This is a genomic window from Mumia sp. zg.B17 (assembly GCF_019550915.1).
Taxonomy (GTDB): Bacteria; Actinomycetota; Actinomycetes; order Propionibacteriales; family Nocardioidaceae; genus Mumia.
This window is the reverse complement of the sequence record NZ_JAHWCI010000009.1, coordinates 1-115,343: the sequence shown is the minus strand read 5'-3', so window position 1 is coordinate 115,343 and position 115,343 is coordinate 1. Positions and strand designations below refer to the sequence as shown.

The 115,343-nt window shown below is 70.1% G+C and carries 102 protein-coding genes and 3 tRNA genes; 56 read left to right on the top strand and 49 right to left on the bottom strand.

Annotation, left to right across the window (positions count from 1 at the left end):
- Positions 1-661: 661 nt before the first annotated feature.
- Positions 662-2,941 carry a transglycosylase domain-containing protein gene (locus KV097_RS17520; protein WP_220366624.1) on the bottom strand — a complete coding sequence of 760 codons (2,280 nt, stop codon included), beginning with the start codon at positions 2,939-2,941 and terminating at the stop codon, positions 662-664.
- Between the two features lie 229 nt (positions 2,942-3,170).
- On the opposite strand from KV097_RS17520, the gene KV097_RS17515 reads away from it, so the two are divergent.
- On the top strand, positions 3,171-3,779 hold the full coding sequence (locus KV097_RS17515) for a PadR family transcriptional regulator (RefSeq protein WP_220342739.1): 609 nt from the start codon (positions 3,171-3,173) through the stop codon (positions 3,777-3,779).
- 42 nt (positions 3,780-3,821) lie between these two features.
- Positions 3,822-4,913 (top strand): inositol-3-phosphate synthase, encoded by a 1,092-nt coding sequence (locus KV097_RS17510; RefSeq protein WP_220342740.1) that lies wholly within the window; start codon positions 3,822-3,824, stop codon positions 4,911-4,913.
- Between the two features lie 128 nt (positions 4,914-5,041).
- On the opposite strand, the gene KV097_RS17505 is transcribed toward KV097_RS17510, so the two are convergent.
- On the bottom strand, positions 5,042-5,698 hold the full coding sequence (locus KV097_RS17505) for a D-alanyl-D-alanine carboxypeptidase family protein (RefSeq protein ID WP_220366623.1): 657 nt from the start codon (positions 5,696-5,698) through the stop codon (positions 5,042-5,044).
- Between the two features lie 362 nt (positions 5,699-6,060).
- Between KV097_RS17505 and KV097_RS17500 the strand changes: the two genes are divergently transcribed.
- Positions 6,061-6,702 (top strand): putative glycolipid-binding domain-containing protein, encoded by a 642-nt coding sequence (locus KV097_RS17500; RefSeq protein WP_220366622.1) that lies wholly within the window; start codon positions 6,061-6,063, stop codon positions 6,700-6,702.
- Here the strand turns inward: KV097_RS17500 and KV097_RS17495 are convergent.
- Positions 6,699-8,150, bottom strand: a complete 1,452-nt coding sequence (locus tag KV097_RS17495) for a CCA tRNA nucleotidyltransferase (RefSeq protein ID WP_220345681.1) — start codon at positions 8,148-8,150, stop codon at positions 6,699-6,701. The genes KV097_RS17500 and KV097_RS17495 overlap by 4 nt on opposite strands.
- A 61-nt stretch (positions 8,151-8,211) precedes the next feature.
- Here KV097_RS17495 and KV097_RS17490 point away from each other — a divergent pair, with 61 nt between their 5' ends.
- The 5 genes from KV097_RS17490 to trxA all read left to right on the top strand — a co-directional run bounded on the left by KV097_RS17490 (position 8,212) and on the right by trxA (position 15,305).
- Positions 8,212-10,422, top strand: coding sequence for a DUF6049 family protein (locus KV097_RS17490; protein ID WP_220366621.1), 2,211 nt, complete (start codon positions 8,212-8,214; stop codon positions 10,420-10,422).
- Positions 10,419-12,206, top strand: a complete 1,788-nt coding sequence (gene murJ / locus KV097_RS17485) for a murein biosynthesis integral membrane protein MurJ (RefSeq protein WP_220366620.1) — start codon at positions 10,419-10,421, stop codon at positions 12,204-12,206. The genes KV097_RS17490 and murJ overlap by 4 nt, the downstream gene beginning before the upstream one ends.
- A 34-nt stretch (positions 12,207-12,240) precedes the next feature.
- Positions 12,241-13,821 carry a protein kinase family protein gene (locus tag KV097_RS17480; RefSeq protein WP_220366619.1) on the top strand — a complete coding sequence of 527 codons (1,581 nt, stop codon included), beginning with the start codon at positions 12,241-12,243 and terminating at the stop codon, positions 13,819-13,821.
- A gap of 108 nt (positions 13,822-13,929) precedes the next feature.
- Positions 13,930-14,883, top strand: a complete 954-nt coding sequence (trxB, locus tag KV097_RS17475; RefSeq protein ID WP_220342747.1) for a thioredoxin-disulfide reductase — start codon at positions 13,930-13,932, stop codon at positions 14,881-14,883.
- Positions 14,884-14,978: 95 nt separating this feature from the next.
- A complete protein-coding gene (gene trxA / locus KV097_RS17470) occupies positions 14,979-15,305 on the top strand; it encodes a thioredoxin (protein WP_308289482.1) in 327 nt (108 codons plus the stop codon).
- A 182-nt stretch (positions 15,306-15,487) separates the two neighbouring features.
- Here trxA and KV097_RS17465 read toward each other — a convergent pair whose 3' ends face one another.
- From KV097_RS17465 to rpmH, 8 genes are all read right to left on the bottom strand, one after another.
- Positions 15,488-16,600, bottom strand: coding sequence for a ParB/RepB/Spo0J family partition protein (locus tag KV097_RS17465; RefSeq protein WP_220366617.1), 1,113 nt, complete (start codon positions 16,598-16,600; stop codon positions 15,488-15,490).
- Entirely contained in the window at positions 16,597-17,571 is a 975-nt protein-coding gene (locus KV097_RS17460; protein WP_374107000.1) for a ParA family protein, read from the bottom strand. The genes KV097_RS17465 and KV097_RS17460 overlap by 4 nt, the downstream gene beginning before the upstream one ends.
- Before the next feature lie 149 nt (positions 17,572-17,720).
- Positions 17,721-18,353 (bottom strand): 16S rRNA (guanine(527)-N(7))-methyltransferase RsmG, encoded by a 633-nt coding sequence (rsmG, locus tag KV097_RS17455; RefSeq protein ID WP_220342750.1) that lies wholly within the window; start codon positions 18,351-18,353, stop codon positions 17,721-17,723.
- An 8-nt stretch (positions 18,354-18,361) separates the two neighbouring features.
- A complete protein-coding gene (locus KV097_RS17450; RefSeq protein ID WP_220342751.1) occupies positions 18,362-18,862 on the bottom strand; it encodes a R3H domain-containing nucleic acid-binding protein in 501 nt (166 codons plus the stop codon).
- Positions 18,863-18,894: 32 nt separating this feature from the next.
- Complete coding sequence (yidC, locus tag KV097_RS17445) at positions 18,895-19,914, bottom strand: membrane protein insertase YidC (protein WP_220342752.1); 1,020 nt, start codon at positions 19,912-19,914, stop codon at positions 18,895-18,897.
- Positions 19,914-20,171, bottom strand: a complete 258-nt coding sequence (yidD, locus tag KV097_RS17440) for a membrane protein insertion efficiency factor YidD (protein WP_220342753.1) — start codon at positions 20,169-20,171, stop codon at positions 19,914-19,916. Before yidD ends, yidC begins: the two co-directional genes overlap by 1 nt.
- Complete coding sequence (gene rnpA / locus KV097_RS17435; protein WP_220342754.1) at positions 20,168-20,542, bottom strand: ribonuclease P protein component; 375 nt, start codon at positions 20,540-20,542, stop codon at positions 20,168-20,170. Before rnpA ends, yidD begins: the two co-directional genes overlap by 4 nt.
- Positions 20,543-20,559: 17 nt before the next feature.
- Positions 20,560-20,697: a 50S ribosomal protein L34 gene (rpmH, locus tag KV097_RS17430; RefSeq protein WP_220342755.1), complete on the bottom strand. Its 138-nt coding sequence runs from the start codon at positions 20,695-20,697 to the stop codon at positions 20,560-20,562.
- 465 nt (positions 20,698-21,162) lie between these two features.
- Between rpmH and dnaA the strand changes: the two genes are divergently transcribed.
- The 5 genes from dnaA to KV097_RS17405 all read left to right on the top strand — a co-directional run bounded on the left by dnaA (position 21,163) and on the right by KV097_RS17405 (position 27,098).
- Entirely contained in the window at positions 21,163-22,842 is a 1,680-nt protein-coding gene (dnaA, locus tag KV097_RS17425; protein WP_220366616.1) for a chromosomal replication initiator protein DnaA, read from the top strand.
- Between the two features lie 466 nt (positions 22,843-23,308).
- Positions 23,309-24,451 carry a DNA polymerase III subunit beta gene (gene dnaN / locus KV097_RS17420; protein WP_220342757.1) on the top strand — a complete coding sequence of 381 codons (1,143 nt, stop codon included), beginning with the start codon at positions 23,309-23,311 and terminating at the stop codon, positions 24,449-24,451.
- A 58-nt stretch (positions 24,452-24,509) separates the two neighbouring features.
- Entirely contained in the window at positions 24,510-25,385 is an 876-nt protein-coding gene (gene gnd, locus KV097_RS17415) for a phosphogluconate dehydrogenase (NAD(+)-dependent, decarboxylating) (RefSeq protein ID WP_220342758.1), read from the top strand.
- An 11-nt stretch (positions 25,386-25,396) separates the two neighbouring features.
- A complete protein-coding gene (gene recF, locus KV097_RS17410; RefSeq protein ID WP_220342759.1) occupies positions 25,397-26,539 on the top strand; it encodes a DNA replication/repair protein RecF in 1,143 nt (380 codons plus the stop codon).
- Positions 26,532-27,098, top strand: coding sequence for a DUF721 domain-containing protein (locus KV097_RS17405; protein ID WP_220342760.1), 567 nt, complete (start codon positions 26,532-26,534; stop codon positions 27,096-27,098). Before recF ends, KV097_RS17405 begins: the two co-directional genes overlap by 8 nt.
- A gap of 4 nt (positions 27,099-27,102) precedes the next feature.
- Here the strand turns inward: KV097_RS17405 and KV097_RS17400 are convergent, their stop codons facing one another.
- Positions 27,103-27,954 (bottom strand): phosphatase PAP2 family protein, encoded by an 852-nt coding sequence (locus KV097_RS17400; protein WP_220342761.1) that lies wholly within the window; start codon positions 27,952-27,954, stop codon positions 27,103-27,105.
- 324 nt (positions 27,955-28,278) lie between these two features.
- Here KV097_RS17400 and gyrB point away from each other — a divergent pair, with 324 nt between their 5' ends.
- The 6 genes from gyrB (at position 28,279) to KV097_RS17370 (ending at position 34,468) form a co-directional block, all read left to right on the top strand.
- A complete protein-coding gene (gyrB, locus tag KV097_RS17395) occupies positions 28,279-30,342 on the top strand; it encodes a DNA topoisomerase (ATP-hydrolyzing) subunit B (protein WP_301021621.1) in 2,064 nt (687 codons plus the stop codon).
- A 122-nt stretch (positions 30,343-30,464) separates the two neighbouring features.
- Positions 30,465-32,975: a DNA gyrase subunit A gene (gene gyrA / locus KV097_RS17390; RefSeq protein WP_374107002.1), complete on the top strand. Its 2,511-nt coding sequence runs from the start codon at positions 30,465-30,467 to the stop codon at positions 32,973-32,975.
- 539 nt (positions 32,976-33,514) lie between these two features.
- On the top strand, positions 33,515-34,054 hold the full coding sequence (locus tag KV097_RS17385; protein WP_308289481.1) for a DUF3566 domain-containing protein: 540 nt from the start codon (positions 33,515-33,517) through the stop codon (positions 34,052-34,054).
- Positions 34,055-34,141: 87 nt separating this feature from the next.
- A tRNA-Ile gene (locus KV097_RS17380) sits at positions 34,142-34,216 on the top strand.
- Between the two features lie 27 nt (positions 34,217-34,243).
- On the top strand, positions 34,244-34,363 hold the full coding sequence (locus KV097_RS17375; protein WP_220342765.1) for a DLW-39 family protein: 120 nt from the start codon (positions 34,244-34,246) through the stop codon (positions 34,361-34,363).
- A 32-nt stretch (positions 34,364-34,395) separates the two neighbouring features.
- Positions 34,396-34,468: transfer RNA gene (locus KV097_RS17370), tRNA-Ala, on the top strand.
- A gap of 54 nt (positions 34,469-34,522) precedes the next feature.
- Here the strand turns inward: KV097_RS17370 and KV097_RS17365 are convergent.
- From KV097_RS17365 to KV097_RS17340, 6 genes are all read right to left on the bottom strand, one after another.
- Positions 34,523-35,293 carry a glutamine amidotransferase gene (locus KV097_RS17365; protein ID WP_220345692.1) on the bottom strand — a complete coding sequence of 257 codons (771 nt, stop codon included), beginning with the start codon at positions 35,291-35,293 and terminating at the stop codon, positions 34,523-34,525.
- Complete coding sequence (locus KV097_RS17360) at positions 35,290-36,069, bottom strand: SGNH/GDSL hydrolase family protein (protein WP_220366614.1); 780 nt, start codon at positions 36,067-36,069, stop codon at positions 35,290-35,292. The genes KV097_RS17365 and KV097_RS17360 overlap by 4 nt, the downstream gene beginning before the upstream one ends.
- A 25-nt stretch (positions 36,070-36,094) precedes the next feature.
- Complete coding sequence (locus KV097_RS17355; protein ID WP_220366613.1) at positions 36,095-36,895, bottom strand: alpha/beta hydrolase; 801 nt, start codon at positions 36,893-36,895, stop codon at positions 36,095-36,097.
- 53 nt (positions 36,896-36,948) lie between these two features.
- Positions 36,949-39,609, bottom strand: a complete 2,661-nt coding sequence (locus KV097_RS17350; RefSeq protein ID WP_255559820.1) for a dipeptide ABC transporter ATP-binding protein — start codon at positions 39,607-39,609, stop codon at positions 36,949-36,951.
- A 10-nt stretch (positions 39,610-39,619) separates the two neighbouring features.
- Positions 39,620-40,705, bottom strand: a complete 1,086-nt coding sequence (locus KV097_RS17345; RefSeq protein ID WP_220342770.1) for an ABC transporter permease — start codon at positions 40,703-40,705, stop codon at positions 39,620-39,622.
- A 95-nt stretch (positions 40,706-40,800) separates the two neighbouring features.
- Complete coding sequence (locus KV097_RS17340; RefSeq protein ID WP_308289480.1) at positions 40,801-42,393, bottom strand: ABC transporter substrate-binding protein; 1,593 nt, start codon at positions 42,391-42,393, stop codon at positions 40,801-40,803.
- Between the two features lie 277 nt (positions 42,394-42,670).
- On the opposite strand from KV097_RS17340, the gene glyA reads away from it, so the two are divergent.
- Genes glyA through KV097_RS17325 form a run of 3 tightly spaced genes read left to right on the top strand, consistent with a single transcriptional unit; the run spans position 42,671 to position 45,209 of the window.
- The gene (gene glyA / locus KV097_RS17335; RefSeq protein WP_220366612.1) at positions 42,671-43,963 is read left to right on the top strand and encodes a serine hydroxymethyltransferase; all 1,293 of its coding nucleotides are present in this window, start codon (positions 42,671-42,673) and stop codon (positions 43,961-43,963) included.
- Positions 43,960-44,829 (top strand): SURF1 family protein, encoded by an 870-nt coding sequence (locus KV097_RS17330; RefSeq protein ID WP_220366611.1) that lies wholly within the window; start codon positions 43,960-43,962, stop codon positions 44,827-44,829. The genes glyA and KV097_RS17330 overlap by 4 nt, the downstream gene beginning before the upstream one ends.
- A 23-nt stretch (positions 44,830-44,852) precedes the next feature.
- The gene (locus KV097_RS17325) at positions 44,853-45,209 is read left to right on the top strand and encodes a DUF3817 domain-containing protein (protein WP_220342775.1); all 357 of its coding nucleotides are present in this window, start codon (positions 44,853-44,855) and stop codon (positions 45,207-45,209) included.
- A 21-nt stretch (positions 45,210-45,230) separates the two neighbouring features.
- Here KV097_RS17325 and KV097_RS17320 read toward each other — a convergent pair whose 3' ends face one another.
- Complete coding sequence (locus KV097_RS17320) at positions 45,231-46,007, bottom strand: enoyl-CoA hydratase/isomerase family protein (RefSeq protein ID WP_308289479.1); 777 nt, start codon at positions 46,005-46,007, stop codon at positions 45,231-45,233.
- Between the two features lie 2 nt (positions 46,008-46,009).
- Positions 46,010-46,624 carry a hypothetical protein gene (locus KV097_RS17315; protein ID WP_220345697.1) on the bottom strand — a complete coding sequence of 205 codons (615 nt, stop codon included), beginning with the start codon at positions 46,622-46,624 and terminating at the stop codon, positions 46,010-46,012.
- Positions 46,625-46,755: 131 nt separating this feature from the next.
- Here KV097_RS17315 and KV097_RS17310 point away from each other — a divergent pair, with 131 nt between their 5' ends.
- Together KV097_RS17310 and KV097_RS17305 are read left to right on the top strand one after the other, a co-directional pair.
- A complete protein-coding gene (locus KV097_RS17310) occupies positions 46,756-47,280 on the top strand; it encodes a peptidylprolyl isomerase (RefSeq protein WP_220345698.1) in 525 nt (174 codons plus the stop codon).
- 25 nt (positions 47,281-47,305) lie between these two features.
- Complete coding sequence (locus KV097_RS17305) at positions 47,306-48,211, top strand: rhomboid family intramembrane serine protease (protein WP_220345699.1); 906 nt, start codon at positions 47,306-47,308, stop codon at positions 48,209-48,211.
- Here KV097_RS17305 and KV097_RS19835 read toward each other — a convergent pair.
- Positions 48,208-48,954, bottom strand: a complete 747-nt coding sequence (locus KV097_RS19835; RefSeq protein ID WP_301022936.1) for a DUF881 domain-containing protein — start codon at positions 48,952-48,954, stop codon at positions 48,208-48,210. The genes KV097_RS17305 and KV097_RS19835 overlap by 4 nt on opposite strands.
- A gap of 109 nt (positions 48,955-49,063) precedes the next feature.
- On the opposite strand from KV097_RS19835, the gene KV097_RS17295 reads away from it, so the two are divergent.
- A complete protein-coding gene (locus tag KV097_RS17295; RefSeq protein ID WP_220345700.1) occupies positions 49,064-49,357 on the top strand; it encodes a cell division protein CrgA in 294 nt (97 codons plus the stop codon).
- A gap of 321 nt (positions 49,358-49,678) precedes the next feature.
- On the opposite strand, the gene pknB is transcribed toward KV097_RS17295, so the two are convergent.
- The 6 genes from pknB to KV097_RS17265 form a co-directional block, all read right to left on the bottom strand.
- Complete coding sequence (pknB, locus tag KV097_RS17290) at positions 49,679-51,490, bottom strand: Stk1 family PASTA domain-containing Ser/Thr kinase (RefSeq protein WP_220345701.1); 1,812 nt, start codon at positions 51,488-51,490, stop codon at positions 49,679-49,681.
- Positions 51,491-51,563: 73 nt separating this feature from the next.
- Positions 51,564-53,039 (bottom strand): penicillin-binding protein 2, encoded by a 1,476-nt coding sequence (locus KV097_RS17285; RefSeq protein WP_220345702.1) that lies wholly within the window; start codon positions 53,037-53,039, stop codon positions 51,564-51,566.
- Positions 53,036-54,421 carry an FtsW/RodA/SpoVE family cell cycle protein gene (locus KV097_RS17280; protein ID WP_220345703.1) on the bottom strand — a complete coding sequence of 462 codons (1,386 nt, stop codon included), beginning with the start codon at positions 54,419-54,421 and terminating at the stop codon, positions 53,036-53,038. The genes KV097_RS17285 and KV097_RS17280 overlap by 4 nt, the downstream gene beginning before the upstream one ends.
- The gene (locus KV097_RS17275; RefSeq protein WP_220345704.1) at positions 54,418-55,740 is read right to left on the bottom strand and encodes a PP2C family serine/threonine-protein phosphatase; all 1,323 of its coding nucleotides are present in this window, start codon (positions 55,738-55,740) and stop codon (positions 54,418-54,420) included. Before KV097_RS17275 ends, KV097_RS17280 begins: the two co-directional genes overlap by 4 nt.
- Positions 55,741-55,748: 8 nt before the next feature.
- A complete protein-coding gene (locus KV097_RS17270) occupies positions 55,749-56,240 on the bottom strand; it encodes an FHA domain-containing protein (RefSeq protein WP_220366610.1) in 492 nt (163 codons plus the stop codon).
- The gene (locus KV097_RS17265; protein WP_220342792.1) at positions 56,237-57,085 is read right to left on the bottom strand and encodes a DUF3662 and FHA domain-containing protein; all 849 of its coding nucleotides are present in this window, start codon (positions 57,083-57,085) and stop codon (positions 56,237-56,239) included. The genes KV097_RS17270 and KV097_RS17265 overlap by 4 nt, the downstream gene beginning before the upstream one ends.
- A 189-nt stretch (positions 57,086-57,274) precedes the next feature.
- Here KV097_RS17265 and KV097_RS17260 point away from each other — a divergent pair.
- Both KV097_RS17260 and KV097_RS17255 read left to right on the top strand, forming a co-directional pair.
- Positions 57,275-57,357: transfer RNA gene (locus KV097_RS17260), tRNA-Leu, on the top strand.
- A gap of 88 nt (positions 57,358-57,445) precedes the next feature.
- Positions 57,446-58,690, top strand: a complete 1,245-nt coding sequence (locus KV097_RS17255) for a D-arabinono-1,4-lactone oxidase (RefSeq protein ID WP_220345705.1) — start codon at positions 57,446-57,448, stop codon at positions 58,688-58,690.
- Here KV097_RS17255 and KV097_RS17250 read toward each other — a convergent pair.
- From KV097_RS17250 to KV097_RS17240, 3 genes are read right to left on the bottom strand one after another with little or no spacing between them, the layout of a single operon-like run.
- Positions 58,687-59,487, bottom strand: a complete 801-nt coding sequence (locus tag KV097_RS17250) for an SDR family oxidoreductase (protein ID WP_220342794.1) — start codon at positions 59,485-59,487, stop codon at positions 58,687-58,689. The two genes, KV097_RS17255 and KV097_RS17250, sit on opposite strands and share 4 nt — an antisense overlap.
- Positions 59,488-59,521: 34 nt before the next feature.
- Positions 59,522-60,112: a TetR/AcrR family transcriptional regulator gene (locus KV097_RS17245; protein WP_220366609.1), complete on the bottom strand. Its 591-nt coding sequence runs from the start codon at positions 60,110-60,112 to the stop codon at positions 59,522-59,524.
- Entirely contained in the window at positions 60,105-60,953 is an 849-nt protein-coding gene (locus tag KV097_RS17240) for an alpha/beta fold hydrolase (protein WP_220366608.1), read from the bottom strand. Before KV097_RS17240 ends, KV097_RS17245 begins: the two co-directional genes overlap by 8 nt.
- Before the next feature lie 75 nt (positions 60,954-61,028).
- Here KV097_RS17240 and KV097_RS17235 point away from each other — a divergent pair, with 75 nt between their 5' ends.
- Positions 61,029-61,664, top strand: a complete 636-nt coding sequence (locus KV097_RS17235; protein WP_220366607.1) for an HAD-IA family hydrolase — start codon at positions 61,029-61,031, stop codon at positions 61,662-61,664.
- Between the two features lie 9 nt (positions 61,665-61,673).
- Here KV097_RS17235 and KV097_RS17230 read toward each other — a convergent pair whose 3' ends face one another.
- The 3 genes from KV097_RS17230 to KV097_RS17220 all read right to left on the bottom strand — a co-directional run bounded on the left by KV097_RS17230 (position 61,674) and on the right by KV097_RS17220 (position 63,267).
- Positions 61,674-62,330: a hypothetical protein gene (locus tag KV097_RS17230; RefSeq protein ID WP_220342799.1), complete on the bottom strand. Its 657-nt coding sequence runs from the start codon at positions 62,328-62,330 to the stop codon at positions 61,674-61,676.
- A gap of 74 nt (positions 62,331-62,404) precedes the next feature.
- A complete protein-coding gene (gene arfB / locus KV097_RS17225) occupies positions 62,405-62,854 on the bottom strand; it encodes an alternative ribosome rescue aminoacyl-tRNA hydrolase ArfB (RefSeq protein WP_301021662.1) in 450 nt (149 codons plus the stop codon).
- A complete protein-coding gene (locus KV097_RS17220; RefSeq protein WP_220345710.1) occupies positions 62,851-63,267 on the bottom strand; it encodes a CoA-binding protein in 417 nt (138 codons plus the stop codon). The genes arfB and KV097_RS17220 overlap by 4 nt, the downstream gene beginning before the upstream one ends.
- Before the next feature lie 66 nt (positions 63,268-63,333).
- Between KV097_RS17220 and KV097_RS17215 the strand changes: the two genes are divergently transcribed.
- Both KV097_RS17215 and KV097_RS17210 read left to right on the top strand, forming a co-directional pair.
- A complete protein-coding gene (locus KV097_RS17215; RefSeq protein ID WP_220366606.1) occupies positions 63,334-64,362 on the top strand; it encodes an HNH endonuclease family protein in 1,029 nt (342 codons plus the stop codon).
- Between the two features lie 36 nt (positions 64,363-64,398).
- Entirely contained in the window at positions 64,399-64,773 is a 375-nt protein-coding gene (locus KV097_RS17210) for a DUF1330 domain-containing protein (RefSeq protein WP_220345711.1), read from the top strand.
- A 13-nt stretch (positions 64,774-64,786) separates the two neighbouring features.
- Here KV097_RS17210 and KV097_RS17205 read toward each other — a convergent pair whose 3' ends face one another.
- A complete protein-coding gene (locus KV097_RS17205) occupies positions 64,787-65,197 on the bottom strand; it encodes a VOC family protein (protein WP_220342809.1) in 411 nt (136 codons plus the stop codon).
- Between the two features lie 89 nt (positions 65,198-65,286).
- Between KV097_RS17205 and paaK the strand changes: the two genes are divergently transcribed.
- Entirely contained in the window at positions 65,287-66,591 is a 1,305-nt protein-coding gene (gene paaK / locus KV097_RS17200; RefSeq protein WP_220366605.1) for a phenylacetate--CoA ligase PaaK, read from the top strand.
- Positions 66,592-66,594: 3 nt separating this feature from the next.
- Here paaK and KV097_RS17195 read toward each other — a convergent pair whose 3' ends face one another.
- The 3 genes from KV097_RS17195 to paaZ form a co-directional block, all read right to left on the bottom strand.
- Positions 66,595-67,752 (bottom strand): serine hydrolase, encoded by a 1,158-nt coding sequence (locus KV097_RS17195; protein WP_220366604.1) that lies wholly within the window; start codon positions 67,750-67,752, stop codon positions 66,595-66,597.
- Between the two features lie 142 nt (positions 67,753-67,894).
- Positions 67,895-69,391 (bottom strand): VCBS repeat-containing protein, encoded by a 1,497-nt coding sequence (locus KV097_RS17190; protein WP_220366603.1) that lies wholly within the window; start codon positions 69,389-69,391, stop codon positions 67,895-67,897.
- A gap of 130 nt (positions 69,392-69,521) precedes the next feature.
- A complete protein-coding gene (gene paaZ, locus KV097_RS17185) occupies positions 69,522-71,558 on the bottom strand; it encodes a phenylacetic acid degradation bifunctional protein PaaZ (protein ID WP_220366602.1) in 2,037 nt (678 codons plus the stop codon).
- Between the two features lie 156 nt (positions 71,559-71,714).
- Here paaZ and KV097_RS17180 point away from each other — a divergent pair, with 156 nt between their 5' ends.
- From KV097_RS17180 to paaI, 7 genes are all read left to right on the top strand, one after another.
- Positions 71,715-72,149 carry a hypothetical protein gene (locus tag KV097_RS17180; RefSeq protein ID WP_220366601.1) on the top strand — a complete coding sequence of 145 codons (435 nt, stop codon included), beginning with the start codon at positions 71,715-71,717 and terminating at the stop codon, positions 72,147-72,149.
- Positions 72,150-72,257: 108 nt separating this feature from the next.
- Positions 72,258-73,199, top strand: coding sequence for a 1,2-phenylacetyl-CoA epoxidase subunit PaaA (gene paaA, locus KV097_RS17175; protein ID WP_220366600.1), 942 nt, complete (start codon positions 72,258-72,260; stop codon positions 73,197-73,199).
- Complete coding sequence (gene paaB, locus KV097_RS17170; RefSeq protein WP_220366599.1) at positions 73,196-73,489, top strand: 1,2-phenylacetyl-CoA epoxidase subunit PaaB; 294 nt, start codon at positions 73,196-73,198, stop codon at positions 73,487-73,489. The genes paaA and paaB overlap by 4 nt, the downstream gene beginning before the upstream one ends.
- Before the next feature lie 10 nt (positions 73,490-73,499).
- The gene (paaC, locus tag KV097_RS17165; protein ID WP_220345716.1) at positions 73,500-74,447 is read left to right on the top strand and encodes a 1,2-phenylacetyl-CoA epoxidase subunit PaaC; all 948 of its coding nucleotides are present in this window, start codon (positions 73,500-73,502) and stop codon (positions 74,445-74,447) included.
- A 2-nt stretch (positions 74,448-74,449) separates the two neighbouring features.
- On the top strand, positions 74,450-74,974 hold the full coding sequence (gene paaD / locus KV097_RS17160) for a 1,2-phenylacetyl-CoA epoxidase subunit PaaD (RefSeq protein ID WP_220366598.1): 525 nt from the start codon (positions 74,450-74,452) through the stop codon (positions 74,972-74,974).
- Positions 74,974-76,062, top strand: a complete 1,089-nt coding sequence (gene paaE / locus KV097_RS17155) for a 1,2-phenylacetyl-CoA epoxidase subunit PaaE (RefSeq protein WP_220366597.1) — start codon at positions 74,974-74,976, stop codon at positions 76,060-76,062. The genes paaD and paaE overlap by 1 nt, the downstream gene beginning before the upstream one ends.
- Entirely contained in the window at positions 76,059-76,457 is a 399-nt protein-coding gene (gene paaI, locus KV097_RS17150) for a hydroxyphenylacetyl-CoA thioesterase PaaI (RefSeq protein WP_301021671.1), read from the top strand. Before paaE ends, paaI begins: the two co-directional genes overlap by 4 nt.
- A 27-nt stretch (positions 76,458-76,484) precedes the next feature.
- On the opposite strand, the gene KV097_RS17145 is transcribed toward paaI, so the two are convergent.
- Complete coding sequence (locus KV097_RS17145) at positions 76,485-77,099, bottom strand: TetR/AcrR family transcriptional regulator (protein WP_220366596.1); 615 nt, start codon at positions 77,097-77,099, stop codon at positions 76,485-76,487.
- A gap of 82 nt (positions 77,100-77,181) precedes the next feature.
- On the opposite strand from KV097_RS17145, the gene KV097_RS17140 reads away from it, so the two are divergent.
- Positions 77,182-77,745 carry an HdeD family acid-resistance protein gene (locus KV097_RS17140; protein WP_220366595.1) on the top strand — a complete coding sequence of 188 codons (564 nt, stop codon included), beginning with the start codon at positions 77,182-77,184 and terminating at the stop codon, positions 77,743-77,745.
- Positions 77,746-77,821: 76 nt separating this feature from the next.
- Here the strand turns inward: KV097_RS17140 and KV097_RS17135 are convergent, their stop codons facing one another.
- From KV097_RS17135 to KV097_RS17120, 4 genes are all read right to left on the bottom strand, one after another.
- Entirely contained in the window at positions 77,822-79,093 is a 1,272-nt protein-coding gene (locus KV097_RS17135; RefSeq protein ID WP_255559818.1) for a cytochrome P450, read from the bottom strand.
- Positions 79,094-79,319: 226 nt separating this feature from the next.
- Positions 79,320-82,100, bottom strand: a complete 2,781-nt coding sequence (locus KV097_RS17130; protein WP_220366594.1) for an ExeM/NucH family extracellular endonuclease — start codon at positions 82,098-82,100, stop codon at positions 79,320-79,322.
- A 25-nt stretch (positions 82,101-82,125) separates the two neighbouring features.
- Positions 82,126-82,599 (bottom strand): Ig-like domain repeat protein, encoded by a 474-nt coding sequence (locus KV097_RS17125; RefSeq protein ID WP_220366593.1) that lies wholly within the window; start codon positions 82,597-82,599, stop codon positions 82,126-82,128.
- A complete protein-coding gene (locus tag KV097_RS17120; protein WP_220366592.1) occupies positions 82,596-84,752 on the bottom strand; it encodes a bifunctional UDP-sugar hydrolase/5'-nucleotidase in 2,157 nt (718 codons plus the stop codon). The genes KV097_RS17125 and KV097_RS17120 overlap by 4 nt, the downstream gene beginning before the upstream one ends.
- Before the next feature lie 134 nt (positions 84,753-84,886).
- Between KV097_RS17120 and KV097_RS17115 the strand changes: the two genes are divergently transcribed.
- Both KV097_RS17115 and KV097_RS17110 read left to right on the top strand, forming a co-directional pair.
- The gene (locus KV097_RS17115) at positions 84,887-85,516 is read left to right on the top strand and encodes a YigZ family protein (RefSeq protein ID WP_308289478.1); all 630 of its coding nucleotides are present in this window, start codon (positions 84,887-84,889) and stop codon (positions 85,514-85,516) included.
- A gap of 50 nt (positions 85,517-85,566) precedes the next feature.
- Positions 85,567-85,776: a PLD nuclease N-terminal domain-containing protein gene (locus KV097_RS17110; protein ID WP_220345724.1), complete on the top strand. Its 210-nt coding sequence runs from the start codon at positions 85,567-85,569 to the stop codon at positions 85,774-85,776.
- Positions 85,777-85,785: 9 nt separating this feature from the next.
- Here KV097_RS17110 and KV097_RS17105 read toward each other — a convergent pair whose 3' ends face one another.
- Positions 85,786-86,316, bottom strand: a complete 531-nt coding sequence (locus KV097_RS17105; RefSeq protein WP_220342837.1) for a TetR/AcrR family transcriptional regulator — start codon at positions 86,314-86,316, stop codon at positions 85,786-85,788.
- A 61-nt stretch (positions 86,317-86,377) separates the two neighbouring features.
- Here KV097_RS17105 and KV097_RS17100 point away from each other — a divergent pair, with 61 nt between their 5' ends.
- The 4 genes from KV097_RS17100 (at position 86,378) to KV097_RS17085 (ending at position 91,673) form a co-directional block, all read left to right on the top strand.
- A complete protein-coding gene (locus KV097_RS17100) occupies positions 86,378-86,881 on the top strand; it encodes a 2Fe-2S iron-sulfur cluster-binding protein (RefSeq protein ID WP_220343697.1) in 504 nt (167 codons plus the stop codon).
- Positions 86,878-87,879 carry a xanthine dehydrogenase family protein subunit M gene (locus tag KV097_RS17095; protein WP_220342839.1) on the top strand — a complete coding sequence of 334 codons (1,002 nt, stop codon included), beginning with the start codon at positions 86,878-86,880 and terminating at the stop codon, positions 87,877-87,879. The genes KV097_RS17100 and KV097_RS17095 overlap by 4 nt, the downstream gene beginning before the upstream one ends.
- On the top strand, positions 87,876-89,993 hold the full coding sequence (locus KV097_RS17090) for a xanthine dehydrogenase family protein molybdopterin-binding subunit (protein ID WP_220366590.1): 2,118 nt from the start codon (positions 87,876-87,878) through the stop codon (positions 89,991-89,993). The genes KV097_RS17095 and KV097_RS17090 overlap by 4 nt, the downstream gene beginning before the upstream one ends.
- 144 nt (positions 89,994-90,137) lie before the next feature.
- Positions 90,138-91,673, top strand: a complete 1,536-nt coding sequence (locus KV097_RS17085; RefSeq protein ID WP_220366589.1) for an MFS transporter — start codon at positions 90,138-90,140, stop codon at positions 91,671-91,673.
- 66 nt (positions 91,674-91,739) lie between these two features.
- Here KV097_RS17085 and KV097_RS17080 read toward each other — a convergent pair whose 3' ends face one another.
- Both KV097_RS17080 and KV097_RS17075 read right to left on the bottom strand, forming a co-directional pair.
- Positions 91,740-94,118, bottom strand: a complete 2,379-nt coding sequence (locus KV097_RS17080) for an immune inhibitor A domain-containing protein (RefSeq protein WP_255559816.1) — start codon at positions 94,116-94,118, stop codon at positions 91,740-91,742.
- Between the two features lie 234 nt (positions 94,119-94,352).
- Positions 94,353-96,785: an immune inhibitor A domain-containing protein gene (locus tag KV097_RS17075; protein WP_220366588.1), complete on the bottom strand. Its 2,433-nt coding sequence runs from the start codon at positions 96,783-96,785 to the stop codon at positions 94,353-94,355.
- Positions 96,786-97,030: 245 nt separating this feature from the next.
- Here KV097_RS17075 and KV097_RS17070 point away from each other — a divergent pair, with 245 nt between their 5' ends.
- From KV097_RS17070 to KV097_RS17060, 3 genes are read left to right on the top strand one after another with little or no spacing between them, the layout of a single operon-like run.
- The gene (locus KV097_RS17070; RefSeq protein ID WP_220366587.1) at positions 97,031-97,858 is read left to right on the top strand and encodes a purine-nucleoside phosphorylase; all 828 of its coding nucleotides are present in this window, start codon (positions 97,031-97,033) and stop codon (positions 97,856-97,858) included.
- Positions 97,858-99,348, top strand: coding sequence for a cytosine permease (locus KV097_RS17065; protein ID WP_255559815.1), 1,491 nt, complete (start codon positions 97,858-97,860; stop codon positions 99,346-99,348). The genes KV097_RS17070 and KV097_RS17065 overlap by 1 nt, the downstream gene beginning before the upstream one ends.
- Positions 99,348-100,199, top strand: a complete 852-nt coding sequence (locus KV097_RS17060; RefSeq protein ID WP_220366586.1) for an NAD(P)H-binding protein — start codon at positions 99,348-99,350, stop codon at positions 100,197-100,199. The genes KV097_RS17065 and KV097_RS17060 overlap by 1 nt, the downstream gene beginning before the upstream one ends.
- Positions 100,200-100,266: 67 nt before the next feature.
- Here the strand turns inward: KV097_RS17060 and KV097_RS17055 are convergent, their stop codons facing one another.
- Complete coding sequence (locus KV097_RS17055; protein WP_220345729.1) at positions 100,267-101,625, bottom strand: aminotransferase class I/II-fold pyridoxal phosphate-dependent enzyme; 1,359 nt, start codon at positions 101,623-101,625, stop codon at positions 100,267-100,269.
- Between the two features lie 177 nt (positions 101,626-101,802).
- Between KV097_RS17055 and KV097_RS17050 the strand changes: the two genes are divergently transcribed.
- A complete protein-coding gene (locus tag KV097_RS17050) occupies positions 101,803-104,457 on the top strand; it encodes a M14 family zinc carboxypeptidase (RefSeq protein WP_220366585.1) in 2,655 nt (884 codons plus the stop codon).
- A 72-nt stretch (positions 104,458-104,529) separates the two neighbouring features.
- Here the strand turns inward: KV097_RS17050 and KV097_RS17045 are convergent, their stop codons facing one another.
- Positions 104,530-105,066, bottom strand: coding sequence for a gamma carbonic anhydrase family protein (locus KV097_RS17045; RefSeq protein WP_220342857.1), 537 nt, complete (start codon positions 105,064-105,066; stop codon positions 104,530-104,532).
- Positions 105,067-105,120: 54 nt separating this feature from the next.
- Positions 105,121-105,672, bottom strand: coding sequence for a TetR/AcrR family transcriptional regulator (locus tag KV097_RS17040; protein ID WP_220342858.1), 552 nt, complete (start codon positions 105,670-105,672; stop codon positions 105,121-105,123).
- A 353-nt stretch (positions 105,673-106,025) separates the two neighbouring features.
- Between KV097_RS17040 and KV097_RS17035 the strand changes: the two genes are divergently transcribed.
- From KV097_RS17035 to KV097_RS17005, 7 genes are all read left to right on the top strand, one after another.
- A complete protein-coding gene (locus KV097_RS17035) occupies positions 106,026-106,994 on the top strand; it encodes a LuxR family transcriptional regulator (protein WP_220366584.1) in 969 nt (322 codons plus the stop codon).
- A gap of 164 nt (positions 106,995-107,158) precedes the next feature.
- Positions 107,159-108,121 (top strand): alcohol dehydrogenase catalytic domain-containing protein, encoded by a 963-nt coding sequence (locus KV097_RS17030; RefSeq protein WP_220366583.1) that lies wholly within the window; start codon positions 107,159-107,161, stop codon positions 108,119-108,121.
- Between the two features lie 81 nt (positions 108,122-108,202).
- Complete coding sequence (locus KV097_RS17025; RefSeq protein WP_220366582.1) at positions 108,203-109,525, top strand: alpha/beta fold hydrolase; 1,323 nt, start codon at positions 108,203-108,205, stop codon at positions 109,523-109,525.
- A gap of 87 nt (positions 109,526-109,612) precedes the next feature.
- Entirely contained in the window at positions 109,613-111,187 is a 1,575-nt protein-coding gene (locus tag KV097_RS17020; protein WP_255559813.1) for a carboxyl transferase domain-containing protein, read from the top strand.
- A gap of 5 nt (positions 111,188-111,192) precedes the next feature.
- Entirely contained in the window at positions 111,193-113,055 is a 1,863-nt protein-coding gene (locus tag KV097_RS17015) for a biotin carboxylase N-terminal domain-containing protein (protein ID WP_220366581.1), read from the top strand.
- A complete protein-coding gene (locus KV097_RS17010; RefSeq protein WP_220366580.1) occupies positions 113,052-113,981 on the top strand; it encodes a hydroxymethylglutaryl-CoA lyase in 930 nt (309 codons plus the stop codon). Before KV097_RS17015 ends, KV097_RS17010 begins: the two co-directional genes overlap by 4 nt.
- Positions 113,982-114,015: 34 nt before the next feature.
- A complete protein-coding gene (locus tag KV097_RS17005) occupies positions 114,016-114,705 on the top strand; it encodes a VOC family protein (RefSeq protein ID WP_220366579.1) in 690 nt (229 codons plus the stop codon).
- A gap of 90 nt (positions 114,706-114,795) precedes the next feature.
- Here the strand turns inward: KV097_RS17005 and KV097_RS17000 are convergent.
- Positions 114,796-115,343: hypothetical protein (locus KV097_RS17000; RefSeq protein ID WP_220366578.1), on the bottom strand; the 548-nt coding region annotated here is incomplete at its 5' end.

Genomic DNA, 115,343 nt, shown 5'->3' with positions numbered 1-115,343 from the left:
GTCCAGACCGCGAGCCCGAAGGCGACGAGGGCGACCCCGACGAGGTCCCAGCCCACCCCCAGCAAGAGCGCGACCACCGGCGAGGCCGCCAACGGCATCAGCGAGAGCGTGGGGTCGGACCACGTCGGCCAGGGGCGCAGGGCGTCGTGCACGCGCGATCGACGCGCGGCTCGGGCGAGCGCCACGAGCGCGAGGAGCAGCGCGAGCAGCGAACCGAGCGCGACCACGCCGGTATACGCGACGGCCTCCCGGCGGACCTCGGGCTCCTGCCGGACCGTGTCCGGGTCCCGGCCGCCGCGGTCGGCACGGTCGGCACCGGTCACGGCCTGGACCAGCGAGGCTGCGCCGTACTGCAGGATGCCGACGGGCACCGTCACCGCGTTGACCGGCCACCGCCCGCCGTCGTCGGACCACGGGAGGACGCCCTCGGCGAGGCCCGTGGTCACGTACTCTCCGGGAAGCTCGCTCGCGCACAGCCGCGAGTACGACGCCCCCGCCGGGACCGGGCTCGTGGAGAACCAGCGCTCACCGTCCGCGACCGCGCAGGGCGTCTTGGTGACGAGGCCGAGCGTCCCGACGAGGACGGCGGTCGCCAGCAGGATCCGGAGCGGGGTCCACCAGCGGTTCGGTCGGACCCGCCCCCCCGCCGGCTCCGCCATGGTCAGTCGCCGAATCCGCCGCCACCGGGACCGCCACCGCCACCGGGACCGCCGGTCTCCTCAGGGGGCTCCGTCGGCATGGTCGGCATGGTCGGCATGGTGGGCTCGGTGGGCATGGTGGGCTCGGTGGGGAGCGTCGGCTCGGGCTCCGTCGGGCGCGGCGGGCGGTTCGGACGCGGCGGGCGGGTCGGCCGCTCGGGGCGCGGCTTCTCCGTCTCCGGCGTCGCCGTGGGCTGCGGGACGTACGTCTTGCCCTTGGTCGACTTGATGTTGGCCGGCTCGGGGAACTCGCCGCACTCGTCGCCGTCGAGCACCTTGTCCATGAAGCTGGCGAAGGTCTTGGCGGGGTACTGGCCGCCGTAGAACGTCGGCATGTAGCCGTTGAGGGCCTCGTTGCCGTTCTTGCCGCGGACGTACATCACCGCGGTGGCGAGCTTGGGTGTGTAGCCGACGAACCACGAGCTGGAGACGTGGGCGTCGCCGACCTCTTTGCCCTTCTCGGTCTTCTGGAACGTCGCTGTGCCGGTCTTGCCGGCGGTCGGGCACATGGTGCGGCCGTTCGTGCCGCTGCCCTCGCCCACGACCTCCTGGAGCGCCTTCGTCACGTCGGCGGAGACCGCCGCGGAGAAGGCCCGCTTCGGGGCGACCTGGTGTCGGACGACGTCCTCGCCGCTGCGGTCGGTCACGCGCTCGATGACGTACCAGTCGTTCTGCTTGCCGTTGTTGGCGAAGGTGGCGTAGGCGGCGGCCATCTCGACGTTGGGAACGGGCGCGTATCCGAGCGAGACGACCGCCACGCTGGGGTCGTACCGCTTCGCGGCGGTGTCGGAGATGCCGGCCTTGCGCGCCGCGTCGATCGTCTTCTGGCCTCCGTCGTCCATCACGTCGTAGGTGAGGTCGACGAAGGCGGTGTTGACCGAGTCCTTGGTCGCGGCCTCGAGGGAGACAGGCCCGAAGGACTTGCCGCCCGAGTCACCCTGGTTCTCGATCTCGGCGCCGTTCTCGAGGCGCAGCGGCGACGAGCCGTTGAGCTGCGTCTTGAGGCTGTAGCCGTCGCTGAGCGCTGCCGCCACCGCGAACGGCTTGAACGACGATCCCGGCTGCGACCCGAGCATCGCCCAGTTGAGCTGGCTCTTGAGGTAGTTGGAGCCGCCGTACATCGCGCGCAGCGCACCGGTCGCGGGATCGACGGAGGACAGCGCGACGTTGAGCTGCTTGAGGCCGTCCGGCTTCATCTCCTTGACCGTCTCGACGGCCGCCTTCTGCGCCTTGTAGTCGAACGTCGTGACGACCTTGAGACCACCGCCGGTGATCTGGGCGTCGCTGAGGCCCTCCTGCTTGAGCTGCTGCTCGGTGAGCCGCAGGAGGAAGCCCTTGGTGCCGCCGAAGCGGTTCGACTCCGCCTTCTTCTTCACCTTGGGGAGCTTGGCGGAGTACGACGCGAACTCGTCGGAGGTGATCGCCCCGGTCTTCTCCATCCCGCCGAGCACGTAGGTGTAGCGCGACATCAGACGATCGCGGTCGTCCTCGTCGTAGGGGTCGAAGGCGCTCGGGTTGTTGATGACCGAGGAGAGGAGGGCGGCCTGGGGTGCGGTCAGCTTTGCTGCCTTGTGGCCGAAGTAGGTCTGCGACGCCGCCTCGACGCCGTACGCGCCGTTGCCGAAGTAGATCGTGTTGAGGTAGCCCTCGAGGATCTCCTCCTTCGACATCTGGTTGTGCACCTTGATCGAGAGGAACGCCTCCTTGACCTTGCGGGCCATGGTGCGTTCCTGCGTCAGGTAGAGGACCTTGACGTACTGCTGGGTGATCGTCGATCCGCCGGAGGTCGTCTCCGACGTCGCGTTGTTACGCAGTGCGCGCGCGATGCCCTTGAAGTCGAGACCCTGGTTGGAGTAGAAGCTGCGGTCCTCGGCGGCGATGACGGCCGACTTGATCGTCTCCGGCATGTCCTCGAAGTCGATCGAGGTCCGGTTCTGGGTCTGGAAGTCGCCGATCTTGTGCTTGCCGTCGGAGTAGTAGACCTTCGTGGTCTGCGTGAGGAACTCCGCGTTGGCGCTCGGGATCGCCACCGACCGATAGGCGAAGTAGAGACCCGCGATCGCCAGGACGAACAAGATCACGCCGGTGATCAGCGCCCACTTCACGATGCGGCGCCACAGCGGCTTCGTCGGCTTGTCGCCCTCACCAGCCGGGTCGGCGCGACGGGCGCGGGAACCACTCGAAGAGGGCTCGGCCCTCCGCGAGCGTGGGGTCACGGGTCGGCCGTGCGACTGGTCCGCCACGCGTCGTACTCCTCAAGTGTTGCTTCCGGGGGAGGGACCTGCCCTGAGTGCAGGCAAGGCCGTCAGGACCACGTACGAGACGCGACCCACCGGCCAAGTGTGCCCAATGGGTGGGTCGATCCAAAACCCCACCGCCGTCCCAGCGCAGGTTGACATCAGTTCGATGTATCGGCACGATATATCTCGTCGTCGCCTCACTGCCTCGACGTGAGCGTGGAGAGGAGTTGTCGTGGCCAGGCGCGGAGCTGCACTCGAGTTCGCCGTTCTGGGGCTGCTCCACGACACGCCGATGCACGGTTACGAGCTCCGCAAGGAGCTCAATGCCCTTCTGGGGTGGTCGAGGGTGCTGTCGTACGGCACGCTCTACCCCTGCCTCAAGGCACTCGGCAAGAAGGGCTACATCGTCGCCGACGAGCCTGCCGACACGGCAGCGAACCGGGGACGACGGGGCAAGATCGTCTATCGCCTCACCGCTGAGGGCAAGGAGCACTTCGCCGACCTGCTGGCGGCGCCGGGCCCCTCGTCATGGGAGGACGAGACCTTCGGCATCCACTTCGCTTTCTTCGCGCGCACGGACTCCCGGACCCGTGTGCGCATCCTCGAGGGACGACGGAGTCGTCTCGAGGAGCGGCTCGAACGCGTCCGGACCGCGGCACAGAAGCGCCGCGAGCGCCTCGACGCCTACACGCTCGAGCTGCAGCGTCACGGGCTGGAGTCGGTCGAGCGCGAGGTGCGCTGGCTGACGGGACTGATCGACGCGGAGCGGTCCGGCAGGCCGCCGGGCGACGAGCCGGAGGGCCCGACCAACACCACCATCCCGCCCCACCACGGCGGATAGGACGAGAGACGGGGTCGCGAGACCCCGAGGAGGAGGAACCCCATGGGTTCGGTACGCGTAGCGATCGTGGGCGTCGGCAACTGCGCCACGTCGCTCATCCAGGGCGTGGAGTACTACAAGGACGCGGACCCCGAGGGGGCCGTCCCCGGTCTCATGCACGTCCAGTTCGGTGACTACCACGTCAAGGACGTCGAGTTCGTCGCCGCCTTCGACGTCGATGCCAAGAAGGTCGGGTTCGATCTCGCCGAGGCCACGCAGGCCAGCGAGAACAACACGATCAAGATCTGCGACGTGCCGCCCCTGGGCGTGACCGTGCAGCGTGGCCCGACGCTCGACGGCCTCGGCAAGTACTACCTCGAGACCATCGACCAGTCCGACGCCGATCCCGTCGACGTCGTGCAGGTCCTCAAGGACACCGGCGCCGACGTCCTGGTGTCCTACCTGCCGGTGGGCTCGGAGCAGGCGGACAAGTTCTACGCGCAGTGCGCGATCGACGCGGGCGTGGCGTTCGTCAACGCGCTGCCCGTGTTCATCGCCTCCGACCCCGAGTGGGCCAAGAAGTTCGAGGACGCCGGCGTCCCGATCATCGGCGACGACATCAAGAGCCAGGTCGGCGCCACCATCACCCACCGCGTGATGGCCAAGCTGTTCGAGGACCGCGGGGTCACGCTGGACCGGACGTACCAGCTGAACGTCGGCGGCAACATGGACTTCAAGAACATGCTCGAGCGCGATCGCCTGGAGTCCAAGAAGGTCTCCAAGACCCAGGCCGTCACCTCGAACCTCACCGGCCCGCTGGCCGGCAAGGTCGACGACAAGAACGTCCACATCGGCCCGTCGGACTACGTCCAGTGGCTCGACGACCGCAAGTGGGCCTACGTCCGCCTCGAGGGTCGTGCGTTCGGCGACGTGCCCCTCAGCCTCGAGTACAAGCTCGAGGTCTGGGACTCGCCCAACTCCGCCGGCATCATCATCGACGCGATCCGTGCCGCCAAGATCGCCAAGGACCGTGGCATCGGTGGCGCGCTGATCTCGGCGTCGTCCTACCTGATGAAGTCGCCGCCGGTCCAGCGCCCCGATGACCTGGGACGCAAGATGCTCGAAGCCTTCATCGCCGGAGACGAAGAGCGCTAGCGAGCGCAGCGGTCGGCCGAGGTACGAGGCCGCCCGCGCAGGACACCACCTCCCACGAACGGCGCGGTCCCCCTGGTCGGGGCCGCGCCGTTCGGCGTCTCCCCCCGATGTCGGCGCTCACCGGCAGGTCAGGAGACCCGGTCACCCGAGGCCACGTACTCCCAGTGCCACGGCTCCGGCCGTGATCCCCCTGGCCGGGCCCACGACGGCAGGGCCCAGCCGTACGACGGCGCGTTCGCGTTCATCCAGCTCCACGCGCTCGTGCCCGCCGCACCGTCTCCGGCCGTGCAGAGGTCGAGGGCCAGCCCCAGGCCGTGGTTGCTGGTGCCAGGAGGCGCGACCATGCCGGGATTGCCCGCGTGCATCGTGGCCTGCTGCGCATAGCTGCGGTAGCCGTTGTTGACGCAGGGATAGCGGCCGAACGCCTTCGTGAAGTCCTCCTGGAGCCTCGCCCACGCCTCCGCGGCGTCTGCCCGAAGCTGGACGCCCGAGCCGGGCACCGCGCACAGCGCGGACGCCGGGAGGCGGCCGTTCGGTCCGGACGGCTGGGCACCGCCGGAGGCGCAGTCGGCGATGATCGTCAACCGCTCGGCCACGGCGCGCCCCGCGGCGCTCAGGTCACCGGTGGCACGCAACCGGTCCTCCTCGTGCGACGACCGGCGCGCGTCCTCGGCCCGGACGGCGCTCAGGTGGGCCGCGGCCGCTGCGGCGTCTGCACGCTGCTGCTGCACGTGGTCGACCACGGGGATCGCGGCGGCGACGGCCGCGACCAGGACGAGGATCACCGCAACCGTCCGGTACGGCGGTCGTCGAGACCGCCTGGGTCGATCGGCACGGCGGCCGCCGGCAGGCGTCGTGGTGCGGCGTCGATCGGTGCGAGGTCGCTCGGTACGGCGCGAATCGGTACGGCGATCGCTCGGGGCGGTGCTCGATGCCGCAGTCGGCGACACGGGTGACGGCTCCGCCGCCGTGGGCGGAGCAGAGTGCCGTCCGCCCACCGGTGATCCCCTCGTCCCTCCCCGCGCACGTCACCCTAGCGACGCGACATCCCCGAAGGCCACGGATTGACACCTTTCTGCCTTGCCGCTTTCTGCCTCGCCGCGCGAGGTGCTTGCCCAGACGGCGAGGCAGCGAGAGGGTCGGTCGGATGACGAGACCGACGACCCGCTTCGTGACCTGGACCGGCGCCGAGGACGATCCCGCCCGCCTGGAGTCGGCGACCCTGTCGCTCGCCGACAGCCGGCTGACGGCACGGGGCACCTCTCGGGCCTCCTCGTACGCCGTGGCCTGGTCGCTCACCACGGGCGACGCCTGGGTGACGCGGCGCCTCGACCTGTCGGTCCACGGTGACGGGTGGTCGAGGACGCTCGCCCTCGTCCGCGACGATGCCGGATGGACCGGGACGGGGGCGGCGCACGGGTCCGGAGGCCCGCAGAGCCCACCTGGGCTGGCCGACCCCGACTCGGTCGCCGAGGCGCTCGACTGCGACATCGCGCTCTGCCCCGTGACGAACACGATGCCGGTCCTGCGCCACGGGCTCGTCTCGAACGGTCCGGGGCCGGAGATCCCCCACGTCATGGCATGGGTGGACGTGCCGTCGCTGACCGTGATCAGGAGCGATCAGATCTATCGCGCACTCACGCCGTACGACGCCGACGGGCACGCCGTCGTGCGCTACGCCAGCGCGAGCCGCGACTTCGTCGGCGACCTCACTGTGGACGTCGACGGCATCGTGGTCGACTACCCGGAGCTGGCGTACCGGGCAAGCGTGACGTCGGCCGTCCGTTAGGCGCCGTCGCGCCCCGCCCACCAGGCGAGCAGCGCCTCGCGGGCGTCGTCCTCGCTCAGCGGCCCGCGGTCGAGGCGCAGGTCGAGCAGGAAGCGGTACGCGTCGCCCACCACACGGCCCGGTCCCACGCCGAGGATCTCCATGATCTGGTTTCCGTCGAGGTCCGGGCGGATCTTGTCCAGCTCCTCGGCCTGGGCGAGCTGGTCGATCCGGTCCTCGAGGTCGCCATAGGTCCGCTGGAGCCGCTCGGCCTTGCGGCGGTTGCGGGTCGTCGAGTCGGCACGGGTCAGGATGTGGAGCCGCGCGAGCTGGTCGCCGGCGTCGCGGACGTAGCGACGGACGGCCGAGTCGGTCCACTCGCCGGTGCCGTAGCCGTGGAAGCGCAGGTGCAGCTCGACGAGCAGGGCGACGTCGTCCACGATCTCGTTCGAGAAGCGCAGTGCGCGCAGCCGCTTGCGCGCGAGCTTGGCACCGACGACGTCGTGGTGGTGGAACGTCACGGTGCCGTCCTCGAGGAAGCGGCGCGTACGGGGCTTGCCGACGTCGTGCAGCAGCGCCGCAAGCCGGGTCACGAGGTCCGGTCCACCGCCGGGGAGCCGCACCTCCAGCGCGATCGCCTGCTCCAGGACGGTCAGCGAGTGGTCGTACACGTCCTTGTGACGGTGGTGCTCGTCGCGCTCCAGCCTCAGCGCGGGCAGCTCCGGGAGCACGTAGGCGGCGATGCCGGTGTCGACCAGCAGCGTCAGACCGGGACGGGGGTGCTCACCGAGCAGCAGCTTGCTGAGCTCGTCGCGGACGCGCTCCGCGGAGACGATCGTGATGCGCTCGGCCATCACCGTCATCGCCTCGACGACCTCGTCGACGGGCGTGAACCCGAGCTGCGAGACGAACCGTGCGGCCCGCATCATCCGCAACGGGTCGTCGTCGAAGGACTGGGTCGCCGCGACGGGCGTCCGGAGCAGCTGCGCCTCGAGATCGGCGAGCCCTCCGAACGGGTCGACGAAGGTGCGGGTGCCGAGCAGGTACGCCATCGCGTTGACGGTGAAGTCGCGCCGGGAGAGGTCGCCCTCGAGCGAGTCGCCGTAGTCGACCTGCGGCTTGCGTGAGGCAGGGTCGTACTTCTCGCTGCGGTAGGTGGTGATCTCCACGTGAACGTCGCCCTTGCGCGCCGCGAGGGTGCCGTACTCGCGGCCGACGTCCCACGTGGTGTCCGCCCATCCCTCAAGCAGGGCCTCGACGTCGTCGGGTCGCGCCGAGGTCGTCAGGTCCCAGTCCTGCGAGGGCCGCCCCAGGACCGCGTCGCGCACGGGACCGCCCACGAGAGCGAGGGTGTGACCCGCGTCGGCGAAGCGTCGGGCGAGCTCTCCGACGGCCGGAGTGGTCTCGAGGAGATCGGTCACGGCGGCGGCGGGATCGCGCAGCGCAGGGGAAGAAGAGGCGGTGGCCATGACCCACCACTCTACGTGGGCGACGCAGGCGCCGTGACCGCTCGCTCTAGCATTGGCCCCGATGACACGCGTCGATGACTGCTCCTCCCGACCCGCGCGCCGACGTACCGCGTGGGCGGCGGTCGCGACCGTGCTTGCTGCCCTGCTCGTGGGCCTCCTCCCCGCCGTCGCTGCCGCGCCGGCCCAGGCGGCGGACTCCGACCGGCTCTCGGTCACCATCGACGCACTCTCGCCGACCGCGCTGGGTCCCGGCGGGACGCTGACGCTCAGCGGTCGCATCACCAACCCGTCCTCGGGATCGTGGAACCGTCTGCGCGTGCACCTCGTGATGCCGCCCGTCCCGCTCACCGACCAGACCGCCGTTGACAACGCGCTCGCCTCGCCCACACCGCTGGTCACGGGCACGCGGTTGACGTCCCCGTCGGCCGTCGTGTCGGCCGGCGACCTGGCCCCCGGCGACACGACGACCTTCCGGCTCCAGGTCCCTGCCTCCGAGCTCCCGCTCACCACCGCAGGCGTCTTTCCCGTCGGCGTGCACGTGCTGGCGACCGGTGAGGACGCCGAGCGTTCGGGCGACGCTGTGGGACGTGCCTACACCGTCGTGCCGTACGTCGGTGAGGAGCGCACGGCTCCCACACAGGTCTCGGTCGTGTGGCCGTTCGTCGCGCCCGTGCAGCGTGACGAACGCAGCCGCTACGTCGACACGTCCGCGCTCGTGGACGCCGTCTCCCCCGGTGGTCGCCTCCGGCGGCTCCTGGACCTTGCGCGGTCCGAAGACTCCTCCCCGAGCACGGTCCTGATCGATCCCGCGCTCCTCGACGCCCTGCGCGACATCGCCAACGACTCCTATGGACCGGTCCGGCCCAACGGGCCCGGCGGCGCCGCGCCGTACGCCGCCGGTGACGTCCCCGCCGAAGCCACCAGCGCGGCGCAGCGGGCGCGCCTCTTCCTCGACGAGCTCGTCGCGTACGCCGGGCGGCACTCCGTCTGGGCGGTGCCCTACGGTCGTCCGGACGTGTTCGCGATCACCCGTCGTGCCGCCGGCGACCCCGGTACGACGGTCGTGCAGGCCGCTCGGCGCGCGACCGAGGCGACGCTCGCCCAGTTCGGCCTGACCGCGCGCATCGTCACGTGGCCGCCCAGCGGGATCACCAACGGCAACCGGATCAACGGGTCACGCCGGCTCGGTTCCACCGCGTCGCTGGTCTCGCCCGAGGTGCTCTCCGGGTGGTCGCCCGCCGACAGCACCGCACTGAGCGCGACCATCGGCGGCGAACAGATGAGCCTCGTCGTGCTCGACCCGACGCTGGCGCAGGACGAGGGCTCGACCAGCTCCACCCTGGGCCTGCGCCAGCGCGTGGCCGCGCGGGCAGCCCTGGGGTCCCTCGGATTCGGGTCGCGGCACGTGGTCGTCGTACCCGGCGTCTCCTTCGACCCCGGGAGCGAGTGGTCTCGGGCGCAGTTCCACGACCTCTTCGAGCCCCGATGGGTCCGGCCCGTCGGCGCCGACGCCCAGGTCGGGGCGGACTCGCAGGCATGGAGAGGGCGCGTACGCCTTCCCCCCAAGGCCAACCAACGTGCCATCTCGCAGGATCAGGTCCAGGCCGCCGCGCGGATCGTCACCAACGGGCGCGTCGTGAGCCAGCTTCTCGGCGACGACGAGCGGCGCAACATCTTCTACGACCAGAGCGCGGCGCTCGCCGCCTCCCAGGACTGGCGGTCGGCACGCACACGAGGCCTGCAGCACGCCGAGTCGCAGGCCGAGGCGGTCGAGAGGATCCTCGAACGCGTGAGCGTCTCCGCGTCGTCGTTCGTCACGCTCTCGGGATCGTCGGGGCGGTTCCCGATCACCATCACCAACCAGTTGGGATCGCCGGTGACGGTCGGAGCGAGATTCACCTCCGACGACAGTGCCGCGCGCATCGACGACATCCTCCCGCAGGAGGTCGGGGCAGGGCAGAGCGTCACGATGACGGTCACCGCCGACGTCGGCCAGGCGACCACCACGACCTTCGGCGTGTCGCTCGTGACCACCGACGGATCGACCGTCGGGGACGAGGTGCGTTTCACCGTCCGTTCGAGCGTGGTGGGTCGTGTCATCTGGGTCTTCCTCGGCCTTGCGACGCTCCTGGTCGTCCTCGCGGTCGTTCGTCGCGTGGTGACGGGCCGCAAGGTCGAGACGCTCGACGACGAGCCAGGTGACGGGACTCCTGAGACTCCGTCCGAGACCGCCACCGTCCCGACACGCCCGGCGCGGGAGCCGGACGCATGAGCAAGCACCGCCGCGCCCGTCGCGAGAAGCGCCGCGTCACCCCCGTCGCCCTTGTCACCGCTCGCGAGGCCCCCCTCGCCGCCGAGGCGGTCGAGGCGACCGAGGAGGTCGACGAGACGAGCGACGCCGTCGCGGAGGCCGTACGCCGTACGTCGACCGGTCTGCTGTCGGCCAGCGTCCTGATGGCCGCGGGCACACTCGTCTCCCGGCTGTCGGGATTCGTCCGGTCTGCGCTGATCTTCGCCGCGATCGGCGCGAGCCTGAACGCCGACATCTTCACCGGCGCCAACACGATCCCCAACGCGCTCTACGTCCTGCTCGCGGGGGGCGTGTTCAACGTCGTCCTGGTCCCGCAGCTGGTGCGGGCGATGAAGAACGACAGCGATGGCGGCGAGGCGTACGCCCAGCGGATCATCACGCTCGGCCTGCTCGTCCTCGGCATCTCGACCGTCGTGCTCGTCATCGCGGCGCCTCTGCTCGTGAGGGTCGTCTTCGACAGCCGCCTGTTCGACCCCGGCAACGAGGACGCGCTGTCGTCGGCGTACGCGTTGATGCGCTACTGCCTCCCGCAGATCTTCTTCTACGGCGCCTTCGTCCTCGTCGGCCAGATCCTCAACTCCCGGGGCCGCTTCGGGCCGATGATGTGGGCGCCGATCGTCAACAACCTGATCTCCTGCGCCATCCTCGTCACCTACATCGTGCTGTACGGCGAGAGCAACGGCTCGGGCGGTTTCACCGGACCGCAGGAGCTGCTGCTCGGCGTCGGCTCGACGATCGGGATCGCGGCCCAGGCCCTCGTGCTGCTCCCCTACCTGCGAGCCGCCGGCTTCCACTACCGTCCGCGGTTCGACTTCCGTGGGGTCGGGCTGGGCCACACGCTCAAGCTCGGCGCGTGGACGCTCGGCTTCATCCTGGTCAACCAGGTGATGTTCGTGGTCATCACCCGCATCGGCACCAGCGCCGGCCTCCTCGCGATCACCGACGGCAACCCTGATCCCGCGGGGACGACGGTCTACGCGAGCGCCTTCCTCATCACCCAGGTCCCGCACGGGGTGATCACCGTCTCGCTCGTCACCGCGACCATGCCGCTCATCTCACGGCTCGCCGCCGAGGGCGACCTGCGCCAGGTGAGGAACGAGGTCCAGAACAACATCCGATCGGTGCTGGCACTCCTCGCGCCGATCGCCGTCGCCGTCTTCGCGCTCTCCGGACCGCTCGGCACCGTCGTCGGCTCCTGGGGCTCGATGGAGGGCAACACCGAGACGATCAGCACCACGATCGCCGCGTTCGCCCCGGCGATCATCTTCTTCTCGCTGCACTACATGAGCCTTCGCGGCTTCTACGCGCTCGAGGACACCCGCACGCCGTTCTTCATCCAGATCGTGCTGGCGACGGTCAACATCGGGCTCGCGGTCACGCTCGCGTCCCAGGTGGAGCCCAGCGCGATCGCGCCCACGCTCGCGGTGGCGTACGGGGGGGCGTACCTGGTGGGTTCACTGCTGTCCATCACCGTCTTGTCGACGCGCATCGGGCCCGTCCTCGACGTACCCTCGCTCGTCTACCTCCTGCGGCTCGTGGCCGCCTGCGTCGTGACGATGGCGGTCATGCTGATGCTGTCCGCCTTCCTCCTGGAGCCGCTCGGCCTGGACAGCGTGGGCAAGATCGACGCGCTCCTGGCGCTGGTCGGCGTCGGCGGGATCGGGGCCGGCGTCTATCTCGCGCTGGCGTGGCTGCTGCGAATCCGTGAGGTCACGGCGGTCGTCCGAACGGTTCTGCGCCGCTGACGGACGACCGGCTGCTCCCCGGATAACATGAGGTGTGGACCAGACCGCGGCACTCAGCTCGGGCCTCCTGCTGTCTGGGCGCTACCGCCTCGACGACCTCATCAAGGAGTCGGGGGGTGCGGTGACGTGGAAGGCCTACGACACTGTCCTCGACCGCGCCGTCGGCATCCAGGCGGTCCGGGCCGACGACCGGCGCGCCACGGCCTTCGTCATCGCCGCAGGGCGCTCGACCGCAGTCTCGGACCCGCGCTTCCTGCGGGTGCTGGACATCGTCGAGGGTGACCACGGCCATACCTACCTGATCCGCGAGTGGGCGCGCGCCGTCTCTCTCGACCACGTCCTCGGGCCCTCCACGCTCACCAACGCGCGTTCGACCCACGTGGTTCTTGAGCTCGCCGACGCCTTCGCCGACGCCCACGAGGCCGGCGTCTACCACCGTCACCTCCGCCCAGCGACGGTGCTGCTGAAGGACAACGGCGGCATCCGCATCATCGGTCTCTCGACCGACCACGCACTCCGGTCGGCTCACCACGACGTCGACGACGCCGACGTCGGCTACGCCGAGCAGCTCGACGTCGAGGCGCTGGGCAAGATCCTCTACGCCTGCCTCACCGGTCGCTACCCGGGTGAGGACGAGCTGCTCGCTCCCGCACCACGCGAGCACGGTCGGCTCCTGCGGCCGCGGCAGGTCCGTGCTGGCGTGTCGCACGACGTCGACACCGTGTGCGACAGGATCCTCGGTCGGCCTCCTCGCCACCACCGACCACCGCTGCGGACCGCTCGTGACGTCGCGCTCGAGCTGGCCATGACCGGCGACGACGATCCGGCCGATCCCGAGGCGACCGGCGCCTCCTCGCCGGATCTGTACCGTCACGACCCCGTACGCTCCGCGCTCTCCGAGCCCCCGCCGGCGGTCAACCCGCCGAAGCCTCGTCCGGCTGCTTTCGCACCCACCCCGCCGACGCCGATGGAACGCGGGTTCTCGAAGGTTCGACGCTCGGCGAAGGGCGAGCGCAAGCTCATCTGGCTCGCGCTGGTCGTCATGGTGGTCCTGGCCGCTGCGGTGACGTTCATCCTGGGTCGTGTCTCGGCGCCGTCCGCGCAGTCTCCGAGCGGCAGCGGGGAGGTCCCCGAGGTCAGTCGCTCGATCGTGGACTTCGGCGTGAAGGACGTGGTCTCGTTCGATCCGCCGCCCGACGGCGACGGCGACGAGAACCCCGGCCAGGCGGAGCTCGCGGTCGACGGCGATTCCTCGACCGCGTGGACCACCCGTGAGTACTACCGGCGCAACGACCTCGGTGGGCTCAAGGACGGTGTCGGGCTGCTCGTCGACCTCGGCCGCTTCCGTGACGTCACGGCGATCCAGGTCGACTTCGGCGCGTCGCCCACCTCGTTCCGTGTCTATGCCGCACCTGGCCGCAAGCGTCCTCCCACCGGGACCGGGCAGATGGAGCGCATCGGTGGCTACTCCGACGCGCCCAGCGGCGCATCCGTGTCCCTCTCGCAGGCGGTCTCGACCCGCTACCTCCTGATCTGGCTCACACGGCTCCCCGAACGCAAGTCGGACATCTACGAGGGTGCCGTCTCGGAGCTCACCGTCCAAGGGCTGGAGTAGCCGCGGCCCCCCGGACGGCCGCGTCGTCGTCCAGGAATGGTCCGGACCTAGGATGCGTTGTGAGGGTACGGCCCCAAACCGTACTGTTCTTGACACCGAAGGCGGAGCATGTCCACTGATGTACGCAACGTGATCATCATCGGCTCGGGTCCTGCCGGTTACACGGCAGCGATCTACACCGCACGCGCGAACCTCGCGCCGTTGGTCTTCGAAGGGTCCGTCACGGCCGGTGGTGCCCTCATGAACACGACCGACGTCGAGAACTTCCCGGGCTTCCCCGAGGGCATCGAGGGTCCGGCGTTGATGGACAACCTCCGCCAGCAGTCTGAGCGTTTCGGCGCCGAGCTGGTGGCCGACGACGTCGTCGAGGTCGACCTGACGGGCGCGGTCAAGATCGTCCGTACCGCGACCAGCGAGCACCATGCCCGGGCGGTCATCCTCGCCATGGGCTCCGGCTACCGCAAGCTGGGCGTCGACGGGGAGGACCGGCTGTCCGGCCGCGGCGTCAGCTGGTGTGCGACCTGTGACGGCTTCTTCTTCCGCAAGCAGGAGATCGTGGTCGTGGGCGGCGGTGACTCCGCTGTCGAGGAGGCCACCTTCCTGACCCGCTTCGCCGACAAGGTCACCCTCGTCCACCGCCGCGAGGAGCTGCGCGCAAGCAAGATCATGCAGGAGCGGGCGTTCAAGAACGACAAGATCGAGTTCGCCTGGAACTCGCGGGTCAAGGAGATCCGAGGGGAGCTGTCGCTCGAGGGCGTCGTCCTCGAGGACACCGTGACGGGCGAGGAGCGCTTCCTTCCGGCGACGGGCCTGTTCATCGCGGTCGGTCACGACCCGCGGTCGGAGCTCCTCAAGGGTCAGGTCGACCTCGACGCCGAGGGGTACGTCCTCGTGCAGCCCGGGTCGACCCGCACCAACGTCCCCGGAGTCTTCGCCTCGGGTGACCTCGTCGACCACACCTACCGGCAGGCGATCACCGCTGCCGGCACCGGCTGCTCGGCCGCCCTCGACGCCGAGCGCTACATCGCAGACCTCGAGCACGCCGATCTCGTGACCAGCTGATCGCCCGATCAGGTGCTCGGAATCCCGCGACACCCCCGGGTGTTGCAGAAGACACATTGATGGACGCCGTACCGCCAACCGAAGGGGTAGCCACTGTGGGCAACATCCAGGCCGTCACCGACGCCGAGTTCCAGACCACCGTCCTGGGCTCCGACAAGCCCGTGCTCGTCGACTTCTGGGCTGAGTGGTGCGGGCCGTGCCGCCAGGTCTCCCCGATCCTCGAGGAGATCGCCGCAGAGCACGGTGACAAGATCACCATCGTCAAGATGAACGTCGACGAGAACCCTCGGACGCCCGCGTCGTACCGCGTGACCTCGATCCCGACGCTCAACGTCTACCAGAACGGCGAGATCGTGCAGTCGATCATCGGCGCCAAGCCCAAGAGCCTGCTGCTCAAGGAGCTCGACGCGTTCGTCGGCTGACGTCCTCGGGCGTGACCGCCCGCCGACCGCAGCGCAACTGAGAGGGCCCCGGCATCATTGATGCCGGGGCCCTTCTGTGCTCCGCCCGTGCGCTCACGGTAACCGGCGACGTTGATGTGTCGACGTTGATTTGTCGACAAATCTCTAAGTCGATGTGGGTGCGCGACCCGGCGTCCTCAGGCTCAGTCGCCGGAGGGTGCGTCCGGCGAGCCCGCTGCGATGTCTGCGGGGTCCATCAGGGTGACGATGCGCTCGAGGTCGTCGATCGAGGCGAACTCGACCGTGATCTTGCCCTTGGTCTTGCCCAGATCGACCTTCACCCGCGTGTCGAAGCGGTCCGCGAGGCGGTCGGCCAGATCGACCAGCTTCGGAGCGACCGGCCGGCGAGGCCGCTGGCGGGGTTCAGCGTCGGGCTCATCTCCTTCACCGAGCGCGACGAGCTCCTCCAACGCGCGGACCGAGAGACCTTCGGCCACCACCCTCTGCGCGAGCCGGTCCTGGCGGGCGGGATCGGTGACGGCGACGAGGGCACGCGCGTGGCCCGCGCTGATCACGCTGGCGGCAACTCGACGCTGGACCGCCGGGCTCAACCGCAGGAGCCGCAGGGTGTTGCTGATCTGCGGTCGGGATCGGCCGATGCGTGTCGCCAGCTCGTCGTGCGTGCATCCGAAGTCATCCAGGAGCTGCCGGTAGGCCGCGGCCTCTTCGAGGGGGTTCAGCTCCGACCGGTGCAGGTTCTCCAGCAACGCGTCGCGCAGGAGGTCCTGGTCGGAGGTGTCCCGCACGATGGCGGGGATGACCTCGAGCCCGGCGGCCTTCGTCGCTCGCCAGCGGCGCTCGCCCATGACGAGCTCGAACGTCTCGTCGCCGACCGACCGGACGACGACCGGCTGAAGAAGCCCGACCTCTTGGATCGAGTGGACGAGCTCGGCCATCGCGTCTTCGTCGAAGACCTCGCGGGGCTGACGCGGGTTCGGGGCGACCTTGTCGACCGGGATCTCAGCGAAGTAGGCGCCAGCGACGGCTGTGAGGCCCTGCTCGGCACCGGTATCCGCACCGGCATCCTGTCTGGCGTCCTTACCCGCGTCGAGCCCGTCGGTGACGTGCGCGTCCTGGTGCCGTCCACCGGCGTCAGAGCTTGAGGCTGCCCGGGTATCCGCGTCGGGCTCCGTGGTCGGATCGGCGGTCAGTGTGGACGTTGCTGTCGGGGAAGCCGCCGTTTCACGTGAAACAGAGGGCGCCGTGGGGATCAAGGCACCGAGGCCTCGCCCGAGTCCGCGGCGTTGCTGGCTCATTCGTGTGCTCCTTGGTCGGCGCCTGCACGCGCTCCTGCGTCGGCGATCTCTCGGGCCGCCTCCAGGTAGGCCAGGGAACCCGGCGAGCTCGGGTCGTACGTGATGACAGTCTGCTGATAGCTGGGTGCTTCCGAGATCCTGACCGAGCGCGGAATGGCCGTCTTGAGCACCCGATCGCTGAAGTAGGCACGGACTTCGTCGGCGACACCCGCGCTCAGTCGCGTACGGGCGTCATACATTGTGAGGAGGATCGTGCTCAGGTTGAGCGCCGGGTTGAGCTGCTCCTGGACCATGTCCACCGTCTTCACCAGCTGACTGAGGCCCTCCAGTGCGTAGTACTCGCACTGGATCGGGATCATGACCTCGCGGGCTGCGACCAACGCGTTCACGGTCAGGAGACCCAGCGACGGCGGGCAGTCCACATAGACGTAGTCGTACGGCCGGCTCTTCTCCGCATCGGAAGCCAAGAACGCCTCGAGTGCTCGTCGCAGTCGGTTCTCGCGTGCCACCATCGGGACGAGCTCGATCTCCGCGCCCGCCAGCGCGATCGAGGCGGGGAGGACGTCAAGATTGTTGACGTCGGGACACGGCTGGATCAGGGACTCGATGCTTTGTCCGTCGACGAGGACCTCATAGACACCAGCGGTCTCCGCGTCGTGCTCGACCCGAAGCGCCGTGGAAGCGTTGCCCTGGGGGTCCAGGTCGATCACGAGGACGCGTTGACCGTGTGTCGCCATCGCAGCCGCCACATTGACCGTGGTGGTGGTCTTGCCGACGCCGCCCTTCTGGTTCGCGACGACGATCACGCGCGTCGCCGTAGGACGCGGCATCGGGTCGTGCTTCTCCGCCAGCTGCTGGCGCATCAGTGATGCGGCGACTTCCTGAGCGAGCGGCGTGTCGGCGGCGATGTCACCGCCGTGCGCGAGGTCGGACGCGCGTGGGAACGCCGGGGGACGGTCAGTGTCGTTCACGCGGGCCACTCCTCGTGGTTCGTCTTGGTTTCACGTGAAACCGGGGGTTGCTGCCAGCCAACCGGGCCGCGCGTGAGGTCTGCCGGGAGCGGGTTGACCTTGGAGCTGATCCACGGATAGCCCAACCCGGACGCAATCTTGTCCTGCATTCAGCCCACCTTGTCGATCATCACCATCGTCGTGGGAGTGTCGACGACTCCCTCACCGTACGTGGTGACTCGCGCATTTGTCCCCTTCGCCGCGCGGACTGTGGACTGTGCCTCACGGATCTCCTCAGCAGCCGACGATCCCTTGATCGCCCACATCTGGCCGCCCGGTCGGACCAGTGGCAGCGACCACCTGGCCAGCTTGTCGAGAGCCGCCACCGCGCGAGACGTCACGATGTCGTACTGCGTACGGACGTCCTCAGCGCGAGAACGAAGAACTGTCACGTTGTCCACACCGAGGTCGGAGGCGACCTCCTCGAGGAAGCTCGTCCGGCGAAGGAGCGGCTCGATGAGCGTCATCGCGACGTCGGGCCGGGCGATCGCCCAGACCATGCCCGGCAGCCCCGCCCCGCTCCCGATGTCGGCCACGCTGGCGCCGGCGGGGAGAGCGGGCGCGACCACACCGCAGTTGAGGATGTGGCGCTCCCAAAGACGCGGAACCTCCCGTGGGCCGATCAGACCGCGGACGACACCGGCGTCAGAGAGCATGTCGACATAGGCAGACACCACCTCGACGCGGTCACCGAAGATGATCCGGGCCGCGTCGGGGGGCGATGTTCCACGTGAAACATCCATCTGCACCGTCAGTCAGCCAGGATGACGACGCGTCGCTCGGGCTCCTCGCCCTCGGACTCGCTCACGAGCCCTGCAGCCGCCACGGCGTCGTGCACGACCTTGCGCTCGAACGGCGACATCGGCGCGAGCCGTGCCGGCTCGCCAGACTCCCGCACCGAAGCGATCGCCGACTCGGCAATCTGCTGCAGCTCCTCGCGGCGCTTCGCGCGGAATCCCTCGACGTCGAGCATCAGACGGCTGCGCTCGCCAGTCTCACGCAGCACGGCCAGCCGAACCAGCTCCTGGAGGGCCTCGAGGACCTCTCCATCCCGTCCGACGAGCATCCCCAGGTCTCCCCCGACGATGGAGACGGAAGCCCGATTGCCTTCAACGTCCATGTCCAGGTCGCCGTCGAGATCGGCGATGTCGAGGAGCTCCTCAAGGAAGTCGGCTGCGATGTCGCCCTCGTTCTCGAGACGCTCGAGCCGCTTGCTTCGCGACGGCTCGTCACCCGTCGGGTCGGTCGCCATGTCCACTGCTTCGGTCTCTCGCGACGTGTCTGTCACGACGTCACACCTCCCTGCCCGGACTCTTCGCCCGGCGCACTCTCGTCACCCCGCGAAGCGTCGCCCGGACGGCTCTCGCCGCGGGGACCGCTTCCCTTCTTGCGCTGCTCGCGCGACTGCTTCTTCGGCTGCTGGCGCCGCGGACCCGGCTTCTCCTCGGCGACGGGAGCCTCGGGCTCGACCTCGACCACCTTGCCGCGCTTGGTGTCGCGCTGCTGCTTGGCCTCGAAGGCCGGGGTGCCCGGAGCCGGGTTGTTGCGGATCACATAGAACTGCTGGCCCATCGTCCACGCGTTCGAGGTCGTCCAGTAGATGAGAACGCCGACGGGGAACGCGACACCGCTGATCGCGAAGACAAAGGGAAGGACGTAGAGGAGGAGCTTCTGCTGCTGGGCGTACGGGCCGGTGAGCGCATCCGCAGGCATGTTCTTGGACATCAGCTGACGCTGAGTGAGGAACGTCGATGCGGTCATCAGCACGACGAGCACCGCGCAGACGATCTTGACGTGCACGCTGTCGTCGGTGAAACGGCTCGCGATCTGGACGCCCAGGAAGGTCGCCTCGCGGATGGAGTCGGCCTGATCCTGACTCAGAACGCCGTACGTCTTGCCGCCGGCCGCGCCGTTGATCACCCGGAACAACGCGAAGAAGATCGGCATCTGCAGGATCAGCGGCAGGCACGACGCGAACGGGTTCGTCTTGGCCTCGCGGAACAGCTTCATCTGCTCCTGGGCCATGCGCTCCCGGTCGTGCCCGTACTTCTTCTGGAGCTCGCGGATCTTGGGCTGCAAGATCTGCATGTTGCGGCTGGCCTTGATCTGCTTGACGAACAGCGGGATCAAGAGCATCCGGATCGTCACGGTGAGCCCGATGATGGACAGCGCCCAGGTCCACCCCGAGTCCGTGTCCATGCCGATCTTGGTGAACAACCAGTGCCAACCCACCATGATCGCGGAGACCGGGTAGTAGAGCACCTGCATGATGGCGTCGAAGAAGTCGCCGATGGCGGAGAACATCAAACCCCTCGGGATGGAGTCGCGGATGATCCGGCGGATGCGGATCGTGGGGGAACGGGATCGTAGCCACCGGCCGCCCAAGGATGGCAACGGGCGACACGTCGGGCAGCCATCCAGCTGCCTCGAAGTGCGCCGTGCTCCTCGACCGCGGTGAGTGCGTAGGCCGAGCAGGAAGGATAGTACCGACAGACCTGCCCGTACATCGGACTGATCGCGAAGCGGTAGGCCTTCAGGAGGGCAACGAGTACGGGCTTCATGACGGGGCCACCGGCGTCGAGGAGGCGGAAGCGCCCGACAGCCTGCCGAAAGCCTTGTCGACGTCCGAACCGAGCTCGGCGCTCGACTTCCGGGCAGAGGCCGGCAGTGCCCGGAGGACGAGGTCGGTGCCTCCGGGGATGTCGGCGAGACGAGCAGCGACGACTCCCCGCAGGCGCCGCTTGACCGTGTTGCGGGTCACTGCGTCGCCGACCTGCTTGCCGACCACGAATGCCACGCGCACCGGCTCCTGAGGAGAACGAGCCCCGAAACGAACATGGGCGAGGACCGTGCGGGATCCCGCACGACGTCCTCGCCTCATCGTTGTTCGGATGTCGTCGCTCGTACGGAGTCGGTGCCGCGAGCTCAGCACCGGACTACCAGCACGGCTCAGGCCGACAGACGCTCGCGGCCCTTGCGGCGACGGTCCGCCAGGATCGCGCGGCCGGCGCGGGTGCGCATACGCAGGCGGAAGCCATGCTTGCGCGCGCGGCGGCGGTTGTTCGGCTGGAAGGTGCGCTTGGTCACGGGAGTGCTCCCCATCGTGTCTCGGACCGCAACGCTCGCGGTCATCGGGTACTGGGCGTCAGAGATGTGCCGGTTCGACGGCCACCGCCCGCCCACGTAGGTGGACAGTGACTGTCCGTACGTAGGCATGCGGCAGGTGTCGATACGGTCGACCTCACCACGGTACGCGGTCCCTCCACAGCGGGTCAAACCGGCCTACACCCGTGACCACCCCCACGTCCAGGGGCCACGCCGGAACCCCGGGTTGCGGGATGTCCTGGACCCTGTGGACAATCGGGTGTCGGTGACTCTCTCGGGCTGTTAGCGTCCCGGGGACCACCGGTATCCACAGGGTACGTCGCGACCCACGGATACCCAGAAAGCGCTGAGATGACGGGGATCTCAGCGCTGGGACCAGTAAGTCCACACATTGTGGATAACTATGTGGACGCCTGTTCCGTCACGGAGCCGGAGATTGGGGCCAACATGGACGATGAGCAACAGCCCGGCAGCACTGATCGGCTCGACGGCGCCACTCTGCACCAAAGGTGGAACGCGATCACCGAGGTGCTCCCGGTCACGACGCGGGCGTGGGTGACCAGCTCGGTGCCCATCACGCTCCACGAGAACACCCTGCTCGTCGGCGTACCCAACGACTTCACCCGCACGCAGATGGAGGCCCGTCTGCGCCCCCAGCTCGAGCAGGCGCTGTCCGACTCGTTCGGCCGGCCGATCCGGATCGCCGTGACGGTCGACCCGAACGTCCTCCCTGCAGGCAACCGGTTCGACGAGAACGACTCGGAGCCTGACATCGATTTGTCGACAAGTCGAGAAGGTGATCCGGAGTCCGACAGGGTGGGGTCGGCCGAAAGGGTCAGCGGGGACGGCCAGTTCGGCGGCCACAGCACTCACGGCGGTCCACGCTCCTCAGCGCCCCCGTACCGCGACCAGTCCTATGACCGAGACCTGGCTCGCGACCGAGACCTGGCTCGTGACGAGCCGCAACGACGTGAACCTCCCCACCGAGAGCCTGCCCCGGCCGACGACGACCCGACCCGCGGCGCGACGCCGGCCTTCGTCCCGACGACGAGCCGTGCCCGCCCGCCGCAGCACGTCCGCGCAGCAGAGACCCGCCTCAACCCGCGCTACCACTTCGAGAACTTCGTGATCGGCTCCTCCAACCGGTTCGCGCACGCGGCCGCCGTCGCTGTCGCCGAGGCGCCGGGACGCGCCTACAACCCGCTGATGATCTATGGCGAGTCCGGCCTGGGCAAGACTCACCTCCTGCACGCCATCGGCCACTACGTGCGCAGCCTCTATGCCAACGCCCGGGTGCGCTACGTCAGCACCGAGGAGTTCACCAACGACTTCATCAACGCCATCCGTGACGACCGGATGCCCGCGTTGCAGCGTCGCTACCGAGACACCGACGTCCTTCTCATCGACGACATCCAGTTCCTCGAGGGCAAGATCCAGACCCAGGAAGAGTTCTTCCACACCTTCAACACGCTCCACGGGTCCAACAAGCAGATCGTCATCACCTCCGACCGTCCTCCGCGTGGTCTCGAGTCCCTCGAGGACCGCCTCCGCAGCCGGTTCGAGTGGGGTCTGACGACGGACGTCCAGCCTCCGGACCTCGAGACGCGCATCGCGATCCTGAGCAAGAAGGCAGAGATCGAGAAGCTCACCGTCCCGCCCGAGGTCCTGGAGTTCATCGCGAGCCGGATCCAGACCAACATCCGTGAGCTCGAGGGTGCCCTGATCCGCGCCACGGCGTTCGCCAGCCTCAACCACCAGGCCGTCGACCTGACGCTCGCGGAGATCGTGCTCAAGGACCTGATCCCCGACGGGGGTGAGCCGGAGATCACGGCGGGCCTGATCATCGCTCAGACCTCGGCCTACCTCGAGTACTCGATCGAGGAGCTCTGCGGGGCCAGTCGGTCCCGCGGCCTCGTCCAGGCGCGACAGATCGCGATGTACCTCTGCCGAGAGCTGACCGAGCTCTCGCTCCCCAAGATCGGCCAGCACTTCGGTGGGCGCGACCACACGACCGTCATGCACGCCGACCGCAAGATCCGCACGCTGATGGCGGAGCGCCGCACCGTCTTCAACCACGTCACGGAGCTCACCAACCGCATCAAGCAGCAGGCTCGCCAGGCTGGCTGAGTGCCTCGAGGACGCTTGCATCCTGCGGACAAGGGCCGGTACGACACCTCGTACCGGCCCTTTTTTGGGTTATTTCCAGTACCCACATCTGGGGATACCCCTGGGGATAAACCCGTTGTTCTGTCCACAGGCGGCACGTGAGCGGTGTGCGACCTGGGGATCCCTCAACCATCGTCCACGGGCCCGCACAGCTCGCGCGGCCGTCGTCCACAACGTCCGCGCAGGCCAACCTCGCTGCTGACCTGCAGGGATGACAGTTGTCCACGTTGTGCACACCCCCTACGACTAACACGAGAAGAACAATCTCCCCTCGTTCGTTCGAAGTCATCCACAGCCCAGACCTGGGGATGACGAATCACAAGATCCCTGAGTAGTCGCCCGAGCCGGAGCCGTGGCAGGATTCCAGGAAACATGTCATTCCCCGGCCGCAGTCGCGGCCGACCCACCCGTCCGGAGGCACATCGCTGTGAAGTTCCGCATCGACCGCGACGCCTTGGCCGACGCAGTGGCCTGGACGGCACGGAGCCTGCCGACTCGTCCGACCGTCCCGGTGCTCGCCGGGATCATGGTCGAGAGCACCGACGGCGGCATCGCGCTGTCGGGATTCGACTACGAGACCTCGGCCCGCTCGACCGTCGACGCGGACGTCGCCGACGACGGACGCGCCCTGGTCTCCGGTCGGCTCCTCGCCGACATCTGCAAGTCCCTGCCGTCGCGTCCCGTCGACGTGGCGGTCGATGGCACGAAGGTCTCGGTCGTGTGCGGCAGCAGCCGTTTCAGCCTCCAGACGATGCCGGTGGAGGACTACCCGCAGCTTCCTGCGATGCCGACGTCGTCGGGCACGGTCAGCTCGGACGACTTCGCGACCGCCGTCGCACAGGCCGTCGCCGCGGCCGGCCGCGACGACGTCCTCCAGCTCCTCACCGGCGTCCGGATCGAGCTCGAGGGCTCGTCGATCTCGCTGCTCGCGACCGACCGCTTCCGAGCCAGCCTCCGCGAGCTCTCATGGTTCCCGGAGAACCCCGACACCTCCGCGACCGCGGTGGTGCCGGCCCGCTCGCTCTCCGACATCGCGAAGTCGTTCACCTCCGGCGGCGAGCTGACGATGGCGGTCGCGACCGGAGAGCAGGGCCCCGGCCTCATCGGGTTCGAGGGCTCGACGATCTCCGGCACACGACGCACCACCACCCGGATGCTCGAGGGCGAGTTCCCCAAGGTCCGCCAGCTGTTCGCTGCCAATGCTCAGACGGTCGCCTTCGTCGACCGCCAGGAGCTCATCGACGCCGTCCGCCGCGTGTCGCTGGTCGCCGAGCGCAACACGCCGGTCCGGTTGACGTTCTCCGACAACCAGGTCCTGCTCGAGTCGGGCAGCGGCGACGACGCTCAGGCACAGGAGACGCTCGAGGCGCGGGTGGAGGGCGACGACATCGTGGTCGGCTTCAACCCGACGTTCCTGCTCGAGGGACTCCTGGTGATGACCGAGCCCGCCGTCCACCTGGCCTTCACCCAGGCCAGCCGCCCCGCGACGCTCGCCGGCGTGCAGGAGCTGGGCGGGGAGCCCAACATGTCCTTCAGGTACCTCATCATGCCGATGCGCCTGCCTGGCTGATCGCCTCCACGGACCCCTTCTCCGCAGGATCCCGCTCGACACGACTCCAAGGAGTGCCATGGACATCGGACTGGTCGGTCTCGGCAAGATGGGTGGCAACATGCGTGAGCGCATGCGCCGGTCTGGGATCGAGGTCGTCGGGTACGACCGCAACCCGCAGCTCGGTGACGTCGCCTCGCTGGGCGCGCTCGTCGACGCCCTGGCGTCGCCGCGGGTGGTCTGGGTCATGGTCCCCGCGGGCGACCCGACGCACGAGACGGTCGCTCAGCTCCGCGACCTGCTCGGCGAGGGCGACGTGGTCGTCGACGGTGGCAACTCCCGCTGGACCGACGACCTCCGCCACGCTGCGGAGCTGGCCGAGAAGGGGATCGGCTTCGTCGACTGTGGCGTGAGCGGCGGGGTGTGGGGTCTCGAGGAGGGGTACGCCCTCATGGTCGGCGGCTCTCCCGACGACATCGCCAAGGTGGCACCGGCCTTCGAGGCGCTGCGGCCGAGCCCCACCACGGGCTACGTCCGCGCCGGCGGTGTGGGCGCCGGCCACTTCGCCAAGATGGTCCACAACGGCATCGAGTACGCGATGATGCAGGCCTACGCCGAGGGCTACGAGCTGCTCGACAAGGTCGACCTCGTCGAGGACGTCACCGAGGTGTTCGCGTCGTGGCGCGAGGGGACGGTGGTCCGCTCGTGGCTGCTCGACCTGCTCGTCAAGGCGTTGGAGGACGACCCCGGTCTCACCAACATCCGTGGCTACGCCGAGGACTCCGGCGAGGGACGCTGGACCGTCGAGGCCGCCATCGACAACGCGGTGCCGACGCCGGCGATCGCCGCCTCGTTGTTCGCACGGTTCGTCTCGCGACAGGACGACTCCCCTTCGATGAAGGCGGTCGCCGCGATGCGCAACCAGTTCGGCGGACACGCGGTGAAGTCGGAGTAGCCGGCCACACTGTGCACGTCACCCACCTCTCGCTCCACGACTTCCGCTCCTACCCCGAGCTCGAGCTCCCTCTCGAACCCGGTGCCAGCGCGTTCATCGGCGCCAACGGACAGGGCAAGACCAACCTGGTCGAGGCCATCGACTATCTGGCGACGCTCGGCTCTCACCGCGTCGCCGCCGACGCTCCGTTGGTCCGTGTCGGCGCCGAGCGCGCGGTCGTGCGAGCGTCGGTCGTCCGGGACGACCGGTCGGCTCTCCTCGAGATCGAGATCACCCCGGGCCGCTCCAACCGGGCTCGCGTCAACCGCGGTCCCCTCCCTCGCCCACGCGACCTCCTCGGCTGGCTCCGCTCGGTGGTCTTCTCCCCTGAGGACCTCCGCCTGGTCAAAGGAGACCCGAGCGACCGGCGGCAGTTCCTCGACGCGCTCCTCGTGCTCCGATCGCCGCGCTTCGCCGGGGTGCGGGCCGACTACGACCGCGCGCTGCGCCAGCGCAACTCCCTGCTCAAGAGCGCGCGCCGTTCCGGACACGGCCGCGGTCTCGAGACGCTCGACGTCTGGGACGACCAGCTCGCGACGTACGGCGGTGAGCTCCTCGCCGCTCGCCTCGCCCTGCTCGACGAGCTGGCTCCATACCTGGGAGAGGCCTACCGCGACGTCGCCGCGTCGGCCGCGGCCGAGCGTACGACCGCGGCCGCCGCGTACAAGCCGTCCTTCGAGCTGCCGGACACCCGCGACCGTGAGGTGCTGCGGGTCGCCATGTCGGAGCAGATGCGCGAGCGGCGACGCGACGAGATCGAGCGCGGTGTGAGCCTGGTCGGACCCCACCGCGACGACGTCGTGCTGTCGCTGGGCGACCTGCCGGCGAAGGGATACGCCAGCCACGGGGAGTCGTGGTCGTACGCCCTCGCGCTGCGCCTCGCGTCGTACGACCTGTTGCGCGCCGACGGCGACGATCCGATCCTGATCCTCGACGACGTGTTCGCCGAGCTCGACCGCGACCGGCGCTCTCATCTCGCGGCACGGGTCACCGGTGCCGAGCAGGTGCTGGTGACGGCGGCCGTCGCCGACGACGTGCCGGTGGGCCTGCGTGGGCATCGCTACGAGGTGGCGTCGGGCAAGGTGGTTCCGGTGGAGGGGACGACGGATGGCTGACGACGACGAGGCGGAGCGCACCGCCACGGGTGGCGGTGCCGAGACGCCGGGCGGCGAGGAGCACCAGGCCGACGGCATCGAGCTGGCCCGGAGCATCGCGCGCGCCTACCGTTCCGTCGGCCCCGCAGCACCGCGAGGCGGCCGCGGAGGTCCACGCCGCCGGCCGCGTCGCCCGCCGAGCGCGTCGGGTGCGCACCCCGACGACCGGGACCCTCAGCTGCTCGAGTCGACCCTCGACCGGTTGGTCAGCGAGCACGGGTGGGACACCGAGGTCGCCGTCCACGGGCTGTTCGGACGGTGGGCGGAGATCGTCGGTGCGGAGATCGCCGAGCACTGTCGCCCCGACCGGTACGAGGACGGCCAGCTCTGGGTCCAGGCCGACTCGACGGCGTGGGCGACACAGCTGCGGCTGCTCGCCCCGAACGTCGTGGGCAGGCTCAACGAGCGCCTCGGGCACGGCACCGTCGTCCGCATCAACGTCCGCGGTCCGCAGGGACCGAGCTGGGGCAAGGGCGCGCTGCGGGTCCGCGGGCGCGGCCCGCGCGACACGTACGGGTGAGGCCTCAGCGGGCGAAGACCGACGAGATCCTGGCGAAGACGGCGATCGACAAGGCCGTCGCGACGCCGATCAGCGCCATCACGAGCGCGGCCGGAGCGACGCCCGACCAGCCGCCGTACGGGCGCACGCCGAGGCCGAGGAGGACGGCGCCCGCCACGGCCGCCCCGACCAGCGCGAAGAACAGCGAGCCGACGGTCGTCCCCGACGACGGCCCGGCCCTGCGCAGCGCCAGCACGAGAACGACCGCCGCCCCCCAGAACAGACCGACAGCCAGCGCCGCGAGCACGTCGGAGGGCCGGTGCCAGCCGGCGACCACGGTGGAGACCCCGGTGAGGACGATCGCTCCGGTGCCGACGAGCACGACGAGCCCACGGAGGGCCAGCGGTGCGACGAGCAAAGCGGCTACCACCAGCGAGACCGCGGCTGTGGTGTGGCCGCTCGGCAGGCTGTTCACGTGCCATCCGTAGCCGTGGTCCGGGCGGTCGAGAACGACCCGCTTGAGCACCTGGGTCGTGATGTTGGCAGCTGCCACGACGGCGACGGCCCCCACGGCCGCGGCGAACCGCTGCCTCAGCGCGGCCATCGAGACGAGCACCACGATGGCCGTCGCCATCGTGCCGATCGACAGGTATCCCAGCACGGAGAGGAGCTGGTCGAGGGCGTCGCGACGGGCGTAGACGGCGTCCATCGCCGCCTGGTCAACGCGCTGGCCCTCGCGGGCGTCGAGGAGATAGGACACGGTGACGACGAGGGCGCCGAACGAGAGCGTGAGCAGGCAGAGAGCGGCGGCGACCGTCTTCGCGCGCCCTGGTGCGCGCCCTGCAGAAGGGGCACGCGAGATCGTCGGCGATGCCATGACACCAACCTTGCCTCATCGGTCAACCGGGGACGACACCCGTCACCCCCCTTCGGATGCCGTGAGCGGCTCTGAGCGTGCGCGAGGAGGGCCGGGGCGGATGGGGGCCATCGTTCGTGGGGTGTTGATCGGCCACACCCGCCGTCTGCGGCCTCTCAGGGCACATCGGGCGGGCGGGCCGACCCCGATCCCGCACCGAGGATGCTCGTACGACGCCTTGTACCGGCTACACTAGAGAGGTTGCGTTCCTGCCTCTCGCGCGAGAGGCGAGCCGTGAGTGCCGGGACGTCTGCGAGTCCACGACAACAAGGAGGCCACCCGCCTGTGAGCGAGTCGATCCGTACCCCCGAGACCGGCCCTGCACCTACGGGATCCTCCTACGACGCCGCGGACATCCAGGTCCTCGAGGGCCTCGATGCCGTCCGCAAGCGCCCGGGCATGTACATCGGCTCCACCGGTGAGCGCGGTCTGCACCACCTCGTCCAAGAGGTCGTCGACAACTCCGTCGACGAGGCCATGGCCGGCTACTGCGACACGATCGACGTCACGCTGCTCGCCGACGGCGGCGTGAAGGTCGTCGACAACGGTCGTGGCATCCCGGTGAAGGACCACCCGGTGGAGAAGATCCCCACCTTGACGCTGGTCCTGACCTCCCTGCACGCCGGCGGCAAGTTCGGTGGCGGCGGATACAAGGTGTCCGGGGGTCTGCACGGCGTCGGTGTCTCCGTGGTCAACGCCCTCTCGACCAAGCTGTTCGCCGAGGTCAAGCGTGAGGGCTACGTCTGGAGGCAGTCCTTCAGCTACGGGGTGCCGGACCAGCCGCTCGAGCGTGGCGAGGAGACCGACGAGACCGGGACGACGATCACGTTCTACGCCAGCGACAAGATCTTCGAGACCACCGACTACTCGTTCGAGACGATCGCGACCCGCTTCCGGGAGATGGCGTTCCTCAACAAGGGTCTGGAGATCCGCGTCCGCGACGAGCGAGCGGCGGCCGGTGACGTCGCCGACGCGCTGCAGAGCGCCGAGGCAGGTGGCGAGATCGCGCCCGAGGACAGCGCGACGGGCGGGAGCTCCGAGGGCCTCATGGAGCGCCGCTTCCGCTACGACGACGGCCTCATCGACTACGTCCGCCACATCAACACCGGCAACCGGAGCCCGCTCAACCGCGAGGTCATCGCCTTCGAGTCGGAGAACCCCGACGTTGGTCTCAGCCTCGAGATCGCGATGCAGTGGAACGTCAGCTTCTCGGAGTCGGTCCACACCTTCGCCAACGCGATCAACACCCATGAGGGCGGCACCCACGAGGAGGGCTTCCGGTCGGCGTTGACCTACACGGTCAACAAGTTCGCCGAGGACCAGGGCCTCATCAAGAAGCGGGAGGACCGCCTCTCCGGTGACGACATCCGCGAGGGCCTCACGGCGATCATCTCGGTGAAGCTCTCCGAGCCGCAGTTCGAGGGTCAGACCAAGACCAAGCTGGGCAACACCGAGGCCCGCTCGTACGTCCAGACGGTGACCAACGACCGCCTCGGCGCGTGGTTCGAGCAGAATCCCGCCGAGGGCAAGGTGATCGTCCGCAAGAGCATCGACGCGGCGACGGCACGGATGGCGGCACGGCGCGCCCGAGACCTGGCCCGCAACCGCAAGAGCCTCCTCGGCGGAGCCGGACTGCCGGGCAAGCTGGCCGACTGCTCCTCGCGCAACCCCGAGGAGTGCGAGCTGTTCGTGGTGGAGGGCAACTCCGCCGGCGGCTCGGCCAAGGGTGGCCGTGACCCGCGGATCCAGGCGATCCTGCCGCTGCGCGGCAAGATCCTCAACGTCGAGAAGGCGCGGATCGACAAGATCCTCCAGAACGCCGAGGTCCAGGCGATCATCTCCGCCCTCGGCACCGGTGTCACCGACGACTTCGACATCGACAAGCTCCGCTACCACAAGATCGTGCTGATGGCGGACGCCGACGTCGACGGCCAGCACATCTCGACGCTGCTGCTCACGCTGCTGTTCCGCTTCATGAAGCCCTTGATCGACGGTGGCTACGTCTATCTCGCGCAGCCGCCCCTGTTCAAGATCAAGTGGTCCAACTCGCCCGCCGAGCTGGCCTACTCCGACCGCGAGCGCGACGCGCTGCTCGAGGCCGGCAAGCAGGCGGGCAAGCGTCTCCCCAAGGAGGCGCCGGTCCAGCGCTACAAGGGTCTGGGCGAGATGAACGACCACGAGCTGTGGGAGACCACGATGGACCCGTCTCAGCGGATCCTGCGCCAGGTGACGCTCGACGACGCCGCCAACGCCGACGAGATCTTCACCGTGCTGATGGGCGAGGACGTCGAGCAGCGGCGTGCGTTCATCCAGCGCAACGCCAAGGACGTCCGGTTCCTCGACATCTGAGCGGCGCCGCCGCCACCGTTTCACGTGAATCCACAGACTGACCCGTACGAAGGAACGCTTTCGTGACAGAGACACCCACGCCGCCGCCGGAGCGGATCGAGCGCGTCGAGCTGCAGACCGAGATGCAGCGGTCCTACATCGACTACGCCATGAGCGTCATCGTCGCTCGTGCGCTGCCCGACGTCCGGGACGGCCTCAAGCCGGTGCACCGGCGCGTGCTCTACGCGATGTACGACGGCGGATACCGTCCCGACCGGGGCTTCAGCAAGTGCTCGCGCATCGTCGGCGACGTCATGGGTCAGTACCACCCGCACGGTGACACCGCGATCTACGACACCCTCGTACGCCTGGCCCAGCCGTGGGTGCTGCGCTATCCGATGGTCGCCGGCCAGGGCAACTTCGGGTCGCCGGGCAACGACGACGCCGCGGCGATGCGCTACACCGAGTGCCGGCTGGCGCCGATCGCGATGGAGATGGTGCGCGACATCGAGAAGGAGACCGTCGACTTCACGCCCAACTACGACGGGCGCTCGCTCGAGCCGACGGTCCTTCCGGCGCGGATCCCCAACCTGCTCGTCAACGGGTCGGCCGGGATCGCGGTCGGCATGGCGACCAACATCCCACCGCACAACCTGCGCGAGGTGGCGGCGGGTGCGATCTGGGCTCTCGAGCACCCGGACGCGACGCGCGAGGAGCTCCTCGAGGCGCTGATGGAGCGCATCAAGGGCCCCGACTTTCCCACGCACGCGATGATCGTCGGCACCAAGGGCATCGAGGACGTCTATCGCACCGGTCGCGGGTCGGTCCCGATGCGGGCTGTGGTCGACATCGAAGAGGACTCCAAGGGCAAGATCTCCCTGGTCGTCAAGGAGCTCCCCTACCAGGTCAACCCCGACAACCTGCTCACCAAGATCGCCGAGCTCGTGAACTCGGGCCGTGTGCAAGGCATCTCCGACGTCCGTGACGAGTCGAGCTCGCGGGTCGGGCGCCGACTGGTCATCGAGCTCCGTCGTGACGCGGTCGCCCGGGTGGTGCTCAACAACCTCTACAAGCACACGGAGCTGCAGAGCAACTTCTCCGCCAACATGCTCGCGCTGGTCGACGAGGTGCCGCGCACGCTGACCCTCGACCAGTTCATCAGCAACTGGATCGACCACCAGGTCGAGGTCATCCGGCGGCGCACCGAGTACCTCCTCCGCAAGGCCGAGGAGCGTGCCCACGTCCTTCGTGGCCTGGGCAAGGCGCTCGACATGCTCGACGAGGTCATCGCGCTGATCCGTGCCAGCCAGACCACCGAGGACGCCAGCGCCGGCCTGATCGGCCTGCTCGACATCGACGACATCCAGGCTCGCGCCATCCTCGACATGCAGCTGCGCCGGCTGGCGGCCCTCGAGCGCCAGAAGATCATCGACGAGCTCGCCGAGATCGAGGCCGAGATCGCCGACTACAAGGACATCCTCGCCAACGTCCTTCGTCAGCGTTCCATCGTGGCCGAGGAGCTCACGGCCATCGTCGACAAGTACGGCGACGAGCGCCGTAGCCGCATCATCCCCGCCGACGGCGACCTGTCGGTCGAAGACCTGATCCCTGACGAGGACGTCGTCGTCACGATCACGCGCGGCGGCTACGTGAAGCGGACCAAGACCGACCTCTACCGCGTCCAGAAGCGCGGCGGCAAGGGCGTCCGCGGCGCGACGCTCCGCGGCGACGATGTCGTCGACCACCTCTTCTCGACCACGACCCACCAGTGGATCCTGTTCTTCACCACCGCGGGTCGCGTCTACCGGGCCAAGGCCTACCAGCTCCCGGAGGCCGGACGGGACGCCAAGGGCGGGCACGTCGCCGGGCTCCTCCAGTTCCAGCCCGACGAGCAGATCGCGCAGGTGCTGGCGATCCGCGACTACGACCAGTCCCCGTACCTCGTCCTCGCGACCAAGCACGGCCTGGTCAAGAAGACGCGGCTCGCCGACTACAACAGCCCGCGGCAGGCCGGCGTCATCGCCATCAACTTCCGTGACCCCGACGACGAGCTCGTCGGCGCCGAGCTGGTGAGCCCCGACGACGACCTGGTGCTCTTCTCGCGGCGGGCGCAGTCCATCCGGTTCACCGCCGACGACGAAGCCCTGCGGCCGATGGGCCGCGCGACGTCGGGTGTCACCGGCATGAAGTTCCGCGACAGCGACGAGCTGTTGTCGATGTCGGTCATCCGCTCGGGCACCGACGAGGGCGCGCAGTTCGTGTTCACGGCGACCAACGGGGGCTACGCCAAGAAGACCCCGGTCGAGCAGTACCGCCTCCAGGGTCGGGGCGGGCTCGGCATCAAGGCCATGAAGCTCCAGGACGAGCGCGGCTCCCTCGTGGGCGCTCTGGTGGTCGATGACGACGACGAGATCATCGCCATCAAGGCCAGCGGACAGGTCACCCGGTCCCGTGTGGCTGACGTCACGAGGACAGGACGTGACACGATGGGCGTGAAGTTCGTCGGGGTGAGGGGCGACGACGAGGTGGTGGCCCTCACTCGCAACGAGGAGAACACCGCACTGTTGGATACTGTCGAGGAGTCCGACGCCGAGGAGCCGGTCGAGGCAACGGAGCCTGTGACCAGCACCCCCGACGCCCAGGAGGAAGCATGACGGACCGCGAGCCGAACCCTTCGGCTCCCCAGCGGCCGCGGCCGAGCGCGCCCGAGAGCGGCACCGCCAACGGCGGTCCGCGGCGCCCCGCTCAGCCCACGCCGGGAAGCCTGAACGGGGGAAGCCAGGCGCCACGGCCCGCCAGCACGCCGCCGGCGGCGTCCAGTCCACCTCCCCCCGCCCCTCCCTCTCCGTCGAAGCCCGCTGCTCCGGCATCCACCACACCCGACGGGGCCGGTGCGCCCAGCCGCAACGGGCAGGGGCAGGGGCAGGGCATGCAGCCGCAGCGCCCGCCACTGGCAGGACGACGTCCGCAGCCCGCGCCGGCCCAGCAGGCACCGGCTCAGCCTTCACCGACCCAGCAGGCACCGACAGCTACGTCACGCCCTGAGCCGCGTCCGCAGCAGTCCGCCCCCCAGGGCGGACCCACCGTGACCGGCCCGACCACCCAGCCGTCTGCGCCGAAGCCGACGCCCGACGGCGTCACGAGGCCGACGACGCCGTCCCCGTCAGCGAATCAGGCAGCGACCAAGGCGCCCGTGCCGACTGCCGGATCGATCGCCGAGTCCGAGACCACGACCGTCGAGGCACCGACCGCGCGGCAGACCGCCGTCTCCGGGGTCCCCGCGAGCACGGACGCCGCGGGCAAGCAGCGTCGTCCCAAGCCGTACGAGGAGTCTCCGCGCGAGCCGAAGAAGGCGCCGACCGGACCGACCCGCAAGGCACGCCTGCGGGTGCACCGGGTGGACCCGTGGTCGGTGATGAAGATGTCCTTCGCGCTGGCCATCGCGCTGGGCATCGTCACGGTCGTCGCCGTCACCCTTGTCTGGGCCGTGCTCGGCGCCGCAGGTGTCTGGGACGCCATCAACTCGAGCGTCGCGACCGTGCTCAACGACAACGCCGACGCGTTCGACATCGGTGAGTACGTCGGGTTCGGCCGCATCATCGGTCTGACGATCCTCATCGCGGCCATCGACGTCGTTCTCATCACCGCGCTCGCGACCGTCGGCGCGTTCCTCTACAACCTCGCCGCGCAGCTGCTCGGGGGGTTCGAGGTGACGCTCGCCGAGGACGACTGATCGCACGCCTGGTCGGACGGACCCCGGTTTTGGCCGGCGACCGACCACCAGGTAAAGTCTCCGACGGTTCACCGCTTCGGAGACCGAGGGCCTATAGCTCAGCTTGGTTAGAGCGCTTCCCTGATAAGGAAGAGGTCACAGGTTCAAGTCCTGTTAGGCCCACTCGACCCCCACCCAGAGGAGTGTCTGATGAAGAAGCTCGTGATCGCCGCCGTCGCCGCTGCAGGTCTCTTCGCAGTGGTGAACCGGAAGAAGAAGGCCGGCCGCAACGAGCAGCAGCTCTGGGCCGAGGCCACCGACAAGGTCTGACCGGCTGCCGGACGCGAGGCGTCCGCGCCACCGGGGCTGTGGCGCAATTGGTAGCGCACCTGCTTTGCAAGCAGGGGGTTAGGGGTTCGAGTCCCCTCAGCTCCACGCATGAACACACGTACGGCCCGACCGAGGCTTCGGTCGGGCCGTACGCGTCTGTCAGTGCCGCCGTGCCCCGGCCGGGGTCCGGCTCTGCTCGCGCTCCTGGGCCACGGCCACGAAGCGGCGTACGACGGTCGGCGGGTCGACCACGACGCTCGCTCGTGCCATGTCCTGGAGGGCGTCGTGCTCCGGAGGGTCGTAGTAGCCGTGGTGCTGGTACGTCGTGATGCGGGTGCACAGTCCTTCGACGTCGAGCTCGGGGTGGAACTGCGTGGCGTAGACGTGCCGACCCACCCGGAACGCCTGGACCGGGCACTGCGGTGACGACGCCAGCACGACGGCCGTCGGAGGCAGGGTGCTGATGGCCTCCTTGTGACCGACGAACGCCGTGAAGGTCTCGGGCAGCGCACCGAAGACCGGATCGTCGCGACCCGCCTCGGTCAGGGTCACCGGGACGCTGCTGATCGGCTCCCCGAACCGTCGGTCGACGGTCGCGCCCTGGTGGGTGCCGAGGACCCCGATCCCGTAGCACGCGCCGAGGAACGGCACGTCCTTGTCGACGACGTCGTCGAGGAGCTCAGCCAGCTCCGCCTCGACCCTGCGCTGGACGCTCGACTTGGTCTCCGGAGGGTCGCTGGCGTTGAACGGGCCGCCGCCGAGGATGAAGCCGGCGTAGTCGTCGATCGCCACGCCGTCGAGCGACGTCGTCTCCATCCGGACGCGGTGCAGGGTCTCCTCGGTGAGCCCTCCGAACCGGAGGAACGCGGCGTACTCCTCGTCGGCGGCATCGTCGTCGGCGCGGATGCTGAGGAGCAGGAACGGTCTCACGTGGTCGAGGGTACCGGCGCCAGGTCGGGGCGCTTGGCCGTGCGCCCGTCGCCGGACGAGCGGCCCGTCAGCCGCCGGCCGAGCCACGGGCGTACGTGGGTCCCGTACCAGGCCACCTCCGTGCCGAGCCGTTGCCGTGGGGTCCGGGGCTCCGGCGGCGGCAGGGGTTCGCGCCACGACGGGTCGGCGTCGGGCAGGTCGGCAGCGGCGGCCATCGCACGCGCCAGCAGCACATGGCCGTCAGGATTGAGGTGGAGCCTGTCCTCGGCCCAGATCCGTGGATCGCCGGCGGCCGGCACGGTGGTGATGTCGAGCAGCGTGGCGCCGCGCCGCGCCGCGACCGTCCGTAGGCCACGGTTGAGCGCCACGACGCGGCCCCGGACCGCTCGTCCCACCGGGGATACGGCCGCGAGGTCGGGGAAGGTCATGAGGAGCACGGTGGCACCGCCACGACGCAGCGCGGCGGTCATCGCGTCGACGTGCCCGACCACCACCTCGGCCGAGAACCGCGGGCGGATCAGGTCGTTCATGCCGACCAGGACGCTCGCCAGATCCGGCGCCAGCGTCAGCGCGGGCGCAAGCTGCTCGTGGTGGACCTCGCGCGCGCCCTTACCGCGGACGGCGAGGTTGGCGTAGGACACGCCCGGCTCGGCGTCGGCGAGGAGCGCGGCGAAGCGGTCGGCCCAGCCGCGCGGGGTGCCGTCGGCGTACGGCTCGTCGCCGATGCCTTCGGTAGTGCTGTCGCCGAGCGCGACGAAGCGCCGATAGGTCGTCATGCGTCAAGCCTAGGCAACGCCGCTTCTAGACATGAGCGAGGGCGAACGCCGTCGTCGTGGCGAGCACCTCGTCCTGGTTCGTCTCGTTGAAGATCTCGTGCCGCGCGCCGGGATAGGTCACGTCGGTGAAGTCGTCGCCCTTGATGCGCTCGATGCCCTCACGCGTGGGGCCGATCGGGACGATCGCGTCGTCCTCGCCGTGCATCCACAGCGTCGGGAGAGACCCCAGCCGAGGACCCTCGCCGATACGCGCCAGCTCGAGACGCACAGCGATGAGCGTCTCGCGTCGGAACCGTCCGTGCCAGACCAGCGGGTCGGCGGCGTACGCCTCCCCGACGCCAGGATCACGCGAGAGCGTCGACGGATCGATCGGGAGGTCGGGGATCTCGGCACGCTCGGCCAGCTTCAACACTCTCCACGAGCCGAGGACGGGGCCCGACAGGATCAGCGCAGCCAGCTCGTCACCGAACCGCTGGCCGTAGCGTGCGGCGATCATGCCGCCCATCGAGTGTCCGATCATCACGACGGGCAGTCCCGGGTGTTCCGCGCGTGCCTGCTCCACGACTCCGTGGAGATCGGCGATCACCGGACCGAAGTCCGGGATCAGGACCCTCTCCCCGTCCGACGCGCCGTGCCCGAGGTGGTCCGGGCCGACGACCAGCGCGCCGTCGTCGACCAGGCGCTGCGCCACGTGCTGATAGCGGCCGAGGTGCTCGGCGTACCCGTGGACGAGGACGGCGATCCACCGAGGTGCCTCCGGGGCCCAGCGATGGACGACCAGCGGCGCGAGGTGTCCTTCGTACGAGGTGGTGGTCGGCGCAGTCATGGAGCGAGGATCGCAGCGTCCCTCCCTCTCAGCAACCACGCCGACCCCCGGCGTCACTCCACGTCGCTGAGCAGACTTCCCCGCGCCTCACGACGACGACGCTGCTCGGCCGGGTCCGGCACCGGCACGGCGGCGATGAGCTTCCTCGTGTAGTCCTCCTTCGGCGACTGGAGGACGTCCTGCCGCAGCCCTTCCTCGACGATGCGTCCCTGCCGCATCACCGCGACCCGGTTCGACAGTGCGTCGACGACCGCCAGGTCGTGGCTGATGAAGAGGCAGGCGAACTGCAGCTCGCGCTGGAGCTCGGAGAACAGGTCGAGCACCTTGGCCTGCACCGACACGTCGAGCGCCGACGTCGGCTCGTCGGCGATCAGCAGGTCCGGGTCGAGGGCCAGGGCGCGCGCGAGGCTGACGCGCTGACGCTGCCCGCCCGAGAGCTCGTGCGGGTAGCGACCGGCGTACGACGCCGAGAGCTGGACCCGGTCGAGGAGCGCCGCGACCTTGGCCCGCTGATCGGCGGCGGAGAGGTCGCCCTGCACCTTGAGAGGCTCGGCGACGCACTCGCTGATCGTCATCTGAGGGTTGAGCGAGGCGGCAGGGTCCTGGAAGACGAACCCGAAGCGCGCTCGGTGCGGGCGCAGCCGACGGTCGGACAGCGTGGTGATGTCCTCCTCGCCGATGAGCACGGCACCCTCGGTCACCTTCTGGAGTCCCACGGCCACCCGGCCGAGGGTGGACTTGCCGCTGCCCGACTCGCCGACCAGACCGAGCACCTCCCCACGACGCACCACGAGATCGACGCCGTCGACCGCACGGAACGCCGGCTGGCCCAGACGCCCCGCGAACTCGACGGTCACGCCCTGCAGCGACAGCACCGGCGGCGCTGTGTCGGGCACCACGGGGGCACCCGCGCCCTGCCCGAGGTGAGGGACGGCGTCCAGCAACCGACGGGTGTACGGGTGACGCGGTGCCGTGAACAGCCGGTCCACCGGGGCCTGCTCGACGATCTCGCCGCGATACATCACCACGGCACGGTCGGCCACGTCCGCGACGACGCCCATGTTGTGCGTGATGAGGACGATCGCCGTGCCGAGCCGGTCACGGAGGTCCAGCAGCAGCTGGATGATCGCGGCCTGGACCGTCACGTCGAGGGCCGTCGTGGGCTCGTCGGCGATGATGACGTCCGGCTCGAGCGCGATCGCCATCGCGATCATGACGCGCTGCTTCTGCCCGCCGGACAGCTGGTGCGGGTAGTAGTCGACGCGGTGCTCGGGGTCGGGGAGCCCGACCATCTCCAGCAGCTCGACGGCGCGCGCCCGCGCCGCCTTCTTGGAGATGTCGCGGTGGGCGCGGATCATCTCGACGATCTGCCAGCCCACCGTGTAGACGGGGTCCAGGGCCGTACCCGGCTCCTGGAAGATCATCGACACCTGGTTGCCCCGGACGGCCCGGAGCCGACGTTCCGACATCCCGTTGAGCTCGCGCGAGTCGCTGTCGCCGGTCCGCAGGAGCGCCGAGCCGGACACCTCCGCGGTGGCCGGCAGCAGGCCCAGGACGGCGCGGGACGTGACGGACTTGCCGGAGCCGGACTCGCCGACGACCGCGACGACCTCCCCCGGTGCGACGTCGAAGCTGACGCCCTTGACCGCGTTCACCGGAGCGGCACCGGTGTGGAAGGTGACGGCCAGGTCGGTCAGGCTCAGCGTCGAGACCCGGCGCACGTCGGCGTCGAGCGCGGCGGCTTCCTGGGCGACCTCCTCGTCGAGGCCGGACTCCGCGACCGCTTCCTCGTACTCGGCGCTGATCTCCTCCTCGTCGGAGGTGGTGGTGTCACCACCGCGGGCCTTGAGGAGCGGGTTGAGGACGTCGTTGAGGCTCTCCCCCACGAGAGTCACGCCGAGCACCATCAAGACGATCGCCATGCCCGGGAAGATGCCGGTCCACCAGATGCCGTTCGTCGCGTCCGACATCGCCTTGTTGAGGTCGTAGCCCCACTCGGCGGCCGACGACGGCTCGATGCCGAAGCCGAGGAATCCGAGGGCGGCGAGCGTGAGGATGGCCTCCGACGCGTTGAGGGTCGCGATCACCGGCACCGACTGGCGGACGTTGGCCAGGATGTGGCGGAACAGGATGCGGGGGGTGCTGGTGCCGACGACGCGGGCGGCGTCGACGTACGGCTCGACCTTGACCGCGAGCGTCGCGTTGCGCACCACCCGGAAGTACTGCGGGATGAAGACGACGGTGAGTGCGATCGCCGCGGCGAGCACGCCGCCGACGACCCCGGAGGAGCCACCGCCGACCACGATCGCGACGACGATGGCCAGCAGCAGCGACGGGAACGCATACAGCGCGTCCATCACGAGCACCAGCACTCGGTCGACCGGCCCGGAGAGGAAGCCCGACAGGAGGCCCAGCGGGACACCGATGACGAGCGAGAACACGACCGCGAGGACGATCACGACGACCGCGGTGCGGGCCCCGTAGATCACCCGCGAGAGGACGTCCTGGCCGCCGACGTTGGTGCCCCACCAGTGCTCGGCCGAGGGCGGCTGCTGCGTGCCGAACGGCACGCCGTCGACGCGGGTCTCGTTGAAGCCGTAAGGCGCCAGCCAGGGCGCGAAGACGGCGAGAAGGAGGAAGACCGTCACGAGGGCGAGGCCGGCGACGAGCATGCCGCGCTGGAGGCCGTGGGTGGACTTGAGCAGAGAGATCATCGGTGTCTCCTCAGAACCGCACGCGGGGGTCGACGAACGCGACGATGACGTCGATCAGCAGGCTCGAGACCGCGACGACGAGGGCGATCACGGTCACGATGCCTTGGACGGCGACGAAGTCGCGCTTCACGAGGTAGTCGGCCAGCGTGTAGCCGATCCCCTGCCACTCGAAGGTGGTCTCGGTGAGGACCGCGCCGGCGAGCAGCAGCGCCACCTGGAGCCCCATCACGGTGACGACCGGGACGAGCGCGTTGCGGTAGGCGTGCTTGCGCACGACGCGGCGCTCGGGGATGCCACGTGCCCGGGTCGCGGTGACGTAGTCGGTCCGCAGTGTCTGGATCAGGTTGACCCGGACCAGCCGCAGGAAGACGCCTCCGGTCAGCAGGCCGAGGGCGATCGCCGGAAGGATCGCGTGCTTGAGGACGTCCCACACGTAGGCGGGGTCACCCCAGAGGATCGCGTCGATGATCATCACGTGCGTCTGCGGCTCGACCCCCTGCAGCGTCAGCTCCACCTCGGTGCTCGCACGGCCGGCGACCGGGAGTCCGAGCGGCACGAACGCGAGCTTGAGGAGCAGGCCGACGAAGAACACCGGCGCCGCGTACACGAGGATCGAGAAGACCCGGAGGACCGCGTCGGGCCAGGTGTCGCGGTGGCGGGCCGCCAGGCGCCCGAGCGGGACGCCGAGGCCGAAGGCCACCAGCAGCGCCCAGAAGGCCAGCTCCAGGGTCGCGGCGCCGTTCACGACCAGCACGTCGGAGATGGCGCGGCCGTCGGTGAGCGCCGTGCCGAAGTCACCGCGGAGGATGCCCGTCATGTAGTCCCAGTACTGCTGGAGGATCGGGGCGTCGAGCCCGGCCGCGGCCTTGCGCTCGGCGATCTGCTCCGGGGTGAGGCGGCCCCCCTGAGCGGCGCTGATCGGGTCGCCGATCACCCGCATCAAGAAGAACACGAACGTGACCAGGACCCACATCATCGGGATCACCAGAGCCACGCGGACGAGAAGGTAGCGGGTCAACGGGCTCAGGCCACCGGAGCGCCGAGGGCCGCTGGGAACCTCGGGCTCGGGCCCGGTCAGGAGCTCTGTCGTCGCCATGGGACAACCTGCTTTCAGGGGGGACGAAGCAGGGGCGAGCCCCGGCCGGAGCCGGGGCCCGCCCCTCTCAGGTGGTGCTCAAACCTCGGTTGCCGTCACTTGGACAGCGAGGTCAGGCGGAACTTGAACGCCGCGTCGAGCGTGTTCTCCACACCCTTCACGTCGTCGGTCGCCACGGCGACCTGGGCGCCGGTCAGCAGCGGCAGCGTGGAGATGTCCTCCGCCGCGAGCTGCTGGACCTGGCCGAGGAGGTCTTCGCGCTTCGCCTTGTCGGGCTCGGTGCGCTCCGCGGCGAGCAGGGCAGTCATCTTCGGGTTCTCGTAGTGGTTCCCGATGAAGTTGTCCTTGTCGAAGAACGGCGTCACGTAGTTGTCGGCGTCCGGGAAGTCCGGGAACCACCCGAGCTGGTAGACGGGGTAGGTGTCCTTGACGCGCTCCTCGTTGTACGTGGTCCACTCGGCCGACTGCAGGTCGACCGTGAAGAGACCGGTGTCCTCGAGCTGACGCTTGACCTCGTTGTACTCCTGGTCGGAGCTGCCGCCGTAGTGGTCGGGGTTGTACTGGAGGTTGATCGTCACCGGCGTCTTGACCCCGGCGTCGTCGAGGAACTTCTTGGCCGCGGCGGCGTCCGGCTTCTCGCCGTACGCCTCCTTGAACGCCTCGGTCGCACCCGGCAGACCCTCGGGGATCGGCGAGTACGCCGGGGTGTACGTGCCCTTGTAGACCTGCTCGGAGATCGCGTCACGGTCGACCGAGGAGGCGACGGCCTTGCGGATCGCGAGCTTCTGGGCGTCGTCGGCACCGGGCATCGTCTTCAGGTTGAAGACGATGTAGCGGAGCTCGCCGCCCGCACCCTTGTGGACGGTGACACCGTCGGTGCCCTCGAGGCTCTCGATGTCGGTCGGCGTCAGCGACCGCCAGGCGACGTCGATGTTCTTCTTCTCGATGTCGAGCTTGAGGTTGTTGCTGTCGGTGTAGGTCTTCAGCGTGATCGTGTCGGTCTTGGCGTCGTTGTACGCGCCGTCGTAGTCGGCGTTCTTCTTGAACTGCGCCAGCTGGCCCTTCTGGTACTGGCCGATCGTGAACGGACCGGAGAAGCCCTCCACCTTGACGGCTTCCTCGTCGCTCAGCGCCTTGTCGGCCGGGTAGGTCTGCTCGTCGACGATCGGGCCGGCCGAGGTCACGAGGACCTGCGGGAAGGTCTGGTCGTTGGGCGACTTGAGCGTGAAGACGACGGTCTTGTCGTCCTTGGCCTCCACCTTGGCCATGTTGACCAGGAGCGACGCAGGGCCGTTCGGGTCGTTGATGGTGACGATGCGCTGGAAGGAGTGGGCCACCGACTTCGCCGTCAACGGGTTGCCGTTGGCGAACTTCAAGCCGTCCTTGATCGTGCAGGTGTACGTCGTCGGCGTGTCGAAGTCGCACTTCTCGGCGGCGTCGGGCTGAGGCTCGGTCTCACCCTCGGGGAAGTTCAGCAGGTACTGGTAGACCTGCGTCTGGACCATGAGCGAGCCGTTGTCGTACGCGGCGGCGGGGTCGATCGAGACAACCTTGTCGGTGGTGCCGACGACCATGCTGTCGCCACCGGAGCCCGACTCGTCCTCGTTGTTGCCGGCGCCGCACGCCGAAGCGCCCAGGGCCAAGGCGGTCGCGCCGGCGACGGCGACTGCTGCTCTCAGCTTTTTCACGTAGTTCTCCTCGTGTCGGAGGCGCACGGCCGAAGAATCTTGCGGTCGGCCGCACCTCGTCGGGTAAGGCTGTCCGCATGGCGGACAGCCGGTCGGCACGCTACTCCTGCCCGCGGCCTCGACCTAGGAGGCGGCCGCAACCTTCACGCGACTGTTATACGGCGTGGGCCCGCGAAGGCGTCTCGACGCGGAGGGCCAGGGTGGCGTGGGTCCGGCTACGCTGGGAGGGGCGATTCGTCCGCCCGCCGCCCGCCGCCGCGCTCCAGGAGTCTGCTCGATGACCATCAACCAGCCGTCCGCGCTGAACCAGACCCTCGCCGAGTTCGATCCTGAGGTCGCCGCCGCGATCGACGCGGAGCTCGGGCGCCAGCAGGGAACCCTCGAGATGATCGCCTCCGAGAACTTCGCCCCGCTCGGCGTGCTGCAGGCGCAGGGCAGCGTGATGACCAACAAGTACGCCGAGGGATATCCCGGCAAGCGCTACTACGGCGGCTGCGAGTTCGTCGACATCACCGAGAACCTCGCGATCGACCGGCTCAAGGCGCTGTTCGACGCCTCGTACGCCAACGTCCAGCCGCACTCGGGCGCGCAGGCCAACGCTGCAGCGATGCACGCGCTCATCAAGCCCGGCGACACGATCCTCGGCCTCGACCTCGCGCACGGCGGCCACCTGACGCACGGCATGAAGATCAACTTCTCCGGCCGGCTCTACGACGTCGTCGCCTACCACGTCCGCGACGAGGACCACCGTGTCGACATGGAGGAGGTCCGCCGGCTGGCCCACGAGCACCGCCCGCGGCTCATCATCGCCGGCTGGTCGGCCTACCCGCGGCAGCTCGACTTCGCCGAGTTCCGTGCGATCGCCGACGAGGTCGACGCGATGCTCATGGTCGACATGGCGCACTTCGCCGGTCTCGTCGCCGCCGGTCTCCACCCCAGCCCTCTGCCGCACGCCCACGTCGTCACGTCCACGACGCACAAGACCCTGGGCGGACCTCGCGGTGGCGTGATCCTCAGCAACGACCCCGAGATCGGCAAAAAGATCCGGTCGGCCGTCTTCCCCGGTCAGCAGGGCGGCCCCCTCGAGCACGTGATCGCCGCGAAGGCGGTCGCGTTCAAGATGGCCGCGCAGCCGGAGTTCAAGGAGCGCCAGGAGCGCACCATCGAGGGTGCTCGCATCCTGGCCGCGCGGCTCACCGCCGACGACATGAAGAGCGCCGGGGTCAGTGTCCTGACCGGCGGCACCGACGTCCACCTGGTCCTCGTCGACCTGCGCGACTCGACCCTCGACGGCCAGCAGGCCGAAGACCGGCTCCACGAGGCGGGCATCACCGTCAACCGCAACGCCGTTCCCAACGACCCGCGTCCGCCGATGGTGACCTCGGGGCTGCGGATCGGCACGCCGGCGCTGGCCACCCGCGGCTTCGGGGCCGAGGAGTTCCGCGAGGTGGCCGACATCATCGCCGACGCGCTGCAGCCCGAGCTGACCGATGCCGAGGCGCTGCGCAAGCGGGTCGCCGTGCTGACCGACCGCTTCCCGCTCTACCCGTCGCTGTCACGACTGTCGTGAGCACCCCGTCTGCCCCGACCACCCGCGCCCGCGTGGGCTGGCTGTCGCCGCGGCTGTGGGGGCTGCACGCCCTCGTCGTGGTGGCCGTCACCTTCACGGTCTTCATGGGGTTGTGGCAGATGGGCGTGTACGACGACCGGCGCGCGGAGGCCGAGACGGACCAGACGACCGCGTCCGTGGTGCCGCTCCAGGACGTGCTCGGCCCGGACGAGCCGTTCACGACCACGGCGGCTTCCCGCACGGTCGCGCTGACCGGCACGTTCGCCCCGGCCGAGCGGCAGGTGTGGGTGTCGGGTCGGGAGCAGAGCGGTCGAGACGGCTACTGGCTGCTGGCGCCCGTCCTGGTCGACGAGGTCGCCGGGGCGTCGGACCGTCCGGCGGCGCTGCTCGTGGCCCGTGGATGGTCGCCCGATGCCGGTGCTCTGCCGCCCGTGCCGGAGGGCGACGTCGCGCTCGAGGTGGTGCTCCAGCCGGGTGACGCGCGTGGCACCGGCTTCGACGAGGAGACCCGCGTCATCGACGGCGTCCGCATCCCCCGGCTGGTCAACGTCGTGCCGTACGACCTCTACGGCGGTTACGGCATCGTCACGGCGCAGACGCCGGCCGACGGCGCAGGGCTCGCACCTGCGGAGGTCCCCGAGCAGACCCAGGACGGAACGGCCGGTCTGCGCAACCTGCTGTACGCGATCGAGTGGTGGATCTTCGGCGCCTTCGCCCTCTTCATGTGGTGGCGGATGTGTCTGGACCTGCGGCGCGAGGGCGGTGTGGTCCAGGCTCGGGTCCCGGCGGCGAAGCGGGCCGCGCAGGAGGCCGCACGGGCGCGGGCCCGCGCCCGCGACGACGAGAGGTCGTCGGCGCTGCGTTGAGCGCCGCAGGTAGGCTCGAGAGCGTGCCCAAGACACTCGCCGCCTACCGCGTCCTCGCGCTCGTCGTCAGCTTCTTCGTGATCGCCGTCGTCGGCGGTTGGATCATCAAGATGGTCTCCGCGGAGGGCAGCACGTGGCACGACATCGGTGAGTTCACCGCGTCGATCTCGCCGATCCACGGCGTCTTCTACATGGTGCTGCTCGTGATCACGGCCGTGCTCTCCCGGCAGGCGGGATGGAGCGTCGGGTTCACCGTGACGACGATGGTGCTGGCCACGATCCCGTTCGTGTCCTTCTGGGCCGAGCACCGGGCGACGCGGCACACCAAGGAGCTGTGGGCGTCGTACGAGGCCGAGGCCGAGGCGGCCGCAGCGCAGTAGCGAGGCCTCGTCCGCGCAGGGTCAGCGCCCGACGTACGTCGCCTTGCCCGGCCCGTCCTCCAGGAACGACCGGATCGCCGCACGCATGTCCTCGGTGTCGTAGAGCGCTGCGGCGATCGCCGTGATCTCGTCGTCCGCAGCAGCGACACCGCCGCGCTCGACGGCGCGGAGCACGGCCTTCGTGGCCGCATGGGCGCGGGTCGGCCCCGCAGCGAGCGTCGTGACGAGATCCGTCACCGCATCGTCGAGCTCGTCGGCGGGGTGGACACGGTTCACCACACCCCAGCGTTCCAGGGTCGCGGCGTCGTACAGGTCGCCGGTCATCACCAGCTCCTTGGCGCGGCCGATGCCGGCACGCGCCGCAAGGCGCTGTGTCCCACCCATCGTCGGGGTGAGGCCGACGACCTTCTCGACGAGACCGAACCTCGCGCGTTCGGAGGCGACGATGAGGTCGCACGCGAGGGCGAGCTCGAAGGCCCAGGTCAGGCACAGCGCGTGCGCGGCGAAGACGACCGGGTAGTCGAGCGCGGCGACACGCAGCGGCAGCTCGAGCATCCGGTCGAAGAGGATCTTGCCGTCGGCGGCGGAGGTCTGCGAGTCGAAGAGCGAGACGTCGACACCGCCCGAGACGACCGTGCCCTCGGCGCGGATCAGGAGGGCACGGGGAGGACGGACCGCCAGGTCGTCGAGGGCTTCCTCGAACTCCCGGTGGAGGTCGAGCGAGTACAGATTGAGCGGCGGCGCCGCGATCGTGAGGATCGCGGCGCCGCTCGGTTCACGCGTGAGAGTGAGAGGCACTCTCAGATCTTGTCGGACGTCGGTCCCTGACCGGCACCCGGACCGGCGCCCGGGTAGCCGAGGGCGTCGTCGTCCAGTCCCTCGGGCGGCTGGGCCGCCGACGGGCTGGGCGGAGTCGCCGTCTGGTGGTTCGGACGGATCGGCTCCGGCGGCGGGGGCGGCGGTGTGTAGCTGCCACCCGACGGCGCCGAGGTCAGCTTCTTGACCGCGAACGCGATCGCCCCGCCGACGGCGGCGACGAAGACGAACCTGCGGATGCGGTGCTTCTTCTTGGGCTTCGCCGCCTCGGCCTCGGCGTCGGCATCAGCGTCGGCCTGAGACTTGGCCTTGGCCGCAGCGGCCGCCGCTCCGAGCGCAGCGAGCTCCGCAGCGCGCTTCCTCGCCTTCCTGGCCTGGCGCTTGGACAGCTCCGCGGCATCCCGAGCACGATCCTGCGTGTCGGCGACCTTCTTCGCGACCACGGGCGCCGCCGCCTGGCGAGCGTCGTCGAACTTCGGCCCGACGGTGCTGGCGAGGGAGTCCGCCTTGCCGGAGACCGTTTGGGAGGCACTCTCCCAGAGATCGCCGACCTTCTCGGTGAGCACCTCGCCCTTGGACTTCTTCTTGCGCAGCAACATTGTCTGCCTTCCATGGAAAGCGGTCTGTTTGCGCACCACGGTACCGAGGTCGCGGTGACCTCGCTGATGGCTGAGCGTTGGGAGGCGCATGGGAGGATGGGCAGTGCACGAACACCGAACGAGAGGCAATCGTGGCTGACCAGTCGACCGTGACGCTGAAGACCAACCGTGGTGACATCACCATCCGGCTCTTCCCCCACCACGCTCCCAAGACCGTGGACAACTTCGTCGGTCTCGCGACCGGCACGAAGACGTGGCGGGACCCCGAGACGGGCGCTGAGCGCAACGACCCGTTCTACGACGGGACGACCTTCCACCGTGTGATCGACGGCTTCATGATCCAGGGCGGTGACCCCCTCGGCACCGGCACGGGCGGACCGGGCTACCAGTTCGAGGACGAGTTCCACCCCGAGCTCCAGTTCGACCGTCCCTATCTGTTGGCGATGGCCAACGCCGGGCCGGGCACCAACGGCTCGCAGTTCTTCATCACCACGGGGCCGACCCCGCACCTCAACCGTCGCCACACCATCTTCGGCGAGGTCGCCGACGAGGAGAGCAAGGCGGTCGTCGACGCCATCGGCACGACGAAGACCGGTCGCATGGACCGTCCCGTCGAGCCGGTCGTGATCGAGTCGGTCGTCGTCAGCGAGGGCTGAGCGCCTCCACCGGGGCGAGACCGCGATGTCTGAATCCCCGTACGACGCGGGGGCGGCACCTCACGAGGTGCCGCCCCGGTGCTACCTGCACCCCGACCGCGAGACCTACATCGCCTGCCAGCGCTGCGGGCGGCCGATCTGTCCGGACTGCATGCGCCCCGCCTCGGTCGGCTACCAGTGCCCCAGCTGCGTGCGGGAGGGGCAGGCACAGGTGCGTCAGGCGCGCACGGCCGGCGGTGGCCTGGTCCCCGGCAAGCCGGGCACGGTCTCTCTGACCCTGATCGGGATCAACGTCCTCGCCTACGTCGCGATGGTGGCGACCGGTGGCCTGGGTGACAGCCCGTTGTGGTCCTGGGGCGTCATGCTCGGCGACTCGGCCGTCTACCAGCTCTCCGACGGCTCGATCGAGACGCTGCGCGGAGTCGACGACGGTGCCTACTGGCGGCTCCTGACCTCGGCGTTCCTGCACGCAGGAATCCTGCACATCGCGTTCAACATGTACGCGTTGTATCTGTTCGGACCCGTCCTGGAGCGCTATCTCGGCACGGTGCGCTATCTCATCGCGTACCTCACGTCAGCCGTGGCAGCCTCGGTGTTCGTCTACGTGCTGAGCCCGCCCAACCAGCCGACACTGGGCGCGTCCGGAGCGATCTTCGCGCTGTTCGGGATGGCGCTGGTGATCATGTACAAGCAGGGCCAGGACGTCCGTGGACTGCTCGTGCTCGTCGGGATCAACGTGGTGATCACGTTCGCGGTGCCCAACATCAGCTGGCAGGGTCACCTCGGCGGTTTCGTGACCGGTCTGCTCCTCGGTGCGGCGTTCGCATACGCCCCCCGCGCTCGACGGACGCTCGTCCAGTACGCCGCCTTCGGCGCGGTCTGGGCGGCGATCGTCGTCGTCACGGCGTGGCGCACCCTGCAGCTGGGCTAACCGACGGGCGTGGCGTGCTGGAGGTCGACGGTGCCGGCGTAGGCGGGCGCGACGATCTCGGCCTTGGTGGTGATCGACAGACCGAGCTGGTAGCGGTCGGCGTAGTCGCGGTAGACCTCCACCGCGCCCGAGAGGTCGAGCCCTGAGTACAGGTCGCCGACGTCGCCGACGGCCTCGATGACGTATGGCGGTGAGTAGGGGACGCCGTTGAGGATGACGGTGTTGCCGACGCACTTGATGCCCGTGGTGGAGATGAGGCGCTGGCCCTGCAGCGTGACGGCGCTCGCCCCGCCCTCCCACAAGGCGTTGACGAACGCCTGGATGTCCTGCTGGTGCACGACGAGGAGGTTCGGGTCGAGCCCTGGCTCGTCGACCTCACGCGGCGCGTCCTCCAAGGAGACCCGGAGGCCGGGGCCGCTCACCTCCGTGAAGCCGGCAGGGCCACGCAGGGCCTTCACCTCCTGCCGAGCGGTCGTCACCTCGCGGTTCTCGACGTCCTCGGCGAGGGTCTCGATCTGCGTGCTCAGGTCGTCGACGACCTGCTGCTGCGCGGCGACGCTCTCGCGGCGCTGCTCGACGAGGGCCGGGAGATCCGTGCCCTCCTTGCGGAGGTCACCACCCTCGGAGCTGATGGCGCTGGTCACGAAGAGCGCCCCGGCGAGCGCGGTCGTCACAGGGACCGCGATCCGCCATGGATCACGCCGTCGTCGCGGCGTCTGCGCGTCGTCGTCCTGGACCGTCACGGGTGCTCTCCTTCTCGACCCCGAGGTGCGCCGACTACGCTAGCCGACACAACCAATTGCCGATGCCGTCCCCTGCCGGGGGCGTGCCCGTCCTGTCGAGGTGTGCTGAGTGTCTGAAGCCGAGTCCAACAAGTCCCCAGCACGTTCGGGCAACCCCGCGAAGCGTGAGGCTGCGGCGGAGGCCTCGGAGGTGCGCCGCAAGCCCGTGAAGCCGGTCAAGCTGGGCAACCGCTGGGCCGCTCCCTTGATGATCGCGTGCGCCGTGATCGGGCTGGTGTGGATCGTCGCGTTCTACACCGCCGGCAACGACATCCCCGTCATGAAGGATCTGCAGAGCTGGAACCTCGTGATCGGGATGGGCTTCATCGTCGCGGCCTTCGGGTTCGCGATGAAGTGGGAATGACAACGCGGGAATGACGCGGCGGGAATGACGACCACCCCGTACTTACAACGGTGTAGTTCTCCACACTGGGGATAACCCTGTGGACGGCCAAGGGCCCCGAACTCTGAGGAGTTCGGGGCCCTTGCCGCGTTCGGGAGGGGGAAAAGCAGGTCGAAACTATCTGGAAAAGGACGGGCTGTCCGGGCGCCGGGCGGTCATCGGGCGTACGGCGGACAGCAGGATGAGACGTTGTCCACAGTTTTTGGACAGCACAGAGCCCCGGCATCACGACGATGCCGGGGCTCTGCTCAGACTGGTCCCACGCCAGTTCGCGCTGGTCGGTCAGCCCTCTCCGTCAGGGATGGTCGGAGCCTCGGGAACGGGTGACACACCCGGGTCGGTCGGGTCGGTCGTCTCAGGACCGCTCGACACCGTCAGGATGATCTGTGCGCCGGGGTCGGCCTCGGCATCGGCGCCGGGGATCTGCTCGGTGACGGTTCCTGCCGGCTGGTCCGACGACGGCTGCTCGAAGACCCGGACCTTGAAGCCGGCGTCCTCGAGGATCGCCTCGGCCTCGTCACGCATCTTGCCGACCACGTCCGGGACCTTCGACTTGCCGGCGGAGACGGTCAACGTGACCGACGTGCCGGGATCGACCGGTTCCCCGGGGACCGGGTCGGTCTTGAGAACCTCGTTCTTGGGCGCGTCACTCTCCTGGACCACCACCTCGTACGTCAGACCCGCCGCCTTCAGCTGCTCTCTGGCGGCCTTGAGCTTGAGGCCGACGAGGTAGGGGACCTCCACCCGCTCCGGCCCGGTCGAGACGACCATGGTGACGGTCGTCTTGTCGCCCTTCGGCGTGTCGATTCCCGGGGCGGGGTCGGTCGAGATGACCTTGCCGGCGTCGACGTCGGCGCTCGCAGTCTTTTTGATCTCGCCCACCGTGAAGCCGAACTCGGGTCCGGTCAGTTTGCGCTCGGCGGCGGCCTGGCCCATGCCGACGACGTCAGGCATCGCGACCTTGGGGGTCTCTGTGGTGTCGTCCTTGCCCATGAGCTCGGGAATGCCCCATGCTGCCAGCCCGACGACCAGCAGCGCGGCGATCGCGGACAGGATCCAGACCCATCGCCTGCTCTTGCCGTCCTCCTCGTCGCCGGCGGCCGGGGGGAGGTTGGCCGGCGGCAGCGCCTCGGTCGCTGGGGCGGCCGGGACAGCTGCGTACTGGGCCGTCGGGGCCGCAGAGGCAGCGGTGGGCTGACCCGCGAGGACACGCTCGATGTCGGCGCGCATCTCGGCGGCACTCTGGTAGCGCTCGTCGGTGCGCTTGGCCAGGGCCTTCGCGACGACGCGGTCGACCACCGGCGTGACCTCGGGGTTGAACGTCGACGGCGGCGGAGCCTCCTCGCGCACGTGCTGGAGCGCGACCGAGAGCGGGCTGTCGCCCTGGAACGGGGGCCGCCCGGTGAGCAGCTCGTAGAGGAGGCAGCCGGTCGAGTAGATGTCGCTGCGGGCGTCGACGGTCTCGCCGCGCGCCTGCTCCGGCGAGAGGTACTGGGCGGTGCCCACCACGGCGGCCGTCTGCGTCATCGCCGAGGAGGTGTCGGCGATCGCGCGGGCGATGCCGAAGTCCATGACCTTGACCTGGCCGGACGGCGTGAGCATCACGTTGGCCGGCTTGATGTCACGGTGGATGATGCCCGCACGGTGGCTGTAGTCGAGCGCGGCGAGGATGTCGGCGGTGATCTCGAGCGTGCGCTCGGGGAGGATCTTGCGACCCTCGCGCTCCATCTCGCGCAGGAGGTCGCGCAGCGTCTTGCCCTCGACGTACTCCATGACGATGAACGGCACCGTGTGCCCGTCAGGCCCGGTCGCCTCGCCGGTGTCGTAGACCGCGACGATCGAGGGGTGGTTGAGAGCGGCTGCGGACTGCGCCTCGCGCCGGAAGCGGGCGAGGAACGTGGGGTCGCTGGCCAGGTCGATGCGGAGGCGTTTGATCGCCACGGTGCGGCCGAGCCGCAGGTCGCGTCCGATGCGGACCTCGGCCATGCCTCCACTGCCCAGCACGCCGCCGATCTCGTAGCGGTCGCCGAGGCGGCCGTACGCACCCGGAGGCCCTGCGTAGCCCCGACCCGGGCCGGTGGGCGTTTCGGTCATCGTTTCCTGCTTCCTTCAAGGCAACTGCTCAAAAATACCGGTCGGGCGGTGAGAATCCCGTGCAGAGGGCGTGTCATCGACCGATCACCGCCTCCATGACCGATCTGGCGATGGGTCCTGCCAGCCGGCCGCCCGAGATGTCGTCGCGTCCGGTGCTGGAGGACTCGACCACCACCGCGACCGCGACCTTGGGGTCGTCGGCGGGGGCGAACGAGACGAACCAGGCGTAGGGCGGACGGTCCGACGTGGACTGCGCGGTGCCGGTCTTGCCGCCGACCTCGACCCCCGAGATCGCGGCCGACGAGCCGGTGCCGTTGTCGACGACGTCGACCATCATCTGGCTCAGCCCGGCCGCGGTGCCGCCCGAGATCGCGTCGCGGATCTTCTCCGGCTTGGCGGTCTCGATCGTCTTGAGGTCGGGCGAGCGCACCGTCGACACGAGGTAAGGCTTCATGAGCGCTCCGCCGTTGGCGATCGCGCCGGTCGCCATCGCCATCTGCAGCGGGGTCGCCGACACCTCGAACTGCCCGATGCCGCTCTGCGCGAGCTGGGGCGGGTCGAGCTCGGCGTCGGGGTCGCCGGTGAACTGGCTGGGGTTGCTGGCGACCTGCTCGATCGGCCGGGTCCCGAACCCGAAGGCATCGGCCTGCGCCTGCATGGCGGCCTGACCGACCTTCATCGAGAGGTCGCCGAAGGTGACGTTGCAGGAGACCTCGAGCGCCTGGGTCAGGGTGATGTTCTTGCCGCCGCAGTTGCCCCCGCCCTGGTTGACCAGCTGGTATGACCCGAAGCCGGGTGCGGACAGGGCGCTCCCGCCCTTGACCTTGCTGGAGGGGGTGAGGTCGAGGTTCTCCATGGCGGCGGCAGCGGTGACGATCTTGAACGTCGACCCCGGCGGCAGCGTCTGCTGGGTCGAGCGGTTGAGCATCGGCTGGTCCTCGTCGGCGTTGAGCCGGTCCCATGCCTTGGTGACGGCGTCGAGGTCGTGGCTCGCGAGCACGTTGGGGTTGTAGGTCGGGGTGCCGGTCATCGCCAGGACGGCGCCGGTGCTCGGGTCGATCGCGACCGCAGCGCCCTTGGCGTCACCGGGGAGACCGTCGAGGCCCTCGGCGGCGGCTCGCTGGGCCTTGCGGTTGATCGTCACCGACACGCTGCCACCACGAGGCTGGTTGGATCCGATCAGGTCGACGACACGGTTGACGAAGAGCCGGTTGTCGCTGCCGGAGAGGATCGAGTTCTGGGACTGCTCGAGGCCGCTGCGCCCGTAGGTGTAGCTGAAGTAGCCGGTGATGTCGCTGTAGAGCTTGCCCTCGGGGTAGCGGCGCTGGAACTTCCAGACGTCGTCGACCGGGACGCTCTCGGCGATCGGTCGGTCGCCGACGAGGATCGGGCCGCGCTCACGGGCGAACTGCTCGTCGATGACACGTCGGTTGCCGTTCTTGGCGTTGAGCGTGTCGGCGTCGACGAACTGGATGTAGTTGACCCCGAGGAGCAGCGCGACGAAGAGCATCAGGCACACGATCGACATCACGCGGATCGGCCGGTTCACAGCTTCACCACCTGGGTCGAGTCGTCCATCTCCAGCGGCGCCGCCTCCGGGGGCGGACGCCGGCTCTGGTCGCTGATCCGCAGCAGCAGCGCGACGATCGCCCAGTTGGCGAGGATCGAGGACCCGCCGTACGACATGAACGGGGTGGTGAGGCCGGTGAGCGGGATGATGCGGGTGACGCCGCCGACGACGACGAACACCTGGAGCGCGAAGGACACGGCGAGACCTGTCGCGAGAAGCTTGCCGAACGCGTCCCGGCACAGCAGCGCGATCCGCAGCCCTCGCTCCACGATCAGGCCGTACATCAGCAGGATCGCCATCGCGCCGGCGAGCCCGAGCTCCTCGGCGAAGGAGGCGAAGATGAAGTCGGAGTAGGCGAACGGGGTGAGGAAGGGGTTGCCCTCACCGAGCCCGCGTCCGAGGAGGCCACCCCACGCCATGCCGAACAGGCCCTGGGTCAGCTGGAACGTGCCCTCGGTCACCGGGAAGGGGCTGAGCCAGGCGTCGACACGGCTCTGGACGTGGCTGAAGGTCGTCGCGGCGAAGGTCGCGCCCCCGACGAACAGAAGGGTGCCCACCACGAGCCACCCCGGCCGCTCGGTGGCGACGTAGAGCATGACGACGAAGAGGCCGAAGAACAGCAGCGAAGAACCGAGGTCGCGCTGGAAGATGAGGACGCCGAGGCTCACGAGCCACGCGGCGAGGATGGGGCCGAGGTCGCGGCCGCGGGGGAAGTCGATGCCCATGAACCGCCGGCCTGCCAGCGCGAGGGCGTCGCGCTTCACGACGAGGTAGCCGGCGAAGAAGATCGCCAGGCAGATCTTGGCGAACTCGCCCGGCTGGAGACTCAGGCCGCCGACCCGGATCCAGATGCGGGCGCCGTTGATCTGCGTCCCGATGACGGGCAGCAGCGGGAGGATCAGCAGCACGAGCGCGGTGAGCCCGAACGTGTAGGTGTAGGCCTGGAGCTTGCGGTGGTCACGCACGATGAGCAGGACGGCCACGAACAGGGCCAGGCCGATCGCGGTCCACATCACCTGGCGTCCGGCGAACTGCTTGGCCTCGTCGCCGAGGCGGTCGAGGCGTGCCAGGTCGAGCCGGTAGATCATGGCGACGCCCAGCCCGTTGAGGGCGACGACCAGCGGCACCAGCACCGGGTCGGCGTACGGCGCCACGAACCGGACGACGAGGTGCGTCGCCACGGCGATCACCACGAGGAGGACGGCGAGGCCGGCGACGAAGCCGGGGACCTTGCCGCGGGCGCCGAGCCCGACGGCGCAGAAGGCGAAGATGACGATCACGAGAGCGAGCGCCACGAGGAGCGCCTCGGCGCCTCGGCGCTTGCGGTGGACGACGGCGGGGCTGGTCGCTGGGGTGCTCACTCGACGCCCCCGCACTCCGCACCGGGCGCGTTGGCCTGGGCGGGGTCGGCGCAGCGGGCCGCGATGTCACGGAGCTGGTCGATGGTGTCGCGGGCGTCGGCCAGCGAGGTCGACGTGATGCCCTTCTCGACCTGGTTCGCGCGGAACGTCGGCAGCGACGCCAGCGTGACGTCGGTGACCTCCTCGACGCTGTCGAGCTCGAGGAGCGGCAGGTCGGCCTGGATGCCGCGGAAGATGGCCACGTTGCCGTCGGAGGTGCCGACGTAGTACTGGCGCTGGGTCCAGTCGTAGGTCAGCTTGGCGGCGAGGGCGAGGAGGCCGACGACGACCGCGATCACGACCAGTCGCCGCAGCCACACGTAGCGCTGGGGCGGCCGAGGAGCGTACCGGAGCGCCTCGGGGTCGGCCGTGCCGTCGCCGTTGGCGCGCGCGGCACCGGCGCCGCCCGCGTCGTCGTCGATCGCCGGCACGGCGTCGAGGTTGGTCGCGGTGGTCGGTCCGGAGCCCGGTCGCGCCTGCTCGGAGGCGGCTCCGACGAGCATCGGCTGCCCGTCGGCGGAGGCGAGGGTCGGGTCGGGCGGGGCATCAAGGTCGATGATCTCGCCCAGGATGACGGTGACGTTGTCGGCGCCACCGCCGGCCAGCGCCCGCTGGACCAGCTCCACGGCCGCCGAGTCCACCGTGGGGGCGTTGGCCAGGACGTCGGCGATGGAGTCGTCGTCGACCATGTCGGACAGCCCGTCGCTGCACAGCAGGTAGCGGTCGCCCAGCCGCGGCTCGATCAGGGTCAGGTCGGGCTCGGCGTCGTCGCGACCGAGCAGGACGCGGAGGATCAGGGAGCGGTTGGGGTGGGACCGCGCCCCCTCGGGGGTCAGACGGCCCTCGTCGACCAGGCTCTGGACGAGCGTGTGGTCCTTGGTGATCTGGTGAAGGTGGCCGTCGCGCATCAGGTAGGCGCGGGAGTCGCCGATGTGGGCAAGGCCGAACGTCGTGCCGTTCCACAGCAGAGCGGTGAGGGTCGTCCCCATCCCCTCGACGCTCGGGTCGTCCTCGATCACCTCGGCGAGACGGTCGTTGGCACGGTGCACGGCGCCGGCGAGCGCCTCGATGACGTCGCCGTTCGGCGGCCGGTCGAGGCGGCGTACGACGTGCATGACCTCGGAGGAGGCGAGGTCTCCCGCGGCCGCGCCTCCCATGCCGTCGGCGATCACGAGCAGGTGCGGGCTGGCGTAACCGGAGTCCTGGTTGGAGTTCCGCCTGCGTCCGACGTCCGAGAGGGCGACGTAGGTGTAGCCGAGGCGTGTCTGGTGAGCGGGCAAGGGGCGTCCTACTTCCGGAGCTCGACCACGGTTTTGCCCAGGCGCACGGGCATGCCGAGGTCGACCGGGACGGGGGACGTCACACGTTGGCTGCCGAGGTAGGTGCCGTTGGTCGAGCCGAGGTCCTCGACGTACCACTGCTCGCCGTTGGTCGAGAAGCGCACGTGGCGGGTCGAGACGTAGTCGTCGTCGAGCCTGATGGCGGCGTCGGTGCCGCGGCCCAGCAGGATGTCCGCGCCCGTGACCGGCACCAGCTGGCCGGCGTTGGGCCCGTCGGTGACCACGAGCGTCGACGGCATCCCGCGCTTGGGCTTGCGGCCCTTGGGTGCGCGGGGCTGCTTGGACTTCTTTTGCCGCGGCGGCTGGGGCTGCGGCGCGCGCGTCGTGTCGACCTTGGCACCGAAGATGTCGGAGCGGATCACTGAGACCGCGGAGAGTACGAAGAGCCACAGCACCGCGAGGAATCCGAGCTTGATGAGGGTCAGGGTCAGCTCGGTCACCAGCGACCGCCTTGTGGCCCGGCCTGCGGCGGCGGCTGCGAGGGCCCGGCGTACGGCGGCGGAGATCCGGGTGCGGCCGGCGCGGGGCCGGGTGGGGCCACCGGGCCGGTCGGCCCGACCGGGGGTCCGGGGCGCGCGTGCGGGTTGCGGACCACGACCAGCGTGTTGCCCAGCTGAACCCGTGAGCCGTCGGTGAGGACGGCGTGGGTGACGCGTCGCCCGTCGACCACGATGCCGTTGGTCGACCCGAGGTCCTCGATCGCGACGCGGACGCTGCTGCCCTCGAGGAAGACGCGGAACTGAGCGTGCTTGCGGGAGACGCCGGGGTCGTTGATGCGCAGCTGCGCGTCGGTGCCGCGGCCGATCACGACACCGGGCGGCTCGACGGGGTGGCGCACGCCGTTGACCTCGAGGACCACCGGTGCCTTGGCGACGGCGGTGTCGGTCATGCGGACACCCGCGGCGGGGGTCACGGCGGCGGAGGCGCGCGAGCGGATCCGGAAGCGGCCGGTCGTCAGGTCGGGCTGGTGGACGAACTCGAGCTTGAGCGGCCCCGCGAGCGTGTAGTGCTGCTCGGCTACGTGCTCGTGCACGAGCTCGGAGAGCTCGCCCGAGAGCGTGCCGCCGTACGGGGCGAGCCGCTCGTAGTCGATCTGCGAGAGCTCGACGGTGAAGTCGTTGGGGACCAGGACCCGGTCGCGCGAGAGGATCTGAGCACCGTTGTCGAGCTCACGTTGCAGAGCAGCCGCGATCTCGACCGGTTGGACCGCACTCTGGAACACCCGCGCGAAGGCGCCGGAGACGGCATCCTCGAGCCGCTGCTCGAAGCGCTGGAGCACTCCCATCGCCGCGACCTCCTCCTGTCGTCTGGTGCCGTCGTCGAGCGGACACGCGTACTCTCGCGGAGATGACCCCCGCACGTCCACTTGATCGTATCGGGCCGACATGAGCGGGTGTCGCCGTCACACGCCCCACGGTGGACCGCCACCCGCAGATCGGGCCTCGGCGACGGCTGTTAGACTCACCAAGCACTCGCGCGAGTGGCGGAATGGCAGACGCGCTGGCTTCAGGTGCCAGTGTCCGCAAGGACGTGGGGGTTCAAGTCCCCCCTCGCGCACACGACACGATCCCGGTCAGGTCTCCTGGCCGGGATCTCGTGCGTCCGGGACCTGCCACCCGAGCCTCGGCCGTGGGACGGTGGACTCGTGACGACCCCGGGTCGCAACTGGGCCGAGACCCACACGTACGCGGCAGCCGCCCTGCGCCGTCCGTCGAGCGTGGACGAGCTCCGCAGGGTTGTGGCGGACTCTCCACGCGTGCGTGCGCTGGGCAGCCGTCACTCCTTCCACGACCTCGCGGACTCGGCCGGGCTGCTGGTGAGTCTCGACGCGATCCCGCGCACGGTGGTCGTGGACGCCGACGCCGGCACGGCCACGGTCGGTGCCGCGGCCTCGTATGCCGAGATCGCGCCGGTGCTGCACCGTGCCGGCTGGGCGCTCGGCGCCATGGCGTCGTTGCCGCACATCTCCGTCGCGGGTGCCGTCGCCACAGCGACGCACGGGTCGGGGGACGCCGCCCCGACGCTCGCCGGTGCGGTCACCGCCCTGGAGACGGTCGGACCCGACGGCGACCTGGCGTGGACGACCGAGGCCGACCCGGACCTCCGCGGCGCGGTCGTGAGCCTCGGAGCCCTGGGGATCGTCACCCGGGTGACGTTGCGCGTCGAGCCGACGTACGACGTCCGTCAGGACGTGCGCAACGCGGTGCCGTGGGAGACGGTCCTCACGGACTTCGACGCGGTCTCCTCGTCGGCCGACAGTGTGAGCCTCTTCACCCGGTGGGGAGGCGACGTGGTCGACCAGGTCTGGATGAAGAGCCGTCGGCCGACCGAGCCGACCGTCCGGTGGGGGGTGCCGGCGACCGTCGTGCAGCACCCGATCCTCGGCATCGACGCGATCCACGCCACGGCGCAGCTGGGAGTGGGCGGGCCGTGGTTCGAGCGGCTCCCGCACTTCCGTGCGGGGTTTACACCGAGCGTCGGTGCGGAGATCCAGAGCGAGTACCTCCTGCCGCGCGACCGCGCCACGGCGGCCTTCGAGGCGCTGCGTGCGCTCGGCCCGCGGATCGACCCGCTCCTGCAGGTGAGCGAGATCCGCACGGTTCCCGGAGACGACCTGTGGCTGAGCCCGGCGTACGGCCGCGACACCGTCGCGATCCACTTCACCCTCGTCCGCGAGCCCGACGCCGTGCGGCGGCTCCTGCCGGAGATCGAGGAGGCGCTGGCGCCGTTCGGGGCGCGCCCGCACTGGGGCAAGTGGTTCAGCCTCGGCGCGGACCGGATCGCCGAGCTCTATCCGCGCCTTCCTGACTTCCAGGCCCTGGCCGACCGCCGGGATCCCGACCGGTGCTTCCGCAACGCGTTCCTGGAGCGGACTGTGCTCCGCTCCTAGAGTCCTGCGCCGGCGAAGACGTCACGGCCCTTGCCGCCCTTGGCGAAGCGCATGCCGAGCTCGAGGCTGCCGACGCGCTTGAGCGTCGCACCGTGCTTGGGGTTTGACAGGATCATGTCGACGATCGCCGGCGCGGCGTCGTCCACCGGGTCGGCGAGGATGTTCATCGCCTTGCGCACCCTGGCAAAGCCCTCCGGCCCCAGCTCGCGGGCCTCTCGGATCATGCCGTCGGTGACGACGACTCCCGGGCTGACCGACGCGATGCGGACGGGGCCGCCCGCGGTCTCGCGCACCAGAGCATCGGTGAACGCCCGCAGGCCGCGCTTGGTCGAGCCGTACACGGTCATGCCGGGCCGGATCTTGCCGTCCGACCCGCCACCGAGGATGTTGACGAGCTGGCCGTGCCCCTGGGCGGTCATGCCGCGTACGGCGACACGGCTGCCGAGGATCGTGCCGACCATGTTGGAGGTGACCATCTCGACGATCCAGTCGGGGCGCAGGTCGACGACCGGGTGGACCGTACGCGCGACGCCGGCGTTGTTGATCCAGAGGTCGATGGTGTCGAGCTGGGCGGCCGCTGCGTCCCACAGGGCCTGGACGGCGGCCGGGTCCGAGACGTCGCACCCGATGCCGAGCACCCGACCGGGGGCATCGGCCTCCTCGAGCCGCTTCACCGCCTCGGTGACCGAGTCTTCCCGTCGGCCGGTGACCACGACGTCGTAGCCGCGTGACCGCAGCTCCCGAGCCAGGCCGAAGCCGATCCCTTTGCTGCTGCCCGTGATCACCGCGGTCGCCATGAGTTGAAACGTATATGATAGGAACAGCGTGCCGCTAGGGGGTCGTGCCCAGGGTGGAGAGTCCGGTGACGACCACGTCGAGCAGCGCGTCGAAGCTCGCGTCGAGGTCGGCGGGGAGACGGAAGCCCCGGTCGAGCTCCAGGCTCACGAATCCGTGCACGGCGGACCGGAGGATGCGCACGGCGTCGACGAGGTGGTCGTCCGCGACGCCGGCGCCGCGGACGACGGCCGCGAGGATCGCCACCGCCTCCCCGCCCGCGCGGGCGAGCGCGGCGTCCGCCGGGTCGTCAGGGTCCGCGGGGACCTGCACCGCGGCGTACCGGCCGGGGTGCTCGCGGGCGTAGTCGCGCATGGCGTGACCGAGCGACCGGATCGCCTCGGGCCCGGAGCGGCCGACGGTCGCCTGGCTCGTGAGGCGTACGAGGTCGCCCACCGCGTGCACCCCTACCTCCCGACGCAGGTCGGCGAGAGACGCGACGTGCTTGTAGAGGCTGGGCGTCGAGACGCCCGCGGCCGACGCGACGGACGCGAGGGTGAGGTCGGCGAACCCCGTACGGCCGCCGGCGTCGACCACGTCGAGCGCGATGGCGACGACCCGGTCGCGGTTGAGGCCGGCCCTAGGCATCGGTGCCGCTGGTGGTGGAGGCGAGGAACGGCAGCAGGACCGCGAGGACCTCGTCGGCGGCCTGCAGCTGCGGATAGTGACCGACCTCTTCGAGCACGACTCCGTCGGCGTCGACCGTCTCGCGGGCGTACGCGAGCTCGGCCGCGGCGTCGGAGAAGTCGGGGTCGGCGGAGCCGAAAACGGCGAGCACGGAAGTGTGGACGTCGGAGAGGCGCCGCTCCGCCTGACGGTGGTCGAGAGCGACCGCGAGGCGACGCAGCGAGCGCAGCCGCGCACGGTCCCGGTACGTCGCGCGGAGCGTCGTGAGCCGCTCGTCGAGACCCGGCGTCGGGCGGCCCTTGCTCAGGGCCGACCGGACGTACCACGTCCAGAAGGCGCCGCCCCACGGCCACGCGAAGACGGCGCGATAGACGAGGCGCAGCAGGGCGGCCACCGCCGGGGACGCCGCCTCGCGGTAGAAGCCGGCGAGAGTGACCACACCGTTGACCAGGTCAGGCCGGTCGGCCGCGGCGTTGAGGGCGGCCGACCCGCTCATCGAGCTGCCGACCAGGGCCGCGGGGCCGGCCGCGAGGTGCTCGACGAGCGCGACGAGGTCGGAGGCGGTGACCGCGTCGCCGTACGAGCGGAAGCCGGTGTCGGAGTCGCCGTGGCCGCGCAGGTCGGTGACGACGACGCGGTAGCCGGCCTCGATCAGGACGGGCGCGAGGAGCGCGTACGTCGCTCTGACGTCACCCATGCCGGGGACGAGGACGACGAGCGGCCCGTGTCCGGAGTCGGTGTAGGTGATCCGACCCTCGGGGAGGGCAAGGTGATGAAGGGTCTCAGACGGTAATTGGCTCATGCTCTTCACCGTACGGCTAATGTCCTTAACTTTCAAGGCCGACGACAGCCCGCAACCACCACCAGGAGTCCTCACATGACTGTTCGCCCGTACGACGCGGTGCTCTGCGACATCGACGGCGTGCTTCGACACTGGCCTGCTGCCGACGACATCGACACCAGTCACGGGCTTCCCGCGGGCACACTCGCGAAGGTGGCCTTCGCCCCGTCACGCCTGCACCCTGCGATCACCGGAGCGATCACCGACGAGCACTGGCGCTCACTCGTGACCGCAGACCTCGCGGAGATCTGCGGATCGACCGAACGCGCCCATGCCGTGGTCGACGACTGGTCCGGCCTGGTTCCCGTCGTCGACCACGAGGTTGCGTCCCTCCTCCGCCAGGCACGCTCGGTCGCGACCGTCGCCCTGGTATCCAACGCGACCACCCGGCTGGAGCGGGACCTTGTCCAGCAAGGGCTCGACGACCTCGCCGACACCGTGGTGAACACCTCTCGCGTCGGCCACATCAAGCCTGACCCCCGCGTCTACTTCCTGGCCGCCGAACGGGTGGGCACCCCGGTCCACCGCTGCTTGTTCATCGACGACACCACCGCCAACGTCACCGCAGCCCACGAGGTCGGGATGACTGCCCTGCGCTACCAGAAGATCGACGATCTCCGCGGTGCCCTGGCGCCGCTCCTCGGCACAGCGTCAGGCACGCAGCACACGTGATCTGCCGGGTCACTCGACCCAGGTCGTGCCCTCCTGGAAGATCAGCTCGCCTTCCTCGACCGACAGCGAGTCCTCGGGCCACTCGTCGGGGTCGGTCGGCAGGAGGCCCTCGTTGGCGACGGCGAGCGTCACCTGGGCGACGGGCACGATGCCGGCCGTCTCGCCGAGCGCGCTCCAGCCGCCGAGGCCGTTGCTGTGCGCGAGTGCATAGAGGGCCTCGCCGAGGTCCGTCACCGGGCCGTCGATCTCGTCGGGCGAGGCCTTCTGCGCCACGCTGCCGGCAGCGACGACCGCCTGCGGGTCGGTGATGCGGTAGTCCATGCGCTGGAGCACCGTCACGCCCGTCACCCGCTGCCCGGTGAGCGGGCTGCCGTCGTGGTCGTGGTCGTGCGTGGCCTCCTCGTCACCGTCCTCCTCGATGATCGCGAAGGGCGGGAACGTCCCGCTGTAGTCGTACTGCGCCTCGTCGTACGCCTCGAGCGCCGCGGCGAGCGCCTCCTTGGCGGCGGTGATGGTGGGGACGTCGGCATCGGATCCCGCCGCGGCGACCGCGACGGCATGGGTGCGCAGGGCGGAGCTGAGGGCTTCGGCGGCGCGGACGAACTCGTCCTTCGCCTCGTCGGTCCAGCGGTCCTGGCCAGGGTTCTCGGGCTGCTCGTCGGTCATGCTCGGATGGTATCGCCGGGTGGTTTCGGCCAGCGCGGCTCGTGCTCCGCGGGACGTCCCCGCGGCACCGAGCGTCAGTCGGCGTCGCTGACCCGCCCGCGGTTCGACTTCGTCTGTGCACGGCGGCGTTTGGCCTCGATCCGGCGGCGCTTCGACCCGCGGGTCGGCTTCGTCGCGACGCGCGGGCGCGGAGGTGGCGCCAGGGCCGTACGCAGGCGTTCGGCGAGGCGTTCGCGTGCGGCGACGCGGTTGCGCAGCTGCGAGCGGTGCTCCGACGCGGTCACGCTGATGCGGCTCGACCCGATCACCGACACCAGGCGGTCGCGCTGCTGCGGTGACAGCACCTCCGACGTCGCGGCGTCGAACACGACCTCGACGCGGCTGTCGGTCGTGTTGACCGACTGTCCGCCAGGCCCGGGCGACCGCGAGAACCGCTCCTCGATCTCGCGCTCGGGCACCACGAGCCCCCCGGGGATGCCGGGACCCGGGGGTACGACGAGAGGGCCGCCCACCCCTGGGGTCACGCCGACCGCCTTCCCCACTCGATCAACGGGCAGGTGTCCATCACCATCGCGAGACCCGCGGCCCGGGTCCGCTCGAACGCGGCCACGTCGATCACACCCAGCTGGAACCACACCGCCCGCGCCCCGATGGCCACCGCCTGGTCCGCGAAGGGCCCTGCTGCCTCCGAGCGCCGGAAGACGTCCACGACGTCGATCGGGAACGGCACGTCGGACAGCGTCGCGTAGCCCTGCTCGCCCAGCACCGTGGGTGCGTCGGGGTGGATGGGGACGATGCGCTTGCCACGCGTCTGCATGACCTTCGCCACCTGGAAGGCGGTACGGGAGGGGTCGCCGGAGAGCCCGACCACGGCCCACGTCTTGAGCTCGTCGAGCATCAGCGAGATCGCGGCCGGGTCCTGCCAGTCACTGTCCATGAGGTCGACGTTAGCGCCGGGGTGACCGCCTCGCCCGAGGTCGGGGCCGACGTGTAGAACACCTCTGTGACCTCACGTACGGCGCGACGCCTCCTGGCCGCTGCAGCGGCCCTCCTCGTCCTTCCCGCCTGCGGCCCTGTGGAGGTGGAGACCGGCACCGAGCAGGCGGCCCAGGCGGTGACGACCACGGCGGCTCCCCCTGCCGGGAAGCCGGCGGAGCAGGTTGCCGACCAGGTCACCAAGGCGCGGGCGATGCTCGGCCGCCTCCAGGTCGCCGGTCGCGCTCCGAAGACGGGCTACGACCGCGTCGGACGCTTCGGTCAGGCCTGGGCCGACGTCACCCGGAGCGGGTGCGGCACCCGCGACAACATCCTGAGCCGCGACCTCCAGGACGTGAGCAAGCGCAACAAGTGCGTCGTCGTCGGTGGACGCCTGGCGGACCCCTACACCGGCACCACCATCACGTTCCGCAAAGAAGACGCGAGCGCCGTGCAGATCGACCACGTCGTGCCGCTCTCGCTCGGCTGGCAGCTCGGTGCGCAGCAGTGGCCGGTGGGCAAGCGCGTGACCTTCGCCAACGACCCGATCAACCTGATGGCGGTCGACGGTCCGACGAACTCCAGCAAGTCCGACTCCGGCCCCGACGCGTGGCTCCCTCCCAACAAGGCCTACCGCTGCACCTACGTCGTGCGTTTCACCCGGGTCGCCGCCGCCTACGAGATGCGGGTCACGCAACCGATGAAGGACGCGATCAGCCGCATCCTCGACGGCTGCACACGCGTCGACGGCACGCCCGCCGACCTGAAGCCGCTGCCGACGTCGACGTGGGCGTACGCCGCGAAGTTCGCCGGAGGCACCGCTGGAGACGCGGGCGCCCCGACGAGCGCCGCACCACCGGCGGCCAAGGGGCCGAGCGTGGCGCCGACGGGGAAGTCGTGCCCGGCGAAGGCGCCGATCAAGGGCAACGTCCCCGACGGCGGCGGCGCACGCATCTTCCACGAGCCAGGCAGCCGCTCGTACGGGGTCACCGTCCCCGAGGCGTGCTTCGCCACAGCGGCCGACGCGCAGGCCGCGGGGTTCCGCGCGCCACGCTGAGCCCGCGGGCAGGTGCGGCTGTGCCACGATGCGCGCATGGCTGTCGATCCCCGCGGTGCCGACCTCAAGCGCTACCTCGCCGACGACCCCGGGGGTCCGGTGACCATGCTCAACCTCCTGCGCTTCCGGGAGGGTGGGCGCGAGCTGTACGCCAGGTACGCCGCGGCGCTCGAGGAGACGTTCCTCCCCCGCTACGGCGGTGAGGTCCTGTACGCCGGCGACGGGGCGACTCCCCTGGTCGCCGAGGACGGGCAGGCCTGGGACGCGGTCGCGCTCGTGCGCTATCCCTCGCGCGAGGCGTTCAGCCGCATGGTCGCCGACGAGGACTACCAGAAGGTCACGCAGTGGCGTACGGACGCGCTCGAGGAGGCCGTGCTCCAAGCGACCGCGGAGTGGCCCGCGCGCGCCTGACCCGGCCCTCAGGTCAGCTGTTCACGGCCGCGATCTCGGCGTCGCTGCGCAGGATGCAGAACTCGTTGCCCTCCGGGTCGGCGAGGACCAGCCACCCTCCACCGTCGGGCTTGCGCAGGTCGTCGAGCGCGGTCGCGCCGAGCGCCAGCACGCGCTCGATCTCCTCGTCGCGCGTGCGGTCGGTCGGTCGGAGGTCCAGGTGGATGCGGTTCTTGACTTCCTTGCCCTCGGGGACCTCGATGAAGAGCAGCGGTCCGGCTCCCGCGCTGCCGTCGCTGGGCGGCACGATCATGCACTCGTCGTGGCCCGGCTCGTTGGGATCGCCCGGCACGTCGGTGTAGCCGGTCAGCACCTGCTTCCACCACTCGGACTGGGCGTAGGCGTCGTGGGCGTCGATGCTCGTGTGCGAGATGCGGCAAGACATAGGAGGACCGTAGTGTCGTCGCTGCTCACGGTCGAACGGGTTTGGCCACAGGGGTAGGCATCCCCTCAGCTCTCTGCTGTGCTGTCGACATGACTCCGACCTCGCGAGGTGGCGGCCTCGAGGCGATCGAGACCGCGTCCGTCGACGAGCTCCGTGCCCTCCAGCTCGAGCGGCTGAAGACCTCGATCCGTCGCTGCTACGACCACGTGCCGCACTACCACGCGTCTCTCACCGAGGCCGCCGTTCATCCCGACGACATCCGCACGCTGGACGACCTCGCCCGGGTCCCGTTCACGACGAAGGCCGACCTGCGCGACAACTACCCGTTCGGGATGTTCGCCGTGCCCCGCGAGGATGTCGTCCGCATCCACGCCTCCTCGGGGACGACGGGCCGACCGACCGTCGTGGGCTACACGCGCGGTGACCTCGACGTGTGGGCCACGGTCGTCGCACGCAGCATCTACGCCGCGGGTGGGCGGACCGGCAACGTCCTCCACAACGCGTACGGCTACGGGTTGTTCACCGGCGGGCTCGGCGCGCACGCGGGGGCGGAGAGGCTCGGTTGCACCGTCGTCCCCGTCTCCGGCGGGATGACCGAGCGGCAGGTCCGCCTGATCGAAGACTTCCGGCCCACGATCATCATGGTGACTCCCTCGTACATGCTCGCGATCGTGGACGAGATGGTCCGTCAGGGCGTCGATCCCCGGGCGACGTCTTTGGAGGTCGGCATCTTCGGTGCCGAGCCGTGGACCGACGAGATGCGCCGCGAGCTCGAGGAGATCCTCGGCCTGACGGCCGTCGACATCTACGGGCTGTCCGAGGTGATCGGTCCCGGGGTGGCGATGGAGTGTGCCGAGACCCAGGACGGGCTCCACGTGTGGGAGGACCACTTCTATCCCGAGATCGTCGACCCGTTCACCGACGAGGTCCTTCCCGACGGCGAGGAGGGAGAGCTCGTGCTGACCTCCCTGACCCGAGAGGCGATGCCGGTCCTGCGCTACCGCACCCGTGACCTGACGCGGCTCCTCCCGGGGACGGCTCGGACCATGCGGCGGATCGAGAAGATCACGGGGCGCAGCGACGACATGATCATCCTCCGCGGGGTGAACGTCTTCCCGACGCAGATCGAGGAGCTTCTCCTTCGGACGGCCGAGCTGTCGCCGCACTTCCAGTGCGTCCTTGGACGCGACGGGCGCATGGATGTGATGACAGTCGTCGTCGAGCACCGCCACGGGGTGGCGAGCGACGCGGCGCACGGTGCCGGTGAACGCGTCCGTTCTCAGGTGAAGGACACCATCGGCGTGAGCGTCGAGATGAGGGTCGTGGCTCCCGACACGATCGAGCGCTCGGTGGGCAAGATGCGTCGAGTCGTGGACCGGCGCCGCGACCGCTGAGGATCACCGGGCGTGCCACGCCGCCCTCCAGAAGTCCTCGAACACCGCGGTCGGCTCAGGCGAGGACCACATCTGGTTGACGAGCAGGATGCCCACGACGTCGGCGGCAGGGTCGACCCAGAACGTCGACCCCAGCCCGCCGTCCCAGCCGTACGCCCCCGCGCGGCGGCCGTCGGGGAGGTCGGTCGTCTTCACCCCGAAGCCGAGCCCCCACCCCGAGGTGTCGTCGGCTTCGATCCTGCCGACGCGCGGGCGGACCGCCTCGGTCAGCACCTCGGTGGACACCACGCGGCTCCCGTCGTCGGCCACTCCGCCGGCGCGGAGCATCCGCGCAAGCGCGTACAGGTCCGTCACGGTCGAGACCAGCCCGTCACCGGCGTTGGGGAAGGCCGGCGGTCGCGACCACTGACCGTCGCTCCCGTCGTACGGCACCGCCGGCGCACCTGCTTGGGACGGGAGCCAGAGCGGCCCCAGCGTCCCGATCTCCCCGGGACCGACGTCGAAGCCGGTGCGCGTCATCCCGCACGGCTCGAGGACCCGGGCGCCGAGGACGTCGGGCAACGGCGCCCTCGCGGCGCGCGCGACGAGAACCCCCAGCACCTCGCTCCCCGAGTGGTAGAGCCACCGCTCGCCCGGCTGGTACGACAGCGGGACGGAGCCGACGGCCCGCATCCACGTGTCCGGATCGGGGTTCGCCTGCGGGGCGGGCGGTCCGGACTGGAGCCCGAGTGTTCCCAGCGCGGACAGGACAGGCCCAGGGAACGGTCCGGTGAAGTCGAGACCGATCCCGAGCCGCAGCTCGAGCACGTCGCGAACCGTGATCGAGCGCCGCGCGGGCACGGTGTCATCGAGCGGCCCGGCCGGGTCGCGCAGCACCTGGCGGTCGGCCAGCTCCGGGAGCCAGCGCTCGACGGGGGCGTCGAGGTCGAGGGTGCCGTCGTCGATCAGCGTGAGCGCGGCCACCGCCACGACGGGCTTGGTGACCGAGGAGATCCGAAAGATGGTGTCGGTACGGACGGGGGTCGGGTCGTCCGGTCCGTACGACCCGTGTGCACCGAGCGCGACCTCCTCGCCGCGGGCGACCAGCCACGCGAGCCCGGGCGGGTCCTCGCGTTCGACGTGAGGACGGACGGCTTCGGTGATGCGGGTCTGGAGGTCCACGGGGTTCCCTTCTCGGACGGTCGCAGCACCGACCGGCTCGGGACGCCGAACTCATCGGCGCCGACACCCCACGGCGGACGCCGAAGGGCGGGCCGTCAGGATCGACGGCCCGCCACGGCGGGATCACGGAGTCAGACGTGGATCAGGACGTCGGGCTCCAGATCCCGATCTTGTTGTTCTCGAAGCTCGAGAACGTGATGTCGTTGGTGCCGTCGCGGTCGAGGTCGGCGATCTTGGCGCCGCCGGCCTGCCCCCAGCCTTCCGACTCGGGCAGCACGTGCTGCTGGAAGGTGCCCGGGGCCGTCTGCTCGAGCCAGTAGAGGCGGAACGCCCCGTCGCCGGACACCGCGAGGTCGAGGTCGCCGTCGCCGTCGATGTCGCCGAATCCCGTCTTGCCGGGCGCCGCCTGCCCCGGGCGTGGGCTCGCCGTGAAGTCGGCGCCCGGGTCGACGCCGGCGGCCAGCGGAGCAACCGTCCAGGGGGTGCGGGGGTCGGCTCCCGGGGTCATGAGGAAGACGTCGGGCTTGGCGCGGAGGAACACCGGGGGGCCGGGGTTGCCGGGCGTCGTGTTCGTGTGGTTCACGCCGACCCAGCGATCGGTCCCGTCGCCGAACAGGTTCTCGACGCGGTGGATGCTGAACGACGGTCCCTGCCCGCGGCTGATCTCGTGCATCACGAAGTCGGACGCGGTGAGGCCGTCGGCGGCGTCGCCGACCCGCTCGAACCAGACGAACGACGCCTCGCCGGTGGGCGGCCCGAGCACCGCAGGGCTCACCCCGAAGTACTGCGCCGACGCGACGTCGAGGTCACCGTCTCCGTCGACGTCGGTGACCACCGGGCTGCTCCCGCCGCGGTCGGCCAGGGTGACGGGAGCGGCGAACCTGCCCTTGCCGTCGCCCTTGAAGAACTGCAGCGCGACGACGTCGTCGGTCGTGTCGGAGGCGTTGAAGCCCTGTTCGCCGACTGTGACGAGATCCTTGCGCCCGTCGCCGTCGAAGTCCACGTGCTGGAGGTCGTGATAGGCGAACGGGCTGTCGGTGAGGATGTCGTGACGCTTCCAGTCGCGCAGCCGGGCGCGGCACTCTTTGAGCTGCGAGGCGCCACGGGAGGCGACGGCGCACTTCGCGAGCGCGAGGACCTCACGGACGCTGCGCGGGGTGTCGCGGTTCTCCCACCAGGTCAGCGAGCCGCGGCTGAATCCCATGCCGCTGTCCCAGAAGTAGCCCGCGGGCTGGATGACGTCGACGTCACCGTCTCCGTCGACGTCGGCGAGCGTCGGCTCGCTCGGGAAGATGATCCCGTCGGACGGCTCGATCACCGGAGTGGTCTTCCAGGTGTCGACGCCTCCGCCGCGCCGGCGGCCGGCGTTCGTGTAGAGCGTGACGCTGCCCGGCTCAGGGAGTGCGGCCGGCCCTTGCATGGTGAGAGCCCCATAGGTGGTCGACACCAGCTCCGGGCGCGGGTCACCGACCACGTCGCCGACGGCGGTGAAGGCCGGGCCGACGGCGTCCTCGGTGACGAGGGTGCGGGTGAACTCGGGCGGCTCGGCCATCGCCGGCGAGAGACTGGCCGCCACCACGGCGACGGACGTCGTCACCAGCGCTACGGCGGTCGCGGTCGTACGTGCGGGGGTACGCATGGGCGCTGCTCCTCGGTGATCGCTGTTCCCATTAATGGAACACCGTTTCGATCTGCCGTGAACTGTCGCACACAGAGGCGCGCCCCGTCGAGACCCGTTGTCACGGAAGATCGAGAAGCAGCAGGTGCTGTCAGGCGTCCCAGGTCTTCGCGACCAGCGTCAGGACGTCGTACGTCGCGACCGGCTCGCTGTCGCGGTTCGTCACCTGTGCGTCCCACCGAACCTCGCCGTAGTCGGCCGTCGTGCGCGGGGTGATCTCCTTGACGGTGAGCGTCACCGCGATCGCGTCGTCGGCCTTGACCGGGGTGAGGAAACGCAGGTTGTCGACGCCGAAGTTGGCCAGCACCGGCCCTGGGTCAGGGTCGACGAAGAGACCGGCGGCGAGCGACACCAGGAGATAGCCGTGCGCCACGATGCCGCCGAAGAGCGGGTTCGCCGCCGCGGCCGCCTCGTCGGTGTGGGCATAGAACGTGTCGCCGGTGAGTGCCGCGAACGCGTCGATGTCCTCCCGCGTCACCGTCCGTGGCTCCGAGGCGATCGTGTCGCCGACGCGCAGGTCGGCCAGGCTCTTGCGGAACGGGTGGACCGAGGCCTCCCGGCGGTCGGACCCCGGCGTCCAGCGGCCGGTGATCGCGGTGAGCATGTCCGGCGAGGCCTGGACGGCCGTGCGCTGCATGTGGTGGAGGACGCTGCGGATGCCACCCAGCTCCTCGCCCCCACCGGCCCGGCCGGGCCCGCCGTGGACGAGGACCGGGAGCGGTGAGCCGTGACCGGTCGACTCGGCGGCGTCGTCGCGGTCGAGGACGAGGATGCGGCCGTGCCACGGCGTGAGCCCGAGGGTGAGCGTGCGCGCCACGGCGGGGTCGTGGGTCACGAGCGAGCCCACCAGGCTCCCGCGACCGCGGGCCGCCAGCGCGATCGCGTCGTCGAGGCCGTCGTAGGTGAGCACCGTGCTCACCGGACCGAACGGCTCGACGTCGTGCGGCTCGGTCGCGCCATCTCGCGCCCGCAGCAGCACCGGCGCCATGAAGGCGCCGCGCTCAGCGTCGCCGTCGACGCCCTCCACGCGGTCCGGGTCGCCGTAGACGATCTCCGCGGAGCTGCGCAGCGCCTCGACGGCCTTGCGGACCTCGTCGCGCTGGGCGAGGCTCGCGAGCGGGCCCATGCGGACACCGGCATCGCGAGGGTCGCCGACCGTGACCCGCGCGAGGCGTGCGGCGATCGCGTCGACCACCGTGTCGGCCATGCCTGCCGGGACGAGGACGCGGCGGATCGCGGTGCACTTCTGGCCCGCCTTGACCGTCATCTCGGTGACGACGCCCTTCACGAAGAGGTCGAGCTCGGGGTCGTCGGCGGTGACGTCGGGGCCCAGGATGGAGCAGTTCAGGGAGTCGGCCTCGACGCCGAGCCGTACGCCGCCGGTGGCGACCGACGGGTGGGCTCGCAGCACGTTCGCCGTGTGCGCGGAGCCGGTGAAGGCGACCGAGTCCTGCGGGCCGAGCTCGTCGAGGAGCGTCCCTGCGCTGCCGGCGACGAGCTGGAGGGTGCCGTCGGGCAGGAGGCCGGACTCGATGATCCGGCGCACGAGGGCCTCGGCGACGTACGCGGTGGGGCTGGCCGGCTTCACGATCGTGGGGAGCCCCGCGAGGAAGGCGGGGGCGAGCTTCTCGAGCATCCCCCACGCCGGGAAGTTGAAGGCGTTGATCTGGACCGCGACGCCGGGACGCGACGTGAAGACGTGTTGTCCGACGAAGGTCCCGCCCTTCCCGAGGGGTTCCGGCCGACCGTCGAGGACGATCGTGTCGTTGGGCAGCTCGCGCGTGCCCTTGCTCGCGTAGGAGAAGAGGGTGCCGATGCCGCCGTCGACGTCGACCATCGCGTCACGCTCGGTGGCGCCGGCGCACGCCGACAGCCGGTAGAGCTCGTCCTTGCCGGCGCCCAGGTGCTTCGCCAGAGCCTTGAGGATCCCGGCCCGCTCGTGGAACGTGAGGCTGCGGAGCGCGGGACCGCCGACCTCGCGGGCGTACGCGACCATGGCGCCGAGGTCGAGACCGGTGCTCGAGATCGTCGCGACGACCTCACCGGTCGAGGCGTCGAGGAGTGGGCGGCCCTCGTCCGGTGCGGCGTACCAACGGCCTGCGGTGTAGCTCTCCAGCAGCGTGCTCACGTGTCCCCCTCGACGTCGTCGGCGCGGTCTTCGGTCCACGCTATTGCAGAACGATCGGTCAGTAAATGTCTGTCGTTCTTGCATCAGCCCCGCGCGCGTGCTGGGCAGTGCTACCTTCCCGGGACGCGAGGTGGCAGTGGGACGATCGGAGAGCGGATGTCAGGCGAGGTCACGATCAGCGAGGACGAGGCTCGGGAGGCCCAGAGCGTCCTTGTCGACGAGTTTGGTCTCCTCTTCATGTCGCTGCTTGTCGTCACGGTGGTGCTCGGTCGACCGTGGCCCGCCGTGCTGGTGGTGGCGGCACTCGCGCCGATGCTGCAGGTTGGCTCGGTCTGGGCGCTTCTTGCCGGTCACGTTCGGATGCACTCGGTGCTGTCCAAGGGCGTGTATGCCCTTTTCTTCCTCGGATTCCTCCTCTTCGTCGTGCTCGACGTGACGTCGCCGGCGCCCGACTCGCTGAGCGATGTGGTCCGTGTCATCGGGGCGGGTGTCCTCGTTGTCGCCGGCGTGGCGTACTGGAAGCTGTCGGGACCTGTCGCGAGAGCGCTCCTGAAGGACGAGACGGTCGTCCGCAACGTTCTCGCCGACTGACCGACAGGCCCAGAACGGGCGCCGCCTCCCGGCGGGGATTGCCTTCACGGCGACGGTGTGTCACGATTTACAGACCGATCGGTCAGTAATGTGCGAACCGGAGGCACCATGACGACGACGGTCGACGAGGCGCAGCTCCTCGAGGACTTCGAGCACACCGTGGCCCAGCACGACCGCATCGAGCCGCGCGACTGGATGCCCGAGCGCTACCGCAAGACGCTCGTACGGCAGATCGCGCAGCACGCGCACTCCGAGATCATCGGGATGCAGCCGGAGGGCAACTGGATCACGCGGGCTCCGTCTCTGCGTCGCAAGGCGATCCTGCTCGCGAAGGTGCAGGACGAGGCCGGTCACGGGCTGTACCTCTACTCAGCGACCGAGACGCTCGGGGTCTCGCGCGACGAGCTCACCCAGATGCTCCTGGAGGGGCGCCAGAAGTACTCCTCGATCTTCAACTATCCGACGCTCTCCTATGCCGACGTCGGCACGATCGGCTGGCTGGTCGACGGCGCCGCCATCTGCAACCAGGTGCCGCTGTGCCGGACGTCCTACGGGCCCTACGGGCGGGCGATGATCCGGATCTGCAAGGAGGAGTCGTTTCACCAGCGGCAGGGCTACGAGCTCCTGATGACGATGATGCGCGGCACCGACGAGCAGCGCGCGATGGTCCAGGAGTCGGTCGACCGCTTCTGGTGGCCGTCGCTGATGATGTTCGGTCCGCCCGACGACCAGTCGCCCAACACGGCGCAGTCGATGGCCTGGGGCATCAAGCGCGACACCAACGACGACCTACGCCAGAAGTTCGTCGACATGTCCGTGCCGCAGGCCGAGGCCCTCGGCGTCACCCTGCCCGACCCTGAGCTCGCGTGGAACGCCGACCGGGGGCACTACGACTTCGGCTCTCCCGACTGGGAGGAGTTCGCGCAGGTGGTCGGCGGCAACGGGCCGTGCAACGCCCAGCGGATCGCGCACCGCCGGCGGGCCCACGACGAGGGCGCGTGGGTCCGTGAGGCGGCGATGGCGTTCGCGGCGAAGCAGGTGGACGCATGACCGGGGTCAAGGGCGAGTGGCCGTTGTACGAGGTGTTCGTCCGCGGCAAGCGAGGCCTCAACCACGTCCACGTCGGCTCCCTGCACGCCGCCGATGACGAGATGGCGGTGCGGCACGCGCGCGACGTCTACACCCGGCGCAACGAGGGCGTAAGCATCTGGGTCGTCCGTGCCGACGCGATCACCGCGTCGAGTCCCGACGAGAAGGACCCGCTGTTCGCCCCGAGCGGTGACAAGGTCTATCGGCACCCCACGTTCTACGACATCCCCGAGGACGTCCCGCACCTGTGAGGAGGTGAGCATGTCCCACGATCCCGAGACCTCGACGCAGACCAGCCCGTACGAGGACCTCTACGGCGGTGGCGACGCCGCGCACTGGGCCTTCGGCACCGGGTTCGAGGACCCGCTCGCCGGCCTCGGGGCGGGCGAGGCGGCGGCCGTGCCGGAAGGCGTCTCGCCGCGCGACCTCGCAACCTACTCGCTGATGCTCGCCGACGACGCGCTCGTGATGTCGCACCGGCTCTCGCAGTGGTGCAGCAACGCTCCCGAGCTCGAGGACGACGTCGCCCTCGCCAACATCGCGCTGGACCTGCTCGGCCAGGCCCGTCTGCTGCTGACCCGCGCTTCCGCCGCCGACCCGGCCGTCGTCCCGACACTCCCGGAGGGGTCACCGGTGCCGGCCGAGGACGCGCTCGCCTACTTCCGCGGCGACCAGGACTTCCTCAACGTGCGGCTCGTCGAAGGCGAGGACGCCGACTTCGCCGAGGCGGTGGTGCGGCTCCTCGTCTTCGCGACCTGGCGGCTGGCGCTGCTGTCACGGCTGCGCGACAGCAGCGACCCCGTCCTCGCCGCGGTCGCCTCGAAGGGCGTCAAGGAGCTGACCTACCACCGGGACTACGCCGGACGCTGGTTCGTGACGCTGGCCCAGGGCACGGAGGGGTCGCGTGCCCGTCTCCTCGCCGCTCTGGACCGGCTGTGGCCGATGCGGCCAGAGCTCACCAAGGGGCACGCGGTGGAGAGCCGCCTCGCGCAGTGCGGCGTCGGCGTCGACCCGACGACGGTCGGCGACGAGGTCGACGACGTCCTCGGGCAGGTGTTCGCCGCCGCCGACGTCGCACGTCCCGACGCAGCGGGACTGGCCGGCGTGCAAGGGCGGACCGGCCGCGACGGGCTGCACACCGAGGCGTTCGGCCGGATGCTCGCCGAGATGCAGGTCGTGGCGCGGGCCCACCCGACAGGGCGGTGGTGATCATGGTGTCGACCCGCGCCGCTGGCCCGACGTCGGGGCACGCCGCGTACGAGGTCGTCCGGCGCGTCACCGATCCCGAGATGCCCATGCTCACCCTCGACGACCTGGGAGTCCTGCGGGGCGTCGAGATCGGCGGCGACGGCCGGGTCGTCGTACGCCTCACTCCGACCTACTCGGGCTGCCCGGCCGTCGCCACGATGCGCGACGACCTGGTCCGGAGCCTCCAGGAGGCAGGGTTCGCCGACGTCCACGTCGAGCTGGTGCTCTCCCCCGCCTGGTCGAGCGACTGGATCACCGCGCGTGGACGCGAGGCTCTCGCCGAGCACGGACTGTCCGTGCCCGGACCCGCGCTCCGCCACGACGGCCCCGTCCCCCTCACCCTCGCGCCGGTACGGCGGGCCGTCACCTGCCCGCGCTGCGGATCGGCGTCGACGGAGGTCTCGTCGGAGTTCGGCCCGACGCCGTGCACCGCGCTCTATCGGTGCCAGACGTGCTGGGAGCCGTTCGAGCACGTCAAGGAGATCTGATGACGGTGACAACACCGGCACCCCCCCAGCGCCGTAGCGCCCGCTTCCACCCGCTGCCCGTCGCGGACGTGGAGCGGCTGACCGACGACGCGGTGGCGGTGACATTCGCGGTGCCTGCGGACCTCGCCGACCAGTTCGCGTTCGCCGCCGGTCAGTCGGTCACCCTGCGCCGCGTCGTCGAGGGCCGTGAGGAGCGCCGGTCGTACTCGATCTGTGCCCCTGTCGGCGCCGCCCTCCGGATCGGTGTGCGCGAGATCCCGGACGGACTGTTCTCGCGCTGGCTGTCCCGAGAGGTCGGACCGGACACGGTCATCGACGTGCAGACCCCGACCGGGAGCTTCCGCGCCGACCCGGACCGAGGCGGCCGGCACCTGTGCATCGCCGCTGGGTCGGGCATCACGCCGATGCTGTCCATCGCGAGCACCGTCCTCACCCACCCGGACGCGTCGGTCACCCTCCTGTACGGCAACCGCACCACGACCACGGTGATGTTCGCCGAGGAGCTCGCGGACCTCAAGGACCGGTACGGCCCTCGGCTCGAGCTGGTGCAAGTGCTGTCGCGAGAGCCCCGCGACGTCGAGCTCTTCTCCGGCCGGCTCGACGCCGCCAGGCTCCGACAGCTCCTCACTCTGCTCGTGCCCGTGAGCGACGTCGACCACGCGTGGGTGTGCGGACCGCACCCGATGCTCCTCGACGCCCGGGCCGTCCTCGCCGATCTCGGCGTGCCGCCCGAGCGGGTCCACGCCGAGCTCTTCTACGTCGACGAGCCGCCTCCGGAGGTGCAGCGCGTCGATGCCGTCGCCGACGGCGCGACCAGCGAGGTGACCGTCGTCCTCGACGGACGGCGGACGACCGCCACGGTGCCGCGGTCGACCACCGTGCTCGAGGGGGTCCAGCAGGTGCGCGCGGACCTGCCGTTCGCGTGCAAGGGCGGGGTGTGCGGGACCTGCCGGGCGATGCTGTGCGACGGCGAGGTGGAGATGCGGCGCAACTACGCCCTCACTCCCGAGGAGCTCGAGCGGGGGTTCGTGCTGACCTGCCAGTCCCGGCCGGTCGCCGACAGCGTGACCGTGGACTTCGACGCGTGAGCGAGGCGATGTGGGAGGCCGACGAGGCGAGCCGAGCGCTCGGGATGAGGCTTGAGGAGCTGCAGCCCGGCAGCGCCCGGGTGTCGATGGAGGTGCGTGAGGACATGGTCAACGGGCACGACCTGTGCCACGGTGGCCTCGTCGCGACGCTCGCCGACAGCGCCTTCGCGCTCGCCTGCAACGGCGACGGCACGCCCACTGTCGCCGCGGGATTCGACATCACGTTTCTCGAGCCCGCCCGCCACGGCGACACGCTCGTCGCCGAGGCGTCGCAACGGTCACAGCGAGGGCGGTCGGGGGTCTACGACGTGACGGTACGCCGCCGGTCCGACGCGACGGTGGTCGCGGAGTTCCGCGGGCGCAGCCGCACCCTCGGCCCCACGCCCGGGCGCTGAGCCGGGCACGTCACCGCGACGCGCGGGTCACGGGCGTACGGCGAGCCCGTCGAAGGCCAGCGTCGCGACCGCGCCGGCCAGAACCTGCGCGTCGACCGGACCATCCGGCCGGTACCACTCGACGAGCGAGTTCACCGTGCCGAAGATGAGCCTGCTGATCAGGTCCGGTGCGATGTCCCTGCGCAGCGACCCGTCGTCGACGGCCTCCTGGACGAGCGCCGCCAACCGCTCGTCGATCTGACGTCGGCGGGCGAGCGCACGGAGCTCGACCTCGCTGTTGCCGTGTACGCGCAACAGCAGGGTCACCGACGGCAGGTGAGCCACCAGCACCGCCACGCTCTCCCGCACCGCCGTGCGCAGGCGCTCGTACGCCGAGCCGTCCTGCGGCCGGGACGCCTCGTCGATCACGGCCTCGAGACTGTCGAGCGCCTCGTCGAGCGCGAGGGCGAGAAGGTGCTCCTTGCTGGGCACGTGGTGGTAGATCGCGGACTTGGTCAGACCGAGCTCGCGGGCGAGGTCACCCACGCTGGTGGCGTCGTACCCCTGCCGGATGAAGACATCGATCGCCCGCCGCAGCACCGTCTCCTGGTCGTAGCCGGGGCGCCCGCGGCGGGGGCTGCCCTGCGTCGACCCGGTCGCCATGGTCCCAGCGTCTCACGCCCGTACGCCCGTACGCCCGCGTGTCCCCGTGCTCACCACCCTCGGCGCCCCTAGTGTGCGAGACATGACGGATCTTGCAGGAGCCATCACCTCGGCGGCGAGAACCGCGTGGTGGATCGTCGTCGTCCGAGGACTCCTCGCCGTCGTCCTCGGCATCGTCGCGCTGGTCTGGCCCGGACCGACCGCCCGCGTGATCATCGTGCTGTTCGGCGTCTGGGCGCTGGTTGACGGCATCATCGCCCTCGTCAGCATCATCACCGGGGGCGGCCGGTCGTGGGGGTGGCTGCTGCTCGAGGGCGTCCTCGGCATCGCTGCCGGCATCATCGCCTTCCGCGCGCCGGTGACGGTGGCTCTCGCGCTCGTCCTCCTGATCGCCTTCTGGTCGATCATGATCGGCGTGCTCGAGATCTCGGGATCCCTCCAGGTCCGTCAGGTCCCCGGCAGCGGGTGGGGCTGGCTGCTCGCCTCCGGTGTCGTCTCGATCGTCTTCGGCATCCTGCTCTTCGTCTGGCCCGATCTCGGCTTCGCGACGCTCATCATCCTGATCGGCATCTACGCCCTGGCGCTCGGCGTGGTCTGGCTGATCACGGCCTTCATGATCCGCAAGGACCTGAAGGCGCTCGCGTAGGCCCCTGGACGCCAACGCCCCACGCTGCGACCAGGGCCGTGGGGCGTTGTGCTGGACGGGTCGCGACGCGACGTCGTCAGCCGTACAGACGGACCGGCATTGACTCCACGCCGTAGACGATCGAGCGCTGCCGGAACCTGAGCTCGCGCGGGTCGCACGCGAGCGTCATGTCGGGGAAGCGGCGGAAGAGGCGGGGGTAGGCCGAGCGCAGCTCCATGCGCGCGAGCTCCGCACCGACGCAGCGGTGGAACCCGTGACCGAACGCGACGTGCGACACGGGCCAGTCGCGGTGAGGGTTGAAGTTCTCGAGGTCGGGGCCGCCGGTGCGGTGGTCGCGGTTGGCGCCGGACAACGAGCACACGACCACGTCGCCCTTGGCGATGCGCTCGCCGAAGAGGTCGTGCTCGGCCTTGGCGAAGCGCGGGAACGCCAGCTGCACGACGGTGAGATAGCGCAGCATCTCCTCCACGACGCTGTTGGCGAACGTGTCGTCCTTGATGAGCTGCGTGCGGGCGGCAGGATCACCCATCAGCACCAGCGCGCCCAGCGCGATCGTGCTGGCGGTGGTCTCGTGCCCGCCGGTGAAGACGCCGTCGGCGAGACCGCCGAGGTCGTAGTCGGAGATCGCGTCACCGACCTCCTCGATGATCTTGCCGATGAGTCCGTCACCTGGGTTGTCGCGCTGCGCCTTGGTGGCGTTCATGAGGAACGTCCGTGACTCCGAGATGGCACCGAAGCTGCCGGCGCCGCCCCCCGAGACGTCGAAGCGCGCCGATCCCAGCGCGAAGAACTCCTCACGGGACTCGTCGGGGAGCCCGAGAAGCTCGCAGATCACCAGGAACGGCACGGCGAAGGCGAAGTCCTCCATCAGGTCGACGTCGGGGCCCTTCTGCTCCATGACGTCGAGCTGGTGCTCGATGATCTCGGTGATCTTGGGCGTCAGCCGCGCCAGGCGACGCATCGTGAACTCGGGGGTGAGCAGCTTGCGAAGCCGTGTGTGCTCGGGTGGATCGGTGAAGCCGAGGCCGCCGATGTCACCGTCGGCCGCGCCGACGGTGCCGACGAACGGCCGGATGTCGTTGCTGTACGAGGTGCGGTCGGCGAGCACCGCCAGCGACTCGGTGTGACCGGTCACCAGCCAGATGTTCATCCCGAACAGGCTCGCGAGCCGCTTCACCGGGGCCTCGGCCCGGACCTTGCCGAGCGCCGGGATGGGGTCGAGGCCGTCCCGGCGCAGCGGCATCAGCCACCGGTTGGGGACGAAGGTGAGCTTGGAGAGGTCGATCCCGTCCCTCTGCGACCTCAGGACCGTCCGCTGCGCGGCCCACGTCAGGAGATCGGTCGTCATGTTCCGCATAGTCCGACCAGGTTAGCGTCGCACGGGTCCGATCCTTGCCTCATATCCCGGATCTCAGGGATATCCCTGAGGGCGTCCAGCGCCGCGCGCTCCTCCTCGGTCGAAAGCTCGTCGCGGTAGCGGCGGACGAAGTCCTCGTACGGGAGCCTTCATGTCAGCCACGGAGGCCGCGACCGTGCACGGCGGGGTCGCCACCAGGACGACCCCGCCGTGACCGTCAGAACCCGAGCACCCGCGCGGTCACCGTGGTCTCCGACGGCGCGTGCGTCGCGTCACCGGTGTAGCGGACCGTGAGCTGGTGGGTCCCCGGCTTGAGTGCCCTGGCCGGGACCGCCACGAGCGTCACGCCTGCGACGAGCCGCTGGCTGGCGAGGACGCTGTCGCCCTTGAGGACCTGGACCGTCCCCGTGGCGCGAGGCTTCACCTGGGCCGCGACGATCGGACCGAACAGCGGGGAGAGACCGGGCGTCGCCACGGCGCGCACCGTCGTCGGGGTCAGCTGCTCCTCGAGGGCGATCCCGACGAGCGCCGGGTCGTGGTCGCTCGAGCGGAACGGGCCTGCGTCGTAGAAGTTGGTCGCGTTGCCGTTGTAGCGGCTGTACTCGTAGGCGATCGACTCCATGGCGTTGATGGACCAGACGCCCATGCCCGTGATGTCCGCCGCCGCGGCGGGCGACGCGAGCACGTGGTCGAGAGACCCGATCTCGCCGTCGAACTGGTAGGTCTCGGCGGTGTCGTAGGTCTCCTCGAGATCGACGTAGCCGGCCTCCCGCAGGACGGTGATCGGGTCCTCCTGGGAGTAGGCGTTGAAGTCGCCCGACAGATAGACCTTGTCGGTGCCCGCCGTCTCCTTGACGGTGTCGGCGAACGCGACCAGCGCGCGGGCCTGGGCCACCCGCTCCACCGTGCCCGCCCCCTGGTCGGCGTCGGGCGTGCCGGACCGCTTCGACTTGAAGTGGTTGACGATCGCGACGAAGCGGTCGTCCTCGGTGCCGGCGACCGGCTGGAACGCCTGGGCGAGCGGCTCGCGGGCGTCGTCGAACGCGGGTTCGCCGACGAGCACCGTCGACGCACCGACCGGCGCCAGGACCGCCGGCTTGTAGATGAACGCCGTACGGATGAAGTCCTGGTCGGCGACCGGAGGCAGCGCCGCGGCGTCGGGCGACGGGACGTACGCCCACGTGCCGGCGCCGGCAGCCTCGTTGAGCGCCTGGGTGAGCGCGGCGAGGGCCGCGTCGCGGTCCTTGCCGAACTTCACGGAGTTCTCGATCTCCTCGAGCGAGACCACGTCGGCGTCGAGAGCGTTGATCGCGGCCACGATCTTCTTCTCCTGGCGCTCAAGCTGGACGGCGGTCGCGGCGCCACGGGGACCCGCCTGGCCGACGCACTCGTCGACCGTCGTCGGGACACCCTCGCGGTCGACGAAGTACGTGCACGAGATGCCGGTGGTGGCCTCGTACTCCTCACCGGTGGTGACGAAGTAGTTGAGGACGTTGAACGCGGCGAGGCTGAAGTCGCCCCCGACGGCCGGCGGCGAGGCAGGACGCTCCGCCCCGCTGAACGTCGCCGGGAGGACCCCGTTGGCGTCGTCGGCGGTGAGCTGCGCGGTGGGCTGGAGCTTCCAGGTGCTGTTGCGGTAGTCGAGGACCACGTCCTTGGTGAACGTCGCCGTCGCCCCGACCCGGATCGTCGTGTCGTCGTCGATCCACGGTTGAGGCGTGTTCTTGCCGGCACCGGTGTAGTTGGTCGAGGAGCCGTCGTCGAGGGTGATGCGACGGGTCGCGTTCTCCGCCTTCACGGCCTGCGAGGCGGCGCCCGGAGCCGCGACCTCGGTCGGGACGTACAGGGGAGAGTCACCGGCCGCGAGGCCGATCTCGGCGAACGTGTTGGTGGTGTAGTTGTTCGTCACGGTCAACGGACCCGCCGGGGCGACGAGCATGCCCTCGAGCCGCTCGCGACCCGCGTCGCCGAGGGGCAGTGCGAGCGGGGTCGGCTTGACCGCCTCCGCCGGCTCGTCGAGCACGACGACGTCGGCTGCGGCCGGGGTGAGCTGGGTCATCCCGCCGAACTCGCTGACCGGACCCGTCACCTTGACGTGGTCGTCCTTCTCGACCAGGGCGACCGCGGCGCCGCCGAAGACGAAGATGCCGTCGGAGGCGTCCGGAGTCGTGTCGTCCTCGCCGCCGCTGCCCGCGGTCTGGAGGTAGAACCCGTTGAAGCCGCCGGTCTTGTACGCGGCCGTGACCACGCCCTGCGTGATGACGGTGTCACCGACGTACGGGCTGGCGTCGCCGGTGCCCTGGATGGCGGCGACGGTCCGCTCGACGACAGGGTTCGGGCCTGGGACGCACGCCTGTCCGCACGCGGTCGGTGTCGGCGCACCGGCCGTGAAGTCGGCGCTGTTGTCGTCCGTGTCTGCTCCACCGGTGCGGTTGAGCGACGACGTCACCGAGTAGCCGTCAGCCTTCGGGGCGGTCTCCGCGGTGGTGGACACGCCGTACCCGAGGAGGTCGACCACATCAGGGTCGGCGAGCACGGCGGCACCGTCACCGGTGAGCGTGTCGGCGGTCTTGGTCAGGGCGAGCGTGCCCCCGTTGGCGTTGCCCGAGAAGGCGATCGTGGACGTCACGTCGGGCGTCGGCAGCGGAGCACCGTTGGCCGCATTGGCGTTGCCGCTCAGCAGGTAGTGACCCCCGGCCGGGATCGTCCCCGACAGGGCGATCTTGCCGGTGAACGCCGAGGTCGACGAGTAGGAGCGGTACTGCACCGTCCATCCGTCCACCGTCACCGGCTCGCTGGTCGGGTTGTGGAGCTCGACGAACTTGTTGAGGTACGTCGCGCCGGCGCTCCCGCCGTTGAGGTAGGCCTCGTTGATGACGAGATGGTCGGCCGGTGCGGCGCTGGCGGGAGCGGCGACCGCGGCGAGCGTCCCCGCCGCGAGCGCGCCCGCGGCGAGGAGCGACGTCGTCCGGACGGCGCGTCGAAGAGATGAAGACACTGGTGATCCTCCTGGATCCGTGCGGTCAGCGGCGCTTCTTGACGGTGACGGTCAGCGTGTCGCTGCTGGCCTTCACGGTGGAGGAGCCTCGGTAGGTGATCCGGAGCTTCTTCGTGCCCTTGCTCCTGAACTTCTTGAGAGTGACCGTCGCCCGGCCGTTGCGGACGGTGGCCGTGCCGACCTTGTTGCCCTTGAAGGTCACGACGACCTTCCCGTTGGCCGGCACCCCGGTCGTGGTGCGGACGACGACGGAGACCTTCGCCTTCGTCCTCTTCGCCCGGATCGTGCGGGTCTTCTTCTTCGCCTTGGTGGTCGAGGCCGCCTTGGCGACCGAGAGCGCGACCGTCGTGCTGGACGCGCTGGTCCTGCTGTCACCGGAGTAGGTGACGGTGAGGGTGTGACGGCCGGGTCGCAGCGCCTTCTTCTTGATCGGGACCGTGACCTTGCCGTTCTTGACGGAGCCGGTGCCGAGGACCTTCGTGCCGGCCTTGACGGTCACGGTGCCGGTGGCGGTCGGCGGGTGACGGTCACCTGGACGGCGCCGCCCTTGCCGTACTCGGCGCCGCGCACGACGGCCTTCAGCGAGGACGCCGACTTCGGGACCGACACGGGGAACGTCACCGTCGTCCCGGACGGTGCCGCGGTGAAGGTCAGCGCGCGGGCTCCGCCGGCCGTGGCGGGGACCTTCAGGGTGATGTCCGCAGCGCCGTTGACCACCGGGAAGGTGCCGACGACCGTGTTGCCGAACCGTGCTGTCACCGTCGTGTTCTGAGGGCTGTCGAGCGACGTCATGTCGAGGCCAGAGAGACCGATCTCCACCGTGTCGCCGATCTTCAGGTCGCTGGGGATCGAGCCGTCCTGCCGGACCGAGCGGCGGGCGAACGACGGGCTGAGCGGCGAGCTCTCCTCGAGGTAGGCGATCCACGCGTCTCGGTCGACGAGACCGGAGTCCTTGGGCGCCTCGCCCTCGGTGAAGACTCGGAAGTTGTCACCGCCGGTCGCGAGGAAGCTGAAGGTGCCGACCCGGTAGTTCTTGGTGGGGTCGAGCGGCGCTCCGTCGATCGTCACCGAGTCGATGACGCCCTTCTTGGCGCCAGGGTTCGCCGGGTCGTCGACCTCGTGGAACGTGTAGGAGACGTTGTCGGAGAGGCCGAGCTGAAGGTACGAGCGGCTGGGCACGTTGCCGTCTGCGTCGCGCTGCCACTGCTGCTCGAGCATCGTGACGAACTGCTCACCGGTCAGCGTCACCGACCACAGGTTGTTGGCGAACGGGAGCACGGCGTTGGCCTGCGCGTACGTCACCACACCGTCGGCGTCGGTCGGCACGGTGGTGTCGGGGGCGTACATGAGGTCGGAGCGCAGACCGCCCGGGTTCACGACGCCGATCTCGGCGTTGCCGCCCAGGTCGTCGCCGAGGCGCTCACGCAGTGCGTTGGCGACGAGGCCGCCCAGGGTCGACTCCGAGCCGCGGTCGTCGCGGACACCGCTGGCGGTCGGTGTCGGGTGGAAGTAGCGGCCGTCCTGGTAGGTGCCGCCGGTGAGCGCGGTGGTGATGTCGTCGGTGATCGTGGCCTTGCGAACGTTGCCGACCTCGGCAGCGCGGGCGAGCGCGGCGTCGACGATCGTCTTGACCGCAGCGACCCGCGGGTACTGCGCGACCAGGTCGGCGTCGGCGGTGGTGGTGCGGGCGACGACCGCGCGGGTGTACGCGGTCACGTCGTCGGTCGCGGTGTCGACGGTGAGCTCGACCTTGGCGACCCCCTCGCCGTAGTTGCCGGACTGCACCAACGGGCGTGTGCCCGTGCTGCCTGGGATGGGCGCGTCGTAGGCGTAGCGCTGGTGGGTGTGGCCGGTGAAGATCGCGTCGACCGCGGCGACCGTGTCGTTGACCAGGTGCGCGAAGACGGGGCTCGCGGCCACCTGCTGCGGCAGCGTCGCGGCGGGCTCGGAGAGCGGCGCGCCCTCGTGGTAGCTGGCGATCACCACGTCTGCCTCGCCGTTGGCGTCGTTGCCGTCCTTGAGCTCGCCGGCGACGCGGTTGACCGCCTCGACGGGGTCTCCGAACTCGAGGTCGGCGATGCCTGCGGGCCGCACCAGGGACTTGGTCTCCTCGGTCACGACGCCGACGATCGCGACGTCGACGCCCTTCACCGTGTACTGCGCGTACTCGGGAAGGGCCGGGTCGTCGGTGCCCTTCTCGTACACGTTGGCGCCGAGGAAGACCGGTGTGCCGAAGCGGTTGTCGCCCATCCGTGGGACCACACGGTCGGTGAGGTCGGCGAAGCCCTGATCGAACTCGTGGTTGCCGACGGCGGAGTTGTCGAGCTGGAGGGCCTTGAGGACGTCGATCGTCGGGTTGTCCTGGTCGACGGCCGACGCGAAGAGAGAGGCACCGAAGTTGTCACCGGCGGCGACGAAGACCGTGCTGTCCTCGCCCGCGGCAGCGCGCAGCTGCTCGACCGTGCCGGCGAACTTCACGGCGTTGCTGTCGATCCTGCCGTGGAAGTCGTTGATGCCGAGGAAGGTGAGCTTCACCTCGTCCGCGGGCGCCGCCGACGCCGACGGGGCGAAGGACAACGGGGCTGCCACGAGGGCGGCGGTTGCGGCGAAGACGGTGCTCCGACGCAGCAGAGTACGGTGAGTGGGTCGCATCAGGGGCTCCTCGAGAGACGTGATCCCGCTGACCATAAGCGAGCGGGGGTGTCCAGCGCTTCCGCAAACTGTGACGGTTCGGCCACGATCGGATGGCAACTGTTGGCGATCCTGGCACATCGGCGGGAGGTCCTGTGGCGCGCGACCACTATCTCGTCCCCGCTGGCGCGGCGGAGGCCGCGATCGAGGTCAAGGGATCGCGCTTCCTCGGGTGGGTGCGACGGGTCGACTCCGAGGACGAGGCGCGCGCGTACGTTGCTGAGGCCCGACGCCGGTTCTGGGACGCACGCCACCACTGCTCGGCCTTCGTGATCGGCGCGGACGGGGCACTCCAGCGCAGCAACGACGACGGCGAGCCGAGCGGTACGGCGGGAGCGCCGATGCTCGAGGTCCTCGTACGGCGTGAGGTCCGCGACGTCGTCGCGGTGGTCACCCGCTGGTTCGGTGGGACCCTGCTCGGTGCCGGTGGGCTGGTCCGCGCCTACTCCGAGACGACGGCCGCCGCCCTGGACGCGGCCGGTGTCGTGCGCCGCGAGCTGCGCACGCGCGTCGAGGTCACGGTCTCGCACGGGGAGGTCGGCAAGGTCGAGAACGAGCTGCGTGCCCGCGGGGTCGCGATCCTCGGCGTCGACTACGGCGCGGGTGACGTCGTCCTCACCGCCGCCGCACACCCGGGTGCGGTGGCGCCGATCGCGGAGCTGGTCGCGGCGATCACCCACGGCTCCGGCGGGGTTGCGGCGGGTGGCACGCTCTGGGTGCCGTGACGCCCGGCCAGTGACCCGCCGGCGGGCCGGGCGCGAGTACGGTGAACGGCATGACGACACGATGGTCCGACCTCACCACGCGCCAGAGGCGTGCCGTGGTCCTCGTGGGAGCTGCCGAGGTCGTGCTCACCACCGCGGCGTTGACGAGCCTCGCCCGTACGCCCTCGACGCGCCTCCGCGGACCGAAGGCGGCGTGGATCGCCGGATGCTTCGTGCAGCCCGTCGGGCCGCTCGCCTACTTCCTCGTCGGGCGGCGCTGACCCGTCTCGTCAGAGGGCGTCGAGGCGGCCGAGGACGTCGCGGACGTGCTCCAGCGACCGCTTGTGCGCGAGACCCGTGGTGTCGTCGAAGTAGAGCCCGTCACCGATGAGCTGGACCGTACGGGCGAGCGCGTCGTCGCCGTAGTGCTCGGCCAGGACGGCGAACCACCCGTTGCGGAGCTCCGCCAACGTCTCGCGCGCTCGGACGTCGTCCTGCGCGACGCGGGAGGCGGCGATCAGCCCGCGGTCGAACGCCGACCCGGTGTCGACGGACGTCTCCAGGTAGTAGCGGACCGGTCCCTGCGGGGCGTCCTTCATCTTCAGGACGTCGGCGCGGCCCTGCTCTCGGAGCCGGTCGAGCATGGCGTCGACCATCGCGTCCTTGCTCGGGAAGTGGTAGAGCAGGCCGCCCTTCGACACCTCGGCGCGGGCTGCGACGGCGTCCAGCGTGGCGATCCTGCCGCCGCCCTCGACGAGGAGCATCTCGAAGGCGTCGAGGATGCGGTCACGGGTGGAGGCACCGTCGGATCGGGCGGACATGCGAGCACTCTAGCGAGGCGTTCTCGGCATGGACGCCCGCCCGACCGGGTACCACTCCCGCATGGATGCCGACATCACGCTGTTGGTCGACGGTCGGTCGCGGACCCTCACGGTCGACACGCGCACGACCCTGCTGGACGCCTTGCGAGAACGGCTCGGCATCGTCTCTCCTAAGAAGGGGTGCGACCACGGCCAGTGCGGATCGTGCACGGTGCTCCTGGACGGACGTCGCCACCTGACCTGCCTCGCGCTCGCCGTCTCCTTCGACGGCGCGGAGATCGTCACCTCGGACGGGCTCGCCGCGGACGGCCTGCATCCGGTCCACGAGGCGTTCCTCGAGCACGACGGCTACCAGTGCGGCTACTGCACCCCGGGCCAGGTCTGCTCCGCGGTCGGGGTGATCGAGGAGGCGAAGCAGGGACACCCCAGCCACGTCACCGATGACCTCGAGGGCGACGTCGAGCTCGACGACGATGAGATCCGCGAGCGGATGAGCGGCAACCTGTGCCGCTGCGGAGCGTACCCCGGCATTCTCGCCGCGGTGCGTGAGGCGGCACAGGCATGAGGGCCTTCGACTACGTCCGGCCGACCGATGCGCAGGAGGCCGTCCGGGCGGTGGCGGGCAATCCGCGGGCACGGTTCCTCGCCGGGGGCACCAACCTCGTCGACCACCTCAAGCTGGGCGTCGCCGAGCCCGAGGTCCTGGTGGACGTGAGCCGGTTGCCGCTGGACCGCATCGAGGAGTACGACGACGAGCACGGCGCCGGTCTGCGGATCGGCACGAACGTCCGCAACAGTGACCTCGCCGCGCACCCGTCGGTGAGGTCGCGGTTCGAGGTGATGGCGCGCGCCCTCCTGGCCGGCGCCTCCGGCCAGCTCCGCCACCAGGCGACGACCGGCGGCAACCTGCTGCAGCGAACCCGGTGCGTCTACTTCCAGGACGTGACCACCCCCTGCAACAAGCGCGACCCTGGCAGTGGCTGCTCGGCCATCGGCGGGTACGGCAGGTACAACGCGATCCTCGGCGCCAGCGAGGCGTGCGTGACGACCCACCCCAGCGACCTCGCCGTGGCGCTCGCGGCTCTCGACGCGACGGTGATCGTGCTCGGCGTCGAGGGTGAACGGCGGGTGCCGCTCCGCGACCTCCACCGGCTGCCCGGCCACCATCCCGAGCGTGACACCGTGCTCGACCCCGCCGACCTCGTGACGGCCGTCGAGGTCCCGTGGTCGGCGGCCGGGCACCGCTCGACGTACCGCAAGGTCCGCGACCGGGCCTCGTACGCCTTCGCGCTGGTGTCGGTGGCTGCCGTGCTCACGATCGAAGACGGGCTCGTGGACGACGTCCGGATCGCGTGGGGAGGCGTCGCTCACAAGCCGTGGCGGGCCGAACGGGCGGAGGCGCTGCTGCGTGGACAGGAGCTGACCGAGGAGGCGGTCGTCGCCGCCGTCGAGGACGAGCTCGCCGACGCGCAGACCGACGACGAGACGGCCTTCAAGCCGGCCATGCTCCGACGGACGACGGCGTGGACGCTCCTCGCCCTGGCGGAGGGGCGGACGCGATGATCGAGCACCCGACGAGGCCGATCGACGCCCACGCGGTCGGGTCCGACCTGCGCCGGGTCGACGGTGTGGAGAAGGTCACCGGCCGGGCGGCGTACGCGGTGGAGCACGGCGAGCCGGACGGCGTCACCGATCCCCTGCACCTGTGGCTCGTGACGTCTACGATCGCCAAGGGCCGGGTCGTCGACGTCGACGGTGGCGCCGCCACGTCGCACCCCGGTGTGGTGGCGGTGCTCGACCACACGAACGCGCCGCGGCTGGACGACACCAGCAACGGCGAGCTCGCGATCCTCCAGGACGACGCGGTCGGCTTCCGCGGCCAGATCGTCGCGCTCGTGCTCGCCGAGACGTCCGAGGCTGCGCGGGAGGGGGCGGCGCTCGTCCACGTCCGCTATCGCGCCGAGCCGCACGAGGCCGAGCTGCGCGAGGACAACGCCGACGACAAGCCCGAGGTCGTCAACCCCTCGATGGACACCGACACCTCCGAGGGTGACGTCGACGCGGCGCTGTCCGAGGCAGAGGTCGTCGTGGCGGAGACCTACAAGACGCCGTACGAGCACAACAACCCGCTCGAGCCCCACGCGACGGTGGCCTGGTGGAGCGAGGACGGTGGCCGGCCGACGCTGACGATGTTCGACTCGACCCAGGGCGTCCACGGTGTCGTGCAGGCGATCGCGCCGATGCTCGGCCTGGAGCCGGATCAGGTGCGGGTCCGAGCGCCGTACGTCGGCGGCGGGTTCGGCAGCAAGGGCGAGGCGCACGCCCACGTCGTCGCCACGGCGATGGCGGCGCGGACGACCGGCGGACGGCCGGTCAGGCTCGCCGTGACCCGGCAGCAGATGTTCTCCCTGACCGGCTACCGCACGGCGACCTTCTCCCACCTCCGGCTGGGTGCCCGCCTGGACGGGACCCTGACCGCGGTCGAGCATGCCGTGCAGGAGCAGACCTCGGTCATCCGGGAGTTCGCCGAGCAGACGGCGGCGCCGACCCGGATGATGTACGCCGCGCCGAACCGCCGTACCAGCCACCGTCTGGCGCGGCTCGACGTGGCGGTCCCGTCGTGGATGCGTGCGCCGGGCGAGATGCCCGGGATGTACGCCCAGGAGACCGCCATGGACGAGCTCGCGGTCGCGGTCGGGGTCGACCCGATCGAGCTGCGCGAGCGCAACGAGCCGGAGGTCGATCCGGAGACGGGCAAGCCGTTCAACGAGCGGAGGCTGGTGGAGTGCCTGCAGCGAGGGGCGGACCGGTTCGGGTGGGACACGCGCCCGCCCGCGCCGCGCGCGACCGTCGACGGTGACTGGTGGATCGGCACCGGCGTGGCCTCGGCGACGTACCCCGCGATGAGGTCCCCGGGCAACGCTGCCCGTGTCCGCTCGCTCGGCGACGGGCGCTACGCCGTCGCGATCGGCGCCGTGGACATCGGGACCGGTGCCCGGACGGTCCTGACGCAGATCGCCGCCGACGCGCTCGGGGTCGGTACGGACGCCATCGAGCTGGCGATCGCCGACTCGTCGCTCCCGCCGGCGAGCGTGGCCGGAGGATCGTCGGGCACCAGCTCCTGGGGCACGGCGATCGTCGCCGCGGCGCAGCAGTTCCGCGATGACCACGGAGAGGCGCCCGACGCCGGCGTGGAGACGACGGCCTCGGCGGCGGCCAACCCGGCGACCGAGGAGTATGCGTTCCACTCCTTCGGTGCGGTCTTTGCCGAGGCACGTGTGCACCGGTGGACCGGCGAGGTGAGGGTGCCGAGGCTGCTCGGCGTCTACTCGGTGGGCCGGATCGTCAATCCGACCACGGCGCGGTCGCAGCTGCTCGGTGGCCTCGTGATGGGGCTCTCGGCGGCGTTGTTCGAGGAGTCGTACCGTGACCCGCGCTTCGGTCACGTCGTCACGCAGGACCTGGCGACCTACCACGTCGCCTCGCACGCCGACGTCCTCGGCATCGAGGCCGAGTGGCTCGAGGAGTCCGACGAGTCGTTCACCCCGATGGGCTCGCGCGGGATCGGCGAGATCGGGATCGTCGGTACGGCCGCCGCGATCGCCAACGCGACGTTCCACGCGACCGGGATCCGGGTCCGCGACCTCCCGTTGACGGCCGACCACTTCCTGGCCTGAGTCACCGCTCCCCAGGGCTGGTGGCGAAGAACACCACCCCTCGGCTTGAGTCGCGCGGTCTCGAAACTGTACCGTCTGGACGGGAATGACTGTACCGGCTGGACGGTTAAGTCAGACAGGACCGAGGCCTCGACAGGGGGAGACATGAGCACCACCACCGCACCACGCCGTACGGCACCCGTGCCGGCACGCGCCGGCCTGCGCCAGTGGGCGGCGCTCGCCGTCCTCATGCTCCCGGTGCTGATGGTGAGCATGGACAACACCGTCTTGAGCTTCGCGCTCCCCGACATCAGCTCCTCGCTGCACCCGTCCGGCACCGCGCTGCTCTGGGTCGTCGACATCTACGCCCTGATGCTCGCTGGTCTCCTGGTGGCGATGGGATCGCTCGGCGACCGCATCGGGCGTCGCCGCCTCCTCCTCGTCGGTGCGATCGGCTTCGGAGCGGTCTCGTTCTACGCGGCCCAGGTCGACGACATCAACGGGCTCATCGTCGCCCGCGCTCTGCTCGGTGTCTTCGGTGCGACGCTCATGCCGTCGACGCTGTCGCTGCTGCGCAACATCTTCTTGGACCGCCAGCAGCGGCGGCTCGCGATCGCGGTGTGGGCAGCCGGCTTCTCGGCTGGCGCCGCGCTCGGCCCCGTCATCGGTGGGTGGCTCCTCGAGCACTTCACCTGGCACGCGGTGTTCCTCATCAACCTCCCCGTCGTCGTGGTTCTGGTGCCGCTGGCGGTGTGGCTGCTGCCGGAGTCGCGCAACCCGAACCCCGGGCCGTTCGACGTGGTGAGCATCGTGCTGTCGATGACGACGATGCTGCCGGTCGTCTACGCGATCAAGACCTTCGCCGAGCACGGCCTCACCGCCGCCGTCGGCTGGACCGTGGCCGTCAGCGTGCTGAGCGCGGTCGCGTTCGTACGGCGCCAGCTGGCCCGCGAGCACCCGCTGGTCGACGTCACGATGTTCCGCAACCGCGTGTTCTCCGGAGCGCTCGGTGCCAACCTCCTGAGCCTGATGGGACTCACCGGCTTCCTGTTCTTCGCGGCGCAGTTCCTGCAGCTCGTCGTCGGGCTCGACCCGATGGAGGCGGCGTTGGTCCTGGTCCCGGGACTGGTGGCGACCATCCTGGCCGGTCTGCTCGTCGTGCGCCTCGTGCCGGTGTTCGGTGTGCGCGCTGTGGTGTCGGCGAGCTTCGGCCTGTCGGCGGTGGGCTACGCGATCGCGGCGTTCGCCGGCTCCCTGCCGTCCGCGACGTCGATCGCGGTCGCGTTCCTCGTTCTCGGTGTCGGCATCGGGTTCGCCGAGACGCTCACCAACGACGTCGTCGTGTCCAGCGTGCCGGCAGAGAAGTCGGGCGCTGCATCGGCGCTCTCGGAGACGGCGTACGAGATCGGCGCGGTGCTCGGCACGGCCGTCCTCGGCGGCATCCTCACCGCGACCTACCGCGCGGAGGTCTCGCTCCCGCCGCTGGCCGGCACCGAGACTCAGCGTGAGGCAGCGGGACAGACCCTCGGCGGAGCGATGGACCTGGCCGACGCCATCCCGCCGCAGGTCGGGGGCTGGCTCGTCGAGTCGGCGCACCTGGCGTTCGACCACGCCGTCCAGACCACGAGCGCCGTGGCCGTCGTGATCGCGCTCGGTGCCGCTGCCGTCTCGTGGTTCACCCTGCGCGACGCGGAGCGCTGAGCACGGCACAGCTACGGAGGGCCCGGGGCGATCTCTCGCCCCGGGCCCTCCGCACTCACGCTGCGATCAGTTGACCCTGATCCTCATCGAGGTGCCCTCCTGCTGGAGGACCTTCACCCGGACGCCGACGGCGGGGAGCTTGACGCCGTGGTTCGGCAGCTCCTCGTACCAGTACTTCTTGGTGTCGTCGAAGACCGGTTGAGCCGGTTGTGCGCGGATGTAGCTGGGCTTGCCGTTGGTGTGCAGCGTCATCGAATCGGCCTTGATCAGACCGAACGGTGCGTCGTAGACCTGGATGCGAGCCCGCCACGGAGCCCCGGTGGTGATGTTGATGATCGGCTCCGGGTGGGCGTCGATCGGCAGGTTGCGGCCCTGGCCGGGGTGGTCGGTCGTGTTGTTGTTGGCGATCGACGTGTCCCAGTACGAGATGAGCAGCCCCTGGCCGTAGCGGTAGTGCTCGACCCAGTCCGGCTTGGTGTTCATGAAGCCGAAGTTGTACGGGCCGGTCTGGAGGTACGTGTCATAGCCGACGTAGGACCGGTGGCCCATCACGTAGTAGTTGTCGTACTCCCTCGTCGTGGTCGCGCCGACGATGCTGTAGCCCCTGAACGTCCACGGCCCGGCACCGTTCTCGGCCCCGTCGGACAGGACGGTCGCCCCGTCCGCGGTCACCGCGATCTCGTCAAGGAACAGACCGGAGCCCACGGTCGCGGCGTCGGTCGTGTAGGAGGACCGGAAGAGGATCTTCTGGCCCGCGTACGCATCGAGCGGCACCGTGACCGGCCCCCACGCAGGGTGGTTGCCGTCGAGCGCCGGGTTGCCGTCGGTGTCCGTCCCGTACGGCTTGGCGTCGAGCGTGCCAGGCAGCGACGTCCAGGTCTTCCCGCCGTCGGTGGACGCCTGGAAGTACGCGAAGTCGTAGCCCTTCTCGATGGAGAAGCGCACCCTCGCATCGAACCTCGCCGACGTCTTGCCGGTCAGGTCGATCGCGGTGGTCATCGCGTTCTCCAGGTTGTTGCCCGACCCGGACCAGAACTGCTTGGTGCCGGTGGGCGCCGGACCGTTGCTCTCCTCGACGGGCTTCTTGGGCAGGACGACGACCGCACCCTGGGCCTTGTCGGAGTTCCACTCCTGCGGGCCGAGGTCGAGCCGCTTGGTCTGCGTGGAGGCGACGGCTTCGTAGTCGAGCCAGCCGAGCTGGAGCTTCTCCCACGCGCCGAGGTCGCCCGGACGGGTGCCGAGCGGCTCGCCGGCGCCGTTGAGTCGGCTCTGCGCCATCAACGTCCAGTACTCGTTGGAGTTGTCGCCCTTGCTGGTCGTGTCGTAGGCGTCGGGCAGACCCAGGTCGTGGCCGTACTCGTGGACGAAGACCGACAGACCACCGTTCTCGGGCTGGATCGTGTAGTCGCCGACCCAGATGCCGGTCGAGCCGATCTGGGTGCCCCCGAGCCGGTTCTGCGGAGGGCCGGTGCTGCCGACGTCGGTCCGGAACGCGTACCAGCGGTGCGACCAGATCGCGTCTCCCGCATAGAGCGGGTCGCCGTCGGCCTCGTCGCCACCGGCGTGCACGATCTGGAAGTGGTCGATGTAGCCGTCGGGCTCGTTGAAGTCGCCGTCGCCGTCGAAGTCGTAGCGGTCGTAGACGTCGTACGACGCCAGGTCGGCCTTGATCTGCGCGTCGGTGCGCCCCTTGGCCTGCTGGTCGGCGACCCAGGCGGTGAGCGCGTCACGGATGAGGTCCCACGTGTTGGCGGTGACGCGACCGTAGCGGGCCTGGTTGTAGGGGACCTTCACCCAGTCCGACACGGTGCCGTCGACGGTGTAGCGACCCGAGGACTGCGCCTCGTAGTACGTCTTCACCGACTCCTGGTCCTCACCGAAGTAGATGTCCTGGTAGTGCTGACGGTCGTAGTCCGGCTGCCAGTTCGTGGAGTTGTCCTGGGTGCGGTCCGGCTCGGGGATCTGGTTGACCTGCGGCCCGTCGAACCGTTGCGGCTTGACCGTGCCGTAGCGCGACCAGTCGTCGTCGGGGAAGTCCGGGTGACGCTGGTCGCCGAACTCGGCGAGGATCACGAAGACCTTGTCGGCCCGCTCCTGCGACAGCTCGACGTACTGGTCGTGGTCCCCGTCGTCGGCGAGTGCCTCACGACCACGCACGGTGGTCTGGGCGGCGGCGTCGGCCGGCGACAACGACGTCCCGACCTTGACGACCTCGGAGCCGTTCTTGGTGACGGGCTTCGCCTCGCCGTTGACGACCGAGGTGATCGCCTCCTCGCGGAGAGCCCGTCGCTTGTCCTCGAGCGGGTTGGGGAGCTCGTGGTCCTTGCTGGTCGTGGCGGCCGCGTTGACCGGGGGCGCCGAGGACGCCGTTCCCGGTGACGCGAAGGCGGCCCCGAAAGAGGCCGCCATGCCGAGGGTGATGAGTGCCGTGCTGAGACGTCTCAAGACTTCTCTCCCCTTCGTGCAACGGAGCCGGACCGATCGGTCCGGCGAGCCCGCGCGGTCCCCGCGACGTGATGGGTGATCACCCGGGGAGACGACGCCCGCTCTGCCACCCAACCTAGGAGCGATCACGTGCTCCGGCCACACGGGACAAGGCTCGGAGCGGGGACGGAGAGGGGACGGAGAGGGCCCCGGGGGGATCACCCCCGGGGCCCTTCCGTGCTCATGACGAGGAGATCAGTTGATCTTGATCCTCATCGAGGTGCCTTCCTGCTTCTGCACCTTGATCTTCACGCCCACCGCAGGCAGCTTGACGCCGTGGCTCGGGAGCTCGGCGTACCAGTACTTCTTGGTGTCGTTGAAGGTCGGCTGCGCCGGCTGTGCCCGGATGTAGCTGGGCTTGCCGTTGGTGTGCAGCGTCATCGAGTCGGCCTTGATGAGCCCGAACGGCGCGTCGTAGACCTGGATGCGAGCCCTCCACGGGGCGCCGGTCGCGATGTTGATGATCGGCTCCGGGTGGGCGTCGATCGGCAGGTTGCGGCCCTGGCCGGGGTGGTCGGTCGTGTTGTTGTCACGCACCGACGTGTCCCAGTACGAGATGAGGAGGCCCTGGCCGTAGCGGTAGTGCTCGACCCAGTCCGGCTTGGTGTTCATGAAGCCGAAGTTGTACGGGCCGGTCTGCAGGTACTTGTCGTACCCGACGTAGGACCGGTGGCCCATCACGTAGTAGTTGTCGTAGTCCCGCGACGTCGTCGCGGCGACGATGCTGTAGCCCACGAACGTCCACGGGCCGGCACCGCTCTCGGCGCCGTCGGAGAGGATCGTGGCTCCGTCGGCAGTCACCACGATGTCGTCGAGGAACAGACCGGCCTTGGCGAGACCGCCGTCGGTCTTGTAGTACGACCGGAAGAGGATCTTCTGGCCGGCGTAGGCGTCGAGCGGGACGGAGACGTTGCCCCAGGCGGGGTGCTCGCCCGACAGCGCCGGGGTGCCCGACGAGTCGGTTCCGTACGCAGCCCCGTCGATCGTGCCGGCGAGCGCCTTCCACGTCTTCCCGCCGTCGGTGGACGCCTGGAAGTACGCGTAGTCGTAGCCTGCCTCGATCGAGAACCGGGCCTTGGCCGTGAAGGCGGCCGACGCCTTGCCGGTGAGGTCGATCTCCGTCGTCATCGAGTTCGCCAGGTCGTCACCGGAGCCGGAGAAGAACTGGTTCTGACCCGACGCCGGAGCGCCGTTGTTGAGCTCGACCCGCTTCTTGGGCAGCACGACGACCGCACCCTGGGCCTTGTCGGAGTTCCACTCCTGCGGGCCGAGGTCGAGCTTCTTGGACTGCTTGTAGCCGACCGCCTCGTAGTCGAGCCAGCCGAGCTGGAGCTTCTCCCACGCGCCGAGGTCGCCCGGGCGCGTGCCGAGCGGCTCGCCGGCGTCGTTGAGGCGGCTCTGCGCCATCAGCGTCCAGTACTCGTTGGAGTTGTCGCCCTTGCCGGAGGTGTCGTACGCATCCGGAAGACCGAGGTCGTGGCCGTACTCGTGGACGAAGACCGACAGTCCGCCGTTCTCCGGCTGCAGCGTGTAGTCACCGACCCAGAAGCCGGTGTCGCCGATCTCGGCGCCGCCGAGCGGGTTCTGCTCGGGTCCGGTGAGTCCGGCATCGGTGCCGAAGGCGTACCAGCGGTGCGACCACAGGGCGTCCCCGCCGTAGATCGGGTCGCCGTCGGCCTCGTCGCCACCGGCGTGCACGATCTGGAAGTGGTCGATGTAGCCGTCGGGCTCGTTGAAGTTGCCGTCGCCGTCGAAGTCGTAGCGGTCGTACTCGTCGTACGACGCCAGGTCGGCCTTGATCTGGGCGTCCGTGCGGCCCTGGGCCTCCTGGTCCGCGACCCACGCTGTGACGGCGTCGCGGATCAGCTCCCACGCGTTGGACTCGTCGGGATCGCCGTTCTCGTCAGCGGTCGTACGGCCGTAGCGCGCCTCGTTGTACGGGACCTTCACCCAGTCCGACACGGTGCCGTCGACGGTGTAGCGACCCGAGGACTGCGCCTCGTAGTACGTCTTCACCGACTCGTCGCCCTTGCCGTCGCCGAAGTAGATGTCCTGGTAGTGCTGGCGGTCGTAGTTCGGCTGCCAGACCGTGGAGTTGTCCTTGGTCCGGTCGGGCTCGGGGATCTGGTTGACCAGCGGGCCGTCGAAGCGCTGCGGCTCGGCGACGTCGGGGTCGAAGTCGTCCCAGCCGTCGTCGGGGTAGTCCGGGTGACGCTGGTCGCCGAACTCGGCGAGGATGACGAAGACCTTGTCGGCCCGCTCCTGGGAGAGCTCGACGTACTGGTCCTGCTTCTGGGCCTTGGGGCCCTTGGCCGCTGCGAGGGCCTTGCGGCCCTTCTTGGTCTTCTGGGCGGCGGCGTCGGCGGGCGCGTACGACTTGCCGACCTTGACGACCTTGGAGCCGTTCTTGGTGACGGGCTTCGCCTCGCCGTTGACGACCGACGTGATGGCCTCCTCGCGGAGAGCCCGTCGCTTGTCCTCGAGCGGGTTGGGCAGCTCGTGGGCCTTGCCGGTGCGGTCCGCAGCGGTGACCGGCGGAGCGGGTTCGGCGGATCCTGGTGCGGCGTAGACGGCGCCGAACGAGGCCGCGACGCCGAGGGTGACGAGTGCAGTGCTGAGACGTCTCAAAGACTTCTCCCCTTCATGCAACGGTGGGACGGGCCGGACTGGCCCGGGGTGAACGCGTCGCCCTGTCCCACAGATGGTTGTGGGGGGGAACGAGACGCACCGCGGCCCAACTTAGGCATTGGCGGGCACGCACGTCTAGACCGGAAGTGCTCCTATTTTTCGTGCGTTTAGGCGAGGATTTATGGGGCACCTGCGTCGTCGCCCGCTGTTCCCCGCGCGAGGCGCGCGCGTGCCAAGATTCGTCCATGCGTGACGAGGCCGCTCTGTCGGCGGCGAGCCGGATCATCTCGGCGAGCGGGGTGGAGCGGCACGACGCCGCCGTCGTCCTCGGGTCGGGATGGACCGGTGCGGTCGACGTCATCGGCACCCCGAGCTGGCAGGTGCCGGCAGCCGACCTCCCAGGATTCTTCCCGCCGGCGGCACCCGGGCACGCGGGTCAGGTCGCCTCGATCCCATTGACCGCCGGGTCCGGGGACGTCGCGCACGTCCTCGTGCTGAGCGGGCGCACCCACCTCTACGAGGGCCACGGGCCCGCGGCGGTCGCCCACGGCGTACGGACGGCGGCGGCCTGCGGCGCCCGGATCTGCGTCCTCACCAACGCCAACGGCTCCCTCCGGCCCGAGTGGCCGACCGGGACGGGCATGCTGATCGCCGACCACCTCGACCTGGCCGCAGTCTCGCCGCTCGTCGGCGCCGACTTCGTCGACCTCACCGACTGCTGGTCGCCACAGCTGCGTGCGGTCGCCCGTGACGTCGACCCTCGCCTGGTCGAGGGAACGTACGCGATGCTCCGCGGCCCCGAGTTCCAGACCGTCGCCGAGCTCCGCGGCCTGCGCACGGTCGGGGCCGACGTCGTCGGGATGTCGACCGTCCTCGAGGCGATCGCCGCACGCGCCGCCGGGATGGAGCTGCTCGGGATCTCCGTCGTCACCACCACCGAGCTCGACGAGCACGGTGACCACCCTGTCCTCACCGATCCCGACGCCGTGGTGGCTGCCGCCGCGCAGGCGGCGACCGGTCTGGGCACCACGATCCGCCGAGTCCTCGCCGCAACACTCCTGAAGGAGCACTGATGTCCATGGAACCCCCCTCGAGAAGCCACGAGCCCCTCCCGGCTGCCGCCCCGGTCAGTGCGCCGACCAGCGCGATCGAGGCCAACGGGATCAACGTCATCGACGAGTCCGAGCGCAAGGGCACGCCACGGTCCCTGTTCTGGCCGTGGTGCGCGTCCAACATCTCGGTCTTCGGTGTTGCGTACGGTGCGTACTTCCTCGGATTCGGGGTCTCGTTCTGGCAGGCGCTCTTCGCCGGGCTGATCGGGACGGTGCTCTCATTCCTCCTGGTCGGGATCGTCTCGATCGCGGGCAAGCGCGGATCGGCACCGACGATGGTGCTGTCGCGCGCCGCGTTCGGCGTGCGCGGCAACACGCTGCCGAGCGCCGTCTCGTACGTGCTGCTCGTCGGCTGGGAGACGGTGCTGGTGTCGCTCGCGGCGCTCGCCAGCGCCTCGGTCATCGAGGAGCTCGGGTGGGGAGGCGGCGACGGGGCGCGGATCCTCGGCTTCGTCCTCACCGCCGCCGTGGTCATCGGCGCGGGCATCCTCGGGTTCGACACGATCATGAAGCTGCAGGTGTGGATCACCATCGCGACCGCGGTGCTGACCGTCGGCTACGTCGCGCTCACGTTCGACGACATCGACTGGGATGCCGTGACCTCGCTGCCGTCGGGCGGTGCCGCCGCGGTGATCGGACTGGCGATCTTCGCGACCGCGGGGTTCGGGATCAGCTGGGTGAACTCCGGCGCCGACTACTCCCGCTACCTGCCCCGTACGGCCTCGGCCGGCGGCGTGGTCCTCTGGACGACCCTCGGCGGGGCGATCGCGCCGGTCTTCCTGGTCCTCTACGGCCTGCTGCTCGCCGGGTCCGATCCCGCGCTGTTCGCGGCGCTCGGCGCCGACCCGATCGGCACGCTCGTGACGCTGCTGCCGACCTGGTACCTCGTGCCGTTCTTCCTCGTCGCGCTGGCCGGGCTGGTCGGCGGTGCGGTGCTCGACATCTACTCCTCGGGCCTCGCGCTGCTCACGCTCGGCCTGAAGACGCCGCGATGGGTCGCGGCGGCGATCGACGGCGCGATCATGGTGGTCGGGACGATCTACTTCCTGTGGATCGCCGACGACTTCTTCGGCCCGTTCCAGGGCTTCCTCATCACGCTCGCCGTGCCGATCGCGGCCTGGGCGGGGATCTTCGTCGCCGACATCGCGCTGCGCCGCCGCGACTACGCCGACCGCGACCTCTACGACCCGCGCGGACGGTACGGCGCGTGGAACGTGCCGACCGTGGCGTGGTTCCTGCTCGCGGTCGTCGTCGGCTGGGGCATGGTCACGAACACCTACGCCGACTGGCTGGGCTGGCAGGGCTACCTGCTGGAGCCGCTGCAGCTCGGCGGCAAGAAGGGCGAGTGGGCGTTCGCGAACCTCGGTGTCGTCGCCGCGCTGGCGATCGGCTTCGTGGGCTACCTCCTCACCGGGCGCGGTCAGGTCGCTCGTCAGGAGGCGCGGCGCTGATGTCGCCGCCCGTCACCGCGACCCGCTCGCGGATCGCGGTGACGGGTTCCACCGGCCGTCTCGGTGGGCAGGTGGTGCGCGCCTTGGCGGGCAGCGCCGAGCACGAGGTGGTCGCCCTCGCCCGCACCCCGGCGTACGACGGGGGTGGGAAGGTCCAGTCCGTCCACGCTGACTACGACGATCCCGACTCCCTGCGGACGGCGCTGGTCGGCGTCGACACGCTCGTCTTCGTCTCGAGCGACGGCGAGGCGGCGCGGATGATGACGCACCACCGCAACGTGGTCGAGGCGATCGTGGCGTCGGACGTCGCGCACGTCGTGTATCTCTCCGGTCTGGACGTCGACCTCTCCTCGCCGTTCTGCTACGCCTACACCAACGGCACGACGGAGGAGCTGCTCGCCCGTACGGGCCGTGGGCTGTCGGTCGTGCGTGCGTCGATCTTCACCGAGTTCTTCGCCGGTCTCGTGGCGCGAGCGAGACCGTCCGGCGAGCTGCGGCTTCCCGCTGGCGACGCGCAGGTGTCCCTGGTCTCGCGAGACGACGTGGCGCGTTGCCTGGCCGCGTTGGCGACGACGCCGACGGGGCGCTCCCACGACGTGACCGGGCCGGTGGCGCTCGGCATGGCGGAGGTGGCCGAGGTTGCGGAGCGGGCCTGGGGCACGCCGGTCTCGTACGTCGACGTCCCCCCGACGACGTTCGGTGCCGAGCTCGCCGCGAGCGGGGAGGACCCGTGGTGGACCTACGCGTACGCGTCGCTGTTCGCCTCGATCCGCCAGCGGCGCTGGGAGGCGGTGTCCGAGGAGGTGCGGGCGCTCACCGGCCGCGCCCCGTCCGCCCCGTCCCCGTGGTGAAGACTTCAGGTCGGTTTCAGCAGCAGAAACCGACCGCAACCCTTCACAACGGGGACGGGAGCGAGAGTCAGCTCGCGCTGCGGTGATCACGCCCGCAGGACGCGACCAGCTCGGCGACGGCGTCGTGCTCGAAGCGCAGGCCGACCGTCGCCAGGCGGAGGTGGCGCGACCCTTCAGCAGGGCCGGCGGCCTCGGTTCCCAGCCGCGCGCGGATCCCCGACCGCGCCAGGCGCCGCAGGGCCGCCGGGCCGTCCGGCACCCGTACCCACAGGGCGAGACCGTCGACGCCGGGCACCGCGAGACCCCGGTGCCGCAGCGCCCGCGCCAGGGCGTGCCACCGTCGCGCGTACCGCCAGCGCGCCCGCGCGACCATCTCCTGGACGCCCAGGTCACCGAGCATCAGCGCCAGGGTCCGTTGGGCGACCAGCGGTGGGAACGACCCGGTGATGTCCTGGCGTGCGCGGAGCCGGTCGACGACGGCGGAGGCTCCCCCGACGACCGCCATCCGTACGGTCGGCCCGTGCGAGCGCTGGTAGCCCCGGACGAGCACGGTCTGGTCCGGCAACCAGCTGCCGACCGACCCCGCAGGCCCGGCGGCGAGACACGCCGCGGTGTCCTCCTCGACGATCAGCACCTCCCGCTCGGCAAGGACCGCGGCAAGGTCACGAGCGCGTTCGTCGGTGACGTGGTGCGCGAGGGGGTCGGCCATCCGCGGCTGGGTGACCACCATGCTCGGGCGCGTCGCGAGAGCACGTGCGAGCGCGTCGGGCAGCATGCCCGCGGCGTCGCACGGCACACGGACGATCTGCGCGCGGACCGCCGTCAGGACCGCCTGGGTCTCCGGCGAGCACGCCGACTCCACGACGACCCGGTCGCCCGGACGGACGACGAGGGCCGCGAGCTGGGCGAGTGCGTCGGCGAATCCCCAGGCGACCGCGAGGCCGTCGGGCACGAACGGCCAGCTGCCGACCGCCATCCGAGCGAGGTCGCCGTCGACCTCGCTCCTCTCGAACTGGTGCCAGGCAAGACCTTCGGCGGCCGCGAGGAGGTGAGGCGCGGGATCCGGGAGGAGGTCCACGTCGTACGCCGAGGCGACGAGGTCGATCCTCACCGGGAGCTCGGGAGGGAGCCCGGGCTCGGGGACCGGAAGGCTGAGGTCACGGACGAAGGTGCCGTTGCGCCCGTCGGAGCGTACGAGGCGCTCGTGGCGCAGGAGGGTCCAGGCGGTGGCGACCGTGGTCGCACCGACCTGCAGCGCGGCAGCCGTTGCACGGACGGTGGGCAGCCGTGAGCCGTCGGCGATCACGCCCTGTCGGATGAGTCCGGCGACGTGGTCGGCGATGCCGCGGGCGGACGGTTCGGTGACGCCTGCGGCGATCTCCGCGGCAGGCATCGAGGTGACCGGTCGACGATGCCTTCCTCCCATGACGAATTCTTAGCGTGCGTGGCAGCCGCGCGCCACCGGTGTCCGCACGCGGACCGCGTGTTGTTGCTAAGTCGGCACAATCCCGAACAATCGAGCGGCGCCCGTCGACGTGAATGCTCCTTAACGTGGGGCCACCTCGCCGCGGACCCGCGGCGGGTTACGTGGGAAGGGCAGCACATGAGACACAGACGATTGCTCTCCGCCGCCGTCGTGACGGCGTCGGTCTCCTTGCTCGGAACCAGCCTGGTCGCGTCCTCCGCCACCGCGGAGGCGCCGTACCGGATCACCCTGCCGGCCGCCGCGGACGGCATCGAGACGCCCGAGGAGTTCTTCGGGTTCGAGATGGGGACGGAGGGGAAGCTCGCGGCGTACCCCGACGTCCTCGACTACATGAAGACCATCGCCAAGCAGTCCGACCGGGTCGACTACGAGACGGTCGGCGAGACGACGATGGGCAACGAGTACGCCACCGTCTTCATCAGCGCACCCAAGAACCTCGAGCGGCTCGACGAGATCGTCGCGGCCAGCCAGAAGCTCTCCGACCCGCGCTCCACCTCGGAGGCCGAGGCCAAGGCGCTGGCCCGGGAGAGCGTCCCGATCTATCACCTCGAGGCGACGATCCACTCGACCGAGGTCGGCAACGGCCAGGCGATCAACGACATCGTGCACCGGCTCGCGACCGAGGACTCCGACTTCACCGAGGAGGTGCTCAACAACTCGGTGATCATGCTGGTCCCGTCGCAGAACCCTGACGGCCAGCACCTGGTGGTCGACCACTTCAACCGGACCGCAGGCACCGACCTCGCGCGGACGTACCCGGATCTTTACCACAAGTACACCGGGCACGACGACAACCGTGACTGGACGATGTTCACCCAGGTCGAGGCGCAGTACCGGCTCGAGCTGGAGAAGAAGTACCGCCCGGTGATGACGCACATCATGCACCAGCAGGGCAACGGTGGGGAGCGCATCTTCGTCCCGCCGTACGGGGGCGTGACGAGCGCCAACGTGCCGCCCAACATGAACGCCTCGAGCGCGGTCGTCGGGCAGCACGCGGCTCGCCAGCTCGCCGCCGAGGGCAAGTCCGGTGTCGGGTCGCTCGACTACCACATCTTCTGGACCCTGGAGCAGCCCGTCGGGTTCTTCCCGTTCACCGGGACCGGCGCATACCTCACCGAGATCGCGTCCGCCACCGACCTCGCCTACCCGCAGAAGTCGAACGACGGCAAGCCGTTGGGCCCGCAGGTGCCGACGCAGGCGCTGATCGAGCCGTACGAGAAGGACACCTGGACGCTCAAGGACATCGTCGAGTACGCCAGCACCGCCACCTACGCGGGCATGGAGTACGTCGCGCAGAACGGCGAGAAGCTGCTCTACGACAACCTCTTCGCCGTCCCGCAGGAGTACATGGAGAACGGCGTGAAGTCCGGTGTCGAGGCCTACGTCGTCGATGCCGAGCAGCGCGACCCGTTCGCGACGTACGAGATGCTCGAGCGCCTCGACTGGACGCAGGTCGAGATCCATCGGGCGACCGCCCCGTTCACTGCGGGCGGCAAGGAGTACGCCGCCGGGTCGCACGTGATCAAGACCAGGCAGCCGCGCGGCAACTGGGTCGACCAGGTGCTCGGCAAGGACACCTACCCGACCGACGACCTTCCGTACGCCGAGGCGACGACGAGCCTGCCGCTGCAGCTGGGCGTCGCGGTGGACGAGGTCAAGGGTGCCGTCGACGCGCAGCTCGAGCGCGTGACGTCCGTCGAGGTCCCGACCGTGACGATGCCGGCAGCGCCGGGCGCCTCGGGTGCGTACCTCGTACGACCGGAGTCGTACGGCACGATCCAGGTCGTGTCGGCGCTGCAGAAGGCGAACATCACGACCTTCCGGGCCGGCAAGGAGTTCGCCGCCGCCGGCACGACGTACCCGGCGGGCACGTACGTGGTCCCGGCGACGCCGCAGGCGCGCTCGGTCCTCGCGACGTCGACCAAGAAGGTCGGTGTCCCGGTGACGGCGGTCGCGACCGCGCCGAACGTCAAGGGCATCCAGCTCAAGCCGCGCACGCGGGTCGGCCTGCTGCGTGGGGCGAACAACATGCCGGGCGGCTGGGACATGTGGCTCCTGGACCAGTACAAGATCAACTACGAGGTCGTGGGTGCCCAGGACTTCCAGACCGGTCGGCTGATCGACGTCTACGACACGATCGTCCTGCCGCAGGGCATCTCCAAGGCGCGCATCGTCGACGGGCTCGACCAGGAGCGCTACGACGAGGAGTTCGCGTGGGCGTACGGCGTCGGTGAGGCGGGTTGGAAGAAGCTGCGGCAGTTCGTCCGCCAGGGCGGCACGCTGCTCGCGATCGGCAGCTCGGTCGCGACGGCGAAGGAGCTGCTGGACCTGCCGATCGAGCCGGCTCTGCCGACCGACCAGGACGTCTTCGCCACCGGCGGCAGCCTCCTCAACCACGAGTTCGACACGTCCGACATGGTCGCGTGGGGGATGCCGGAGAAGTGGCCGGTGTGGCTCTACAACACGCAGGCGTGGAAGCCGACGGGCAAGAAGGCCGACGTCGTGTCGACCTACCCGCAGTCCGACGTCCTTGCGAGCGGATATCTCAAGGGTGAGGACTACATCGAGGGCGCGGCGAACGTCGTGTCGTTCGACGTCGGCAAGGGCAAGGTCGTGACGTACGGCAGCGAGATCACCTTCCGGTCGCTCCCGCGCTCGTCGTTCAACCTGCTCTACAACGCGGTGTACGGCGGCCCCGCTGCGGAGGTGAACAAGACCCAGCTGCGCAAGCTGCAGCCGGCCTTCTCCTCCAGCGGTCGCCTCCTGCAGTAGCGCGTCGCTCCGCCCCGTCCCCGTTGTGAAGACTTCAGGTCGGTTTCAGCAGCAGAAACCGACCGCAACCCTTCACAACGGGGACGGGCCCGCGTCGCGGTGGAGCTCGGTCAGTGCGAGGTAGTTGCTGGCGTTGACCTTGAGGCCCTCGCGCTCCTCGTCGCTCAGCGGGCGGCGCACCTTGCCGGGGACCCCGGCGACGAGCGACCCCGGCGGGACGTCGGTGTCCTGGAGGACGACGGCGCCGGCGGCGACCATGGAGCCCGCCCCGATCCGTGCCCCGTTGAGCACCACGGCGCCCATCCCGATCAGCGAGTCGTCCTCCACCGTGCAGCCGTGCAGCACGGCGCGGTGCCCGACCGAGACGCCGGCGCCGAGGGTGACAGGCTTGTCCGTGTCGACGTGGAAGACGCACCCGTCCTGGACGTTGCTGCGCTCGCCGATCGTGATCGGTGCGTTGTCGCCCCGCAGCACGGCGCCGTACCAGACGCTGGCCTGCGGGCCGAGCGTCACGCTGCCGGTCAGGACCGCGGTGGGCGCGACGTACGAGGTGGGATCGAGGCTGGGGCTGGTGCCGGCGATGGTGCGGAGCAGGGGTGCGTCGGTCATGGTGCCGATCGTGCCACGGGTGGTGCCGCGCCCGGGCGAGGGTCGGGTACGGCCTCAGCCGAGGAGGGCGCGGCGGGCCATCTGGGTCAGCAGCTCCGCCATCGCGTCCGCCGAGATCCGGGCGCTGTGCGGCGTCGAGTTGAGCAGGCCGAACGTCGCCTGCACGGCGGCGCGCGCTGTCCGCTGGTCGAGCTCGGGGCGCAGCGTCCGGAGCACCTCGACCCAGGTGTCGACGTAGTCGAGCTGGAGCGCGCGCACCTCTGCCCTGCTGGCGTCGTCGAGGTTGGTCCACTCGCGCTCCTGCACGACGATCAGCGCAGGGTTGGTGAGTGCGAAGTCGATGTGGAAGGCCACCAGCGCGTCGAGCGCGTCCTTGGGGTCGCTCGCCTCCGCGACACGGGTGCGTCCGCCGCTGCGAAGCGTCCGGCTGATCCCGACGAGCATCTCGGAGAGGACCGCGTCCTTGCCGGCGAAGTGGCGGTAGAGGGCGGGGCCGGAGATCCCGCAGGCCGCGCCGATGTCGTGCACGGAGACACCATGGAAGCCCCGCTCGGCGAAGAGGGTGGCGGCGGTGGTGAGGATTTGCTCCTGGCGCGTGGTGACCACGCCGTCATGCTAGGTCTCCACCGGTTCGCAGGGGAAAAGAAAGCGGCCGGCGGAGATCCGCCGGCCGCCGTTGTCCGTGAGCGGTCTCGGGTCCGCTCACGAACATGTCCCCTCCGCGTCACGGGGGCCGCGCGGAGGAGTCGGGGTGCTACAGGAAGAAATCTGCCACGAATTCACCGGCATGGGAATGGCATAATCAAGCCGTGGCATGAAAACGACACGGATCTCGTTCCGAACGAGGGCTCGCAAGGTCGAGATCGTGTGAACCGGCACCAGTTTTCCCACAAATCCGCCGGATATCGGCAAGATCACGTGGGACGATCACGCATCGAACCGCAGTGAGGGAGGGTCGCGTGCTGGAAGTCCTAGGGCTGAGCCCCGACGAGTACGACCTCTATCGCACGCTGGTGGAGGTCGCGAGCGCGACACCGGGCGACCTCGGCGACGTGGTGGGGATGCCGGTCGCCGACGTGAGCGCCTACCTCTCCTCCCTCGAGCAGCGCGGGCTGGTCGGCCGTCACGTGGACGGCACCGAGGAGCACTTCACCGCGTCTCCGCCGACGGTCGCCCTCGGCTCGTTGATCGTCGAGCGCCAGCGGTGGCTGCGCCGTGCCGAAATCGAGCTCGAGCGCCTCAACGACCTCTATCGAAAGGCCGCCGACGATCGCACCGCCTCCGACCTGGTCGACCTGGTGCCGGGCCGGGACGCGGGGTTGCAGCGCGTGAAGCAGCTCGTCCGCGCCGCACGGCGAGAAGTCCGCCTGTCGGTGCGTACGACGAAGCTGACGTCGTCGGAGTACGGCTTCGTCGAGGAGCGGCGCGCCGTCGAGCGCGGCGTACGGTTCCGGATCCTCGCCGAGCGTGCGGTCCTCGACCGTCCCAACTCGCTCTCGGACTTCCACGACGGCGAGGGCATGGACGTCCGGCTCGCGTCTGCGCTCCCGTCGCGGCTGCTGGTGGTCGACTCCGAGATCGCGATGGTGCCGGTGATGGCCTCGCCGGACGACCTGTCCGGCGGAGCGCTGATCGTGCACCGGAGCGGACTTCTCGACAGCCTGATCGCTTTGTTCGAAGGGATGTGGGCCGGCGCTTCGCCGCTGCTCGAGAGCCAGTCCGGTGACGCGAGGGCCGCCGGGCTCGACGACACCGACGCACGGATCCTCCGCCTCCTCAACGCCGGCCTCACCGACCACAAGGTGGCGAACCAGCTCAGCCTCTCGGCCCGGACGGTGCAGCGCCGCATGAGTCGGCTGATGGAGCGGGCTGAGGTGGAGACGCGGCTCCAGCTCGGGGTCGCTGCGAAGCAGCGCGGTTGGCTCTAGCGGCGAAGCAGCGCGGTTGGCTCTAGCGGCGAAGCAGCGCGGTTGGCTCTAGCGGCGAAGCAGCGCGGTTGGCTCTAGCGGCGAAGCAGCGCGGTTGGCTCTTGACCTCATGTCGACTTGAGCATGAACACTCGGGATTCCAGTCGACCGACGAGGAGGACCCGATGCGTGCAGTGGTGGTGCGGGAGTACGGCGGACCGGACGTGCTGGAGGTCGAGGAGCTCCCCGATCCCGAACCAGAGCCGGACCAGCTCCTGGTCGACGTCTCCGTCGCCGACGTGATCTACCTCGACACGATGCTCCGTCAGGGCGGGGCCGCGGAGTGGGGGATGCCTCTGCCGTACGTCGCGGGCGGCGCGGTCGCCGGCACGGTGCGCAGCGTGGGACCCGGCGTCGACGGCTCCTGGGTCGGGCGGCGGGTGGTGGCGCGATCGGGGACGCAGGGCGGGTACGCCGAGCGGGTCACCGTTCCGGTCGAGACCGCGTACGCCCTCCCCGACGACGTCGCCGACGAGGATGCCGCCGCGCTCTCGCGTGACGGGGTGACGGCGCTGCGCCTCGTCGAGGTGACGCGTGTCGAGCGGGGCGACCGGGTGATCGTCAACGCCGCGACCGGAGGCGCAGGGGCGCTGATCGTGCAGCTGCTCCTCGCTCGGGGTGCGGCCGTGGTCGGGGCCGCCCGCGGCGAGCGCAAGCTGGCGCTCGTGCGCGAGCTCGGTGCCGAGGCGGTCGACTACAGCGTGCCCGGCTGGACCGACAAGGCAGTAGCCGCGCTCGGAGGGTTGGCTCCGACCGTCCTGCTCGACGGCGCCGGCGGTACGCCCGGGCAGGAGGCGTTCGCGGTGCTCGGCGACGGGGGCAGGCTCGTTGCGTACGGCGCGGCCGGAGGCTTCCTCGAGCCGGACCCGGAGGAGGTTCGCAGGCGTCGCCTGGAGGTGCAGGGCATCACGGGGGCACAGCTCGCACCGGACGGCATCCGGCGCCTGACGGCAGAGGCGGTGCAGCGGCGACGCGCCGCCGAGTGGGCGCCGGTCATCAAGCAGCGCTATCCGTTGGAACGGGCCGCCGACGCCCACCGTGGGCTGGAGGACCGCAGCGCGATCGGCAAGACCCTGTTGCTCGCCTGAGACGCGGTCTCACGTCCTGCTGTTGACCCCCGCTAAGCGCCTGCTTAGTGTCGGAGATCACATCTCGGCCCAGGAGGTCCCGTGAAGCGTGTGCTCGGCTCGATCGTCGCCACTCTCTCGCTCGTTCTCGCCTCGTTCGCCCTGGCAGCGCCTGCTCCGGCGAGCGGGACGGGTCCGGGACACGTCAAGCCGCGACCCATCGTGTTCGTGCACGGCTCGGCGGGCTCGGCGAGCCAGTTCCAGACACCCGCGCTGCGGTTCGCGAGCAACGGCTACCGCGCGGAGGACATCGAGGCGGTCGAGTACGACACGCAGTTCCAGACCAACACGCTCGCTCAGGTGCACGAGCGGATCGACGCCGCGGTCGCGGCGGTGCTCCGACGTACAGGAGCCGACAAGGTCGACCTCGTCGGCCACTCCCTCGGCACGTACGTCTCCCAGCAGTACTTGAACAGCTCCCCGGCGCGCGCCGGCCGTGTCGCCCACTACGTCAACATCGACGGTCTGACGGCGACGGCGCTCCCCGGCGGCGTCCCGACCCTGGCGCTGTGGGCGGAGCCGTGGCGCTATCCAGGCGTCACCCGCACGGTCGTCGGTGCCACCAACGTCGACCTCGGCGAGCAGGGGCACACCGAGGCGGTCACCTCGGAAAAGAGCTTCCGCGAGATGTTCCGCTTCTTCAACGGGCGCCGGCCCGCCACGACCGAGGTCCGCGCGGAGCGTGGGCGTCCGACGGTATCCGGGCGGGTGAACTTCTTCGTGAGCAACCTGCCGGTGGTCGACGGCACGCTGAGGGTCTATCGCGTCGGTCGGCTCACTGGGGCACGCCTCGGACGACCGGTCGCCACCTTCGACGTGACCGACGGAGCGTTCGGCCCGTTCCGCGCCTCGCGGCACGCCCGGTACGAGTTCGTGCTCACCCGCGGCGAGATCACGCACCACTTCTACACCGAGCCGTTCACGCGCTCCGACCGGTTCGTCCGCCTGATGACCGACCAGCCCGGCGGGGTCGTGCGCAGCGTGATGACCGCGTCGCCGCGGCACGCCAACCTCACGATCAGCCGCAACAAGGAGTGGTGGAGCGACCAGGACGGCCGCAACGACACCCTGACGATCGACGGCGTCTCGGTTCTCGACGGGATCGCTCCTCGAGCCAAGCGCGCGATCGGCATCGCGGTGGGCGACCAGCACGCCGACGGGGTGAGCGTCCTGGGTCAGCCCATCGCCGAGTTCGCGTCGGTCCCGTTCATCACCGGCGTCGACCAGTACCTCCGGGCGCCCCGCCGGCACGCCGGGATCCGGCTGCGGGCGGTGCCGCGCGGGACGACACGTCCGCACACCCTCGTCGTCCCGGCCTGGCCGTCGTCCGACCACTGGGTGTCCGTGCAGTTCGACGCGCACTGACGGCTGAGGCGTACGGACCGGCGAGGCGGGTGCGTAGTCCCACGGGGGCGGTGGTTTCTCAGGTTAACAACCGTTAACATCGACGGCATGCACCCCACCGGCATGCGCGACCTCGTCGCCGAGCTGCGCGAACGCCTCGCCGTCGTGCGCACCGGCGGACCCGAGCGCGCCCGCGACAAGCACGAGAAGCGCGGCAAGCTCTTCGTCCGCGACCGCGTCGACCGCCTCCTCGACCCCGGCTCGCCGTTCCTCGAGATCGCGCCGCTGGCCGCGTACGGGATGTACGGCGCCGACGGGGACGCGCACGCGGTGCCCAGCGCAGGTGTGGTCGCCGGCATCGGCCGGGTGTCGGGCCGCGAGTGTGTGATCGTCGCCAACGACGCCACCGTCAAGGGCGGCACCTACTACCCGCTCACGGTCAAGAAGCACCTCCGCGCCCAGACCGTGGCTGCCGAGAACCGGCTCCCCTGCCTCTATCTCGTGGACTCCGGGGGCGCGTTCCTGCCGATGCAGGACGAGGTCTTCCCGGACCGGGAGCACTTCGGGCGCATCTTCTACAACCAGGCGCAGATGTCGGCGCAGGGCATCCCGCAGGTCGCCGCGGTGATGGGCTCGTGCACCGCGGGAGGCGCGTACGTCCCGGCGATGAGCGACGAGACCGTCATCGTCAAGGACCAGGGCACGATCTTCCTGGGAGGCCCGCCGCTGGTGAAGGCCGCGACCGGAGAGGTCGTCACTGCCGAGGAGCTGGGCGGCGGCGAGGTCCACGCCCGGCGCTCCGGTGTCGTCGACCACCTCGCCGACGACGACGCCCACGCCCTGGCGATCGTCCGCAGCATCGTCGCGACGTTCGAGCGCCGGACGCCTCCGAGCATCGAGCGCACGGAGGTCGTCGAGCCCCTCGAGGACCCCGAGACCCTGTACGACGTGGTGCCGACCGACTCGCGCACCCCGTACGACGTGCGCGAGGTGATCCGTCGCCTCGTCGACGGCTCGACGTTCCACGAGTTCAAGCCGCTGTACGGCGAGACGCTGGTCTGCGCGTTCGCCCGCATCTGGGGCTACCCGGTCGCCATCGTCGCCAACAACGGCATCTTGTTCTCCGAGTCGTCCCTCAAGGGCGCGCACTTCATCGAGCTCGCCAACCAGCGCGGCGTCCCGTTGGTGTTCCTCCAGAACATCACCGGCTTCATGGTCGGCCGCGAGTACGAGAACGGCGGCATCGCCAAGGACGGCGCCAAGCTCGTGACCGCCGTCGCGTCCTCGGTCGTCCCGCGGTTCACCGTCGTCATCGGCGGGTCGTACGGCGCCGGCAACTACGGCATGTCGGGACGCGCGTACGACCCTCGCTTCCTCTGGATGTGGCCCAACGCCAAGATCTCCGTGATGGGCGGCGAGCAGGCCGCCTCGGTGCTGGCGACCGTCCGGCGAGACGGCGTGGAGGCGCGTGGTGAGGAGTGGTCGGCCGACGACGAGGAGGCCTTCAAGGCGCCGATCCGCGCCCAGTACGAGGCGCAGGGCTCTGCGTACTACTCGACCGCACGGCTCTGGGACGACGGCATCATCGACCCCGCCGACACCCGGCGCGTCCTCGGCATGGCGCTCCAGGCGTCGTCCAACGCGCCGATCCCCGAACCCCACTACGGCGTCTTCCGGATGTGAGTGCCATGACCCCACGATTCACCAGCGTGCTCGTCGCCAACCGCGGCGAGATCGCCGTCCGCGTCGTCCGCGCCCTCCAGGCGGCCGGGCTGCGGGCGGTCGCCGTCCACTCCGACGCCGATGCCCTGGCGCCCCACGTCCGCCTCGCCGACCATGTCGAGCGGGTCGACTCCTACCTCTCCGTCGACGCGATCCTCGACGCCGCTCGACGCAGCGGTGCGCAGGCCGTGCACCCTGGCTACGGGTTCCTGTCCGAGCGGGCCGACGCGGCTCGGTCGGTCACCAACGCCGGCCTGGTGTGGATCGGACCGAGCGCCGAGGTCATCGACCTGATGGGGCGCAAGGACCGGGCGCGTGACGTGGCCGAGCGGGCAGGCGTGCCCGTGACCCAGCGCTATGACCCGGCGACGGTCCCCGCCGACGCCTATCCCGTCCTGGTCAAGGCCGCGGCCGGTGGAGGCGGCAAGGGCATGCGTGTCGTGCGCGACCCCGCCGACCTCGCCGAGGCGATCGCGGCCGCCCGCCGTGAGGCCGCGTCGGCCTTCGGCGACGACACGCTCATCGTCGAGGAGTACGTCGAGCGTGGCCGCCACGTCGAGGTGCAGGTGATCGGCGACGAGCACGGCACCGTCCTCCACCTCTTCGAGCGCGACTGCTCGGCCCAGCGCCGCCACCAGAAGGTGCTCGAGGAGGCCCCGGCCCCGACGATCTCCGACGCCACGCGCGCCCGGCTGACGGAGGCCGCGGTCGCGCTGTCGCAGGAGGTCGGCTACGTGAACGCCGGCACGGTCGAGTTCCTCGTGCACGGCCAGGGCGACGCGGAGCGGATCGCCTTCCTCGAGATGAACACGCGCCTCCAGGTCGAGCACCCGGTGACCGAGGCGATCACCGGGCTCGACCTCGTCGATCTCCAGCTGCGGGTCGCGCAGGGTCTCCCCCTCGGCATCGCCCAGGACGAGGTGGCCGCGTCCGGCCACGCGATCGAGGCGCGCGTCTACGCCGAGGACGCCTACGCCGGATTCCTCCCGCAGGCGGGCCGTGCCGACCGCGTCGTCTGGCCCGAGCACGTGCGTGTCGACGCGGCGCTCGAGTCGGGCGCCGAGGTCACCACCGCGTACGACCCGATGCTGGGCAAGGTGATCGCGCACGGACCGGACCGCGAGACCGCTCGCGCCGCACTCGTCGACGCGCTCGACCGGACGGCCGTGCTGGGCGTCACCACCAACACCGGCTTCCTTCGACGGCTGGTGGCGTCCGACGCCTTCGGGTCCGCGGCGGTCCACACGTCGTGGCTCGACTCGGCCGAGGCGGCAGACCTGACGACACGTCCCGACGTCCCGCCGCAGGCGTGTGAGTCCGCGACGCGCGCGTGGGCCCGGGCGAACGTGTCTCCGGCCGACGACCCGTTCGGCGCCGCCGACGGGTGGCGCTCCGCGGCGAGCCCGGCTCCGGTCCTGGTCTCGCTCGTCGACGCCGACGCCAACCCGGTGGAGGTCAGCCTGACGCCCGGGTCGTACGAAGCAGTCACGGCCGTCGACGCGCCGTCGGTCGTCGATCCCCGCAGCGTGACCGTCGCCCACCAGGGCCAGTCCTGGACGTTCCGTCACCCGGACCCGGCGCGTGACCGCGCAGGCGCTGCGACCGGTGACGCCGACATCGTGTCCCCGATGCCGGGCACGGTCCTCTCCGTCTCGGCGGCCGAGGGTGAGACGGTGGACGAAGGCCAGGTCCTCGGCGTCGTGGAGGCGATGAAGATGGAGATCGCGCTGAAGGCTCCGTACGCGGGTGTGGTGACCCGGGTCGGGGTCGCGTCCGGTGACCAGGTCGCGCTCGGTGCGCTGCTGTTCAGGGTGGAGGACCAGGCGTGAGTCTCCCCTCCGTCCACCGCGATCCGGCACTGCCCGAGAGGGTGACGATCTACGAGGTCGGTGCTCGCGACGGTCTGCAGAACGAGTCGGGCGTGATCCCTCTCGACACCAAGCTCGCGTTCGTCGAGCGGCTGACCGCCGCCGGACTCCCGGTCGTCGAGGCGACGAGCTTCGTCCACCCGCGATGGGTCCCGCAGCTCGCTGACGCCGCCGACCTGGTCGCGCGGCTCGACCTGCACGGCCCCGTGCCGTACCCCGTCCTCGTCCCCAACGAGCGCGGCCTCGACCGCGCGCTCGAGTCCGGCGTCACCCACGTCGCGGTCTTTGCCAGCGCCACGGAGACGTTCGCCGCGAAGAACCTCAACAGCACGTACGAGTCGCAGTTCGCAATGTTCGAGCCGGTGGTGCGGCGTGCCCTCGACGCCGGCGTGAAGGTGCGGGCGTACCTCTCGATGTGCTTCGGCGACCCGTGGGAGGGCGAGGTCGCGGTCGACCGCGTCGTCACCGCCGGTCGGCGGCTGCTCGACATGGGCGCGTACGAGCTGTCGCTCGGCGACACCATCGGCGTCGGCACCGCACACCATGTCGAGGTGCTGCTCGACGCGTTCGCGGAGGCGGGCGTCGGACTCGACCAGATCGCCCTGCACTTCCACGACACCTACGGGCAGGCGCTCGCCAACACGTACGCGGCACTCCGCCGCGGCGTCACGACCTTCGACGCCTCCGCCGGTGGGCTCGGCGGGTGTCCGTACGCGAAGTCTGCGACCGGCAACCTCGCCACCGAGGATCTGGTCTGGATGCTCGACGGGCTCGGCGTGGCGCACGGGGTCGACCTGTCCGCGCTCGCGCAGACGAGTGCCTGGATGGCAGAGCAGCTGGGGCGCCCGTCCCCGTCCGCGGTGGTGCGTGCGCTGACGGCCGGCTGAGCGGCCAGACGGGCCGGGGTTCTACGCTGCTGGTATGTCTGTCCGCGCGATCCCGCTGCTGCCCTGCCCTTCGATCGACGACATCACCGACTTCTACGAAGCCCTCGGGTTCACCACGACCTTTCGCCAGTCCAGCCCCAACCCGTACGTCGCCGTCGAGCGCGACGGCCTGGAGCTCCACTACTTCGGCGTGGAGGGGTTCGATCCCGACGGCTCGTACGGGACGTGCGTCGTCCTGGTCGACGACACCGAGCCGTGGTTCGAGGCGATCGCGGCCGGGTTGCGTGAGCGCTACGACACGCTCCCGATGTCCGGTGTCCCCCGGATCACGCGACCGCGCCTGCGCGAGAACGCCCGCGGCCTCTCGGGATTCAGCCTGATCGACCCGGGCGGCAACGCGGTCCGCTTCACGCGCGGCATCGCGGAGCCCGTCATGGAGGAGAGCCGGCTCGCGACGGCGTACGCGTACGCGGTGGTGCTCGCCGACTCGAACGGTGACCCGGCGGAGGCGGCGACCTTGCTCGCCGGCGCGATCCGCCGTGAGGACGAGGCGAGTCCCATCGAGGACCGGGTGCAGGCGCTGGCCTACCTCGCCGAGCTCTGGGTCCGCGCCGACGACCCCGAGGCTGCGGCCCGCACCCTGGACGAGCTTGGCGACCACCCCCTCACCCCCGAGATCGAGGAGGCGGTCGCCGACCTGAGGCGATCGCTCGACCGCGCCTGACGTCGCGGGCGTTCCGTCCCCGATGTGTGCAGTTCATCCAGGTCTTACGCCCGAGATCCTGGATGTTCTGCACACATCGGGGAGGAGAGGTCAGCCGCGCTTGACGTAGCGGCTGTAGCGGGTGCGCTCGTCGTACCAGTCGTGACCCTCGCCGACGCGGGCGATGATCGCGGCACGCACCTTGACGCGCGGGCGGGTCGTCTTGGTCAGGCAGCGGACGGGCACCGAGATGGTCGTCTTCTTGCCGTTCCAGGACGTCGTGATCCCGCTGCAGGGCAGCGGTGTGTAACTGCTCGGATCGTCACCGCGCTGCCAGCCGAGGGACTTGTCGGTCACCGCGCCCTGGCGGTTGCGCTTGACCGAGACGATGTAGGCCCAGCGGCCGCTGTCACGGGTCTTGATGTTCAGCTCCGTGATCGCGAGCTTCTTCTTGTTGCGGTTCGGGATCGTCAGCACACCGCTGACGCGGTGATCGCCGTTCTTGACCCGCAGCTTCGTGATGTCGGCGACCCGCGGGGCATCGCCGCGCGGGTCCTTCACGTCGGTGGTCGCCGCCTGTGCTGCGGTCGGCACCATGCCGACGGCCAGGACGGACCCTGCCGCTACTGCGCCGATGCGCATCCATCGTCTCGTCATGA

Coding starts and splice junctions, on each gene's coding strand:
- KV097_RS17355 (WP_220366613.1), bottom strand. CDS start 36,895: ATGACTGCGCCGACCACCACCTCGTACGAAGGACACCTCGCGCCGCTG.
- KV097_RS17015 (WP_220366581.1), top strand. CDS start 111,193: ATGACCCCACGATTCACCAGCGTGCTCGTCGCCAACCGCGGCGAGATC.
- KV097_RS17235 (WP_220366607.1), top strand. CDS start 61,029: ATGACTGTTCGCCCGTACGACGCGGTGCTCTGCGACATCGACGGCGTG.
- KV097_RS17220 (WP_220345710.1), bottom strand. CDS start 63,267: ATGGACAGTGACTGGCAGGACCCGGCCGCGATCTCGCTGATGCTCGAC.
- KV097_RS17210 (WP_220345711.1), top strand. CDS start 64,399: ATGGCTGTCGATCCCCGCGGTGCCGACCTCAAGCGCTACCTCGCCGAC.
- KV097_RS17020 (WP_255559813.1), top strand. CDS start 109,613: ATGCACCCCACCGGCATGCGCGACCTCGTCGCCGAGCTGCGCGAACGC.
- KV097_RS17350 (WP_255559820.1), bottom strand. CDS start 39,609: ATGATCTCTCTGCTCAAGTCCACCCACGGCCTCCAGCGCGGCATGCTC.
- KV097_RS17450 (WP_220342751.1), bottom strand. CDS start 18,862: ATGGCGACCGACCCGACGGGTGACGAGCCGTCGCGAAGCAAGCGGCTC.
- KV097_RS17230 (WP_220342799.1), bottom strand. CDS start 62,330: ATGACCGACGAGCAGCCCGAGAACCCTGGCCAGGACCGCTGGACCGAC.
- KV097_RS17375 (WP_220342765.1), top strand. CDS start 34,244: ATGAAGAAGCTCGTGATCGCCGCCGTCGCCGCTGCAGGTCTCTTCGCA.
- gnd (WP_220342758.1), top strand. CDS start 24,510: ATGGACATCGGACTGGTCGGTCTCGGCAAGATGGGTGGCAACATGCGT.
- KV097_RS17005 (WP_220366579.1), top strand. CDS start 114,016: ATGTCTGTCCGCGCGATCCCGCTGCTGCCCTGCCCTTCGATCGACGAC.
- paaK (WP_220366605.1), top strand. CDS start 65,287: ATGACTCCGACCTCGCGAGGTGGCGGCCTCGAGGCGATCGAGACCGCG.
- glyA (WP_220366612.1), top strand. CDS start 42,671: ATGACCATCAACCAGCCGTCCGCGCTGAACCAGACCCTCGCCGAGTTC.
- KV097_RS17490 (WP_220366621.1), top strand. CDS start 8,212: ATGACACGCGTCGATGACTGCTCCTCCCGACCCGCGCGCCGACGTACC.
- gyrA (WP_374107002.1), top strand. CDS start 30,465: ATGCAGCGGTCCTACATCGACTACGCCATGAGCGTCATCGTCGCTCGT.
- KV097_RS17100 (WP_220343697.1), top strand. CDS start 86,378: ATGGATGCCGACATCACGCTGTTGGTCGACGGTCGGTCGCGGACCCTC.
- KV097_RS17305 (WP_220345699.1), top strand. CDS start 47,306: ATGTCTGAATCCCCGTACGACGCGGGGGCGGCACCTCACGAGGTGCCG.
- KV097_RS17465 (WP_220366617.1), bottom strand. CDS start 16,600: ATGAGCCAGCAACGCCGCGGACTCGGGCGAGGCCTCGGTGCCTTGATC.
- KV097_RS17105 (WP_220342837.1), bottom strand. CDS start 86,316: ATGTCCGCCCGATCCGACGGTGCCTCCACCCGTGACCGCATCCTCGAC.
- KV097_RS17405 (WP_220342760.1), top strand. CDS start 26,532: ATGGCTGACGACGACGAGGCGGAGCGCACCGCCACGGGTGGCGGTGCC.
- KV097_RS17060 (WP_220366586.1), top strand. CDS start 99,348: ATGTCGCCGCCCGTCACCGCGACCCGCTCGCGGATCGCGGTGACGGGT.
- KV097_RS17205 (WP_220342809.1), bottom strand. CDS start 65,197: ATGTCTTGCCGCATCTCGCACACGAGCATCGACGCCCACGACGCCTAC.
- pknB (WP_220345701.1), bottom strand. CDS start 51,490: ATGACCGAAACGCCCACCGGCCCGGGTCGGGGCTACGCAGGGCCTCCG.
- KV097_RS17190 (WP_220366603.1), bottom strand. CDS start 69,391: ATGCGTACCCCCGCACGTACGACCGCGACCGCCGTAGCGCTGGTGACG.
- KV097_RS17140 (WP_220366595.1), top strand. CDS start 77,182: ATGACGGATCTTGCAGGAGCCATCACCTCGGCGGCGAGAACCGCGTGG.
- KV097_RS17240 (WP_220366608.1), bottom strand. CDS start 60,953: ATGAGCCAATTACCGTCTGAGACCCTTCATCACCTTGCCCTCCCCGAG.
- KV097_RS17510 (WP_220342740.1), top strand. CDS start 3,822: ATGGGTTCGGTACGCGTAGCGATCGTGGGCGTCGGCAACTGCGCCACG.
- murJ (WP_220366620.1), top strand. CDS start 10,419: ATGAGCAAGCACCGCCGCGCCCGTCGCGAGAAGCGCCGCGTCACCCCC.
- KV097_RS17495 (WP_220345681.1), bottom strand. CDS start 8,150: ATGGCCACCGCCTCTTCTTCCCCTGCGCTGCGCGATCCCGCCGCCGCC.
- yidC (WP_220342752.1), bottom strand. CDS start 19,914: ATGTTCTCCGCCATCGGCGACTTCTTCGACGCCATCATGCAGGTGCTC.
- KV097_RS17180 (WP_220366601.1), top strand. CDS start 71,715: ATGTCAGGCGAGGTCACGATCAGCGAGGACGAGGCTCGGGAGGCCCAG.
- trxB (WP_220342747.1), top strand. CDS start 13,930: ATGTCCACTGATGTACGCAACGTGATCATCATCGGCTCGGGTCCTGCC.
- KV097_RS17085 (WP_220366589.1), top strand. CDS start 90,138: ATGAGCACCACCACCGCACCACGCCGTACGGCACCCGTGCCGGCACGC.
- KV097_RS17095 (WP_220342839.1), top strand. CDS start 86,878: ATGAGGGCCTTCGACTACGTCCGGCCGACCGATGCGCAGGAGGCCGTC.
- KV097_RS17145 (WP_220366596.1), bottom strand. CDS start 77,099: ATGGCGACCGGGTCGACGCAGGGCAGCCCCCGCCGCGGGCGCCCCGGC.
- KV097_RS17055 (WP_220345729.1), bottom strand. CDS start 101,625: ATGGGAGGAAGGCATCGTCGACCGGTCACCTCGATGCCTGCCGCGGAG.
- KV097_RS17500 (WP_220366622.1), top strand. CDS start 6,061: ATGACGAGACCGACGACCCGCTTCGTGACCTGGACCGGCGCCGAGGAC.
- KV097_RS17265 (WP_220342792.1), bottom strand. CDS start 57,085: ATGGGAGTGCTCCAGCGCTTCGAGCAGCGGCTCGAGGATGCCGTCTCC.
- paaD (WP_220366598.1), top strand. CDS start 74,450: ATGGTGTCGACCCGCGCCGCTGGCCCGACGTCGGGGCACGCCGCGTAC.
- KV097_RS17315 (WP_220345697.1), bottom strand. CDS start 46,624: ATGTTGCTGCGCAAGAAGAAGTCCAAGGGCGAGGTGCTCACCGAGAAG.
- KV097_RS17400 (WP_220342761.1), bottom strand. CDS start 27,954: ATGGCATCGCCGACGATCTCGCGTGCCCCTTCTGCAGGGCGCGCACCA.
- KV097_RS17120 (WP_220366592.1), bottom strand. CDS start 84,752: ATGCGACCCACTCACCGTACTCTGCTGCGTCGGAGCACCGTCTTCGCC.
- KV097_RS17110 (WP_220345724.1), top strand. CDS start 85,567: ATGACGACACGATGGTCCGACCTCACCACGCGCCAGAGGCGTGCCGTG.
- KV097_RS17045 (WP_220342857.1), bottom strand. CDS start 105,066: ATGACCGACGCACCCCTGCTCCGCACCATCGCCGGCACCAGCCCCAGC.
- KV097_RS17360 (WP_220366614.1), bottom strand. CDS start 36,069: ATGACGACCTATCGGCGCTTCGTCGCGCTCGGCGACAGCACTACCGAA.
- yidD (WP_220342753.1), bottom strand. CDS start 20,171: ATGAAGCCCGTACTCGTTGCCCTCCTGAAGGCCTACCGCTTCGCGATC.
- paaC (WP_220345716.1), top strand. CDS start 73,500: ATGTCCCACGATCCCGAGACCTCGACGCAGACCAGCCCGTACGAGGAC.
- dnaA (WP_220366616.1), top strand. CDS start 21,163: ATGGACGATGAGCAACAGCCCGGCAGCACTGATCGGCTCGACGGCGCC.
- rsmG (WP_220342750.1), bottom strand. CDS start 18,353: ATGGATGTTTCACGTGGAACATCGCCCCCCGACGCGGCCCGGATCATC.
- KV097_RS17065 (WP_255559815.1), top strand. CDS start 97,858: ATGTCCATGGAACCCCCCTCGAGAAGCCACGAGCCCCTCCCGGCTGCC.
- KV097_RS17070 (WP_220366587.1), top strand. CDS start 97,031: ATGCGTGACGAGGCCGCTCTGTCGGCGGCGAGCCGGATCATCTCGGCG.
- KV097_RS17090 (WP_220366590.1), top strand. CDS start 87,876: ATGATCGAGCACCCGACGAGGCCGATCGACGCCCACGCGGTCGGGTCC.
- paaB (WP_220366599.1), top strand. CDS start 73,196: ATGACCGGGGTCAAGGGCGAGTGGCCGTTGTACGAGGTGTTCGTCCGC.
- KV097_RS17030 (WP_220366583.1), top strand. CDS start 107,159: ATGCGTGCAGTGGTGGTGCGGGAGTACGGCGGACCGGACGTGCTGGAG.
- KV097_RS17245 (WP_220366609.1), bottom strand. CDS start 60,112: ATGCCTAGGGCCGGCCTCAACCGCGACCGGGTCGTCGCCATCGCGCTC.
- KV097_RS17050 (WP_220366585.1), top strand. CDS start 101,803: ATGAGACACAGACGATTGCTCTCCGCCGCCGTCGTGACGGCGTCGGTC.
- paaA (WP_220366600.1), top strand. CDS start 72,258: ATGACGACGACGGTCGACGAGGCGCAGCTCCTCGAGGACTTCGAGCAC.
- KV097_RS17250 (WP_220342794.1), bottom strand. CDS start 59,487: ATGGCGACCGCGGTGATCACGGGCAGCAGCAAAGGGATCGGCTTCGGC.
- KV097_RS17135 (WP_255559818.1), bottom strand. CDS start 79,093: ATGACGACCGATCTCCTGACGTGGGCCGCGCAGCGGACGGTCCTGAGG.
- paaE (WP_220366597.1), top strand. CDS start 74,974: ATGACGGTGACAACACCGGCACCCCCCCAGCGCCGTAGCGCCCGCTTC.
- KV097_RS17345 (WP_220342770.1), bottom strand. CDS start 40,705: ATGGCGACGACAGAGCTCCTGACCGGGCCCGAGCCCGAGGTTCCCAGC.